Consider the following 110327-nt stretch of genomic DNA (forward strand, 5'->3'; position numbering starts at 1 on the left):
GCTCACGGGGGTGGTGATCGCGGGACGCGCGATGGAGTACTCGGGGGAGGCTCTGAGCGCGGAGATCATGACGGCGGCCTCCCTGGCCGAGAAAGCAGCGGCCAGGGAGGTCCACTCGATCGCCACTGAGTTCTATCCGGACCTGGAGATCTGGGCCGAATACACGGGGGAGGCGGAGCGATGACGGACGACTGCGTGGTCGATCCCGTGACGGTCGAAGCACAGTCCAAGGCGCTCGCCGATATCGCGAGCGCGGTGAATGCAGTGGGCTCCGCAGCATCGCTCCGCGTGGGCGACGGCGACTACGGTGCCGCATTCGGGTGGTTCGCGTCCATCGTCAACAAGCAACTAGCCAGCACCGAGGACGTCATCAAGCGCCACGGCGGCGAGATCGAAACGCACCTGGAGGAGTTCCGCAAGAACATCAGTGCGACAAGGCGAACCGATCAGAGCGGTGCGACGGCACTGACCGAGACGGCGGAACGATGAGCGACGATGACGGCGCGCTCAAGACCGTCGAGCGCGGCGTCGCGGGGATCCCGATCGCGGAATCAGCGGTCGATGTCGTCAGCGCAGCCGCTGATGCCTTGGATGGGGAGGCGAGCGGAGCCAGCGGCCTCGCAGGCGTTGTGGGCCTTGCTGTCGAGGGCAAGGCGGTGGTAGAAGATCCGATCGGATATTTCGCTGCAGCTGGCGTGGGATGGGTCATCGAGCACGTTCCGCCACTCAAATCGTCGTTGGACGCTGTCTCCGGCAATCCGGAGACCATCAAGCAGACCAGCGAGGCGTGGACGGAGACCGTCGGAAAGCCGATGGCTGCCGTCGCGGAAAAGGTGAGCGCCGCTGCGTCGGCGACGACGTCGGGCTGGACCGGCACCGATGCCGATGCGTATCGCAAGGCCACCACGTCGCTGTCCACCATCAGTGACGTGCTCGGCAAGGCGGCCACTCGAAGCGCCAGTGGGTTGGCGACAGCCGGGGCGCTCGTCGTTGAGGTGCGCAACACGATCCGTGATGAACTGGCGAAGCTGGGAGCGTGGGCCGCGGCCACCATGGTCGTGGCATCGGCGGCATCGGTGCCCACCGGGGGAGGATCCGTGGTCACCGCGATGAACACGATCCTGATGCGGGCCGGGATGCTGGCACAGAGGTTCGCCGCGCTGCTGCAGCGGCTGACGACGAAGCTCGAATCCCTCGCGGACAAGTTCTCCGCGTTGGGTACCGCCGCACAGGCGCTGCGCCGCGCGAGCACGAGCATCGACGGTGTCGGGACGACGGTCACGTCCGCCGTATCCGACGGCGCCACGGTCCGGACGGCGCTGTCCATCCTCGATTCGGGCCCGGTGACAACGTCGGCGACCGAGTGGGGCTCGACAGCAGTCGTCAGCGCGCTGAAGGTGGCCGGCGACAACTGGAAGGCGACAGCGGCCACGACGCCGAAACAGTCGTGATGGTGCAGGATAGCGGGGTGACTTCCGCAGCTGCACGTGATCTGGTCATCCTCGACGTCCCGGCCGAGGCGCAAGCCGCCCACGCGCGGCTCCTGGGCGCCGAGCCGGCCGAGATCCTCACCGCGGGTGCCATCGACGTCGCGGTCGGCGCACCGTCGTGGGCGAGCGCGTCGGGTCTCCTCGTCGCGGCGGACGACGCTGCCGTCGCCGCGAAGCTCGCCGAACGCCGAGGATTGACCCTGACGGACGTCGGCACCGGATTCGCCGGTCCCGCAGACGGACTCGCCCTCGGTTACGCCGGCCCGACGGTGCCCGGCGCCGCGCCCGACGCCGAGATCACGGGCGTCGACCACGTCGTGCTCACCTCGCCGAATCGCGACCGGATCATCGCGACGCTGTGCGGCCGGCTCGACTTCGACCTGCGCCTCGACCGGGTGCAGTCGTGGGGCGTGCACCAGCTGTTCTTCCGCCGCGGCGACCTGCTCGTGGAGGTGGTCCTGCAGGAGGGCGAGGGCGTCGACCCCGCCGGCCCGGACGCGCTGTGGGGACTCGCCTGGCGCACCGTCGACGCGGACGCGACGCACGCCCGTCTGACCGACCACGGCATCACCGTGAGCGATGTGCGCCGCGGCGCCAAGCCGGGCACGCGGGTCGCGACGATCAAGGACCCCGCACTGGGCGTCCCGACGATCGTGCTGGAGCAGTCCTAGCCGAGCCGGGACGCGGCGGCACCGTCGAGGTACCAGACGGTCTCCTCGGAGCCGTGCGCACCGGCGCAGGGCCAGTCCTCGGGCGACGCCCCGCCGACCCCCTCGGCCACCGCCTCGGCCTTCTCGGCGCCGGAGACGAGCAGCCACACGCGGCGCGCGGCGGCGACCGCCGGCAGGGTCAGCGTGAGGCGCCGCGGCGGCGGCTTGGGGGAGTCGCGCACCGAGACCACCACGGCCTCCGTCTCGCGGACCGCGTCGGTGTCGGGGAAGAGCGAGTTGATGTGGCCCTCTCCGCCCATGCCGAGCAGGTGCACGTCGAAGCGGGGGACCGTACCCTCGCCCGCCGCCACGGCGTTGCCGCGGGCGGCGGCGTTGTCCGCCAAGCGCTTCGCGTACACGCGGGCGGCCAGCTCGCCGTCGCCGCTGAACTCGTCCGAGGCGGGGAAGCGGTAGACGTTCGCGTCGGGGATCGGCACGTGCCCGAGGAGCGCGTCCTCGGCCTGCAGCACGTTGCGGTCGGGGTCGTCGCCCGCGACGAAGCGCTCGTCGCCGAAGAAGACGTCGATCCGCGACCAATCGATCACCCGCTCCCGCAGCGCCGCCGAGAGGGCGTTGCCGTTGGTGCCGCCGGTCAGCACGATCGAGGCGAAGCCCCGCTCGGCCTGCGCCTGCTCGATCACCGCGACCAGGTCGTCGGCGGCCGCCGCGACGAGGGCGTCGGCATCGTCGAACGTGCGAACGGTGGGCTCGGTCATCAGGGCATCTCCGATCGGTCCACGTCGGACACGCCGCCCAACGCCGTGTAGTAGATGTCGTCGTCGTCGAGGCGGCGCAGCTCCTCCGCGAGGCAGTCCGCCACGTCGCGCCGGCGGATCGCGACGCGCCCGTCGGGCTGACCCGGCCGCACGAGGACGGCGGTGGAGTTCTGGTCGAACTCCAGGCGCAGCGGACCGCTCGCGCGGTCGAGCTGCACTTCGAAACTGCCGGCGCGGCGCCGCACGGGCACGCCGAGCTGTGCTCGTAGCCAGCCCGCGAGCAGGTCGATGCCGGGGCTGTTCGACGGTCCCGTCACCACCGCGGACGTGATCGGCTCGAACGGCGGCTGGTCCAGCGCCGACGCCAGGAGCGCGCGCCACGGGGTGATCCGCGACCACGCGAGGTCCGAATCGCCCGGCGCGAAGCCGTCGCGGCGCCGCGCGAGCACGGCGACGGAATCGTCGGACGCGGTGGCATCGGTGATGCGGCGGGTCGCGAGCGCGCCCACCTTGTCGGCGGAGGGCACCGCGGGTGCGGCGCCGGGCCACCAGGCGACGACGGGCGTGTCCGGGAGCAGGAAGGGCACGATGACCGAGGCGCCGTGGTCGGCCAGCTCGCCGAACAGGCGCAGCACCACGACCTCCGACGCGCCGGCGTCGCCGCCGACGCGGATCTGCGCGTCGAGCCGGGTCCGCTCCGCGCGGGGGCCGCGGGCCACGACGATGACGCGGCACGGATGCTCGCGCGACGCGGCGTTGGTGGCCTCGATGGCGCTCTCGGTGGGCTCGCCCTCCTCGGCGGAGATGATGAGCGTGAGCACGCGGCCCAGGGTGACCGCGCCGCCCGATTCGCGCAGGCGCACGAGCTTCTTCGAGACGTCCTGGGTGGAGGTGTCCGGCAGATCGAGAATCATGGGCGCCGCCACGTCCTTCCGGTCCGGGCCAGCATCTTCTCGGCCGAGTCCGGGCCCCACGTCCCGGACTCGTACTCCTCGGGCCGGCCGCCCTCGGCCCACAGCGCGAGCACCGGGTCGAGGATCTTCCAGGACAGCTCGACCTCGGCGTTCACGGGGAACAGCGAGGGCTCGCCGAGCAGGACGTCGAGGATCAGCCGCTCGTAGGCCTCGGGGGAGCTCACCGTGAAGGCCTCGCCGTAGCTGAAGTCCATGTTGACGTCGCGGACCTCCATGGAGCTGCCCGGCACCTTGGAACCGAACCGGAGGGTCACGCCCTCGTCGGGCTGCACCCGGATGACGAGCGCGTTCTGGCCCAGTTCCTCGGTCATGGTGTCGTCGAAGGGCAGGTGCGGCGCGCGCTTGAACATCAGCGCGATCTCCGTGACGCGGCGCCCGAGCCGCTTGCCGGTGCGCAGGTAGAAGGGCACGCCCGCCCACCGCCGGGAGGCGATCTCGACGGTGATCGCGGCGTACGTCTCGGTGGTGGAGGTCTCGCTGAAACCCTCCTCCTGGAGCAGGCCCACGACCTTCTCACTGCCCTGCCAGCCGGGCCCGTACTGGCCGCGCGCGGAGGTCTCCGCGAGCGGCTCGACGGGCGAGGTGGCCGAGAGCACCTTGATCTTCTCGGCCTGCAGCTCCGCCGGGTGGAAGCTGGTGGGCTCCTCCATCGCGATGAGCGCCATCAGCTGCAGCAGATGGTTCTGGATCACGTCGCGGGCGGCGCCGATGCCGTCGTAGTAGCCGGCGCGGCCGCCGAGGCCGATGTCCTCGGCCATGGTGATCTGGACACTGTCCACGTAGTGGCTGTTCCACGTCGGCTCGAACAGCTGGTTCGCGAAGCGCAGCGCCAGGATGTTCTGCACCGTCTCCTTGCCCAGGTAATGGTCGATCCGGAAGACCGACTGCTCGGCGAAGACGTCGTTGACCACCGCGTTGAGCTTCTGCGCGGACTCGAGATCGTGCCCGAAGGGCTTCTCGATCACCACGCGCCGCCAGCCCTCGGACTGGTCGGCCAGGCCGGAGCGCTTGAGCTGCTCGCACACGGTGGGGAAGGCGTCCGGGGGGATGGAGAGGTAGAACGCGGTGTTGCCGCCCGTGCCCCGCTCGGCATCCAGGTCCGCCAGCGCCGCCGAGAGCCGGTCGAAGGAGTCGTCGTCATCGAAGGCGCCCTGGACGAACCGGATGCCCTCGGCCAGCCGCTCCCACACGTCGTCGCGGAACTCGGTGCGCGAGTGGGCCTTCGCGGCCTCCCGCACCGTCGCCGCGAAGTCCTCGTCGGTCCACGGGCGGCGGCCGAAGCCCACCAGCGAGAAGCCGGGCGGCAGCAGGCCGCGGTTGGCGAGGTCGTACACGGCGGGCATCAGCTTGCGCCGGGACAGATCGCCCGTGACGCCGAAGATCACCAGGGACGAGGGCCCCGCGATCCTCGGCAGTCGACGATCGCGGGGGTCCCGGAGCGGGTTGGTCCAGGTCACCGGGGCTTAGGCCCCGGTCTTGAGCTGCTCGGCGGTCGCGTCGAGCAGCTGCTGCCAGGCCTGCTCGAACTTCTCCACGCCCTCGGTCTCGAGGAGTTCGAAGACGGAGGGCAGATCGACGCCCGCGCCCTGCAGGTCGGCGAAGACCTGGGCCGATTCCTCCGCGCGGCCGATGATCGTGCCGTCGGTGACCGTGCCGTGGTCGGCGAACGCCGCCATCGTGGCGCCGGGCATGGTGTTGACGGTGTTCGGGGCGATCAACTCGGCGACGTACAGGGTGTCCTTGTACGCCGGGTTCTTCACGCCCGTCGACGCCCAGAGCGGGCGCTGCACGTTCGCGCCCTCGATGGCGGCGAACCGGGCGGCGCCGAAGATCTCCTCGTAGGCGGCGTAGGCGAGGCGCGCGTTGGCGAGGCCGGCCTTGCCGCGCAGCGCGAGCGCCGCGTCGGTGCCGATCGCGTCGAGCCGCTTGTCGATCTCGGTGTCCACGCGGGAGACGAAGAACGAGGCGACCGAGTAGATGTCGGCCACGTTCCGGCCGGCGGCGGCCGCCGCCTCGATGCCGTCGAGGTAGGCGTCCATGACCTGGCGGTGGCGCTCCACTGAGAAGATCAGCGTCACGTTCACCGAGATGCCCTCGGCGATGACGCGGGTGATCGCGGGCAGCCCGGCGAGCGTGGCGGGGATCTTGATGAGCACGTTCGGCCGGTCGACGATCTTGTGTAGCTCGATCGCCTGGGCGACGGTGCCCTCGGTGTCGTGCGCGAGGCGCGGGTCGACCTCGATCGAGACGCGGCCGTCGACGCCGCCGGTCTTCTCGAAGACGGGGGCCAGCACGTCGCACGCCGCGCGGACGTCGTCGGTGGTGACGGTGCGGATCGTCTGGTCGACGTCGGCGCCGCGGGCCGCGAGCTCGCGCACCTGCTCGTCGTACTCGGTGCCCTTGGACAGCGCCGCCTGGAAGATCGCCGGGTTCGTGGTGACGCCGGTGACGGAGTCCGTCTCCGGGAGTTCCGCGAGCTTGCCGGACTGGATCAGGCCGCGCGAGAGGTCGTCGAGCCAGACGGAGACGCCGGCCTCGTAGAGAGCGGCGAGATTCGGGTTCTGAGCCATGGTGTGGTTATCCCTTCAGGTTGGCGAGGGACTGCTCGGCCTTCTGGGCCACGTTCTCGCCGGTGAATCCGTACTTAGCGAACAGGACCTTGTCGGAGGCGGACTCGCCGAAGTGCTCGAGCGAGACGACCTCGCCGAAGCCGCCGACGATGCGCCACCAGGACTGGGCGATGCCGGCCTCGACGGCGACGCGCGCCTTCACCGACGGCGGCAGGACGCTGTCCTGGTACGCCTGGTCTTGGGCGTGGAACCACTCGACCGAGGGCATGGAGACGACGCGCGCCTTGATGTCCTTCGCGGCGAGCAGGTCGGCGGCCTGCAGTGCCAGCTGCACCTCGGAGCCGGTGCCGATGATGATCACGTCGGGGGCGGCACCGTCGGCCTCCTTGAGGACGTAACCGCCGCGGGCGACGCCCTCGGCGGACGTGCCGGGCAGGATCGGCACGCCCTGGCGGGTGAGGATCAGGCCGGTGGGGCCGTTGCCGCCCGTGCGCTCGAGGGTGGCCTTCCACGCCGCGACGGTCTCGTTCGCGTCGGCGGGGCGGACCACGTTCAGGCCCGGGATGGCGCGCAGCGCGGCGAGGTGCTCGACCGGCTGGTGCGTGGGTCCGTCCTCGCCGAGGCCGACCGAGTCGTGCGTCCACACGTAGATCGGGTCGATGTCCATGAGCGCAGCGAGGCGGACAGCGGGGCGCATGTAGTCCGCGAACTGCAGGAAGGTGCCGGCGTACGGGCGAGTCTTCCCGTGCAGCACGATGCCGTTGAGGATCGAGCCCATCGCGTGCTCACGGATGCCGAAGTGCAGCGTGCGGCCGTAGGGCTGCGCGTTCCAGTCCTCGGTCGAGATCGACGTGGGGCCGAAGGAGTCGGCGCCCTTGATCGTGGTGTTGTTCGAGCCCGCGAGGTCGGCGGAGCCGCCCCACAGCTCGGGCAGGGTCTGCCCGGCGGCCGCGAGGAAGGCGCCGGAGGCGGCGCGGGTCGCGATGGCCTTGTCGTCGACCGACCAGGTCGGCAGCTCGGCGTCCCAGCCCGCGGGCAGGGTCCCGGCCTCGAGCCGGTCGAGCAGCGCCTTGCGCTCCGGGTTGGCGGCGGCCCACGCGTCGAAGCGCACGTTCCACGCCTCGTGCGCGGCCTGGCCTCGCTTCACCAGCTCGCGCGAGTGCGCGATGACCTCGGGGGCGACGTCGAAGCTCTTCGCCGGGTCGAAGCCCAGGATCTCCTTGACCGCGGCCACCTCGTCGGCGCCGAGCGCCGAGCCGTGCACGCCGCCCGTGTTCATCTTGTTCGGAGCGGGGAAGCCGATGACCGTGCGCACGATGATGATCGACGGCTTGTCGGTGACGGCCTTGGCGGCCGCGGTGGCCTCCTCGATCGCCGTGACGTTCTCGCCGCCCTCGACGTACTGCACGTGCCAGCCGTACGCCTCGTACCGCTTCGCCACGTCCTCGGAGAGGGCGATGTCGGTGTTGTGCTCGATGGAGATCTTGTTGTCGTCGTAGAAGAGAACGAGGTTGCCCAGCTGCTGGGTGCCCGCCAGTGACGAGGCCTCGGAGGTGACGCCCTCCTCGATGTCGCCGTCGGAGGCGATGACGTAGATGAAGTGGTCGAACGGGCTCTGCCCGGGCGCGGCGTCCGGGTCGAACAGGCCGCGCTCGTAGCGCGAGGCCATCGCCATGCCCACCGCGGACGCGAGGCCCTGGCCCAGCGGGCCGGTGGTGATCTCGACGCCCTTGGTGTGGCCGTACTCGGGGTGGCCGGGGGTCAGCGAGCCCTCGGTGCGCAGCGCCTCGAGGTCGCCCAGCTCCAGGCCGAAGCCGCCCAGGTACAGCTGCGTGTAGAGCGTGAGGCTCGAGTGGCCGCAGGACAAGACGAACCGGTCGCGGCCGATCCAGTGGGTGTCGGACGGGTCGTGCACCATGAGCTTCTGGAACAGCGTGTAGGCCAGGGGAGCGAGGCTCATGGCGGTGCCGGGGTGGCCGTTGCCGACCTTCTGCACCGCGTCGGCCGCCAGCACCCGGGCGGTATCCACCGCGCGCGTGTCGAGATCGGTCCAGTCGGCGGGGTGATGCGGAGTGGTGAGGGTGTGGATCTCGGCGGTGCTGGTCACGGCTGGCGGACTCTCCTGGTCGTGGGTGCGTGCGTGCTCAAGTGTGAACCCTACTCGGCGGCGACGCACGGTCTGCGGAAACTACCGGGTAGGTCGACGGGCGGGCGTCGCCCCGCTCGGTGGCGGCGAACCCGATTCGGTGACGCGGGGCCGGAGGACTACCATGGCTCGTAGTAGATGGGGTCGGCGCCGGTCGCGGACCCGCGGCGGGGCAGGTGCCCCACCGCCCGCGGTCGGTCAGCCCCGATCGGGGAGGAATGTCAGTCCGGCTGCGCCCGGACCCGTCAGGAGAGAGTGCGGCACAGATGGTTTTCAAGGGCGGGCACGGGACGAACACCCCAGACGCTCGCTCGGCGGCCGCGCCGGTCCCCGCGTCGTTCGCCGGCCGCGCCGGCCAGACGGTCCTCGCCTACATCGCGCTGACCAAGCCGAAGGTGATCGAGCTCCTGCTCGTCGCCACCATTCCCGTGATGCTGCTGGCCGACCGCGGCCACGTGAACCTGCCGCTCATCCTGTCGACGCTGTTCGGCGGCTGGCTCGGCGCCGCGTCGGCGAACACGCTCAACATGGTCGCGGACGCCGACATCGATCAGAAGATGAAGCGCACGGAGCGCCGCCCGCTCGCGCGGCACGCGGTGCCCGTCCGGCACGCCCTGATCTTCGGCATCGTGCTGGCGGTGGCCTCCTTCGCCTGGCTGTGGTGGCGCGCCAACCTGCTGGCCGCCGTGCTGGTGCTGGTCACGATCGCGTTCTACCTGTTCGTGTACACGATGCTGCTCAAGCGGCGCACCTCCCAGAACGTGGTCTGGGGCGGGGCCGCGGGCTGCATGCCCACGCTCGTCGGCTGGGCTGCCGCCACCGGCACCATCGAGTGGCCGGCGATCGTGCTGTTCCTGGTGATCTTCTTCTGGACGCCGCCGCACACCTGGGCGCTCGCGATGCGCTACAAGGAGGACTACAAGGCCGCCGGCGTCCCGATGCTGCCCGTCGTCGCGCCGGAGACCACCGTCGCGCGACAGATGGTCTGGTACACCTGGGCCACCGTCATCACGACGCTCGTGCTCATCCCCGCCGCCGGCCTGGTCTACGCGGTCGCGGCGGCGCTCTGCGGCGCCTGGTTCCTCTACGCGGTGCACAAGCTGTACTCGCAGACCAAGGCGGGCCAGGAGATCAAGCCGCTCAAGGTCTTCCTCCAGTCGAACAACTACCTCGCGGTGCTGTTCTGCGCGCTCTCGGTGGATTCGATCCTCAACTACAGCACCGTCTGGCAGCTGCTCGGTCACTGATGGCCGCCTCCTCGCGCGACCTCTGGCCGCTGATCTTCGCCGAGCGCGCCGCGCTGGCGGAGGACCTCGGCGCCCTCACCGACGAGCAGTGGTCCACCCCGTCGCTCTGCGCGGGGCTGACGGTGCGGGAGGTCCTGGCCCACCTCACCGCCGGGGCGTCCGACAATCCCGTCGTCTGGTTCGCGGGCGTCCTGCGCAACCGCTTCGACTTCGACGCCAACGTCGCGCAGCGGCTCGCCAAGCGACTGGGCGACGCCCCGGCGGACACGCTGCGGCAGTTCCGCGGTGTGCGCACCAGCCGGACGAAGGCGCCCATTCCCGTCGCCGCGATGCTCGGGGAGATCGTGGTGCACGGCGAGGACATCCGTCGCCCGCTCGGCATCGTGCGCGCGTACCCGGCGGGCGTGCTCGAGCGCGTCGCGGCGTTCTACGCCGGATCGGACCTCATGCTGCCGTCGGCGACCCGGGCCCGCGGCCTGCGGCTGCGCGCGACCGACGGCGCCTTCGCCGCCGGCGAGGGCCCGGAGGTCGCCGGGCCCACCGTCGCGCTGGTCATGGCGCTGACCGGGCGCGACGACTACCTCGCCGAGCTGACCGGCCCGGGCCTGGCGGAATTCGCCTCCCGCTGAGCCGCCCGGCGATCAGGCCTGCGCGATCCCCAGCGCCGCGGTCACCGTCGCGCGGACGCGCCGGTGCACCTCCTCCGGCGACGAGGCGTCGAACTTGCCGTCGAGGTGCAGGAACGCCAGCCCGTGCACCAGTGCCCACACTGCCGTCGCGGTGTCCTCGGAATCCGACGCGGCGCCCTGCAGGGTCCGCCCGATCAGCCCCGTCAGGTAGGCCTTGATCATGTCCACCGCCTCGACGCGGTCCGGGTCCGTGCCGCAGGGCTCGGCGAACATCGCGCGGAAGAGCCCGGTGCGCTGCAGCGCGAAGTCGACGTAGGCGATCGCGATGTCGGCCAGGTCGTCCGGGCCCGACGGTGCCGGCGACGCGGCGGTCAGGGCGGCCGCGAGCTCGCGGTAACCGACGGCCGCGACGGCCGAGATCAGGGCGCCGCGGTCGGGGAAGTGGCGGTAGGGCGCGGCGGTCGAGACCCCCGCCCGCCGGGCGACGGCGCGCAGCGACAGGTCGGTGGCACCGCCCTCCTCGTCGAGGATCTCGACGGCGGCGCCGACGAGCGCGCCGGGCAGGTCGCCGTGGTGGTAGGTGGTGCTCATGCTGATCAATCTACCCCAGTGTTGACACCGCTTACATGTGGATCTAGTGTTAGCACCGCTCACACGATGTGAGCGATGCTTACACTGTCGCGAAAGGCGCCCGATGTCCGACCTGTTCTCCCCGCTCACGCTCCGCTCCGGCGCCGTCCTGCCCAACCGCATCGCGAAGGCCGCGATGGAGGAGGGCCTCGCGGGCGCGGAGCAGGCGCCCGACGGGCGCACCGTCGAGCTGTACCGCCGCTGGGGCGCCGGCGGCACCGGCCTGCTCATCACCGGCAACGTCATGGTCCACGCCGAGGCGCTGACCGGGCCGGGCGCGATCGTCCTCGACGCCCGCTCGCCGCTGCAGCCCTTCCGCGCCTGGGCGGCGGCCGCCACGGAGAACGGGGCGAGCGTCTGGATGCAGATCAGCCACCCGGGCCGGCAGATCCAGAAGGACATGCCCGGCGTCGTCTGGGGGCCGTCCGCGAAGTCCGTCGATCTGGGCAGCGCCCTCTCGAGTCGGTTCGCCACGCCGACGGCGATGAGCGAGGACCAGATCCGCGCCACCGTCGCCCGCTTCGCCACGACCGCCCGTCGGGCGGAGGAGGCCGGATTCGACGGGGTCGAGGTTCATGCCGCGCACGGCTACCTGCTCTCCCAGTTCCTCTCGCCGCTGGTCAACACCCGCACCGACCAGTGGGGCGGTTCGCTCGAGAACCGCGCCCGTCTCCTGCTCGACGTCGTTCGCGCGATCCGGGCCGAGGTCTCGCCCGGCTTCGCCGTCGCCGTGAAGCTCAACTCCGCCGACTTCCAGCGCGGAGGCTTCGACGCCACCGACGCTCAGGCCGTGATCGCGATGCTCGCGCCGCTCGGCGTCGACCTCGTCGAGGTGTCGGGCGGCAGCTACGAGAGCCCCGCCATGACCGGCCGCGCGACCGGCCCCGCGGCCGACGGCCGCCCCGGCGACGCCCGCAGTGTCGCGCGCGAGGCCTACTTCCTCGAGCTCGCCGCCGACCTCGCGGTCACCAGCGAGATCCCGCTCATGCTCACCGGCGGCATCACCCGCCGCGAGACCGCCGAGGCCGTCCTCGCGGAGAACGTCGCCGTCGTGGGCATCGGGACCGCGCTGTCCGTGACCCCGGACCTGCCCGCCCGGTGGCGCGCGGGCGACGGCACCGTCGGTGCCCTGCGTCCCGTGACGTGGAAGAACAAGCCCCTCGCGTCCATGGCCTCGATGGCGCAGGTCCGCTACCAGCTGCGGCGCATGGCCGCCGGGAGGGACCCGCGCCCCGCCGTCCTGCCGGCGCTCGCGCTGGTCCGCGACCTCGCCGTCGTGCGGCGGGCCCTCGGGCGGTACCGCCGCTGGGTCGCCGCGCGTCCGGCCGACGGTGCCGCGCTCACCGCGGCCGCGATGTCAGGGGAGTAGCGCCACCGAGCCGGTAGTCCGGCGCGCCTGCAGGTCCGTGTGGGCGCGTCCGGCCTCGGCCAGCGGGTACGTCGCGCCGACGGTGAACCGCAGCGAGCCGTCGCGCAGGCCGTCGAGCACCGCGCCGCTGCGCCGGGCGAAGTCCTCGGCCGTCGCGACGTGATGGGCCAGGGTGGGGCGCTGGACGAACAGCGAGCCCAGCGGGTTGAGGCGCTGCAGGTCGAAGGGCGGCACGGGGCCCGACGCCGCGCCGAACAGCACGACGATGCCCTTGTGCCGGGTGGCGAGCAGCGAGGCCTCGAAGGTGTCCTTGCCCACGCCGTCGTACACCGCGGCGACGCCCACGCCGTCCGTCAGCTCGCGCACCCGGGCGGCGACGTCCTCGTCGTAGCGCAGCACCTGCCAGGCGCCCGCCTCGCGCGAGAGGCGCTCCTTCTCGTCGGTCGAGACCGTCGTGATCACGCGGGCGCCCAGCGCGGTCGCCATCTGGGTCACGAGCAGGCCGGTGCCGCCCGCGCCGGCGTGCACCAGCACGGTGTCGCCCGCCTGCACGGGGTGCGAGTCGTGGGTCAGGTAGTGGGCCGTCATGCCCTGCAACAGGACCGACGCCGCGACCTCGGGCGCGACCCCGTCGGGCACCGCGACGGTGCGCTCCGCCGGCACGGTCACGAGCTCCGCGTAGGAGCCGGGCCCGTCGCACCACGCGACGACGTCGCCCACCGCGCGGTTCGTGACGCCCTCGCCGAGCGCGACGACGGTGCCGGAGCCCTCACTGCCCGGGACGTACGGCAGCGCGGTGGGGTACATGCCCTCGCGGAAGTAGGTGTCGATGAAGTTCACGCCGATGGCGCTGGTGCGGACCAGCACCTGGCCCGGTCCGGGCACCGGGTCCGGAACCTCGCCGTAGGTCAGGACTTCCGGGCCGCCGTGTTCGCTCACAGTGATCGCACGCATGTGACGTTCCAACCCCCGGGGCGCTGGGCTATTCCCGCGGTGTCCGTAGGGTGAGACGCATGCGCTCACTCGTCTACTACGTCGCCGTCTCCCTCGACGGCCGGATCGCCGGTCCCGCAGGCCAGTACGACTTCTACCCCGTCGACGAGGAGTACTCGCGGCAGATGAACGAGGAGTGGGGCGACGGGCTGCCGACGGGCCTGCACGAGGCACTGGGCATCACGCCGCCGCTCACCAAGTGGGACACCGTGGTGATGGGGCGCGCGACGTACGCGCTGGGCACCGACATGGGCGTGAACGACCCGTATTCGCACCTGCGCACGATCGTCTACTCGCGGTCGCTGGACGCCGCGGACTTCCCGGAGGTCGAGGTCGTCGCCGACGACCCCGTCGCGCACATGCGGGCGCTCAAGCAGGAGGACGGCGGCGACATCTGGCTGTGCGGCGGCGGAAAGCTGGCCGCGACGCTCGCACCCGAGGTCGACCGGCTGGCGCTGAAGATCTACCCGGTGACCGCGGGCGACGGCATCCCGCTGTTCGCGGGCGGCTTCGCCCCGCAGCAGTGGAAGCTCGTCTCGCACCGCGCGTTCGACATCGGCGTGATCCTGGCGCAGTACGAGCGCGTCTAGCCGGCGTTCGGCCCGGAGGGTTCTAGCGGGACGACGCCCGGTACCCGGCCATCCGCTCATGGTGGCCGGGCTCCGTGGTGGCCTTGCTGACCAGCTCGCGGTCCCACTCGGAGGTGTCGAGGCCGGCCTTCTCGGCCGCGTCCTTCGCCTGCGCCGGGTTCGCGACGATCTGGTCGCCCATGATCCCGTCGCCGCCGACGAGCGTGATGCGCACGCCCTCCTCGCCCATGTTCTGCAGCACGGCGGTCGCCCCGTCGTGCTGGGCGGCGAAGCGCTTCAGGCGGGAGACGACGTTGCCGGGTGCCTGGTCAGTCATGCCGCCACCTTATCGGGCGTGCCGTCGGAGGCGCGCAGCACCCGCGCCCGCATCAGCCGGTAGAGGATGGCGGTCTCGGTGATCACCGACATCGCGCCCGCCACGTGCAGCACCACGAGCAGCGCGGGGACGCCGGTGAAGTACTGGACCACGCCGATGAGCGACTGCGCCGCGACCACCGCGAAGACGATCTTCAGGCGTCGCCGGACGGCCTCGCTCGACGGCCCGCGCGCGACGAGCACGGCGACCCACACCAGGATCGCGACGTACAGCGCCACCAGCAGGCCGTGCGTCAGCGACAGCGCGGGGATCGACACGTCGAGCCGGTCGATGGCCTTCGGATTGGTGCGGTCGCCCGCGTGCGGGCCCGCGGCCGTGACCACGACGCCCGCCGCGAGGACGAACGACATGACCACCGCGGAGGCGGCGACCAGCCGGCGGGCGCCGGCGGGCGCCGCCTCGATCTCGACGCCGTCGTCGGGTTCGCCGACCTTGGCGTACAGCGTGGCGGCGATCCACACCATGGCGCAGGAGACCAGCATGTGGGCGCCCACGACCCACCAGCGCAGCCCGGTGAGCACGGTGACGCCGCCGAGGATGCCCTGGGCGAAGGTCGAGAACGGCAGGATCCAGGCGTAGACCAGGATCTCCCGGCGCCGCCGCGCGCGGGTTACGGCCAGCACGATCGCGATCGACGTGGTGACCACGATCCACACCGCGATCTGCCGGTTGCCGAACTCGATGGCCTGGTGCCACCACGGGACCTCGTCCTGAGGAATCGGCAGCAGGGAATCGTCGAAGCACTTGGGCCACGTGGGGCAGCCCAGCCCGGAGCCGGTCACGCGCACCACCGATCCGGTGACGGCGATCAGCGCCTGGGCGAGCAGCGCGGCGAGCGCGATCCGCTGCTGTGCCTTCACGCTGGGGAGCGGCAGGCGGTCGACGAGGCGCAGGAAGAGCTGGTACACGCCGATCATCGTACGTGGGCGCCGCGCGGCTACTACGACCTGTAGTGGTTAACCGGTGAAGCGGAACAGGCGGACGGCCAGAGCGGAACCGACGACGCCCCACGCGGCGAGCACCGCCAGGCCGAGCCAGTCGACGGCGCCGAGCGTCGCCGCCCGGGTCAGCGCCTCGGTCAGCGCGCCGGACGGGGACAGTCGCGCGAGGAGCACCACGGCGTCCGGGACGTGCTCGCGCACGACGACGAGCGAGGCGATCGCGCCCATCACGAACCACAGCAGGTTCGCCAGCGCGAGCACGACCTCGGCCTTGAGCGTGCCGCCCAGCAGCAGGCCCAGCGAGGCGAAGGCGAAGACGCCCAGCGCGAGGATCGGCACCCACAGCGCCAGCCCGACGGGCTCCGGCCGCCACCCCAGCGCGAGGCCGATCCCACCCAGGACCACGGCCTGCAGGATCACCACGATCACCACGGCGAGGGTCTTGCCGCCGATGACGCCCCACCGCGGCAGCGGCGTCGCGCCGAGCCGTTTGAGTGCGCCGTAGCGCCGGTCGAAGCCCACGGCGATGGCCTGGCCGGTGAACGCCGTCGACATCACCGCCACGGCCATCACGGCCGGGACCAGGGAGTCGATGCGGGTGGCGTCCCCGCCGATCGGCAGCACGGCGAAGCCGACGAGCAGCGCGATCGGGATGAACATGGTGAGCAACAGCTGCTCGCCGTTGCGCAGCAGCAGCGTGAGCTCCATGCGCGTCTGCGCCGCGAGCATCGCGGTTGGGCGCGCGGCCTCGGGGTTCGGCAGGAAGGTGCCGGGGGCGAATCGGGGCTCGGTTCGGGTCACGTCATCCCCTCAGGTCGCGGCCGGTCAGGTCCAGGAAGACGTCCTGCAGGGTCCGCGTGCCCACCCGCAGGTCCGTCAGCAGGGCGCCCTGCGCCGCGAAGTGCGCCGCCGCGTCGGCGATCACCGAGGGGGTCACCTCGGCGCCGCGCACCACGTAGACGGAGCCGTGCGCGTCGGTGCTGTCCACCGTCGCGGTGAAGTCCGTGCCCAGCCGGGCGGCCAGGGCCGCGGGGTCCAGGCCCGACGGTGCCGTCACCCGCAGCTCGTGCTCCGCGCCGTGGCGCGTGAGCTCCTCGGGCGTACCGTCGGCCACCGCGCGGCCGCGGTCCATGATGACGACCCGGTCGGCGAGGGCCTCCGCCTCGTCGAGCAGGTGCGTCGTGAGCAGGACGGTGACGCCGTCGCGGCGCAGCGCGGAGACGAGGTCCCACACGAGCAGCCGCGCCTGCGCGTCGAGGCCGGCGGTGGGCTCGTCGAGGAAGACCAGCTCGGGGCGTCCGACGAGCGCGCACGCGAGGGACAGCCGCTGCTGCTGGCCGCCGGAGAGCCGGCGGTAGCTGACGTTCACCACGTCGGTGAGCCCCAGCGTGGAGAGCAGCCAGTCGGGATCGAGGGGATTGGCGGCGTACGCGGCCACGAGCCGCAGCATCTCGCCGGTCTTCGCGCCGGGGTAGGCGCCTCCGCCCTGCAGCATGACGCCGATCCGGGGCTTGAGGCGTGCGGCGTCGGCCACCGGGTCGAGGCCGAGGACCTCGATGCTGCCGGAGTCGGGCGAGCCGAAGCCCTCGCACATCTCGACGGTGGTGGTCTTCCCGGCGCCGTTGGGCCCGAGCAGGGCGAGGACGCTGCCGCGCTCCACGGCGAGGTCGAGTCCGTCGACGGCGACGACGTCGCCGAATCGCTTGGTGACGGAGGTCGCGGACAGTGCGGGCACGGGAAGTCAGACTACCGGGCCGGTGCGGCGGCGCCGTTCGCGGTGGCGGGGCAGCTCGAACGCCAGGTAGACGGCCAGCGCGACGATGACGACCGTCGACATGCCCGCCTTGGCGATGACGTAGGGCTCGATCTCGCCGCCGTTGGGCATGAGCATCACCGAGATCACGCTGGAGACGATCACAGCGGCCAGGCGGAAGCCGGGCGCGGTGGCCCACGCGGCGAGCGGCACGATCGCCCACAGCAGGTACCAGGGCTGCACGACGGGGAACAGCAGCACCAGCGCCGCCATCGAGATGCCGAGCGAGCCGACGGGGTGGATCCGGCCGGACAGGGTGGCGATGAGCATTCGCAGCACGATCACGGCGGCGAGCGCGGCGGCGATCGGCCGGGTGATGGCGAGGATGGCCGTGGTGTGGTCGCCGAGGCCCAACAGCACCCCGACCTGCCCGGTCCCGAGGCCCAGCACCGTCGGGATGGAGAGCCAGGAGCGGACCTTGTTGGCGGTGCCGAGGGTGCCGGCGTCGAGCCAGCCGTAGCCCAGGCCCGTCGTCTGGCAGACCGCGACGACCACGATCACCAGTACGACCACCAAGAAGACCGCGGACGTCGCGAGCGCGACGAGGGTGCGGCCGGCGTTCGGTCTCCACTCCGCCAGGGCGGTGCGCCAGTCGCGCAGCCGGCCGCCGATGTTCGGGAAGCTGCCGCCGAGCCGCCGCGCGAGGGCCATGCCGATGAAGCCGAGTGCGAGCACGGAGGTGATCTTGATCAGCCCGGACAGGGCGATCATCGCGGCGCCCGCCGTGAGCAGGCCGCCCGCTCGGGTGGGGCTGAAGCCGTTCAGGAACTGAAGTCCGGAGTCGATCGCGCGCAGCGCCCACTCCATGCCGACGAGCATCATGCCGAGCATGAGCGCCTCGTTGTGGATGCCCGCGATGAGATGGAAGATGACCAGCGGATTCGCGGCGCCGAGCCACAGCGCGGCCACCTCGTTCACGCCGCAGCGGCGCGCGAGCCGGGGGAGCGCCCACACGATCATCGCCACGCCGGCCAGGGCCAGCACGCGGTGCAGCACCACCCCGGCGACCACGTTCTCGCCGGTCAGCCACGTGATGCCGCGGCCGAGGTAGAGGAACAGCGGCCCGTACGGGGCGGGGGTGTCGCGCCAGATGTTCGGCACCGAGCGGGTGAAGACGTGGTCGATGCCCAGCGCCGCGGCGGGGCCGATCTTGTACGGGTCCAGCCCGCGCGCGGTGATCTCCGACTGCGCCAGATAGGAGTAGACGTCCTTGCTGAACATCGGGGGCGCGAACAGGAAGGGCAGCACCCACAGCGCGAGGATCCGGTCGAAGCCGCGGCGGGTCAGCCGGCGGGGCGGCGCGGGCTCGGCGTGCGCGTTCGGGTTGAGATAACCGATGGTGTACCTGCGCAGCAGCACCCACGCGATCATCAGCATGGCCGTGCCGACCATCGTCACCGTCAGCGCCGTCGACTGCATCCGGAACATGAGGCCGATGAGTCGGCGTCCGGCGATCGGGTTCTGCACCACGGGGAAGGACCCGACGCCCAGCGCGCCGAAGGCGATGAGCACGGCGCCCACGCCGCCGAAGGTCGCGATCGTGCGGACCGTCCGCTTCTCCTGGGCGTTGAGGTCCGGGTACTGCTGCTCGTCGGAGTGCAGGCGGTTCACCGTGCCGCCGGGACCGCTCGCCGCGATGCCCGACGGTGCCCCTCCGGGCTTGGTCAGGCCGAGGTAGTCCGCGAACGTGCGCACGGGAGCCGGGAGAGAGGGGGTAGCGCGCACGTCCGCAAGAGTAGACGGTGCCCCTCCTCCGGCGCGGCCGGTAGGGGCTGAGCTTAGCCTGACCTTGCTGGAAGTGCTGGACGAATTAAGAAACAATCGTGTTGTGAAATACGACCAGCACGAGACGCAGCGCGACGGGGACACCCGTGACGCCGTGGTCGGGCTGCTCATGAACCGGGGCCAGGCCACCGCGGCCGATATCGGCGAGGCCCTGGGTATCACGACCACCGCCGTGCGCCGCCATCTCGACAATCTGCTCGAGGCGGGCGACGTGACGGTCGCGCCACCGTCGGGCCTGGGCGGCCGGGGGCGGGGACGTCCCGCGAAGGAGTTCCTGCTCACGCCCTCCGGGCGGCGGCGCCTCGGTCAGGGCTACGACGCCCTGGCGGTCGACGCCCTCCGCGCTCTGCGCGAGGTCGGCGGCGAGGAGGCGGTGCGCACCTTCGCGCGGCGCCGGGCCGAGCAGGCCATCGGCACCATCAGCCCCACCGAGTCCGCGGACCCGGTGGACGGTGCCCGTAGGATCGCGGCGTCGCTCTCGGACGCCGGATTCTCCGCCGATGCCCGAGAAGTGGGCAACGGCGTCCAGATCTGCCAACACCACTGCCCGGTGTCGGAGGTCGCATCCGAATTCCCCGAACTGTGCGAGGCCGAAATTTCGGCGATCGAACAGGCGTTGGGAACTCATGTACAGCGTTTGGCCACCATCGCCAATGGTGACCGCGCATGCACCACCCACGTGCCCCTCGAGCGCGTGGTCCGCGAGCAACCCGCTAAGGAGCTTCGATGACAACGGTCGAGAACGGCCCGCTGTCCCAGGAGGAGACCATTGCGTCCCTGGGCACCTACGGCTACGGCTGGCACGATTCCGACGCCGCCGGCGCCTCGGCGCAGCGCGGCCTCTCCGAGGCCGTGGTCGCCGACATCTCTGCGAAGAAAAACGAGTCCGAGTGGATGCTGCAGCAGCGCCTCAAGGCCCTGAGCATCTTCGAGAAGAAGCCGATGCCCTCCTGGGGCAGCGACCTCGACGGCATCGACTTCGACAACATCAAGTACTTCGTGCGCTCCTCGGAGAAGCAGGCCGAGTCCTGGGAGGACCTGCCCGAGGACATCAAGAACACCTACGACAAGCTCGGCATCCCCGAGGCGGAGAAGCAGCGCCTCGTCGCCGGCGTCGCCGCCCAGTACGAGTCCGAGGTCGTCTACCACTCGATCCGCGCCGACCTGGAGGAGAAGGGTGTCATCTTCATGGACACCGACACCGGTCTGCGTGAGCACCCGGAGCTCTTCGAGGAGTACTTCGGCTCGGTGATCCCCGCGGGCGACAACAAGTTCTCCGCGCTGAACACCGCCGTGTGGTCGGGCGGCTCGTTCATCTACGTGCCCAAGGGCGTCCACGTGGACATCCCGCTGCAGGCCTACTTCCGGATCAACACCGAGAACATGGGCCAGTTCGAGCGCACCCTGATCATCGTCGACGAGGACGCCTACGTGCACTACGTCGAGGGCTGCACCGCGCCGATCTACAAGTCGGATTCGCTGCACTCCGCGGTCGTCGAGATAATCGTCAAGAAGGGGGGCCGCTGCCGCTACACGACCATCCAGAACTGGTCGAACAACGTCTACAACCTGGTCACCAAGCGGGCCAAGGCCGAGGCCGGCGCCACCATGGAGTGGATCGACGGCAACATCGGCTCCAAGGTCACCATGAAGTACCCGGCCGTGTGGATGATGGGCGAGCACGCCAAGGGCGAGGTGCTCTCCGTGGCCTTCGCCGGCGAGGGCCAGCACCAGGACACCGGCTCCAAGATGGTGCACTTCGCGCCGAACACGTCGAGCAACATCGTCAGCAAGTCGGTCGCCCGCGGCGGCGGCCGGGCGAGCTACCGCGGCCTGATCCAGATCAACAAGGGCGCGCACGGCAGCAAGTCCACGGTGAAGTGCGACGCGCTGCTGGTCGACACGATCTCCCGCTCGGACACCTACCCGTACGTCGACATCCGCGAGGACGACGTGACGATGGGCCACGAGGCCACCGTCTCGAAGGTCTCCGACGACCAGCTCTTCTACCTGATGAGCCGCGGCCTCACCGAGGACGAGGCCATGGCCATGGTGGTGCGCGGCTTCGTCGAGCCCATCGCCAAGGAGCTGCCGATGGAGTACGCGCTCGAGCTGAACCGCCTGATCGAACTGCAGATGGAAGGGTCCGTGGGCTAGTGAGCAACACTCTCAACGAGGCCGTCGAGGCCCACCCCGTCGCCAACAAGGGCGAGCTGTTCACGTCCTTCGACGCGGCCGCCTTCGAGATCCCCAGCCACCGCGACGAGGCCTGGCGGTTCACGCCGCTGCGCCGCCTCAGGGGGCTGCACGACGGTTCCGCGCAGGCCGACGGTGCCGTGACCGCCACCGTCGACGCGACGCCCGAGGGCGTGACCTTCGAGACCGTCGCCAAGGGCGACGAGCGCCTCGGCCAGGGCGGCACGCCGTTCGACCGCGTCGCGGCGCAGGCCTTCACCTCCATGACGGAGGCGTTCGTGCTGACCGTCGCCAAGGAGGCCGAGGTCGCGGAGCCCGTCTTCGTGCGGATCGCCGGACCGGGCGAGGGCAAGACGGCCTTCACCCACGTCCAGGTGCGGCTCGAGCGGCACGCCCGCGCCGTGGTCGTGCTCGATCACACCGGCTCGGGCACGGTCGCCGAGAACATCGAGATCATCCTCGGCGACGGTGCCGCGCTGCAGATCATCGACGCGCAGGACTTCGCCGACGACGCCGTGTGGGTCACCCAGCACCACGTGCGCGTGGACCGCGACGCCCACGTCCGGCACTTCGCGGTGCAGCTCGGCGGCGAGCTCGTTCGCATGACCCCGCGCGTGCAGTTCGACGCCCCCGGCGGCAACGCCGAGCTGTTCGGCCTCTACTTCGCCGACGACGGGCAGCACCTCGAGCAGCGCCTGCTGGTCGATCACTCGGTGCCGAACTGCAAGTCGAACGTGGTCTACAAGGGCGCGCTGCAGGGCGATCCGTCCTCGAAGCTGCCCGACGCGCACACGGTGTGGGTCGGCGACGTGCTGATCCGCGCCGAGGCCGAGGGCACCGACACCTTCGAGCTCAACCGCAACCTGGTCCTCACCGACGGTGCCCGCGCCGACTCGGTGCCGAACCTGGAGATCGAGACCGGCGAGATCGAGGGCGCGGGCCACGCCAGCGCCACCGGCCGGTTCGACGACGAGCAGCTGTTCTACCTGCGCTCGCGCGGCATCCCCGAGGACGAGGCCCGCCGCCTGGTCGTGCGCGGCTTCTTCCAGGAGCTGATCGACCGGATCTCCGTCCCCGAGCTGCGTGAGCGGCTCTCCGCAGCCATCGAGAACGAACTCGCCACCGCCGGCGTCTAAGACTGATAGGGAATCATTGTGTCCACTCTGGAAATCCGTGATCTGCACGTCAACGTCGTGCAGGCGGACGAGAACGCCGAGCCGATCCAGATCCTCAAGGGCGTCGACCTGACGATCAACTCGGGCGAGACCCACGCGATCATGGGCCCCAACGGCTCCGGCAAGTCCACGCTGAGCTACGCCATCGCCGGCCACCCGAAGTACGAGGTGACCAAGGGCTCCATCACCCTCGACGGCGAGGACGTCCTCGCGATGACCGTCGACGAGCGCGCCCGCGCCGGCCTGTTCCTGGCTATGCAGTACCCCGTCGAGGTGCCCGGCGTCTCCATGTCGAACTTCCTCCGCTCGGCCGCCACCGCGGTCCGCGGCGAGGCCCCCAAGCTGCGGCACTGGGTCAAGGAGGTCAAGGAGGCGATGGGCGAGCTGTCCATCGACGCGCAGTTCGGCGAGCGCTCGGTCAACGAGGGCTTCTCGGGCGGCGAGAAGAAGCGCCACGAGATCCTGCAGCTGGGCCTGCTCAAGCCGAAGTTCGCCATCCTCGACGAGACCGACTCCGGTCTCGACGTCGACGCCCTGCGCGTCGTCTCCGAGGGCGTGAACCGCTACGCCGAGCGCGAGCACGGCGGCGTCCTGCTCATCACGCACTACACCCGCATCCTGCGGTACATCCACCCCGAGTTCGTCCACGTCTTCGTGAACGGCCGGATCGTGGAGTCGGGCGGCTCCGAGCTGGCCGACGAGCTGGAGGAGAACGGCTACGTGAAGTTCACCGAGGCCGTCGGAGCATGACCGCCTCGGTGAAGTCCGCCCTGGACATCGACGCGATCCGCGCCGACTTCCCGATCCTTGCCCGCACGGTCCGCGACGAGAAACCGCTGGTCTACCTGGATTCCGGCGCCACCTCGCAGCGCCCGCGCCCGGTGCTCGACGCCGAGTGGGAGTTCCTCACCACGCACAACGCCGCCGTGCACCGCGGCGCGCACCAGCTGGCGGAGGAGGCCACCGACGCCTACGAGGACGCGCGCGCCGCGATCGCGGAGTTCGTGCGGGTCTCGCCGGACGAGCTGGTGTTCACCAAGAACGCGACCGAGTCGCTGAACCTGGTGGCGTACACGCTGGGTGACGACCGCTCGGCCGCCGTCCTCGGTGGGCACCGCCTGCGCGAGGGCGACACCGTCGTCGTCACCGAGCTGGAGCACCACGCGAACCTCGTGCCCTGGCAGGAGCTGTGCCGCCGCACCGGCGCCACGCTCAAGTGGTACGGCGTCACCGACGAGGGTCGCATCGACCTGGACTCGCTGGAACTCGACGAGTCGGTGAAGATCGTCGCGTTCACGCACGCCTCCAACGTGACCGGCGCGATCGCGCCGGTGCCGGAGCTCGTGGCGCGCGCCCGCGCCGTCGGCGCCCTCGTGGTGCTCGACGCGTGCCAGTCGGTGCCGCACAGCCCCGTCGACTTCGCGGACCTCGACGTGGACTTCGCGGCCTTCTCGGGCCACAAGATGTACGGCCCGTCCGGCGTCGGCGTGCTCTACGGCAAGCGCGAGCTGCTCGCGCAGCTGCCGCCCTTCATCACCGGCGGCTCGATGATCGAGACCGTCACCATGGAGGGCTCGACCTACGCCGCGCCGCCGCAGCGCTTCGAGGCGGGCGTGCCGATGACCTCGCAGGTCGTGGGCCTCGGTGCCGCCGTGAAGTACCTCGGCGGCCTCGGCATGGCCGACGTCGCCGCGCACGAGCACGCGCTCGTGGGCGCCGCGCTCGATCGCCTCGACGCCATCGAGGGGCTGCGGATCGTCGGCCCGACCGAGAACCGGGACCGGGGGAGCGCCGTCTCCTTCGTGGTCGACGGCATCCACGCGCACGATCTCGGGCAGGTGCTCGACGACGAGGGCGTCGCCATCCGCGTCGGCCACCACTGCGCGTGGCCGCTGCACCGCCGGTTCGGCGTGGCCGCCACGGCCCGCGCGTCCTTCGGCGTCTACAACACGCCCGCCGAGGTGGACGTGTTGGCCGACGCGATCGTCAAGGCCCAGAAGTTCTTCGGGGTGATCTGATGCGCATGGAGCAGATGTACCAGGACGTGATCCTGGACCACTACAAGCACCCGCACGGCCGCGGGCTGCGTGAGCCCTTCGAGGCCGAGGTCCACCACGTCAACCCCACCTGCGGCGACGAGGTGACCCTGCGGGTGCACCTGTCCGACGATCACGAGGCTGTCGTCGACGTCTCCTACGACGGCCAGGGCTGCTCGATCTCGCAGGCCTCCACCTCGGTCCTCACCGACCAGGTGATCGGCGAGCCCGTCGGCGAGGCGCTGAAGATGCTGCAGTCCTACACGGAGATGCTGCAGTCCCGGGGCCAGATCGAGGGCGACGAGGACCTCATCGGCGACGGCATCGCCTTCGCCGGCGTCTCGAAGTACCCCGCGCGCGTCAAGTGCGCACTGCTCGGCTGGATGGCGTTCAAGGACGCGCTGTCCCAGATCATCGACTCGGAGGAGAAGACGGCATGAGCGAGAACACTGCTGAGGCCGCCGGCACCGCGGCCGACCCGGCGCAGGCCGGCGACAACCCGCTGAACCTGCCCACCCTGTTCGACGTCGAGGAGGCCATGCGTGACGTGGTCGACCCCGAGCTGGGCATCAACGTGGTCGACCTGGGCCTCGTCTACGACCTGCGGGTCGACGACGACGCCGCGGTCACCATCGACATGACCCTGACCTCGGCGGCCTGCCCGCTGACCGACGTCATCGAGGACCAGACCCGCGCCGCGCTGGTCTCGTCCGGCCTAGCCACCGACGCCAAGATCAACTGGGTCTGGATGCCCCCGTGGGGCCCGGACAAGATCACCGACGACGGCCGCGAGCAGCTGCGCGCCCTGGGCTTCACCGTCTAGAAACCGCCGGCGATGCCGCTGCGCAACAGGATCGACCCGTGGGGCCGGATCGTCGCCGATCCGGCCCGCGGTGCTTTCCTGGGCAACCGCGGGATCCTGCACGACGAGACCGGCACCATCGTCCGCGAGCACGCGAACGCCATGTGGATCGCGTGCCGGCTCGACTTCAACGGCCGCTACCGCTCGCCGCGAGCCCCCGAGCCCCGCAAGTACACCCAGCTCTTCCTCTTCGACGAGGCCACCGCCTATGCCGCCGGGCACCGCCCGTGCGGCGAGTGCCGCAACGCCGACTACCGCGCGTTCAAGCGGCTCTGGGCCCTCGCGAACCCCGACGTCGAGAACACGCCGAAGGCGATGGACCGGGCGCTGCGCGCCGAGCGCCGGACCGGGAACGAGCCCGTCACCGCGCCGCCGCCCGACGGTGCCGTGGTCGCCGACGGCACGCACGCCTTCCTCCGCCGGCACGGCGCCTGGCTGCGCTGGAGCTTCCAGGGCTACACCCCGGCCGCACCGGCGGGTGAACTTCGCCTGCTCACCCCGCCGTCGATCGTCCGCATGCTGGAGATCGGCCTGCCGGTGACCGCGCACCCCTCTGCGGGCTGAGCGCGCGTCACACTGCCGCGAGCGCCAGCCGCGCGTGCGCGCGGACGTCGGCGTCGGAGTCCTCCAGCGCGGCGGTGAGCGCGGCGGCGACCGCCGGCACCTCCGGCCACGTCCGCAGCGTCAGCACGGCCGCCTTCCGCACATCGAGGTGCGGGTCGCCGAGGGCGGACTCGAGCGCCGCGACGGCACCGTCGGGTCCCAGCGCGACGGCGCCCCGCGCCGCCCCCTGCCGCACCTGCCACGCCCGATCGGCGAGGCCGGCACCGAGCAGGTCGAGGTCAGTGGCATCGCCGAGCACGCCCAGGGCCTCGAAAGCCGCGGCCCGGACCAGCGGGTCGTGGTCACCGGCGAGGCCGCGCACCGCATCGACACCGCCGCGACCCACGGTCGCCAGGCCCGCGGCCACGGCGATCCGCACCTCCCGGTTGGCGTCGTCGGTCGCGGGCGCCAGCGCGGCCCAATCGTCGTGGGAGACCAGCCCGCTCACGCCCACCACGCGCACGCGATGGTCGCCGTCGCCGAGCAGGGCGGCGAACTGCTCCGCCGTCCCGGCCTTGAGCGAGCGCAGGAGGTTGCCGACGGCCGCCCGCACCACGGCGTCCGCCGAGCCGAGGAACTCGACGAGCCCATCCGCCGACGGCAGCACCTCCACCAGCTCGATCAGACCCGCGGCGGCCGTACGCCGGACCGCGGCGTCCGCGTCGCCGAGCGCGGCGACGAGGGGAGCGAGGAAGCCGTCGGGCGCGCCCTCGACGAGGAAGGACACCGCGCTGCGCCGCACCGTCGTGTCCGGATCGGACAGGAACGGAGAGAGTTCCGCGACGGAGGGGCCGTCCAACACGAGCAGTTCGCGCAGCCGTGGCGACACCGCGGGCACCGAGGCCGGCCGTTCGGCCGCGGCGGGGATCGCACCGATCGGCGCCACCGCCAGCGGCCCCAGCACCTCGACGGAGGCCGATGACCCCGGGATGTGGTCGAACTCGTCCACCGCCACCACGTACGGCGCCACCGGGCGGGTCAGGAACTCCATCTCGCCGTCGGCGCCCAACCGCAGGTTCAGGTGCCGGCCCCACCGCTCGTCGTCGCGCTCCGGCAGGTCCGGGCGGTCGTGGTAGAGCCCCCACCGGGATTCGGTGCGCGCCAGCGACGCCTTCGCCGCCATCTCCGCGCAGTCCCGGATGAACGAGACCTCCACACAGCGCATCAGCTCGTGCGGCGTCCGCGCGCCGAGGCCGTCCACCTCGCCGCGCATCCGCTCGAAGGTCTCGATCGCGATGGTCAGCTTCGGCGCCGTCTTGGGCGGTGCGATGTAGTCGTTGACGAAGCGGCGCAGCTTGTACTCGACCTGGGGCTGTGGCGGACCGTCGGGCCTGCGCGCCGGGCCGTAGATCAGCTCGTGCGCGGCGGCGACCTGCGACTCCAGGCCGTCCGCCACGGGTGTCGTCGTGCGCGCATGCCGCACCGCGTCCGCCCCGGCGAGCTCGCCGAAGACGAAGGCGCCGATCATGTAGTTGTGCGGGACGCACGCCAGGTCGCCCGCCGCGTACAGCCCCGGCACGGTGGTACGGGCGTTCTCGTCGACCCACACGCCGGACGCGGAATGCCCACCGCACAGCCCGATCTCGGAGACGTGCATCTCGATGTCGTGCGTGCGGTAGTCGTGGCCGCGGTTGGCGTGGAAGGTGCCGCGCGTCGGTCGCTCGGTGGTGTGCAGGATCGACTCCAGCTCGCCGAGCGTCTCCTCCGGCAGGTGCGAGACCTTGAGGTAGATCGGCCCCCGGGCGGAGTCGATCTCGGACTTCACCTCGGCGATCATCTGCCCGGACCAGTAGTCCGAATCCACGAAGCGCTCGCCCCGGGCGTTCACCTGGTAGCCGCCGAACGGGTTCGCCACGTACGCGCACGCGGGCCCGTTGTAGTCCTTGATCAGCGGGTTGATCTGGAAGCACTCGATGCCGCTGAGCTCGGCGCCCGCGTGGAGCGCCATCGCGTAGCCGTCGCCGGCGTTCGCCGGGTTCTCGTAGGTGCCGTAGAGGTAGCCCGACGCGGGCAGGCCCAGCCGGCCGCACGGCCCCGTCGCCAGCACCACGGCGCCGGCACGGATCTCGACGAATTCACCCGTCCGCGTGTTGAAGGCGACCGCGCCCACGGCCCGCCGCTCGGTCCCGCTGCCGGTGGTCAGCACCCGCACCGGCATCACGCGGTTCTCGATCCGGATGCGCTCGCGCATCTTCTTCTGCCGCAGCACCCGGTACAGCGCCTTCTTCACGTCCTTGCCCTCGGGCATCGGCAGCACGTACGAGCCGGAGCGGTGCACGCGGCGGACGGCGTACTCGCCGTACTCGTCCTTCTCGAACTTCACGCCGTACCGCTCGAGGCGCTGGATCATCGCGAAGCCGCGGGTCGCCGTCTGGTAGACGGTGCTCTGGTTGACGATGCCGTCGTTGGCGCGGGTGATCTCGGCGACGTAGTCCTCGGGCTCGGCCTTGCCGGGAATGACGGCGTTGTTCACGCCGTCCATGCCCATCGCCAGCGCGCCGGAGTGCCGCACGTGCGACTTGTCGAGCAGCAGCACGTCGGCGCCGGCCTCGGCCGCGGTGAGTGCCGCCATCGTGCCGGCGGTCCCGCCGCCGATCACGAGCACGTCGCAGTCCAGGCGGGTGCGGTCGGCGATCTCGGGGATGTCCATGGAACTCCTGATACTGGTCAGCGGTCGGTGAGGGCGTCGACGACGCCCGCGCGCAGGGCGGAGGCCGACGGTGCGCGGCGCACGTCGAAGGACGCGCGGACGGTTTCGCCGCGGCGGCCGAGGACGACGATGCGGTCGCCGAGCAGGATCGCCTCGTCCACGTCGTGGGTGACGAAGACGACGGTGGCGGGGTGCGCGTCGAGGGTGCGCAGCAGCAGCCGCTGCATGTCGCCGCGGGTCTGCGCGTCGAGGGCGCCGAAGGGCTCGTCCATGAGCACGGCGCGGGGCGCGCCGGCCAGGCCGCGGGCGAGCTGGACCCGTTGCCGCATGCCGCCGGACAGCTCGCGGGGCAGGTGCTTCGCGTAGGCGGTCAGCCCGACCTCGGCGAGCCACCGCCGGGCCTCGTCGGCGCGACGGTGCCGCGCCACGCCCCGCAGCGCGAGCGCGAGCCGCACGTTGTTCTCGACGGTGCGCCACGGCAGCAGGGCATCCTCCTGGAAGACCATGGCGCGGTCGCGATCCGGGCCGGTCACGGGGGCACCGTCGGCGAGGACGACGCCGGCGTCGGCGCGGAGCAAACCGGCGAGCGCGCGCAGCACCGTCGACTTGCCGCAGCCCGACGGGCCCGTCAGGACCAGGCGTTCGCCGGGCTCGACGGTGAGGTCGAGCGCGCGCACGGCGGTCGCGCCGCGGTAGCCGAGGTCGACGGCGTCGAGCCTCAGGCGCAGCCCGTCGCGCTGTGCGGGCGGGCTGACCGCCGGGGCGCTCATCGGTCGCCCCGCGGCAGCCAGCGGGTGACCCGGCGGCCGGCCAGCTCGATGACGGCGGAGGTGAGGAAGCCGAGCACGCCGATCGTCAGCATGCCGACGAAGACCGCGGGGTAGTCGACGAGCGTGTACGACTGCCACGTGCGGTAGCCGACGCCGAGGCGCCCGGAGATCATCTCGGCGGAGACGAGGCAGATCCACGCGACGCCCACGCCGACCGAGAGCCCGGAGAAGACGCCGGGCAGCGAGCCGGGGAGCACGACCCGCCACAGCACCGCGAGGTCGCCGCCGCCCTGGGTGCGAACGGAGTCCTCCCACACGGTCGGCAGGGCGCGGACGGCGTGCCGCACGCTCACCGCGATGGGGAAGAACGCGGCCGTCGCGGTGATCGCGACCATGCCCGCCTCGGACGACGGGAGCAGCAGGATCATCACCGGGACCAGGGCGATCGCGGGGATGGGCCGGACGAGCTCGATGAGGGTGCCGAAGGTCAGCTCGGCGGCGCGGGAGCGGCCCAGCGCGACGCCCGCGGCGATCCCGAGCGCCGCGGCGACCGCGAAGCCGGTGCCGATCCGGATCAGGGACTGGGCGAGGTCCAGCCAGTACTCGCCGGTGCGGACCGACTGCGCGAACCGCTCGGCGACGGCGATCGCCGACGGGAGCGTGTCGAACCGGATCCAGCCGAGCGCCACGTGCTGCGTGGTGAGCAGTTGCCAGACGCCGATCGCCGCGGCGACGACGGCCACCCGCACCGGCCAGGCCGGGAGCACGGCGCGGCGGGCGGGAGCGGCGGCGGGCCGCCGGAGCGCCGCGGCGGGGAGCGAGTCGAAGGCGGTCACCGTCGGGCCTCCTCGAGGAGGGCGCGATACTCGACGGGGACCGCGCCGGGGTGCTCCGCGCGGTAGCGGTCACGGGCGTCGGGGCCGGCGAAGGGCACGAGCGTCGCGCCGTCGCGCAGCCACAGCGAGTGGTCGGCGTACCAGCGGGTTCCGGTCAGCGCGTCGGAGACGTACGCGGCGCGGACCTTCCGGTCGGTCGTGGCGAGCGTGCGGATCAGCGCCGTCGCGTCGGGGACCGCCTCGGTGGCGTCGGCGCCGTCGAACCAGATCTCCGCGGTGGGCCTCGGCGCGGGAGTGCCCGCGTCGTACTGGAACCCGCCGCGCGCCGCCTGCGCCGCGGCCAGGGGCTTCGGGTCGACGAACCGGTCGACGTCGAGCGGTGTGCCGAATTGGCCGATCGACTGCAGGTACCCGATGTCGCCCTTGAGCGCTCCGAGGAGCGGGGCGGCGAGCGTCGGGTTGGGGTCTGTGCCGCCCGGGCCGTTGTACTGGTAGACGACCTCGGCCGGGAGGCCGCTGGCCTGCGCGACGTCCTGCGCGGCCTGCAGGGGGTGCTCGCGCTGGAAGTCGGTGGCGTCGAGCTGCGCCTCGAGGAAGGCGCGCACCACGTCCGGGTGCGACGCCGCGTACTTCCGGTTGGCGACGACCCCGTGCAGCGTGGGCGTGTTCAGCTCGCCGCCGTCGTAGAGGAGGCGGGCCTTGCCCTGGCGAACGAGGAGTCCGGGCCAGGCGACGAACTGCGCCAGCGCCTGGACCTGGCCGGATTCGAGCGCGCTCGCCCCGACCTGCGGCTGCTGGTTCACGACGGTGACGTCGCCGACGGCGATGCCCGCGCGGCTCAGCGCGGCGACGAGGGTGCCGTGCCCGGCGGAGCCGACCGACGCGGAGACCTGCTTGCCCCGCAGGTCCGCCAGCGAGCGCAGCGGCGAGCCGGGGGAGACCACCACCGAGTTGAGGGCGCCCCGCGCGCTCGACCCGGTCACCGAGAGCATCGCGGTCTCGGTGTCGGGGCTCGACTGCGCTCGGGATCCGTTGATGAGCAACGGGTAGTCGCCCATCGAGCCGATCTGGATCTTGCCCGCCAGCATCCCGCTCGTGATCGGGGCGCCGGTGTCGAAGTCCTGCCAGTCCACGCGGAACTTCCCGACCCCGGCGAGGCGCTTCTCGAGGAAGCCCTTGGCGCGCAGCAGGGTTCCGGCGGTCACGGTGTTGATGGTCTTGGACTGGTAGCCCACCACGAGGGTCTGGGTGGACTCGTCGGCCGCGGGCTCGAGGGAGCAGGACGCGAGGGCGGCGGCGGTGGCGGCGACGACGGCGATCGCGCGCAAGGTGGGTGTCATGACGGGGTTCTCCGGGCTGGGGACGGGGCTATCGCAGGAGGTAGGGCATGTTGACGGTGACGGCGCCGGTCGGGCAGCGCGCGGCGCAGGGCCCGCAGTACCAGCACTCGTCGACGTACATGTGGGCGCGGTTGGTGCTCGGGTCGAGCGCGAGCGAGTCGAGGGGGCAGGCCTCGATGCAGATGTTGCAGCCCTCGATGCAGAGGGAGGCGTCGATGGTGACGGGAACGTCGACGCGCTGTTCGACCTGTGCCATGGGTGTTCTCCTCCGTGTCGGGGGCGGTCAGTCGCGGTGCAGGGTGCCGCGCAGGGTGATCCGGTCGGATCGCATGCGGATGTACTCGAGGTCCACCGGGCGCCCGGTGTCGAGTCCGGTGAGGCGCTCGTAGAGCAGGAGCGGGGAGCCGGTGGCGATCTCCAGGTTCGCCGCGGTGTGCGGGTCGGCCGCGGCCGCGCTGAGGCTGAAGTCGCTGCTACCCAGGCGGTGCCCCGTGACGGCCTCGATGAGCGGAAAGACGTCCTCGTTCTCGAGGTCCTGCTCCAGGAGCAGATCACCGACGTCGGAGACCAGGTAGGTGAGGTCGAGGCTGATGGGTTCGTCGTCCAGGTAGCGCAGCCGCTCCAGGTACACGGCCTCCTCGCCCGCCGGGATGTCGAGCTTCTCCGCCACGATCGGCGGCGGTACGAGCCGGGTGGCGGTCCGCACCCGGTTGCGCACCTCGCCGTGGAGGGCGAGGGTCTCGCGCAGGCCGCGGAGGCTGTCGAGCCCGTGGTCGACGGTCCGGGCGATCACCTCGGTGCCCACGCGCGGGCCGCGGCGGATCCACCCCTCGGCGCGCAGGACCGACAGGGCCTCGCGCACCGTGCCGCGGGAGACGGAGAACTGGGCGCCGAGGTCGTCCTCGCCGGGCAGGGTCCCGCGGTACGTGCCGTCGTGGATCGCCTGGCGCAGGACGTCGGCGACGATGCGCGCGGAGTCGGCGCGGATCGGGCGTTCGGTCGCTGGCATGCGGCAACGATAGGAACAGGTCGGCCGAGTCCGGGCCGGCCGGGAAAAGTGCCTCGGCGAAGGATCGGCGCCGGTGCCGCAATCCGCCGGTCCGATACCTCGAGCGGCAGCTCTCACCTGGCCTTTCGGCTCACCGAGCGGGTATTGCGCCACCCGCCGGGGGACGCCGCGGATTTGAATCTCGGTGATCGACTGGTTTCCGGACGGCCATCGCGGTCGCCCCGTGCGTCGTCACAGGTCCTTGGCGAACCAGTGGTGCGCGTACGGGTTGTCGTTGTACCGTTCGACCTCGCGGTATCCGAGTTTCCGGTACAGCCCGATCGCCTCGGTGAGGTTGCTGTTGGTGTCCAGCCGCAGGGTCCGCACGCCCGCGACGCGCGCCCGGTCCTCCAGGTCGGCCATGATCCGCCGGCCGAGCCCGAGGCCGCGCACCGACGGCGCCGCCCACACCCGCTTGACCTCGGCGAAGCCGCCGTCCTGGAAGGCGAGGGCCCCGCAGCCGACGGTCTCCTCGCGCAGCGTGGCGACGAGCAGCAGCCCCGCGGGCGGCGTGATCGCCGCGTCCCGGACCGCGCCGCCGACGCCCGGATCGAAGCCGTCCTGCAGCCGCTCGCCGAGCTCGGCGTAGTACGCCCGGGCCGCGAACCGCGCCGCCGCCGACATCGCGTCCGCCTCGTCGACCCGCACCAGCGAGGCGACGAGCAGCCGCTCCACCTCGGCCATCGCCGCGACGAGCCGCCCCCGCTGGCCGGCCGAGAGCGGATCGAGCAGCGCGTGCGCGGCGTCCTCGGAGCGGGATTCGAGCTCGGCGTACTCCGCCGCGCCCGCGGGGGTGACCCGCGCGGTCCGGACCCGGCCGTCACCGTCGTCCTGCGCGACGGTGACCAGCCCGTCCGCCTCGAGTGCGCGCAGGAGGCGGCTGAGGTACCCCGAGTCGAGATCGAGGCGGGTGCGCAGGTCCCGGATGTCGACGCCGCCGTCGGAACGGCCGATCTCCCAGAGCAGCCGTGCCTGCCCCAGCGGCCGGTCCCGCGCGAGGTACTGGTCCTGCAGCACGCCGAGCCGCTGCGTGACCGCCCGGTTGAACCGTCGTACCTGCGCCACGTCCTCCGTCATATCTCTGACTCTAGTCAGAGATATGACGGGGCGGCAACGGCCGTGCGAGGACTGCGTACCGTGGACGGCGTGCGCTATCGACCCCTCGGAACCAGCGGCCTCATCGTCTCGACGCTCGGCGTGGGCTGCAACGCCTTCGGCCGCCGGATCGACCAGCGTGCCACCGACGAGGTGGTGAACGCGGCCATCGACGCCGGCATCACCCTGTTCGACACCGCCGACAGCTACGGCTCCGGCGCGAGCGAGGAACTGCTCGGGCGGGCCCTCGGATCGCGCCGCGACCAGGTGGTCGTCGCGACGAAGTTCGGGATGGACACCCAGGGCCTCTACGGCGAGGACCACGGCGTCCGCGCGAGCCGCAACTACATCCACAAGGCGGTTGAGGGCAGCCTCCGGCGCCTCGGCACCGACTACATCGACCTCTACCAGCTGCACACGCCCGACCGGGTCACGCCGCTCGAGGAGACCCTCGAGACGCTCTCCGGCCTCGTGGCGTCCGGCAAGGTCCGCTACATCGGCTGCTCGAACTTCACCGCCTGGGAGGTCGTGGGCGCCGACTGGCTGGCCGAGACGCTGGGCACGCCCCACTTCATCACCGCCCAGAACGAGTACTCGCTCTACAACCGCAGCGCCGAGACGGAGCTCGTGCCCGCGCTCGACAGCCTGGGCATGAGCCTGTTGCCCTACTTCCCCCTCGCCTACGGCCTGCTCACGGGCAAGTACAAGCGCGACCAGGCCGCCCCCGAAGGGACGCGCCTCGCGCAGGAGCAGCACCGGCTCGAGGGCGCCGACTTCGACATCATCGAGGGCCTGCAGGCGTTCGCGGACGACCGCGGCGTCTCGCTGCTCGACGTCGCGATCGGCGGCCTCGCGGCGCAGCCCGCCGTCGGATCAGTGATCTCCGGAGTCAGCCGCGCCGAGCAGATCGCCGCCAACGTCGCGGCCTCCGAGTGGGAACCGACGATCGAGGATCTCGCCGCGATCGACGAGATCGTCGCCGCCCGCCCCACCGGGTACACCACCTTCGCGTTCTGACCCCTCGTCGTCGGGCCCGCACGTAGCCTGACGGCATGTTCGTCAATCTGGGTGTACGCGACTTCCTGAACCGGGCCGAGATCGTCTATCCCGACCGCATCGGCATGGTCGACGAGCCGGACCAGCCGGCACCGTCGTGGGGCGAGAAGTCCTACGCCGAGATGGCTGCCCTGGCCCGCGGGCAGGCCGCGCGGCTCGACGAGCTGGGCGTCCCCGTGGGCGGCCGCGTCGCGATCGTCTCCCAGAACGCCGCGCGGCTGCTGACCTCGTTCTTCGGCGTCTCCGGGTGGGGCCGGATCCTCGTCCCGGTCAACTTCCGGCTCGCGCCCGCGGAGGTCGAGTACATCGTGGAGGACTCCGGCGCCGAGGTGCTGCTGCTCGACCCCGAGGTCGAGCACCTCGCGGAGACCGTCACGGCGAAGCACGTCTTCGTCCTCGGCCGCGACGACGAGCAGATCTTCGGGCCGGCGGGCGCACCGTCGGAGCCGAGGCCGTGGGCCGGCGACGAGACCGCCACCGCCACCATCAACTACACCTCCGGCACCACCGCCCGGCCCAAGGGCGTGCAGCTCACGCACCGCAACCTGTGGCTCAACGCCACGGTCTTCGGCCTGCACGTCGCCCTCACGGACAACGACGTGCTGCTGCACACCCTGCCGATGTTCCACGCCAACGGCTGGGGCATGCCCTTCGCCGCCACGGGGGTCGGGATCAGGCACGTGGTCCTCCGCAAGGTCGACGGTGCCGAGATCCTCCGCCGCGTCCGAGACCAGGGCGTGACGATCATGTGCGCCGCGCCCGCCGTGGTGACAGCGGCGTTGGACGCCGCCGCCGAGTGGGACGGCCCCATTCCGGGGGCGGGCACCGTCCGCGTGATCTGCGCGGGCGCGCCGCCGCCCACGCGGGTGATCCACCGGGTGCGCTTCGAACTGGGCTGGGAGTTCATCCAGATCTACGGCCTCACCGAGACGTCGCCGCTGATCACCGTGAACCGCGAGCGCGCCGAGTGGGCGGGCGACGACCCGATGGAGGTCGCTCGCAGGCTCGGTCGCGCCGGCGCACCCGCGCTCGGCGTGGAGCTGCGGATCGACGAGGACGGCGAGATCCTCACCCGGACCAATCACGCGCTCACGGCGTACTGGAACAAGCCGGTCGAGACCGCCGCGGCGCTCGAGGGCGACTGGTTCCACACCGGGGACCGCGGGACGTTCGAGGACGGCTACCTCACCATCGCCGACCGGAAGAAGGACGTGATCATCTCGGGTGGCGAGAACGTCACGTCGATCGAGGTCGAGGACGCGCTTGCGCTGCACCCCGCGGTGCGCGAGGTCGCGGTGATCGGCATCCCCGACGAGAAGTGGGGCGAGCTGGTCACGGCGATCGTCGTGGCCGACGGGGTGTCCGCGGAGGAACTCATCGCGCACACCCGCGAGCACCTCGCCGGCTACAAGTGCCCCAAGCGGATCGACTTCGTCGAGTCCCTCCCGCGGACCGCCACCGGCAAGATCCAGAAGTTCGTGCTCCGCGCCCCGTTCTGGGACGCCTTGGAGCGCAAGGTGAACTGACTCAGGCGTGCCAGGCGCGGTCGCCGATGTTGTCGATCATCCGCTGCAGGGTGCGGATCGTGGTGATGAAGTCCTCGTCGGAGACGCCCGCGCGGATCTGCGCGAGGGCGGCACGGATGTCGGGCCAGGTCTCCTCGCGCCGCCGCCGGCCGGCCGGGCTGACGGTGAGCGCGCCGCCGGCGTCGTCGAGCAGGCCCGTCGCCACCAGACAGGCGACGTCGGGGCGCAGCGCGTCGTCGGTGTCGACGAAGCCGCGGTGGTACTCGACCACCTCGTCCATGCCGACGCCGTCGGGGCGGTCGGCGATGTAGTTCAGCGCCCACCACTGCGGCTGGGTGAGCCCGTGGCGTTCGAGCGTGGCGCGGATGAACGTGACGGCGGACCGTCCGGTCATGCTGGCCCAGTAGCCGATCGGTTGTCCCAGGATGCGGTCGTCCGTGTAGCTCTCCATACCTCGACGGTATTTCCTCGACGATGGTTGAGGTCAAGGCCTTCCCGGGGGTTCGCGCACCGTCGGGCGGCGCGAGGTGCGAGGATGGACCCCAATATGTAGAACACGTTCTATTGATGGAGGTTGCGGTGTTCGAGTGGTCCGACGAAGACCTGATGGTGCGGGACGCCCTGCGGGCGTTCATCGACAAGGAGGTGCGCCCGCACGTCGACGAGCTGGAGACCGGCGCGCTGCCGCCGTACGACATCACCCGCACGATGCTCCGGACCTTCGGGATCGACCAGGTCAACCGCGAGAACCTCGAGGCCGAGTTGGCCGCCGAGGAGGCGGGGGAGAAGCCCAAGGCCGGCGGCTCCAGCACGCTGGGCTCGTCGATGTTCCTCATCCTCAACGTCGAGATGGCGGGCGTGAGCCTGGGCCTCATCGGCTCGATGGGCGTCTCCATGGGCCTGACGGTGTCCACGATCAAGTCGCGCGGCACGCTCGCGCAGAAGAAGCGCTGGCTGCCCGAGCTGGTCACGATGGAGAAGGTCGGCGCGTGGGCGATCACCGAGCCCGACAGCGGCTCCGACGCCCTCGGCGGCATGAAGACGACGGTGCGCCGCGACGGCGCGGGCGGCTACATCCTCAAGGGGCAGAAGACCTTCATCACCAACGGCCCGCACGCCGACACCATCGTCGTCTTCGCCAAGCTCGACGAGGGCGACGGCACGCCGATCCGCGACCGCAAGGTGCTCACCTTCGTGCTGGACACGGGCATGGAGGGGCTCACGCAGGGCAAGGCCTTCAAGAAGATGGGCATGATGAGCTCGCCCACCGGCGAGCTGTTCTTCGACGACGTGCGCCTCGGCCCCGACCGGCTGCTCGGCGAGACGGAGGAGACGCCGGGCGGCGGCGGGGCCTCCGCGAAGGCGGGCTTCACCGCCGAGCGGATCGGCATCGCGGCGCTGAGCCTGGGCATCATCAACGAGGCGCAGCGCCTGTCGATCGACTACGCGCGCTCGCGCACCCTGTGGGGTCAGGAGATCGGGAAGTTCCAGCTCATCCAGCTCAAGCTGGCGGAGATGGAGATCGCGCGGATCAACGTGCAGAACATGCTGTTCACCGCCATCGAGGCCTCGCGCGCGGGCAAGCCGCCGACGCTGGCGCAGGCCTCGGCGATGAAGCTGTACAGCTCGCGCGCCGCGACCGAGGTGGCGATGGAGGCCGTGCAGCTCTTCGGCGGCAACGGCTACATGGCGGAGTACCGGGTGGAACAGCTCGCGCGCGACGCGAAGTCGCTCATGATCTACGCCGGCAGCAACGAGATCCAGGTGACGCACGTGGCGAAGGGGCTGTTGCGCGGCGAATGACGGTTAGCGCGACCGATACGTGGTCTTAACGCGATAAGCGTTGCGCGGCTGAATCGTTCGGTTCGATACTCGATGGATCACGCTTCACCGATCCGCCGAGAAGGAACCGCACCATGTACGCATTCGCCAGTCGTCTGCACGCCCGCTGGACGATGACGCCGCAGGAGCGCCACAACCTCCGGCTGGCGAGCACGCCGCTCGCCGTCGTCTCGGCGTCCCTCGGCTGCCATCCCCGGCACCGCTGACCTCGCCGTCGCCGACCCCCGTACGACGAAACCGGCCTGCCCTCGCTGAGCGAGTGCAGGCCGGTTTCGTGATTCAGAGCGTGATCTTCGGCGATCAGGGGATGGTGATGACCTGGCCCACGTTGATCAGGTCCGGGTTCGCGATGCCGTTGAGCTGCGCGATCTCGGTGTAGCGGTTGCCGTCGCCCAGGTACTGCTCGGCGATGGCCCACAGGGTGTCACCGGAGGCGACGGTGTGGGTGCGCGGCGCGGGAGCGGCCGGCGCCTCGGCGGCGACGGGCTCGGGCTCGGGAGCGGCGGCGGCCTCGCGGGCCGGGGCCGGCTGGTCGGTGGCGGTGTTGGAGGCCCACTTGTCGGCGTCGCCGGCGTAGACGACGAGGTTGCGGTCGTCCTGCAGGACGATGCGGTCGGCGCCGGAGCCCTCGGTCTGGGTGGACCAGACGCCCTCGCCGGCACCGTTGTAGAGAACGAAGTTGCCGTCGGTCTGGAAGTTGGCGCGCTCGACGCCCTTGCCGTCGGTGCCGCTGGCCCACACCACGGTGCCGGCGCCCTCGGTGAGCACGAGGTTGCCATCGCTCTGCAGGGTCAGCGTGTAGCCGCCGTTGAGGGAGTCCAGGGTCTCCCCGAGGCCGAGCTGGTTACCTGCGCGAAGCACGTCGGTCATGTGTATCCCCTTAGTAGATGTACTCGGTGTACATGCGGCGCGCGGGTGCGCGCCCGAGTAGACAATAGCGATCCCATCCGACATTTTGGCGAATGGGAATCATGGAGTCGGCAAAATCGTTGGAGGGGGTATGGCGACAGTTGAATTGACCGCAGACAAGTTCGATCAGACCGTGACCGGCAACGATATCGTGCTGGTCGACTTCTGGGCGTCGTGGTGCGGCCCCTGCCGCGCGTTCGCGCCCACCTTTGAGAAGGCATCCGAGACCCACCCCGATGTGGTTTTCGCCAAGGTGGACACCGAGGCCGAGCAGAGCCTCGCCGCCGCCGCGAACATCCGCTCGATCCCCACGCTGATGGTGTTCAAGAAGGGCAACCTCGTCTACAACGAGGCCGGCGCGCTCCCGCCCGCCGCGCTCGAGGACCTCATCGGGCAGGCGCGCGCGCTCGACATCGAGCAGGCCGACATCAACGGCGCCGGCGAGAAGCCGGCGGAGTAACCACCCGCGCCAGGCGCCGGCGCAGCCCCCACGGTGCCGCCGCGAACGCCGCAGCCATTGCTGCGGCGTTCGCCGTCGTTCCGGATCCCGGCGCGAGGAACGTGCGCACGTGCCGGTCCGGGAGCCCGAAGAAGACCTCGAAGAAGCCCCGCTGTTCCGCCGGCGACATCCCCAGGAGGGCGCGCAGCGCCGCCGTGCGCAAGCGATGCGCGGCGATCGCGTCGGCGGTCACCGGATTCCGGCCCGTACCCAGCGCCGTGACGGCGTCCTCCGCGAACGCCAGCGACCCCGCCACCGAATACCCCGTCGCCGGGTGCAGCGTGGTTCCGCGCACCCCGGTCCCGCACCACCCCCGCCCGCGCCGCGGCCCGGCGTGCAGCAGCGGGAAGTCCACCCGCTCGTGCAACGCGCCCGCCGCGACGCCGCGCGCCGCCAGCCGCGCCCGCAGCCGTTCCTCCAGTTCGCCGACGGTGACCGCCGGCGCGCCCGCGAGGCAGGTCTCCTCGACCAGCACCGCATCGGGCGAGACCCGGACCGCGTAGAGGAACGACGCCGGCGCGTCGTCGGGCACGCCGGGCGCCGGCCGCCAGTCCATCCACAGCTCCTCGTGCGCGCCTGTCGGGACGAGCACTCCGGCCGCGGTCTGCCGGGGCACGTCCGCGGAGGTCGACGGTGCCGGCCCCCGCGCGTCGATCACGAACGCCGCGCCGTGCCCGTCGCGGCCCGCGCGCTCGGCGCGGACGTCCACCCCGTCCAGCGGCAGCGCGCCCTGCAGTGCGTCCACGTCGAGCATCGCGTACTCGCGCCCCAGGGCGTGCCGGGTCCGCGCGATCACCTGCGGCGACGACACCGCCGCGACCACGTCGGCGGGCAGCCACGCCGGCAGCTCGTCGGCCCACAGCCCGAAGGTGCGCCGCCAGCGCGCGTCCGGCGCGGGATCGAAGGCCCGCACCCGCAGGCCCGCCGCCGCGGCGCGGTGCGCGACCGCGCGCCCCGCCGGCCCGAGGCCCAGCACCACCAGGTCGGGCGCGCTCACAGCGCCGCCCCGAGCAGCGCGAGCTGCGTGCGGTTCGCGCAGTCCAGGCGCGTCATCAGCGCGGAGACGTAGCCCTTCACCGTGGACTCGGCGAGGAACAGGCGCGCCGCGATCTCCGCGTTCGACGCGCCCGTCGCCAGCTCGCGCAGCACGTCGCGGTCCCGCTCGCCGAGCGCGTCGATGCGCGGGTCGCGGCGCGGCCGGTCGCCGGCGAGGCGCACGAGGCGCGCCAGGGCGTCGGGGGAGAGCAGCGAGCCGCCCGCCGCGGCGGTCCGCACCGCCGACGCCAGCAGCGCCGGCTCGGCGGTCTTCACCACGAAGCCCGCCGCGCCCGCGGCCAGACCGTCGACCAGCACCGCGTCGGTGTCGAGGGTGGTGATGAGCACGACCGCGATCGGCGGATCGAGGTCCCGCAGCGCCCGGGTCGCGACGATCCCGTCGACGCCGGGCATCCGCACGTCGAGCAGCGCGACCTGCGGCGCGTGCGCGATGCCCGCCTCCACCGCGGCGGCGCCGTCGGCCGCGGTCGCGACCACGTCGAGGTCCGGTTCCGCCGACAGCGTCGAGCGCAGGTACTCCCGCACGAGCGGGTCGTCGTCGGCCACCAGGACGCGCACCGTCGTCATCGGGCGGCCGCCGGGAAGTCGGCCTGCAGGGTCCAGCCACCGTCGGGCGAGGGGCCGTGCCGGAGCGTGCCGCCGACGAGCGCGGTGCGGGCCGCCAGGCCCCGCAGTCCCGTGCCGCTCCCGGTCGCGGCGAGCGCGGCATCGGGGGCGGCCGACGGATTGTGCACGCGGACACCGCGGTCCGTGACCTCGACGTCGACCGGGGCGCCGGCCGCGTGCTTGCGCGCGTTCGCCAGGCCCTCTTCGAGGACGCGGGCCAGGCAGTCGGCGCTCGCGCGGGGGAGCGGCGCCGTGACGCCCCCGCTCAGGTCGACGCGCTGACCGGTGTCCCGGGCCCGGGCCACCGCCTCCGTGATGGTGCCGTCGAGATCGGCCGGGTCGACGAGTCCGCCCACCGCCAGCGGGGCGGCCGGGGCGTCCGCGGTCTGCAGCCCGACCACCACACGGCGCAGGTCGGCGAGCGCGGCCTGCGCGTCCTCCTCGATCCCGGGCTGACCCGTGGCGCGCGCCGCGAGCACGATCCGGGTGAGCCGCGCCGTCGCGAGGTCGTGCAGCTGGGCTGCCAGCGCGAGCCGCTCGTCGGCGCGGGCCTGCCGCGCGGCGAGTGCCCGACGCTCCCGCTGGGCGTCGCGCAGCCGCAGCCCCAGCCCGAAGGTCGTGCCGCCGAACACCGGGGCCAGCGAGCCGAGCGCGCCCCACACCGACTGCGAGGACGCCGCCACCGCGGCCGCGAAAACCACGAACGGGGCGAAGGCGATCAGCGCCTCGCGCCGGTTCCGCGCCGTCTGCGCCGCGGCCGAGGAGACGAGCGAGGCCGCCACCGCGACCCAGATCGCCGCGCCGGACGCCGTCGCCTCGGCCCAGGGCCCGAGCACGAGGTAGCAGCAGGCGACCGCGACGACGGGCGCCGCGAGCACGGGGCGCAGCAGCCCGACCGCCGCGGACGCCGCGAGCATCGCGGCCGCGCCCAGCCACAATCCGGCGCCCCGGAGCGCGGGGAACAGCGCCATCACCAGCGCGACGGTGCCCACCGCCGACACCACGAGCAGCGCCGCGTGGGCGGCGCGCGAACGGGTGTCGGGTGCGACGGGCATGCAGCCATCGTAGGGAGGGGCCGGACGGTGCCGGTACCTCCTTTCGTCGGTCGACGGGCCGCCGAACGGCGCTACCGGCGTGGCGTCCGATCGGCGACGGTCGAAGGCATGACATCGCAGGTCATCACCCCCGACACCGCTCCGACCGCCGGATCGCGCGGCGCGCTCCCGTCGATCGCGCGGCTGCCGCTCGCCCTCGTGGGCGCCGTCGTGCTCGCCGTCATGCTGCTCGGCAGCCGCAACTACGGCTACTTCTTCGACGAGGCCTACTTCGTCGTCGCCGGGCGGGACCATCCCGCCGCCGGGTACTTCGACCAGCCGCCGCTGGTGCCGCTTCTCGCCGCTGGGCTCGACCATCTGGCGCACGGCAACCTCGTCGTGCTGCGGCTGCCCGCGACGCTTGCGGTCGTCGCGATCACCCTGCTCGCGGGGCTCCTCGCCCGCGAGCTCGGCGGCCGCGCCGGCGCGCAGGCCTTCGCTGCGGCGGCGGTCGCGATGTCGCTGGTCAGCTCCGTCGGGCACTGGCTCGCGACCTACTCGCTCGACCCGCTGTGGTGGACGATCCTCCTGTACCTGCTGGTCCGGTGGGTGCGCACCCGCGACGACCGCCTGCTGCTCCTCGCGGGAGCCGTCACGGCGCTCTCACTGCTCACGAAGTTCCTCGTGCCCGCGCTGTGGATCGCGGTGGCGCTCGGCGCCCTCGCCTGCGGGCCCCGTCGGCTGCTCACCCGGCCCGCGCTCTGGGCCGGCGGCGCCCTCGCCGTCGTCGCGATCGCCCCGACGCTGTGGTGGCAGGCCGGCCACGACTGGGCGTACACCCGGATGGGGGCCGTCGTGCGGGCGGAGTGGCCCGGTGGTGCCGGGTTCGCGCTCGTCGGGCTGTTCGGCGCGGGCCTGCTCATCGGGCTGCCGCTGCTGCTCGCCGGCGTCGTCGCGCTGCTGCGCTCGCGCGACCTGCGCCCCTACCGCTTCCTCGGCGTCGCCCTGGTGTTGGTCGTGGCCGCGATCGTGCTGACGCACGGCCGTTCGTACTACCTGGCCTCGGTGTACGCGCTGCCGGTGGCCGTGGGAGCCGTCGTCGCCGAACGATGGCTCGCGCGGCGCGGGCGGCGGGCCGGCGCGGTGCTCCGCGCGGTCGCGGTCCTCGCGCTCCTCGGCTCCACCGCCAGTTGGATCGCGGCCTCGCCGGTGTGGTCGCCGGCCGTCGCGGAGCGGATCGGCACGCCCCCGCTGCGTGCGCCCGCGACGATGCTCGTCGAGGGGGACACGATGCTCCGCGGCCTGTCCGACACCGTCGTCGCCGCGTACCGGACGCTGCCGCCCGCGGAGCGCGACGGCACCGTCATCGTGGCCGAGAGCTACCCGTTCGCCGCGGCCGTCGACTTCTTCGGCCGCGACGAGGGCCTTCCCCGCGCGTACAGCGGGCACCGGGCGTACTACTACTTCGGCAGCCCGCCCGAGGACGCCCGCGCGGTGCTCTGGATCGGCGACCCGTCGCCCGTGCTCGACGGGGCCTTCGCGCACCGTCGGGCCGTGCCGGCCCCCGGCGAGACGGGCGATCCCGTGGTGCAGCTCTACACCGGACGGACCGTCGCCTGGCCCGAGTTGTGGGAGCGGCTGCGTTCGCAGTGACGGCCCGCGCGGGCGGTCAGTAGGGTGACGGGCGTGATCCTCGCGAGCATCCCGAGTCCCGCGCAGGGCGTCTGGCACCTCGGGCCCGTCCCGATCCGCGCCTACGCACTGTGCATCATCATCGGCATCGTCGTCGCCTGCTGGTGGGGCGACCGCCGCTGGGTGGCCCGCGGCGGCAAGCCCGGCCAGGTCCTCGACGTGGCGGTCTGGGCCGTCCCGTTCGGCCTCATCGGCGGCCGGCTCTACCACGTGCTGACCGACTTCAGCACCTACTTCGGCCCGAACGGCCGCGGCCTCGGCGCCGTCTTCCGCATCTGGGACGGCGGCCTCGGCATCTGGGGCGCCGTCGCCCTCGGCGGCGTCGGCGCCGCGATCGGCTGCCGGAAGATGGGCATCAAGCTCGGTCCCTTCGCCGACGCGATCGCACCCGCGATCATCGTGGCCCAGGCCATCGGCCGCCTCGGCAACTGGTTCAACCAGGAGCTCTACGGGGCCCCCACGACGCTGCCGTGGGGCCTGGAGATCTACGAGCGCGCCAACGACGTCGGCCAGCGCGGCCCCGACGTGCTCGACGGGCACAGCACCGGCGTCGTCCTCGCCGTCGTGCAGCCCACGTTCCTCTACGAGCTGATCTGGAACCTGCTGGTCGCGGCCTTCCTCGTGATCGTCGACCGCCGCTTCCGCATCGGCCACGGCCGCCTCTTCGCGCTCTACGTCGCGGGCTACTGCCTGGGCCGGTTCTTCATCGAGATCATGCGCGATGATCACGCGACCCTGATCTTCGGCGTCCGCATCAACGTCTTCACCGCGGCGCTCGTCTTCGCCGGAGCGGTCGCCTACTTCCTCCTCGCCCCGAAGGGGCGCGAGGACTCCGTCTTCCTCGACGAGGCGGCCTCGACACCGTCGGAAAGCGACCCCGAGCAGGACGGATCGACGGCCGTCGAGGCACCCGTGGCACTCGACGAGGCGGACGACGGTGCCGAACCGGAGGCTGATGTTCGCCAGATGGATACCGGCGGGTTGCCGGGAGACTCCACATCGCGGAATAAGGAGGACTAACGTGGACGCCGTGACTCGTCGAACCAAGATCGTCTGCACCCTGGGCCCCGCTGTCGGAACCGAGGAGAAGGTTCTCGCTCTCGTGGAGGAGGGCATGGACGTTGCGCGCCTGAATTTCAGCCATGGTGAGCACGCCGATCACGGCGTGAACTACGAGCGGGTCCGTTCCGCCTCGGATAAGACCGGACGCGCGGTCGGGATCCTCGCGGATCTGCAGGGCCCGAAGATCCGGCTGGGCCGGTTCGCCGGCGACGGCCGCACCGTGTGGGAGACGGGCGAGACGGTCCGGATCACCGTCGACGACGTGGTCGGCACCCACGATCGGGTCTCCACCACGTACAAGGAGCTGGCGCAGGACGCCCGCCCCGGCGACCGGCTGCTGGTCGATGACGGCAAGGTCGGCCTGAAGGTGGTCTCGGTCGACGGCAACGACGTGGTGTGTGAGGTCACCGAGGGTGGCCCGGTGTCGAACAACAAGGGCGTGTCGCTGCCGGGGATGAACGTCTCGGTTCCGGCGTTGTCGGAGAAGGACATCGAGGATCTGGAGTTCGCGCTCGAGCTGGGTGTGGATTTCATCGCGTTGTCGTTCGTGCGGTCGCCGGCGGACATCGAGCGGGTGCACGCGGTGATGGACCGGGTGGGCCGGCGGATTCCGGTGATCGCGAAGCTGGAGAAGCCGGAGGCGATCGAGAACCTGGAGGCGGTGATCCTGGCGTTCGATGCGGTGATGGTCGCCCGGGGTGATCTGGGGGTGGAGTTGCCGCTGGAGGAGGTGCCGCTGGTGCAGAAGCGGGCGATTCAGATCGCGCGGGAGAACGCGAAGCCGGTGATCGTGGCGACGCAGATGCTGGAGTCGATGATCGAGAACAGCCGCCCGACCCGGGCGGAGGCCTCCGATGTGGCGAACGCGGTGCTCGACGGCGCGGATGCGGTGATGCTCTCCGGTGAGGTGTCGGTGGGCAAGTACCCGATCGAGACCGTCCGGACCATGGCCAAGATCGTGCAGGCCGTCGAGGACGGCGGACCGTCGGTGCCGCCGCTGAACCACGTGCCCCGCACCAAGCGCGGCATCATCTCCTACGCGGCCCGCGACATCGGGGAGCGGCTCAACGCCAAGGCCCTCGTCGCGTTCACCCAGTCCGGTGACACCGTGCGTCGCCTGGCCCGGCTGCACACCCGCCTGCCGCTGCTGGCGTTCACCCCGCTGCCGGAGGTCCGCAGCCAGCTCGCCCTGTCCTGGGGCACCGAGACCTTCCTCGTCGACGGCGCGGACAGCACCGACGCGATGATCAAGCAGGTCGACCACTCACTCGAGGGCATCGGCCGCTACTCCAAGGGCGATCAGGTCGTCATCGTCGCCGGCGCGCCCCCCGGGACCATCGGCTCGACCAACCTGATCCAGGTGCACCGGATCGGCGAGGACGACCACTGACGGCGAGCCGTCGATCCAGCGCTGCCATACTCGTCGCATGACGGAGACACTCACCGATTTCGACGAGTTCCTCGGCACCCTGGATCTCGCGGAGGCGGGGGAGGACCGGTATCTCGGTCGTCACCCCGCCAAGACCGCGTCCCGCACGTTCGGCGGGCAGATCCTCTCGCAGGCGATCGTGGCCTCGGGCAACACCGTTCCGGGGGCTCGGGATTCGCTGTTCCTGCACGCCGCGCACACGCACTTCATCAACGGCGGCGAGACGAATGCCGACCTGGAGTTCGTGGTGCGGCGCCTGCGGGACACCCGCAACGTCGCGAACCGGCTGGTCTCGGTGGAGCAGGGCGGCACCGTCCTCGCGCTGATGCAGCTCGCGTACCAGACCGACGGCCGGAACCCGCTCGTGCACGGCGATCCCGCGCCCGCGGTGCCGGGCCCCGACGGCCTGCCGAACATTCAGGACACGCTCCGGGGCTACGAGGACGTCGTCACGATGTTCGTCGACGCGCCGCAGCCGATGGACATGCGCTTCACCAACGATCCGGCGTGGATCGCCAAGGGCAAGGGCCTGATCCAGGAGGACAACAACGTCTGGATCCGGACGGCCGGGCCGCTGCCCGACGATCAGGTCATCCACGACGCGGCGCTCGCCTACGCTTCGGACACCACGATCCTCGATTCGATCATCACGCGGCACGGACTGTCGTGGGGATTCGACCGGATCATGGCCGTCACGCTCAACCAGTCGCTGTGGTTCCACCGTCGGGTCCGGTTCGATCAGTACAACCTGTACTCGTCGCATTCGACGGTGGCCGACGGCGGCCGCGGTATGTCCAACGGGCAATTCTTCGATTCGAAGGGCATTCTGGTAGCAAGCACCACCCAGGAGGGTGTGCTCAAGTACTTCCCGTCGAAGGGGGCGAAGTGACCAGCCAGGACACGCAGCAGCGTCCGATCCCGAACGTGCCGCAGGGCACGCCCGGCCGCGATTGGCGCGCGGAGCTGCCGGCGGCGCTCCCGCAGGGTCCGCAGCAGCCGTGGCGCCGCCACGGCCCCGGGTCCCGCACCTGGGTCGGCGTCCTCACCGCGGTCGTGCTCGTCATCATGGCGGTCGTCGGCATCTTCGCGGTCTCATTCGGCTTCGCGAACACCGCCTTCGAGCGGGAGGGCGTCGTCGTGCTGACGCCGTCGGAGTACGTCGCGACGACCACCACCTGCTCCGGCGCCCGCGACGCGGCGGAGGTCAAGGAGGGGGCGCGCATCGTCTTCCGGAGCGGGTCCGACAGCTTCGGCACCGATCTCGGCGAGGGCGTGCTGCGCTCGGGCCGGTGCGTTTTCCCGTTCCGGCTCTCGTCGGTGCACGCGGACCCGGACGTGAACTACGCGGTGACCGTCGGCGGCTCCCAGGCCACCCCGGTGGCGGGCAGCGAGCTCGCCTCCACGTCGGGCACCCTCATGGTCTCCCTCGCGGGCTAGCCGCCGGTGACCGCACTCGGAACGACGGTCCGCCGCGACTGGCAGCCCGTCGTGACCTATTCGCTGATCGCGGTCAACGTGATCGTCTTCGCGTTCAGCGCGAAGCAGACCGGCAGCATCGAGAACAACATGGCCTCGTACGAGGTCGCGCGGTTCGCCCTGTCCGAGCCCGCCACGCTCAACGGCTGGTGGTGGACGGCGGTGACGTCGGGGTTCCTGCACTTCGGGCCGATCCACCTGCTGGTCAACATGTTCACGCTGTACGTCTTCGGGCGCAATGTCGAGCAGGCGCTGGGGCGGGCGCGGTTCGGCGCGATCTACGGGATCTCGCTGCTCGGCGGTAGCGCGGCGGTGCTGTGGTTCGGGCTGGAGAACACGATCACCGTGGGCGCGTCGGGCGCGATCTTCGGCCTCATCGGGGCGGAGCTGGTGCTCTTCCTCAAGCTGAAGCTGAACCCGACGTCGCTCCTGGTGATCATCGGCGTCAACGTCGTCGCGTCGTTCACCCTGTCCGGCATCTCGTGGCTGGGCCACCTCGGCGGCTTCGTCACCGGGGCGCTCGTGACCGCGGGCTTCGTCTACGCGCCCGAGCTGCTCCCCAAGGGAACGCGCACGCGCCAGCAGGTCGAGGGCCTCGGCTGGGCGTGCGCGGGCGTCATCGCCGCGGTCGTCGTCGCGGCGATCGCCGTCCGTTTCGGCACCTTCCCGGGCGCGGACGTGTACACGCTGCGCTGACGCGGAGCCGACGGGGCCGTGGGCGGGCGATCGCCCTGGCGGACAGACCGTCAGTGGCCCCGGTTCATCTCCCGGAGGCGTGCGTTGTAGGCGGCCAGGGCGGCCTCGTCGTCGTCGACGTCCACGTCCTCGCCGCCCTCGCCCATGAGCTGGCCGCGGCGCGCGGAATCGAGCCAGGAGCCCATGCCGCCGCCGCGCTTGCCGGTGGCCTCCGCGGTGATCCACTGGAAGGCCACCACGAGCAGCAGGATCATCATCAGGCCGTCGCCGCCGAACCACATGATGGCGCCGGCCGCCGACTGGTCCTCGAGGCCCGTGGGGCCCCAGCCCAGGCGCGACGCGGAGTATCCGGGCGCCAGCTCGGTGGTGGTCATCATGAGGGTGACGCCCACCAGGGTGTCGGGGCCCATGGCCAGCAGGAACGACGCGAAGCGCAGCGGGTGCGAGAGCTTGGTGGGCCCGCACAGCTCGTTGCCGATGAGCGGCAGCATGAAGATCCAGCCGATCACGAAGTAGCCGGCGTACTCGAGCTGCTTGAGCCACGGATTGTCGAGGGCCAGGTCCTGGAAACCCGTGAGGTGCGTGCTGATCAGCGCGAAGGCGTACAGCGGCAGGCCGACGATCGGGCTGGTGACGAGGCGGACCACCCGGTTGCCGAGGAACGCCCGCACGCGGCGGTCGCCGGTCTCGCCCGTCGCCGTCGCGAGCAGCCGGATCGGCTCCGCGAGCACGAGGAACATCGGCACCACCGTGATGAGCACGAGGTGCACCACCATGTGCGCCCAGAACAGGTGCTTGGCCAGCTCGGCCATGACGCTGTTGACGGAGAACACCAACAGCGCCATCGCGACGAACCACGACAGAACGCGGACGATCGGCCACGCGACTCCGGCGCGCCGCGCCCGGACGGTGCCGTACACGTAGAGAATGGAAGCGACGACCATGAGGCCCGTCACCACGGGGGTGAAGACCCACGTGTGGAGCACGTCCGGCGACTGCGTCGCCACTGCTGAGGGATACATCGATGCCCGTTGTACCACCCCTGGCAAACTAATCCAACCGGCGTGTAACAAAGCGCGGCGGAGGATCGATGAAGGGACGAACGTCCCTGTCAGATTGCCTGGGTACCCGCCCCGGGCTCGAACGCACGGAGTAGAGATGCCGAAGGTCCCCGAGCCCACGCCTCAAGAGGTCCGCGACTTCCTCAGCCCCATCTCGCACTGGTCCCACCTCAAGGCCAATGCGGAGGAGCAGTACCGCAAGACGATCCTCGCCGCCTACGCCGCGCGGATCCCGATCGTGCACATCGCCCGCTACACGGGCACGTCGCCGCAGGCCGTCAAGAAGGTCATCGACCGCCAGAACGACAAGGCCTCGGGCGAGCAGCCCGCGTTCCAGAACATGCCGCGCACCGGGTACTACCGGGGCCAGCAGCTGCCGCCGTCGCGGTCCGTCCGCGCGGTCTAGCCGACCGTCAGGGCGCTCCCGCCGCGTCGGTGGGGGTGGTGGGGGTGCCCAGCGTGTCGATCACCAGGTGCGCGACGGTGCGCATGTCGGTGCGGCGGTCCATGGCGGTCCGCTGAATCCACCGGAATGCCTCCGGTTCCGAGACGCCGTGCGCCTGCATCAGGATGCTCTTCGCCCGGTCCACCAGCTTGCGGGTCTCGAGCTGGCCGGAGAGCGTCGTCACTTCCTTCTCGAGCGCCTTGAGCTCGGCGAACCGGCTGATGGCGATCTCGATCGCGGGCACCAGGTCGGCCTTCGTGAAGGGCTTGACCAGGTACGCCATCGCGCCCGCCTCGCGGGCCTTCTCGACGAACTCGCGCTGGCCGAAGGCGGTCAGCATCACGACGGGGGCGATCCGCTCGCGGGCGATGTCCTGCGCGGCCTCCAGGCCGTTGAGCACCGGCATCTTGACGTCCATGATCACCAGGTCGGGCTGGAGTTCGCGGGCCATCTCCAGGGCGACCTGGCCGTTCTCGGCCTCGCCGACCACGTCGTAGCCCTCTTCCCGAAGCATCTCGGAGAGGTCCATGCGAATGATCGCCTCGTCCTCGGCGACGAGCACGCGGTGCGGGGTGGGCTCGGTGTCCTTCATCAGGGGGTACGTTACCGGGCGGCGGAAATCGGGCCCGCCGCGCGCGGTACCGTAGGCCCATGAACGTATTGAGCCTGACTCAATTGCGCGAGCGCGCCGGCAACCTCTGGGCGTTGACTCTGGGGGAGGGCATCCGCCCCGTCGAGCGCACCCCGCACGTCGTCGTCGCCGACGGTGACCACCGCACCCTCCGCCGGTTCGCCTCGGATTCCGACCGTGCCGCGGCCGCCGTGCCCGGCGCCGCACCGGTGCTGCTGGTGCCGCCGATCGCCGCGCCCGCCACCTGCTACGACCTCTCGCCCGAGACGTCCGTCGTCGCGCACCTCGCGTCGACGGGGCGCGTCCCCTACGTCATCGACTTCGGCGAGATGGGCTACGGCGACCGCGGTCTCGGCTTCGAGGACTTCGCCCTCGACATCATCCCGCAGGCCATCGCGCGCGCCCTGGAGGACTTCTGGGGCGGGGACGTGCCCGACGGTGCCGGCATCGACCTGTACGGCTGGAGCCTGGGTGGCACGCTGTCCTTCCTCGCCGCCGGCGCGTCGACGGAGTCCATCCGCTCGATCGTCTCCATCGCGACGCCGCTGAAGTACGCCGCGCAGCCGCCCTACCCGCTCGTGACCTCGCTGATGAAGCCGGTCGACGGTTTCGGCCCCGGCGCGCTGATCGCGCTCATGGGCGGCATCCCCGCGCCGATCGTGCAGGTGGCCTACCGCGCCACCTCGTGGGATCGGGAACTGAAGAAGCCGAAGTTCGTGCTGGAGAACCTCGGCGAGCCCGAGAAGCTCGCGCGCATGGAGGTCATCGACCGTTTCCAGCGCACCTTCCCCGGCTACCCCGGCAAGCTGGCGACGCAGCTGTGGGAGCGGCTGATCTTCCGCGGCGAGCTGGCCGCCGGTGAGGTGCAGTTGGGGGAGCGGACGATCGATCTGCACTCCATCGACGTGCCCATTCAGCTCTTCGGCTCGCACCGGGACGCCCTGTGCGCGTGGGAGACCGCGCGACATGGTGTGGATCTGTTCACCGGCTCGCCGCGCGTCGAGTTCGCGACCGTCGAGTCCAGCCACCTCGGCCTCGTCGCCGGCCCCGACGCCGTCCGCGAGACCTGGCCCGTGATCGACGCCTTCCTCGCGTCCGTGGACGCCGAGTCCGAGGCCGCCGACCCCGCCCGGTAAGCTAGCTCGGCTGGCCGTCTCCGACGGTCCGCCGGACGCCCCCGTAGCCCAATTGGCAGAGGCAACGGATTCAAAACCCGTCCAGTGTGAGTTCGAGTCTCACCGGGGGCACCACATCGCCGCAGGTAGGTGGCTTGCCTACCAACTTCCGTACGCTCTCAGCCTCGCCCGTACTACCTCCGTGCTACCCAGCTGGGGTGGGTGTGGGTGGCGCGGCACCTGGAAGCATGGAGGCCGAACACTCCAACCCGTCAGGGGTATGTGCAAAGATCTGGGGAAACTCAGACAGACTCAGAGTCCCAGGGGGAGAACGCGCGTGCAGATCTTCATTAGCTGGTCCGGCGAACCAGCACGAGAGATGGCTGAATTTCTTCACGGGTGGCTGCCGAAAGTGATCCAAGCGCTCGACCCTTTCATGTCCAAGAAAGATATCGACAAGGGGTCTCGATGGAGCGCGGAATTGGCAGGACGCCTTGACTCGTCCACGCAAGCGATTGTGTGTGTAACGCGCGAGAACCAATCGGCCGAGTGGTTGAACTTCGAAGCAGGGGCGATTATCACCAACGGCTCAGAGTCGCGGGCGAGAACCTTGCTGTTGGGTGTTTCTCCTTCAGATATCACCGGCCCGCTGTCCGAGTTTCAGCACACAAATCCTGCTAGTTATGAAGATATGTGGCAGCTTATTCAGGGTGTGAACAACAAGTGTGAAAGGCCGCTCTCTGAGTCGCTTCTTCAAGAGACATTCGGACGTGAGTGGCCGCACTTGGAAAACAAGATTGAGGAAGTTGTCGAGCACGCACGCTTGTTAAGCGACGGAGTGTTCGCAGACGATGCGACTCGCGTTCGGTCCGACGAGGACGTTCTGGCCGAAATCGTCGAGCGCGTGCGTGAAATTGACCGAACCAGGGCTGAAGACCACAACCTGCTGAGAATGCTCGCTGTGCAAATTGCCGGGCGAGGAGGGGGAGGCTACCATCCCAGTCTTTTCGAAGAGAGGCCCACCGATCCGCTCGACCTAGAAGGCCTCGCCGAACGAGAGCGAGAAATGATCCGAGCTCTCAGGGGGCTTGGGGAGGGAGCTACGCTGGAGTTTACCGGCAGCGATGGCCGGACAGATGACGGCTACTTCGTCGACTTTGTAATCCGGGGAGAGGCCGCGTATGTCAGATTCAGAAGAAAGGGTTCCGGTAAGGTTATTGCAGCCCCTATCAAGGATTTCGTGGGCTATAGGGCAAGCGGTAACTTGTTTGATGCGGACGAGCCCGGCCATCTACCTCCCGAATAGCTGAATCACCGGAGCGAGGTCTTGGACGTCCTCGGTCGCCGGGGTCGCTGTGACGGGAGCCGGGGCAACGTGTTGAGCGCGCCGCCGTCCTGGCTGGGAATCCAGTTTTAGCTCTTGGCGTCGTCGTCGTGACGGAAGACAGGAATTGGTTCGGGTTCGCTATTCATTCGCGCGAATAACGGCGTATGGAGATTCGGCTCTGCGGCTTGACTGACGAAACGTTTCGCTTTGACTTGGCAGCTGATCCTACGGGTGTCGTCGGCCGTGGTGCCCGAGTAAACGTGGTCCCATTCACGGTAATTCGGCTGGCGGCGCGGCCTCGATTCGCTGACTTCGTCAGAATGGCGCCGACTAGCAACTGCGGCTCCCAGATGCGGCCGGCGTTGCTGTGTTCGATTCTGTGGGGACATCCTCGTGGAAGCCGCTGAGGTCCGCTGGCTAGAAGAACGCTTCAGTGGGGACTTCTGCCAGCATTTCTGAGACGCGCTCATCAATCCATTTTGCCAAGGAAATTAAATTTGCGCCCGGGTGCTCGGCAATGTCGAACGCCCTCGCCATTGCTTGCTTGTGCGAGTTGAGCGAAGATTTTTCCGGTTCGATCACGCCGTTTGAGCGGCGCAGCAGGTCTTCCTCCGGGACCATTGATTCAACGAAGTCTAGCGGGAGGTAGCGCTCAATTCCCGACCAACCGGTGCCGAGCTCTGAAGTGCAAAGGTCTGACGGCATTGTTACTACCGTCGAGTACCGGTGACCCTTGAGGTATGTCCGATAGGAATTCGCGTCATTAGTTTCCCAGTCGCGCACAACCAGGATCGGCGCCGAGTCTGGTCGGGACTTGATCGCTGCGCTGTTATATCGCAGGTACTGTTTAAACGCATCCCCTCCAGTGGCGTCGCCTGTTAGGTCATCGGGATCGGCGAGGCGCCAGCGAGGCTTGATTCCTGCGGCATCTAGTCCCTGTCGTATGTATTGTGCGTCAAACTTGCCCTCCACTAAAACGAGTGGCTGATCGGAATACTGAAGGAGAGGGTGTCGATATGCTGTGACCGCTTCCTTATTTGATTGTTCAATTGCCAACTTCGGAGTAAGCCGATTGAAGATGGTACCGCTGGCAGAAGTCCTTGCGACGATCGCACTATCTCCAACTCGCACAAACTCATCTTGGTGAGTTGTGAGGAATATTTGTCGCCGCGGGTCGTCGCTGTACGCAAACAAATCTGTAGCGTATCTTTGACGCAGGCCAGCATGAAGAAACGATTCCGGTTCCTCGATGGCCCAAATGTGCCCCTGTAGCCATCCAAACCCTGCACCTCGTGCGGTTCGATCTGCGAGATTGAGGAGGTGGAGAAACATGAACTGCTGCGTCCCCGAGCCTTCCAGCTCGGGAGATCGGGCGTGTCCGTCTGGATCTATCGAGCGGATTGCAAGGTCGAATGCAAGGTCGGCAAAATCGGTCGGCAACGCAGACTTTAGGGTACGTCCTGAGATTCCCTTGGAAACCGCTGTTGCGACATCCTCAAATAGGGTGTCTGCGAGCCTGGACATCGCCAGGAGAAGTTCACCGACGTCGCTCGAACGATACTCTTTCGTGTTTCGGAGCCTGGTTACCAGCGCACTACGGAGTGGCTGAACGTATTGTCGTATTAGCTCGGATGGCTGTGCGTGGTTGGGAACGTATCTGAACTCGATCGAACGGATAAACGATTCGAGGCTTGAGATATCTGCCGGGTCGGTGGCTGGTGCTAGGTTGTCAAGATCTTGTCCGTACGAGAATTCCCTCGTGATTCCGCGAGTCTGGCTGTCCCGATACCAGGTCTGGCATATTGCCAAATTGTCAACGAGGCCTTGGCGTTCGAGGAAGTCTGCTTGACGGGGGAACTTTATTCCGCTGTTGATCGGGAAGGAAACTCCGACTTTGATCCGTCGAGGCTTCTGAGGTCCGTAGTCGCTATAGTCCCGGTCGACATCGAGGCCAGAACCGGTTTCGTCGACGGATCCTGTGAAGAACAACTTGAGAGCGCGCAGGAGGTTGGATTTCCCGGCGCTGTTTAGGCCTACGATGGATTCGTATCCGCTTAGGGGTGATATCTGAGCGTCTTTTATTGAGCGAAAATTTGTTACCCGAATTTGGTTAATTATGGACATGATCCCCCGTGTCTCGCTTGTTCCGCTCCGTTGCTATGTGGATATAGTAGAGCATTTGTTGGATAGCGTTGCGAAACGACAGAACCGGCGGCCGGGAAGAATCCCGACCGCCGGTCCTGGTGACGAAGATCAGTACTTGCCGAAGGCGAGCGCCACGTCGTGGCCGCCGAAGCCGAACGAGTTGTTCAGCGCGTACTTGTAGTCGCCCTTGCGCGCCTCGCCGTGCACCACGTCGAGCTCGATCTCGGGGTCCTGGTTGTCCAGGTTGAGGGTCGGCGGGATGACGCCGTCGCGCAGCGACAGCACCGTCAGGGCGGCCTCGAGGGCGCCGACGGCGCCGATCGAGTGGCCGAGCGCGCCCTTCGGGGCGTAGATCGCCGCGTCGGTGCCGACGACCGCGTTGATGGCCTTGGCCTCGGCGGTGTCGCCGATCGGGGTCGCGGTGGCGTGCGCGTTGATGTAGTCGATGTCCTCGCGCTTGAGGCCGGCGGTCTCCATGGCGCGCTTCATGGCGCGAGCGGCGCCGCCGCCCTCCACGTCGGGGGAGACCATGTGGTAGCCGTCCGAGGTGATGCCGGCGCCGAGCAGGCGCGCGATGGGCTTCGCGCCGCGGGCGAGGGCGTGCTCCTCGGTCTCGATGATCATCAGCGTCTGCGCCTCGCCGAAGACGAAGCCGTCGCGGTCCTTGTCGAACGGACGCGACGCGGCCAGCGGATCGTCGTTGCGGGTCGAGAGTGCGCGCATCATGGCGAACGGGGCGATGACGGGGCTGTCGATCTTGCCCTCGATGCCGCCGCAGACCGCGATGTCGGCGTCGCCCATGACGATCTGGCGCCAGGCGTGAGCGATGGCCTCGTTGCCGGTCGAGCAGGCCGAGACGGGGGCGATGGCGCCGGCGCGGGCGCCGATCTCCAGGGCCGAGACGGCGCAGGCGCCGTTCGGCATGGCCATCTGCACGGTGAACGGCGAGACCTTGCGGACGCCGTGATCGCGCAGCGCGTCGACGGCCTCGACCATCGACTCGCCGCCGCCGAGACCGGTGCCGACGACCGCCGCGAGGCGGTTGTGGTCGACGTCGGGGCGGCCCGCGTTGTCCCAGAGGCGCTTGGTGATGACGTGCGCGGCCTGCTCCACGTAGGACATGCGGCGCTTGCTGACGTGCTGCTTGCTGATGTCGCCCGCGTACTTGCGGTCGGGACGCTCGGGGACCTCGGAGGTGGGGTCCTCGAGGAGCTGGCCGCCGAAGCGGACCGGGAGGTCGGCGATGTCGACGCCGATGAAATCGCCCTTGAGCTCGCGAATGCCGCTCTTGCCGGCCAGGAGGCCCGCCCACGTGGACTCGGTGTCGGTGCCGATCGAGGTGGTCATCTCGATCGCGGTGACCACGACGTTGGGGAACTGTCCGCCGAGCGTGCTGAAACTCCGGATGTCTGCCATGACCTCCATGAAACAGGATCGAAACGCACATTCGGCTGTTCTCAGGTGAGAACTTCGCCCCCGTGTCTTGTGGGATCGTCACGAACCGTTCGGTTCACCCCTGTTCCAGGGCGTGTGACGGCGGTCACGGCCCCGATCGCGATCACGAAACAGAGCAGCGTGAAGGGCAGGTTCCCGACGGGGTCGCCGGCCTCCGTCACGCCGTTCTCCGCGCCGAAGAAGGCGGGCAGGGCCGTGGCCCAGAGCAGGGCGAAGACCACCAGATACGCCGCGGCGTACGCCTGGACGAGCCGGTTGCGGTGCGCCGGTATCGACGGTGCGCCGGGCCCGGGGGCCAGGCACCGTCGGATCGCGTACAGGGCCGCCCCGGCCATGAGCGCCAGTTCCAGGGCGTAGACGGTGCCGCGCACCGTGTCGCCGGCCAGGCCCAGGATCGTCGCGGGCAGGGGCAGGACGAACGTGCCCACCGACGCCGCGAGGCCGATGACGACGGTGCGCCACGCCAACTGCGGGCCGGTGAACCGCGCGCCGGCGTCCACGTGCCGCCCGACCATGAACTGCGCGCACAGCGCCAGCGACATCGGCCACAGCGCCGCGAAGACCACCACCGAGCCCATCGGCACGGAGGCGAAGAAGGGCAGGTTGATCGGATTCTCCGGTGCCCACTCCCACCAGCGCAGCTGCGGACCGAGGTGGTCGAAGATCTCGTAGAAGGCGCCGTGCACCAGCCCGACGGTGCACGCGCCGAGGACGATCCCGCATCGCCGGAAGACGCCGAGCATGCGGACGATCTCGAAGGACATCGTCGCCATCATCGGGTAGATCGCCACGATGTAGAGGGGGAGCCGGCCCCAGAGGAACTCGACCGTGAACAGATTGTGCGCGAACATCGTGTCCACGTAGCCGTCGATGCCGAAGGCGCCGGGGAAGTAGAGCGGCGGCTCGATGACGAACAGGTAGGCGGTTGCGCCGAACCACACCGCCAGGTTGGTCGCGTCGCCGTCGCGCCGCCACCGTCGGATCGCGTACGCCAGCATGAGCACCGAACCGGTGATGATGAGCAACTCGAGGACCGGCATCGTCCAGTTCTCCAGCTGGAACGGGCTGCGGACGGAGACGAGCCCGCCGGTGTCGTCGCAGGTGAAGCCCATCCGGCGCGCGAGCGCGTCGAAGGTCGTCGTGCACAGGTCCATCGGTCAGGCCCCGATCGCCGCGTCCGAGGCGTACCAGCGCGTGCAGTCGACGCCGCTGTCGTAGCGACGCAGCCACTCGCCGGCGAGCGCCGGCAGGTTCTCGTGCGCCGGATCGTGCAGCGGCATCTGGCTGCGGATGATGCCCTTCATCGCGACGGCCTGCTCGGCCTTAGGGAGCACGTCGAAGGCGCGCGGCATGGCGCCCTTCGTCAGGTGCGGAGCCACCGCGACCAGCATCTTCTGCTTGAGCCGGTATCGGCCGAACATCGAGAGGGCGTCGACCTTCCGGTCCTTCAGCGGCACATGCTGGTTGAAGCCGGCGCACGCGATGCGGATCACCTTGAGCACGTGCGCGAAGATCGACGGCGCCATCCGCATCCGGTACACCTCGCTGCCCACGATGGCGTTGTAGATGATGAGCGCGGAGCTGCGGTGCTCCACCTCCTCCACGAAGTGCCACAGGAACATCGACGCCACGCGGTCGTCCCCGGGGCGGAAGAGCGCCTTCTCGTTGTCGAGCATGAGCTTGAAGACGGGGGTGAACGTCGCCTCCAGGTCGGCCGTGTACGCCAGCCGGTAGTCGGTCGAGGTGGCCTCGGTGAGCAGGTCGAACTCGCCGATCACCGCGTCGAGCGTGTTCTCCAGGCCGGGGTACTGGGCGATGAGGGCCTGGACGTGCCGACGGTGCGCGGTCGAGTGGTGCCCCTCCTGCTGCATGAACGCCGTCGCCTCTGCGGCGACCTCGGGATCGGCGAACTCCTTGCGCAACTGCAGGATCAGCTTGACGATCATCTTCTCGAAGCCGACGGCGAGGAAGCTCACCGCGTTCATCATCGACGAGAAGGCGGGGTTGTCCGGGTTCCACAGGAAGGGCACGGGCGCCTCGTCGAAGTGGAAGTCCATCTTGCGGGGGTGCAGGTCCGTCATGAGGTGAACATACACATAGAACACGTTCTGTATGTTGAGAACGCGCGAAGCTGTAGCCTGGGGCGATGGCACGCAGGGGATGGGGCGGATCGCCGCCGGCGGGCGACGACGAGGCCGCGGCGCGGATCGTGGCCGCCGCGGTCGAGCTCATCGGCGAGAGCGGCACCACGTCGATCGCGGAGGTCGCCGACGCGCTGGGGGTGATCCGGCAGACCGTCTACCGGTACTTCCCGACGGTCGACGCCCTGCTCCAGGCCGCGGCAGTGCAGGCCGTCGGCGCCTTCCTCGACCGGCTCGCCGCGCACCTGCGCGGCATCGGCGACCCGGCCGACGCCGTCGTCGAGGGCATCGTCTTCACGCTCGACGAGGTGCCGCGCGCCCCGCACCTGAAGCTCATGCTCGCGGGGGAGCACGCCCACACGGAGGCCATCGCCTCCGGACAGGCCATGGCCTTCGGGATGACCATGATCCAGCGCTTCGACGTCGACTGGCCGGCCCACGGCTACGACGAGGCGCGGCTGCGCGACCTCGTCGAGTTCCAGCTGCGCATCATGCAGTCCTTCTTCATCTCTCCGGGGGACCCACGCCGGACACCCGATCAGCTCCGCGCATTCCTGCACGATTGGGTCGCGCCGGCGGTGCGGAAACCGGCCTTGAATTTAGGTGGAGTCACGAATTGATCGGCGCCGCTGTTAATTCTGCGGAACATCGGCGATCGATATCCGCCATTGGGGCCGCGCATCGGCGATAGCGGGTCTAGGTTCCTCCTATATCCGTGCCATCGATGGAGGCTCCAGATGAATCGTCGTCTAGTCATGAGCGGCGTGGCGGTATGCACCGCAACGGTTCTCGTCCTTTCCGGATGTGGGGACAAATCCACGTCCGGTGGCGGGGCGAATTCCTCCGGAGGTGGAGCCGGAGCGTTGAGCATCGTCCCGGTGGCTCAGATCGACACCAATGGCAATGAGGTCAAGCCCGACGAATCGAGCAAACCCGTTCTGCCGTCCGAATTGGGCACCGCGGCGTGCCCGGACACCACGATCGCCACCGCCGGCGCCCTGCAGGGCGACAATGCGGCGCTGGGCATCAACATCCGCAACGGCGCGCAGCTCGCCGTCGATCAGCACAACAAGGCCAATCCCAACTGCAAGATCATCCTCAAGGCCTTCGACACCGAGGGCGACCCGCAGAAGGCCACCCAGGTGATCCCGTCGGTGATCAACGACGCCGCGATCATCGGCCTGATCGGCCCCGCGTTCTCCGGCGAGACGAAGGCCACCGGCCCGGTCCTCGCCCAGGCGGGCCTGGTCTCCACCACGGCCTCGGCGACCAACCCGGACCTCTCGACCCAGGGGTGGCGCACCTTCTTCCGCGGCCTCGCGAACGACGCCGTGCAGGGGCCCGCGGTGGCCAAGTACCTCGCGGGCAAGCTCGGCTACAAGAAGGTCTGCGTCATCAAGGACGATTCGACCTACGGCGTCGGCCTCGCGAAGACGATCACCGAGGGGCTCGGCGCGGCGCACGACCCCTCCTGCGACGCCGACGTCAAGGCCAAGGAGCGGGACTTCGCCGCCGTGGTGAACAAGGTCGCGCAGGCCAAGCCGGACGCGGTCTTCTACTCCGGCTACTACGCGGAGGCCGCGCCGCTGATCCAACAGCTGAAGAACCAGGGCGTGAGTTCCGTGTTCGTCTCCGCGGACGGCGTGAACGATCCGAAATTCGTCGAGCAGGCCGGATCCGCGGCCAACGGCGCCTTCCTCTCCTGCCCGTGCGGCCCGTCGAAGGACCCGTTCAAGTCCGACTACCGGACCGCGTTCAACCAGGACCCCGGCGTCTACTCCGTCGAGGCCTACGACCTGGCGACCATCCTCATGAAGGGCGTCTCCGAGGGCAAGCGGACCCGCGCCGAGCTGCTCGACTACGTCAAGACCTACAACGGCACCGGCCTGGCCCGCCAGTACCAGTGGACCCCCCAGGGTGAGCTGACGTCCGCCCTGATCTGGATGTACAAGGTCCAGTAGCGACGTGGGAATCGGCGACACCGCGGTCCTCGCATCGTCGATCGACTTCAACCCCGGCGGGCTGATCGACGGGTTCTGGACCCTCACGGTGGAGGGCCTGACCTACGGGGCCATCTACGCGCTCGTCGCGGTGGGCTACACCCTGGTCTACGGCGTGCTGAAACTGATCAACTTCGCGCACTCGGAAGTGTTCATGTTCGGCATGTTCGGCCAGTACGTCGTGCTGGTCATGCTGGGGTTCACGCCCAGCGGCAATACGTACGACCAGGGCGTGGCACTCACCCTCGTCTACCTGCTGGTGGCGGGGGTGGGGGCCATGGCGGTCTCCGGCGGAGTCGCGCTCGGCCTCGAGCGGGTGGCCTACCGGCCCCTGCGCCGGCGCGGCGCCCGGCCGCTGGTCTTCCTCATCACCGCGATCGGGATGTCCTTCGTGCTGCAGCAGATCGTGCAGTACGTGCTGCCGCAGATGCCGGTCGAGCCCCGGCTGGGCGGATCGAGCGCGCAGCCGATCATCTCGCTGGTGCGGCCGTCGACGCAGTTCACGATCTTCGGCGCACAGATCACCAACGTCACGCTGGTGATCATCGGCGCGGCGCTGGCGCTTGCGGTGCTGGTCGACCTGATGATCAACCGCACCGGCTTCGGCCGCGCGATCCGGGCCGTCGCGCAGGACTCGGACGCGGCCACCCTGATGGGCGTCTCGAAGGAGCGGGTCATCATGCTCACGTTCCTGATCGGTGGGCTCCTCGCGGGCGCCGCCGCACTGCTCTACACCCTGCGGTTGCCGAGCGGCATCGTCTACAACGGCGGATTCCTGTTGGGCATCAAGGCCTTCTGCGCCGCGGTCCTCGGCGGTATCGGCAACATCCGGGGCGCGCTCCTCGGCGGCCTGATCCTGGGCGTCGCGGAGAACTACGGGTCGATCCTGTTCGGCAACCAGTGGAAGGACGTCGTGGCCTTCGTCCTGCTGATCGTGGTGCTGATGTTCCGTCCGAGCGGGATCCTCGGCGAGAAGTTGGGACGGGCCCGCGCATGAGTACGGAAACGACTGCGGCACGGTCGAAACCGCACAAGGGGGTCGTCGACCCGCTGCGTGACTGGTGGGACGGGCTGGCGCGACCGATGCAATGGCTCGTCGGGGTGCCCGTGCTCGTGCTGATCGCCCTCCTGCCGGTCCTGCCGATCCCGCTGATTCCGACGACCGCCGTCGACTTCGGCGCGGTCATGGCCCAGGTCGCGATGCTCGCCCTCATCGCGATCGGCCTCAACGTGGTGGTCGGACAGACCGGCCTCCTCGACCTCGGCTACGTGGGCTTCTATGCCGTGGGCGCCTACACCGTCGCCATCCTCACGAGCCCGTCCAGCCCGCTGTTCGCGGGCCGCAGCCACGGGATCTTCGAGCACACCGGGACGTGGGCCTGGCTGGCCTGCGTCCCGCTCGCGATCGTCATCACGGGCGTCTCCGGCCTCATTCTGGGGACACCGACGCTGCGTCTGCGGGGCGACTACCTCGCGATCGTGACCCTCGGTTTCGGCGAGATCGTCCGCCTGTCCGCGCAGAACTTCACGGACATCACGAACGGCGCGTCGGGCCTGTCCGAGATCGCCTTCCCACCGGTGGGGAAGGCACCGTCGAACAACAACGAGGGCGTGTTCTCGTCCGGCAACGGCGCGGACCCGCTCAATTCGGGCGTGTGGTGGTACTGGCTCGGGATCGTGCTCGTTCTGATCGTGCTCGTGATCGTGGGCAATCTGGAACGGTCGCGGGTGGGCCGGGCCTGGGTGGCGATCCGCGACGACGAGGACGCCGCCGAGATCATGGGCGTGCCCACGTTCCGGTTCAAGCTGTGGGCCTTCGTCATCGGCGCGGGCATCGGCGGGATGTCCGGAGCCCTGTACGCCGGCCAGGTCCAGTACGTGGATCCGCAGAACTTCAACGTGATCAACTCGATGCTGTTCCTGTGCGCGGTGGTCCTGGGCGGGCAGGGCAACAAGCTCGGGGTCATCGTGGGCGCGTTCCTCATCGTCTATCTGCCCGCGCGGGTGCAGGGGATCCAGGTGGGCGGACAGAGCCTCGGCGACTTCAAGTATCTGTTCTTCGGCATCGCCCTGGTGGTGCTGATGATCTTCCGCCCGCAGGGCCTGTTCCCGGCCCGGCAGAAGCTGATCGCGTTCGGGCGCAGGATCTACCGCCGGGAAGGGGGTGTCGCATGAGCGATCCGGATCCGCTGCGCGCCGAGATCGTCGCCGAGGTGGTGGCGCCGAAACGCGACGTCGAGGCCGACGTCGGCGACACCCTCATGGAGGTCGACGGGCTGTCCGTCGCCTTCGGCGGGCTCAAGGCCCTCGACGACGTCACCTTCTCCATCCGACGGGGCGAGATCCTCGGCCTGATCGGGCCGAACGGCGCCGGGAAGACCACGTGCTTCAACGCGATCACGGGCGTCTACAAGCCGAGCGCGGGCACCGTCACGTTCGACGGTGCGCCGCTGGCCCGCGTGAAACGCAACCGGATCACCCGCGCGGGAATCGCCCGCACCTTCCAGAACATCCGGCTGTTCAACGAGATGACCGCGCTCGAGAACGTCGTGGTCGGCACCGACGCGCGGCACCGCACCTCGGTCTTCGGGGCCGTACTGCGCCTGCCCCGGCACTGGGCCGAGGAGGCCGATGCGGTCGCGCGCGGCATGGCCCTCCTCGAATTCGTCGGCATCGGGAACCGGGCCGCCGTCAAGGCCAAGAACCTGCCCTACGGCGACCAGCGGCGCCTCGAGATCGCCCGCGCCCTGGCCACCGAGCCGAAGCTGCTGTGCCTGGACGAGCCCGCCGCGGGCTTCAACCCCAGCGAGAAGTCCTCGCTCATGGACCTCATCCGCAAGATCCGCGACGACGGCTACACAGTTCTGCTGATCGAACACGACATGCGCCTGGTGATGGGCGTCTGCGACCGGATCGTGGTGCTCGAGTTCGGCCGCATGATCGCCGATGGCCGGCCCACGGAGATCCGCGACGACCCCAAGGTGATCGCCGCCTACCTGGGAGTGCCCGATGACGAACTCTGACGAGCCGGGCGGTGCCGCGCCCGTCCTCCGGATCACCGATCTGGCCGTCCGGTACGGCCGGATCCAGGCCCTGCACGGGGTGAACCTCGAAGTGCGACAGGGGGAGCTGGTGACGCTGCTCGGCGCCAACGGCGCCGGCAAATCCACCACCATGCGCGCCCTGTCGGGGCTGGTCCCCGTCGCGCGCGGGACGCTGGAGTTCGAGGGGCAGGACATCACGACGATGCCGGCGCACCTCCGGGTCAAGGCGGGCATCGTCCAGGTCCCGGAGGGCCGGCGCGTGTTCCCGGGGATGACGGTGCAGGAGAACCTCGACATGGGGTGTCACGGCCGGAAGTTCCCGTCGAGGGCCGACTACGCGCAGACCCTGGACCGCGTCTTCGAGCTGTTCCCCCGGCTCGCCGAGCGGCGGAAGCAGGCCGGCGGCACCATGTCCGGCGGCGAGCAGCAGATGCTCGCGATCGGGCGCGCGCTGATGTCGCGCCCGCGGCTCCTGCTCCTCGATGAGCCCTCCATGGGCCTCGCGCCGCGCGTGATCGCCCAGATCTTCGGGATCATCGCCGAGATCAACCGCGCCGGCACCACGATCCTGCTCGTCGAGCAGAACGCCCAGCAGGCCTTGACCAGGTCGGACCGCGCGTACGTGCTGGAGACGGGGGAGGTCACCGTCGAGGGCGGGGGACGCGAGCTGCTCGCCGATCCGCGGATCCGCGCGGCCTACCTCGGCGTCGCCTGACACCGGCCACCTGCGCTGCAACCCCGCTGCAACTCTTGACTCGTAGTGTTCTGGATCACACCGACAAGACCCGTCGGTGAAACACGCCGATCCGATTCCGGAAACACGCCGGGAACAGGATCGACCGTGATCAGGAAGGCCCACATGAGTACAGAGCGCCAGGCGCCGCAGCAGCTCCACCACGACGGGGTGGACGCCACCATCGAGTCCGACGACTATCTCGCCAAACGCACCCTCCGGTCGGGTTCCGCCGGCTGGGTGCTGCTGGCGGGCCTGGGCGTGAGCTACGTGATCTCCGGCGACTACGCCGGCTGGAACAACGGGCTCGCGCAGGGCGGCTGGGGCGGCCTCGCCATCGCCGCCGTGATCATCGCCGGCATGTACCTCGCGATGGTCCTCGGCATGGCCGAGATGTCCTCGGCGCTGCCCGCGGCCGGCGGCGGCTACACCTTCGCCCGCCGCGCGATGGGGCCCTGGGGCGGCTACGCCACCGGCATCGCGATCCTCATCGAGTACTCCATCGCGCCCGCCGCGATCGCCACGTTCATCGGCGCCTATGTGCAATCCCTGAACCTGTTCGGGATCACCGACGGCTGGTGGGTGTACCTGTTCGTCTACGCGCTCTTCATCGGCATCCACCTCACCGGTGCGGGTGAGGCGCTCAAGGCGATGTTCGTCATCACCGCGATCGCCCTGGTCGGCCTGGTGATCTTCGCGGTCTTCGCCGTCGGGAAGTTCGACGCCCACAACCTCACCGACATCGCGGTCACCGATGCCGCGGGGGCCTCGAGCTGGTTGCCGCACGGCTACCTCGGCATCTGGGCCGCGGTGCCCTTCGCGATCTGGTTCTTCCTCGCCATCGAGGGCGTCCCGCTCGCGGCGGAGGAGGCGCGCGAGCCCGAGAAGAACGTGCCGCGCGGCATCATCGTCGCGATGCTGATCCTCGTCGTCACCGGCGCGACGGTCTTCCTGCTCGCACCCGGCGCCGTCGGCGCCAACGCCATGGCCGCGTCGGGAAACCCGCTCGTGGAAGCACTGGGTGACGGAACCGCCGCGAAGGTGGTCAACTACATCGGCCTCGCCGGCCTGGTCGCGAGCTTCTTCTCCATCATGTACGCCTACTCCCGCCAGACCTTCGCGCTCTCGCGCGCCGGCTACCTGCCGAAGAGCCTCTCGGTGACCAACGCCCGCAAGGCGCCGGTGCTCGCGCTGATCGTCCCCGGCGTCATCGGTTTCGCCCTGTCGCTCACGGGCGAGGGCGCGATGCTCCTCAACATGGCCGTCTTCGGCGCCGCCGTCAGCTACGTGCTCATGATGATCAGCCACATCGTGCTGCGCCGCCGCGAGCCCGACATGCCGCGCCCGTACCGCACGCCCGGCGGCATCGTGACAACCTCGTTCGCGCTCGTCGTCGCGTGCATCGCCGTCGTCGCGACGTTCCTCGTCGACCCGACGGCGGCCGGCCTGACCCTCGCGGCGTTCGCGGCCTTCCTCGTCTACTTCGGCGTGTACAGCCGCCATCACCTGGTGGCCAACTCGCCCGACGAGGAGTTCGCCGCCCTCGCCGACGCCGAACGGGACCTGAAGTGAGGCGGATCCGCGCGGCCGTCACCGCCGCCGCCCTCCTGGCGCTCGCCCCGATCGCGGCCTGCACCACGAACGACGCACAGGACACGGCCGCCGAGTGCCGCACCCTGGCCCCGGACGCGGGCTGGTACGGCGACAACCACGACCGCCTCCAGAAGCTGATCGCCGAGCGCGGCCACTGCGGCACCGGCCACGGCGGCGCCGCCCCGGTCGCCCTGTTCGACTGGGACAACACGGTGGTGCGCAACGACATCGGCTCCGCGACCGCCTACTGGATGATCCGCACCGGCAAGATCCGGCAGCCCGCGAACGGCGACTGGCGCACGACCAGCCGCTACCTGGTCCCCGAGGCGGCTCAGGCCCTCGCGGAGGCGTGCCCGACCGCGCTCGCGGCCCCGGGCGCACCGCTGCCCACCGACCGCGACACCCGCTGTGCCGACGCACTCGTCGCCGTGGTCGACGATGCCGAGATCGGCGGGAAGCCCGCCTTCGCCGGCTTCGACCACCGGCGCATGGAGCCCGCGTACGCGTGGGTGGTCCAGCTCATGGCCGGCTACACCGAGGCCGAGATCGAGGACTTCGCGAAGGCCGCCCGCACCGAGGCGCTGGCCGCGCCCGAGGGCGCGAAGCAGCGCGTCGGCACCACCGAGGTCGGCGCTTGGGTCCGCTACTACAGCCAGATCAAGGACCTCATCGGGACGCTCGCCGCCAACGGCTTCGACGTCCGGATCATCTCCGCGTCGGCGCAGCCGGTGGTCCGGGCCTGGGCGCCCGAGGTGGGCCTCGCCCCGGACAAGCTGATCGGCATCCGCCCCGTCGTCGCGGACGGGAAGATCGCCCCGCACCTGCGCGGCTGCGGCGACGTCCCCGACGGCGACGACTCGATGATCAACTACATCGACGGCAAGCGGTGCCTGGTCAACCAGGAGGTCCTGGGCATCACGGGAGCGGCGGCCTGGCAGCAGGCGCCCGCGGACCGTCGGCAGGTGCTCTCCGCCGGAGACTCGGTCACCGACATCACCTTCCTCGGCGACGCCACCGGCCTGCGCCTGGTGATCAACCGCAACGTCCCCGAGCTGATGTGCACGGCGTACGCCGACGCGGACGGCAAGTGGCTCGTGAACCCCATGTTCATTGAGCCCAAGCCGCAAGCGAAGCCCTACGCGTGCGCGACCGCGGGCACCGACGCCGCCGGGGCGAAGGTGCCGGTCCGCGGCACCGACGGCGCCCCGCTGGGCTCCGTCGCGGATACCGTCTACTAGAAGCCACCTCTCGAACGGAGCAATCATGATCCGCAGCCAATCCGTGCGCGGGGAGACCTTCACCTTCGCCTCGATGGCGGACCTGCTGGCCAAGGCCACGCCGCTGCGCTCCGGCGACCAGCTCGCCGGCTGCGCGGCGGCCTCCGACGCCGAGCGGGCCGCCGCGAAGTGGGCCCTCGCCGACGTGCCGCTCTCGGCGCTGCTCGAGGAGCTCGTCGTGCCGTACGAGTCCGACGAGGTCACCCGCCTCATCATCGACACCCACGACCGGGCGGCCTTCGCGCCGATCGCGCACCTCACCGTGGGAGACCTCCGGGACCTCCTGCTGCGGATCGCCGTCGCCGACGATGCCGGTGCCCGGCTCGCCGCGCTCGGCCCGGCCCTCACCCCGGAGATGGTGGCGGCGGTGAGCAAGCTGATGCGCAACCAGGACCTCATCGCCGTCGCGCGGGCGGTCCGCGTCACCGCGGGATTCCGCACCACCGTCGGGCTGCCGGGCACCCTCGCGACCCGCCTGCAGCCCAACCACCCGACCGACGACCCGCGCGGCATCGCCGCCGCCACCCTCGACGGCCTGCTGCTGGGCTGCGGCGACGCGGTGATCGGGATCAACCCCGCCACCGACTCGCCGCACGCCACGTCGGACCTGTTGCACCTGCTCGACGAGGTGCGCACCCGCTTCGACATCCCGACCCAGTCGTGCGTGCTCAGTCACGTCACCACCACGCTCGGGCTCATCGAACAGGGCGCACCGGTCGACCTGGTCTTCCAGTCGATCGCCGGCACCGAGGGCGCCAACTCCGCCTTCGGCGTCACCGTCGGCCTGCTCGACGAGGCCAACGCCGCGGCCCGGGAACTGGGGCGCGGCACCGTCGGCAACAACGTCATGTACCTGGAGACCGGCCAGGGATCCGCGCTCTCGTCCGGCACCCACCTCGGCACCGACGGCGCGCCCGTCGACCAGCAGACCCTCGAGACCCGCGCCTACGCCGTGGCCCGGCACCTCGACCCGCTGCTGGTCAACACCGTGGTCGGCTTCATCGGTCCCGAGTACCTCTACGACGGCAAGCAGATCACGCGCGCCGGCCTCGAGGACCACTTCTGCGGCAAGCTCCTGGGCCTGCCGATGGGCGTCGACGTCTGCTACACCAACCACGCCGAGGCCGACCAGGACGACATGGACGACCTGCTCACGCTGCTCGCCGTCGCGGGGGTGTCGTTCGTCATCACGGTGCCCGGCGCCGACGATGTGATGCTCGGCTACCAGTCGCTCGCCTTCCACGACGCGCTGTACGTGCGCCGCGCGCTCGGGCTGCGGCCCGCGCCGGAGTTCGACGCCTGGCTCGCGCGGCAGGGCATGACCGACGAGGCGGGCGGCCTCCGCGACGTGGCCGTCGAGGCGTCGCCGCTGCGTGAGCTCGCGGCAGGGGTCCCTCGGTGAGCGCGCCCGAGCGGTCCGACGAGCCGTTCTGGGACGCCCTGCGCACGACGACCCAGTCGCGGATCGGGCTGGGGCGCACCGGGGATGCGCTGCCGACGCGCAGGGTCCTCGAGTTCGCCGCCGCGCACGCCGCGGCGCGCGACGCCGTCCACCAGCCCCTCGACGCCGACGACCTCGTCGCCCGCGCCCGCGACCTCGGGCTCGGCGAGCCCGTCGTCGTGACGAGCCGTGCCGCCGACCGCGGCGAGTACCTGCGCCGCCCCGACCTGGGCCGGGAGCCCGCAGAACTGGCGGGCCTCGGCCCGCTTCCCGACGGTGCCGCCGCCGACGTCGCGCTCGTCCTCGCGGACGGGCTCTCGCCCCGCGCGCTCACCGATCACGGCGTCGCGCTGGCCGCGGCGATCCTCTCGGCTCTCCCGCCCGACGTGACGGTCGCGCCGCCGGTCGTCGCGATGCAATCGCGGGTCGCGCTGGGGGATCACGTGGCGCGGGCGCTCGGGGTGCGCACGCTGCTCGTGCTCATCGGCGAGCGACCGGGCCTGTCCGTGGCCGACAGCCTCGGTATCTACCTGACGCACCGCGCCGACCCCGAGGACTTCGGGGCCGGCGTCACCGACGCGCACCGCAACTGCATCTCCAACATCCACCCGCCCGAGGGGCTCGGCTATTCGGACGCCGCCCGCATCGCGGCCGGGCTGGTCGTGGGGGCTCGGCGGCTGGGCCGCTCCGGCGTCGACCTCAAGGACACCTCACGCGCCGAATTGTCGAGCGGCGGCGGTCAGTCCGAGCTCATCGGATAGCAGTGCTCGGCGTCGACCTCGTAGCGGATCGCGAAGGGCTTGTTGGTCACGAACAGGCAGGTCACGTCGACGTCCTCGGTCGCGCCGTGCTCCATCCACCCGCCCTCCGAGAACCAGACGAAGCTGCCCGGGCCGTACTCGCCCTCGTGGGTCTTGAGCACCCCGTCGAGGACGTACATGCCGTGCGCGCAGGGGTGCGTGTGCCAGACGTTCGTGAAGCCGGCCGGATAGCGCAGCATCATCACCTGCATGCCCGTGTCGGGGTCGTCGAACACCGGCTTGATGCTGATCTCCGCGTCGATCTGCGGGATCGGGAACGCGGACCACGGCAGCCGGGCGGCGTCGACGCCCGTCACCGACACGAGATTGGTGGGGATCGTCATGCCGGTCACCGGTAGATCGACTTGAGGTTCTGGTACGCCGCGAGGCCCTCGGGCCCGAGCTCGCGGCCCATGCCGCTCTGCTTGACCCCGCCGAAGGGCGCGATGGGATCGGGGATGTACCGGCTCAGCCCGATCGTGCCCGTCTGCACCCGCGAGGCGACCGAGCGGGCCCGCTCGGGGTCCGCGCTCCACACCGTGCCGCCGAGCCCGTACTCGCTGTCGTTGGCGATCGCGACCGCGTCGGCGTCGGTGTCGTAGCCGATCACCGAGAGCACCGGGCCGAAGATCTCCTCGCGGGAGATGGTCGCGGTGTTGTCGACGTCGGCGAACACCGTGGGCTGCACGTACCAGCCGGCGTCCAGCCCGGCCGGCCGGCCGCCGCCGGCGGTGATGCGCCCGCCCTCGGCCCGCCCCTGCGCGATGTAGCCCTCGACCCGGTCGCGGTGGTGGGCGGTGGCCATCGGGCCGATCTGCGTGGCCGGGTCGAGCGAGTCGCCGATGGTCATCGACGCCGCGAACGCGGTCAGCACGTCCACCACCTCGTCGTACCGGCTGCGCGGCGCGAGCACGCGGGTACCCAGGAAGCAGGTCTGGCCGTTGTTCGCCAGGGTGGCCACGAACAGCTCGTTGCCGATCGACGCGAGGTCGAGCTCCGCGTCGTCGAGCACGATCGTCGCGGACTTGCCGCCGAGCTCCAGGGTCACGGGTCGCAGCAATCGGCCGCAGGTCTCGGCGATCCGCCGGCCCGCGGCCGTGGAACCCGTGAACGCGACCTTGTCGATGCCCGGGTGCTCTACGAGGTGGGCGCCGGCCTCGCGACCGCCGGGGACGATGTTGATCACGCCCGCGGGAAGGCCCGCCGCCTCGGCGGCCTCCGCGAGCACGTAGGAGTCGAGGACGGTCTCGGGCGAGGGCTTGAGGACCAGGGTGCAGCCAGCGGCCAGTGCGGGCGCGTACTTGAAGGACGCCAGGGTCTGCGGGAAGTTCCACGGCGCGATCGCGCCGACGACGCCCAGCGGGGACCGCTGCACCTCGACGGTGCCGCCGAACATCCCGTCGCGCACGTCGGGCCCCTGCGCCTCGGCGAGCTCCGCGTAGTAGCGCAGCAGGGTCGGCGGGTACACGGCCTCGAGCTGCCCGGCGACGGAGATCGGCATCCCGTTCTGCGCCGAGACGAGCGCCGCGATCCGGTCCTTGCGGGCATCGAACTCGTCGGCCAAGCGGCGCAGGGCGGCGGCACGCTCGGATGCCGGAAGGCCGGACCACCCGGACGGGTCGTCGAACGCGGCGCGGGCGGCGGCGACGGCGGCGTCGATGTCCGCGGGCGTGCCGTCGGGTACGTCACCGATCGGGAGGCCCGTGTTGGGGGAGACCACCTCGATGGTGCCGGTTCCGCGCGGGGCCACCCACTCGGCGCCGATGTAGAGGGTTCGGTGGGCGAGGTACTCGTCCGCGGGTGCGCTGGTGATGGTCATGGCTGGAATCCTCCGGTTCGATGGTGACCGACGTCACCGTGCATCGATCCTCACCCGGCGGGAAGTCCCGTAACTGTCCGTGTCCCGGACACTCACCCGTCGATGCCGAGCGCACGCAGGCGTACGTACAGCGTGCTGCGGCTGATCCCGAGTTCCTTCGCGGCGCGCGCCTTGTTCCCGCGGCAGCGCGCCAGCGAGTCGATGATCTGTTGCCGCTCTGTGCGTTCGAGCAGGGTGAGCCCCGCCGCGCGGGCGGTGCCCCGGTACCGCTGGGGCAGGTCGTCGACGGTGACGTGCCGGGAACCCCGCGTCGCGGCCGTCGCGACCGCCGTCGCCAGCACCCGGTCGAGCTCGGCGAGGTTGGCGGGCCAGTCGTGCCCGGACAATGCGTCGATCACGCCGGCCCCCAGCATGCCGTCGGCACCCTGTCCGTGGAGCAGCGCCGTGGCGAGCGCAGCGAGATCCGCCGGTCGCCGCCGGAGGGAGGGGAGCATCACCTGTTCGTCGCACATGGCGACTGCGGCGCTCGGGCCCGGACGCAGGTCCGACGGTGCCGGCCCGACCAGCACGGCAGGCGGGTCGCGTCGGACGACGATCTCGCGGAGCACCGTCACCTCGTGGTCCGGGAGGAGGTCGACGCCGTCGACGACGAGGATCGCACCGGAGCGGCGCGCGCCCGCCGCCGCCTCCGCGAGGTCCGTCCCGCCGCCCTGCACGAGCCGTTCGACGACGTCCACCGATACGACCGGAGCGGACCCCGCCGCCCGGTGGGCCGCCGTGGACCTGCCCGTGCCGGGCTCGCCGAGGATCGCGACGGACCGTGTCGATCCGGTGAGCCGGGGCACCCCCGTCGCGAACGGATCGCCGGCGCCAGCGACTGCGCCGCGGGGGATCGGCACAGCCCGGCGCTCCGGTTCGAGCAACTCGTAGACGGTGGCCGCCCCGGGCCCGGCGATCCGGGTCGCCAGCACCTCGACCGGGACACCGGACGACAGCACCAGCGACGTGGGCAGGGCGCCCCTACGGTCGGCGGCGAGGGCCCGGAGCGCGCCGATGTCCGCCGCGTCGAGCAGGTCGGAGGCGAGGTTGTCGAGGAGCAGCAGGTCGTCGCCCACCGCTACGACCGCCACTCCCCGCCGGCCGGACCGCGTGTGGAACGCGTCCAGGGCCAGACGATGCCCGGCCTGGCGGCCGTGCAGCAGCCGCGACTCGATGTCGGCTGCGAACCGGTCCACCATCGGCCGGAACAGCGGGTGGACGTGGTCGCCGACTGATGTCATGCACAGGATCCCGTCCAGCCTGCGCGTCGTCGGATGGACGATCGGGCGGCCGAAGCAACTCAGGTGCTTGTAGGCGTCGAGGTAGTGCTCGGCGCCGTTCACCGCCAGCGGGGTGCGGGTCTCCAACGGGGTGCCGAGAGCGGTCGTGCCCACGACGTCCTCTCCCATCTGCGCTCCCCGGACTGCGCCGATGCGGTCGAGGTCGCGCGCCACCCGGGCGCCGCCGAAGGTGGTCGCCACGATCCTGGAATCGCCGTCCACGAGGAACAGTGCGGTGCCCGTGTCCGCGAGCTGGACCGCGGCGGCGTCGAGGATCGGCCGGGCGGCCCGTAGCAGTGCCGCGCGGTCGCCGAAGTCCTCGTCGATCCGGACCTGCGGTGCCCGCTCGGGAGCGATCCCCGACAGGGCCGATCGTCGCCAGGAGAGTCCGATCTCGGGGCGCACGACGGGGTCGGGTGTGGTATCGATCACGCCAGGTTACTCTCGAAGGACGACCGGAGGAGCGGCGATGATCGGCAAGCGGATCCAGGACAACATCGAGGCGGTCACCAAGATCGCGGCGGACTCGGTCCGCAAGTCCGGCGAGATCGTCGAGGGCGCGGGCGAGGTGCTCAAGGGCGACCTGAAGGGCGGCATCAGCCGGATGGCCACCAGCGCGGCGGACATCGCGACGGAGGCGACGGCCGAGGGGGTCAAGCTGGCGAGCGAGAACCTCGACACGGCGCGAGAGGCGTCGGACGGAGTCGCCGACAGGGTGACCCGCAAGGACTGATCACTGCGCGGTCCGGCGGTAACCGCCTGGCGTGAATCCGAGGACCTTGCGGAAGTCCCGCACCAGGTGCGACTGGTCGGCGTAGCCCAGCTCGGCGGCGATGTCGGCCACCGCGGTGCCCGGCTCCGTGCTCAGCAGGTGCGCCGCGTGCTGCAGCCGGCGGCGGTGGATCAGCGCGAGGGGAGTGAGCCCGACGAATCGCCGGGTGAGGCGCTGCGCCGTCCGCGGCGAGACCCCGATCGTGGCCGCCGCGTCCTCCACGGTGAGGATCTCGTTGTCTTCCTCGATGGCCACGACCAGGCGATTGGCGAGCTCGGCGTCGTCGGACACCGTCGGAACCCGTGCGGTGAGCCAGGATTCGACCGCGACGCACGCGCCTGCGAGGTCCCCGCGGCACATCGCCGCGGCGACGGTCTCGTGCAACGCCGGAGCGTCGACGGGGGGATAGGCGTCCAGGATCGCGCGCGCGTCGTCGGTGACCGCCGGCGTCGCCGCGGGCCGCAGCAGCGCGCCGACGGCCCAGCCGGTGCCGACGAGGTCGCGGTGTGAACGTTCCGTGGTCGCGCCCGCGAGCCCGATGAGATCTGTTTCGACCACCAGGTTCAGGGCGGGGAAGGCCAGTACGTCCTGCCGGGACGTGCGGCCGGGTGCGATCTCCCACTGGGAGATCCAGAACCACCGCACCAGCGGGTCCGCGGCTGGGGAGGCCGCCCGGCGCTCGAAGGTGGGCAGCTGTGCCGGGTAGAGGATGCCGCGGGGGTTCACGGATCGATCGTAGGCCCGAGGTCTGTCGCGAATGTTCAATCGACGGGTCGGCCTGCGCTCGTAGCGTTATCGGCATGACAGAGAACATCACCGCCGCCAACGGCGCACACACCACCGACGGCGTCCCGCACTCCTTCTCCGCGCTGACGCCCTTCCTCGCGATCCCGAACGCCAAGGCGGCCATCGACTTCTACACCTCGGTGTTCGGGGCGCGCTCGCTCGGAGTCACCGAGATGGGCGGCGTCGTCGTCCACGCCGAACTCGACTTCGGCAACGGGCGGCTCCAGCTCGGCGAGCCCAACCCGCAGTTCGGCCTCGTCCCCATGCCCGACGGTGACGCCGACTGCTACTCGCTGGGGCTCTACTGCAGCAGCGTCGACGACGTGGTCGCGCGTGCCGAGGCGGCGGGCGCGACGGTCCGGGAGCCGGTGGCGAACTTCGTCTCCGGCGACCGGTTCGCCAGCATCCGCGACCCGTTCGGCGTGCGCTGGTCGATCATGACCCGCGTCGAGGACCTCAGCGACGAGGAGAGCGCCGCCCGCGTCGAGGAGTGGGCGGCGGCGCAGGCCTGATGTCAGTCCGCGACCTGCGGCGGGATCGGATCCAGCGGCTGCGGGGTGTCCTGCGGCATCGTCTGGAACCGGACGTCGGCCGATCCCGACGGTGCGGCGTTGGGATCGTTCGGGGCCAGCCACTTGAACCGGATGGTGATCTGACCGGGCCCGTTGCTGCCGACGACCGAGGTGAAGGCGTCGCCCTTCGGCGTCGGGGTGCCGGCGAACTTCTTGTGGTCGAAGAGCAGGATCTGCACGGGCGAGCTCCCCGTGCCGCGGTCGGTGTCGAGGCGCACCCAGTTCAGGGTGCAGTCCACGGAGCCGCCCATCGCCGTGACCTTCCACGGGACCCCGGGCATCGGCGGCGCGATCGTGCGGATCGCGCTGTCGATCCGGTCCTGGGGGAGCTCGGGGCAGGAGACCGGAGCGGCTCCGGCGGTCCCGGCCCCGGCGGCGACCGACGCGACGCCGGTCGCGGCCGCCGCAGCGGAGAGGGCGAGTGCGATCAGAGGCTTGCGCATGGCTTCGTTCCTTCCAGTACGGGAGGTCGACGCGGGCTCCATCGACGGGCAATGCTTGTATCGGGTAACGATCACTCGACGTTACCCCGCGGGCGTCACTAACCTTGATGCCATGAGCGAGGAACAGGGCAGCTACGTCACCGAGAACCAGCCGTACGAGCGCGACACCCGGTACATCGAGACCCGCATCACCCGCGACGGGCGCGACGGCTATCCCGTGGAGCCGGGCCGGTACCGGCTGGTCGCCTCCTACGCCTGCCCGTGGGCCACCCGCACCATCATCGTGCGGCGGCTGCTGGGCCTCGAGGACGCCATCTCCCTCGGCATCGCCGGCCCCACCCACGACAAGCGGTCGTGGACCTTCGACCTCGACCCCGGCGGCCTCGATCCCGTCCTGCAGATCCCGCGCCTGCAGGACGCCTACTTCGCGCGCGTCCCCGACTACCCGAAGGGCATCACGGTGCCCGCGATCGTCGACGTGCCGACGGGTGCCGTCGTCACGAACGACTTCCCGCAGATCACGATCGACTTCTCGCTCGAGTGGACGGATTTCCACCGTCCCGGCGCGCCGCAGCTCTACCCGGAGGACCTGCGCGGTGAGATCGACGAGGTGAACAAGCTGGTCTACCGCGACGTCAACAACGGTGTGTACCGCTGCGGCTTCGCGGGCTCGCAGGAGTCCTACGACGCCGCGTACGACCAGCTCTTCTCCCGGCTCGACTGGCTCTCCGAGCGCCTCGCCACGCAGCGGTACCTGGTGGGCGACACCATTACCGAGGCCGACGTGCGGCTGTTCACCACGCTGGCCCGGTTCGATCCGGTGTACCACGGCCACTTCAAGTGCAACCGGGAGAAGCTCAGCGAGATGCCGGTGCTGTGGGCCTACGCGCGGGACCTGTTCCAGACCCCGGGGTTCGGCGACTCCACGCACTTCGACCACATCAAGCGGCACTACTACGAGGTGCACCGCGACATCAACCCGTCGGGCATCGTTCCGAAGGGTCCGGACCTGCGGAACTGGTTCAGTCCGCACGGCCGGGAGAAGCTGGGCGGCAGCCCCTTCGGCGCCGGGACCGCGCCCGCGCCGCTACCGATCCCCGCCGGCTGAGACCATGACGGAGTGGATCGAGGTCCTCAAGGAACTGGTGGACGGCCCGAGCGTCCCTGTGCACGGGATCGTGCGTACCCGGAACGCGGAGGCGCTCGGGCGGACCGAGACCGTCGGGTTCATCGGCGCCCCGCCGATGTGGGTCGGCACCGGCGGCGACGACGTCCGGGTGTGGCGCGACGGCAGTCGGGTGCGGGTGGAAGGGCCCGACGGTTCGCCGCTGCACCTCTGCGACGGAACCACCGCCTGGCAGTTCGGTGAGGAGCGGGAGCCGCCGGAGTACGCCGCCGCCGGTCGCGTCTACTACGGCGGCCCGGGAGCGGAGCTGTTGGTATCGCGGAGTGCTCAGGACTGGTTGAACGGCGACGACTTCACGCAGCCGACGGGGCCTGTCAGTGACATCGAATTCCTCGGGAGGGACTGCTGGGCCGTCGAACTGGCGCCGCCCCCGCACAAGCCGGCTCCGATCCAGATCGTCGTTGACCGCGAGTCGGGCGCGGTGTTGCATCAGGGGAACGCGGAGTTCGACGTTTCGGTCGAGTTCATCTCGATCGAGGTCGGCGGGCATATCGACGATGCACTATTCACCTGGAGCGGCGTCGCGGTCTCCATGGATGAGCGCCGCGCGGCCGAATCCCTTGCGGCGCGTGCGGAGTACCAGCAATCGCAGGCCGACCGCCTGTCCAGGCTCGAGTCCGACCTGGGCGTGCGGTCGTTCACGGTGCAGGTTCCGGTCGACCTCGTGATCACAGACGTCGACGAGCTCGGTGAGGACGGCAGCTTCGCAGTGAGGGTTCGATCCGATGCGGCTCCTCACGCGGACGGCTACCTGCGTCGGCGCGCGCACCAACCTGGGCGATGGAACATCGACAGCACTGACCGACCCATCCATCACTGGACGGCGGCCGGTTTCGACTGGGCGCTGTGGTTCTACGGCTTCGCCATCGCCCCTGAGGTCCTCGACCAGGTTCAGCAGCATCTCCATCCGGGACAGTCCGCGACGGACTCCTTCATCGAGACCCGGTGACTTCCAGCGTGCCCCCTCAGGCCGCCTGTTTCGGGACGGTGGATCGGTGGACATGTCCTGTCGGGGTTCGGGTTTCGACGGTGTGCCGACCGGATTCGTCGTCAATGGTTGCGCTGCGCCAGCCGGGGGCTTCCTTGGCGTAGTTGCACGCCGCGCACAGGCCCTGCCCGTTCTCGAAACTCGTGGCTCCGCCTTTCGCGTGGGGGGTGACGTGGTCGGTGTGCGCTATGGGTGCGTCGCAGTAGGGGGTGCGGCAGTACCGATCCCGCAAGCGAATGATCTCTGCCAGCCCGTCGGGGAACAGGCGCTGCCGGGAGTCCATCGCCACCACCGCACCCGTCTCCGGTGCGACGAACAACCTGCGCACCCAGGCCACCTCCTTGCTAGCGGCCTTCCCGATCAGGTTGCGGGCGATCTCCGCCGGCATGCTCCCGCCACCGTCGAGGTGCGCGGCGCCCGGCTCATCGCCGATGAGAATCTGGGCGGAAATGGTGAGGTTCACGGTGACGGGTTGGCCGTCGGCCGCGTCGCGGCCGGTCACGCGGGCGAACGCGGTGTCGGCCATGATCTGCAGTCGGCTCCGCAGTTCCTGATCGCGCCCCACCAGCCCGTCGGCGTGTTTGCGCAGCGCCGCGTACGCGCCGACTCCTTGCGCCATCGGCAGCAGCAACGACAGGCGGGCCATGCCCTCCGGCAGGGGCCGCAGGGTGACGGTGCGGTCCTTCTCCGCCGCCGCAATCCGGTCCACTGTGGCCTGTGCATCGAGCCGGTACGCGACCTGCTGCACCTTCCCCGCCAACTGTTTGAGTCCCAACCCCGCCAGCACTGCCCGATCCGCGCAGAGCTCCTCGTCGGCGCGTCGCCGGTCGGCGATGTCCAGATGCGACAGGCCTGCCAGGAGGGTGGGGATGGCTTCCGGGGAGAGGTCACCGTCGTACAGCCGGGCGCGGGTGTGCGGCATGTACCTCTCCAACTCCACCGCCCGAGCCAGGAATCGGCCTGCGGTGTGCGGGGATATGTGCAATGCCAATGCGACCTCGCCGGCGACGCCCTGCTGCCACCGGTCCTGCGGCACCCCCGCCGCGACGCGTTCGCAGACGCGTTGCCGCAGCAGGTCCGCCGCCAGCGCATACTGTTCGACCGCCAACCGGCAGCGCTGGATTTCACTCGAACGCAACCGATCCACCACGTCCGCTCCAACCGTGCTATCGGGAGGCTGATCCTGCTCTACGGCAGTGTTTTCGTCCATACCAGAACGCTACTCGGGCCCACCGACAAGTTTTCGAGGGAGAAAACTATATCGAATGTACGTTCTGAACGTCACCGACTGCCGCGGAGGACGCGCGCGGCGCACGGTAGTCGCTGTAGCCCTCCGCCGTGCGACCGTAGAGCACGTCCTCGCGGATCGCCGACAACGGCAGGGAGCGCCGGATCCGCTCCACGAGGTCGGGGTTCGCGATGAACGCGCGGCCGAAGGAGACCAGGTCGGCACCGTCGGCCAGGGCCCGCTCGGCGGCGGGCGCCGACGTGGGCGCACGGTTCTCGCCCACGTTCGCGATGACGGTGCCGTCGAAGCGCGGTCGCAGGTCCGCCAGGGCGGGGTAGTCGTCGTTGTCGGTCAGGTGCAGGTACATCAGGCCGCGGCGGCTCAGCTCGTCGACGAGGCCGCGGTACAGCTCGGCGGGATCCCGCTCCACCATGGAGAACTGCGGGTTTCCGGGCGAGAGCCGGATCGCCGTGCGCGCGGCGCCGACGGCGTCGGATACGGCGTCCACCACTTGGAGGGCGAAGCGCATCCGGTTCGTGACCGGTCCGCCGTAGCGGTCGTCGCGCAGGTTCGTGTTGCCCGCGAGGAACTGGTGGATCAGGTAACTGTTGGCGCCGTGCAGCTCCACCCCGTCGAAGCCTGCCGACACGGCCCGACGAGCGGAGGCCGCGTACTGCGCGACCGTGGCCTCGATCTCGGCGTTCGACATCGCTGCGGGGCGGGGCCAGGCAGCCTTGGAACCGTCGAGCAGGTGCAGCACGTCGCCGTCGGGCACCGCCGACGGGCCCGCGGGCACCGAACCGTCGATCCGGGCGGCGGGGTGACCCTTGCGCCCGCCGTGCATGAGTTGCGCGACGATGCGGCCGCCCTCGGCGTGCACGGCGTCGACGACCCGGGCCCACGCGCGCTCGTGACGGTCCGTCGCGAGCCCGGGCACCCGGGCTTCGCTCTGCCCGGAGGAGTGGGGCCACATGCCCTCGGTGATGATCAGGCCCGCGCCGGCCCGCTGGCGGTAGTAGTCGGCGACGTCCGCGGTCGGGGAGCCGTCGGGCTCGGACCGCAGGCGCGTCATCGGCGCCATGACGATGCGATTCGGGAGGTCGAGGGTTCGGCTGTGGTACGGCGTGAGGAGTGACATGTCCGTACGCTAGAACCTGACACTGATGTGAGGGGCAAGCGATGCGGATCGGCGAACTCGCGGAGCGCACCGGGGTGAGCGTGCGCTCGCTGCGGTACTACGAGGAGAAGGGGCTGCTCGCGTCGACGCGGACGGTGGCCGGGCAACGCGTCTATCCCGAGCGGGCCGTCGACCGGGTTGTGCGCATCCAGGAGCTGTTCGCGGCCGGCCTCGCGAGCGGCGTGATCGCTCAGCTGCTGCCGTGCATCCACGACGAGGACGGGTCGCCGAACGCGACCGCGACGCCCTGGCTCGCCGCCACGCTGCGCGCGGAGCGCGACCGGATCGACGAGGGCATTCGCGACCTGCAGCGGGCGCGGGAGGTGCTCGACGAGGTGATCGACACCGCCGGCGCCGTCACCGATCCCCGTGTCGCCGCAGGAAATCGATGACCACCTCGGCGGTCCGCTCGGGCTCCTGCTCCGCCGGGTAGTGGCCGGACTCCTCCAGCACCACGCTGCGGACGTCGGACGCCACCGGCCGCAGGCCCTCCGCGACGGCGGCGCCCATCGCGAACCGTCCACCGATCGCCAGGACCGGCGTTCGGATGGGGTCCGTGCGGAACTCGTCGACGTCGGCGAGATCGTCCGCCCGCGTGCGGTAGTGCGCGAGCCCCGCGACGTGGACGTCGGTGGGGCGGTACGCATCGACGTACGCGTCCAGGACCGCAGGATCGAGTCCGGCAGGTCCTGCGCTCTCGCGAAGGAAGGCGCCGTAGAAGGCGTCCTCCCGCCCGGGGACGAGGCTCTCGGCGAGTCCCGGTGCCCGGTTGAACGCGCCGTGCCAATCCGGATAGTGCTCGCTCCCCGGCGACGGGACCGCCACGTCGATCCCGGGCAGGACCTCCTCCTCGACGATGAGCGCGGCGACGGTCTCGGGTGCCGCGGCCGCGAGGTGCACGGCGACGGTGCCGCCCCAGTCGTGGCCGATCACCGCGCACCGTGCGATCCCGTCCGCGGCGAGCCGATCGCGCACCCGCGCCGCCAGCGCACTCTTCCGGAAGTCGCAGGTGCCGTCGTTGCGGGTTCCGAGGCCGGGCAGCGTGATCGCGAGGGGTTCGAACTCGGCGTCCCTAAGCCGCGGGGCCAGGTGTTGCCAATGCAGGTCGGTGACGGGCCAGCCGTGCAACAGGACGACCGGGAGACCGGTCACGACGTCGCCCCCGCGAGGTGCGCGGCGGCGAGATCCGCGACCGCGAAGTCCCGCTCCCGCTCCTCGGTCTCGCCGTCCTCGGCGAACCACGCGGCCGACAGCCCCGCGAAGGCGAGCACCCACCGCAGCAGGCGCTCGCGCGGCAGGCCGGACTCGGCGACGATCACGTCGAGTTGCCGGGCGAAGCGGACCGGATCCGCCGCGGTCGGCAGGTCCGGGTTGGTCAACAGGTTGGCGTAGTCGTAGCCGCGCTCGCCGACGACGCACTTCGGGTCGATCGCGAGCCAGCCGCGATCGCCGAAGTCGAGCACGTTGTCGTGGTGCACGTCGCCGTGCAGGACCACCTCGTCGCGCGGGTCCGCGAGGAGTGCCTGCGCCGCGACCCAGGACCGGGCGTACCGCGGGTCTTCGCCGCGGACCTCCGCGAGCGAGGCGAACCAGTCCCGCAGGGGGACCAGCTCGGTCGCCGGAGCCCCGGGGCGCGGCCGGTGCAAGTGTTCGACGGTGCCGCACAGGATCCGGGTCGCCTCGTCGTCCCGGCCGTCGAGTGCCATCGCCATGAGGTCGCCGGTGCCCGTCGCGCGTTCCATGAGCACGGTGTCGCCCTCGTGCGCGAAGACCTCGGCGGCCCCGTCGCCGCCCCACCAGCGGAGCACTGCGGCGCCGGCGCGCTCCTCGGTGGTGTTGGCGCGCTTGAGCATCGCGGCACGGCCCCGCCACCGCACGGGCAGCAGGTCGCTGCCGGGCGTGGCGAAGGACGCACCGTCGGGGGAGAGGTCCCAGAGTTCGAGGGTCTCGCGCCACGCATCGAGTGGTTGCACAGCATCCGACCGTACTGGGGCGCATGATGGTCCGATGAGCGACGGCACGGATCGGCCCTCGGTGGCGATGGCGCGGGTACGGGCGCATGATGAAGCCGTGAGCGATTTCAATCAGGGCATCATCGACGAGTTCCGCGCCAACAACGGCACCGTGACCGCCATGGGCTTCGGCCGGGCCCTCGCGCTCGTGCACAGCACGGGCGCCAAATCCGGCGAGCCGCGGGTGAACCCGCTGGCCGCGATTCACGACGACGAGGGCTGGCTACTGCCGGCTTCCGCGGGCGGCTCGCCGAAGAACCCTGCCTGGTACCACAACCTCAAGGCCCATCCGGATATCGAGATCGAGTACCCGAACGACGAGGGCGGGATCTCCACGGCGCAGGTCACCGCCACGGAGCTGATCGGAGCCGCGCGCGACGAGGCGTGGGCCCGGTTCGTCGCGCGGTCGAGCGGTTTCGCCGAGTACGAGCAGGCGGCGCAGGGGCGCGTGATCCCGGTCTTCAGGCTGACTCCGCGCTGATCCCGCGTCGGCTCAGGCGTGCACCGGCTCGGGCGCGGGCGTCCGGTCGCGCATCACGATGAAGGCGGCGATCGCCGTCGCGACGAGGATCGCGCTGGAGACGCCGACGGTCGTGGTGACCGCGTCGACCCAGGCCGATCGGGCGGCGTCGGCGAGCGCGGCACCGTCGGGCCCCGCGATCCCGTCCGCGCGCGAGAGGGTGTCGCCGAGTGTGCGTGCCATCCCGTCGTGTCGGGTGAAGACCGCCGTCGCGACGGACCCGAGCACCGCGAGTCCCAGGGCCGTGCCGAGTTCGAAGCTCATCTCCGACATCGCGGAGGCCTGGCCCGCCCGCTCCCGCGGGGCGGCGTCGAGGGCGACCGCCGAGACGAACGTGAACAGCGTGCCGTAGCCGACGCCGGCGACGACGGTCCCGAGCACGTACATCCACGCAGGACCGTCGGTGCCGAGCCCCACCAGCACGAGCTGGCCCGCGGCCGAGAACAGGAGCGCGGCGACGAACGTGCTGCGCCGGCCGAGGTACTGCTCGATCCAGGGCGCGCGCATGGAGAAGTACGCCACGACGGCGGCCGCGGGCAGGCCGAGAAGGGCCGCCGCGAGCACGTCGAAGCCGACGACCGACTGGAGGTAGATGCCGGTGAGGTAGGACATCGAGCTCAGTGTCGAGACCGCGAGGATGGTGCCGGCGATGGCCATCGCGAAGTACCGGTTGCGGAACAGGTCGAACGGGATCAGGGGGTGGTCCGTGCGGCGCTGCTGCACGATGAACGCGACGAGCACGACCGCGCCCGCGGCACCGACGGCGAGGGTGGTGCCGTCCAGGCCGTGCCCGGCCGCCGCCTTCACCGCGTAGACCAGGGGGAAGATCGCGGCCATCGAGAGCGCGACACCCACGAGGTCGAACCGCGCGGCCGTGTCGCTGCGGAACTCGGGGATCAGCAGGGGGCCGGCCACGAGGAACGCCAGGAACACCGGTGCGTTGATGAGGAAGACCGAGCCCCACCAGAAGTGGTGCAGCAGCACGCCGCCGATGACCGGGCCGACCGCCATGCCGAAGGAGAACGCCGCCGTCCACACGCCGATCGCGACGCCCCGGGCCTTCGGATCGCGGAAGATGTTGGCGATGAGGGCGAGGCTGGCGGGCAGAAGGGTCGCGCCGCCGACGCCCATGAGGGCGCGGGCGGCGATGAGCAGCGCCGGGGACGGCGCGAAGGCGGCGATCACGGAGGCGACGCCGAACAGGCCGGCGCCCCAGGTCATGAGGCGGCGGCGCCCCCAGCGGTCGCCGAGGTTGCCCATCGTGATGAGCAGGCCGGCAAGCATGAACGGGTAGATGTCCAGGATCCACAGCTGCTCGGCCGACGTCGGATGCAGGGCGGCGGTGAGGTGGGGCATCGCCAGGTACAGCACCGACGCGTCCATCGAGACCAGGAACACCGGCAGGAGCAGCGCGGCGAGACCGGCCCAGGCGCGGCGCGGGGTGGTGGACACGAAGAACTCCTCGAAACGTTTCTCGACGGCGCGTACGGCGTACGCAGCATGGCTGGGTACACTGTACGCAGCATCGTCGATCCCGGTCAACGGAGAAAGGGCGCTGGTGTCCGAGACCACTCTGACCCGCGAGGCCATCGTGGCCGAGGCCGTCCGCCTCGCCGATGAGGGCGGCCTCGAGAAGGTCTCCATGCGTCGCATCGCGGACGCGCTCGGCGCGGGCGCCATGTCGCTGTACCGCCACGTGCCCGACAAGGACACCCTGGTCCGCGACATGGCCGCGGCCGTGGGCGCGGAGTACCTGTACCCGCCGGAGCTGATCGGCGACCCGGACTGGCGCATGCGCACGCACGTCGCCGCCGAGGCCGACATGCGGCTCTACCTGCACCACCCGTGGGTGCTGCTGGCGCACTCGATGCCGCGCGCAGCCATGGCGCCGTCGGCAGTCTCGTGTTTCCACTGGCTCGTCGAAGCCTTCACGCACCTGACCGGGGCGGTCGCCGACTCCGCCGAGCTCACCCTGCACGTCTGGAACCACGTGCAGGGCGCGGGTATCGGCGCCGTCGGCCGCCTGCTGCTGGCCCCGGGCTCCTCGCTCGAGGGCGCGGGCTTCGTCGCCGACCTGGCGGACAACCCGCTCATCGAGGGCCTGCCGCTGCTCAAGGAGCTGGTGGAGGTGGACCGCCCCGACCTGTGCGCGGCGATGCCGCTGCTGCACGCCGGCGTCGACGCGCTGTGCACGGGCTTCGCGGAGCGCTACCGGCGCTGAACCGTCGACGCCCGTTCAGGGCGGCGCCACCGTCGATTCAACCGGATCGGTCAGCGTGAAGTCGTGAGCACTGCGAATCGACGGACCTTCCTCAGGGGAGCCCTCACCGGCGGTATCGTCGCGGGCATGGGCCTGCTCCCGTCGTCGCTGACCGAGGCGCTGGCGCAGCCCGCCCCGTCGGGCGGGCTCGACGGCCTCGAGCACGTGATCTTCCTGATGCAGGAGAACCGCTCCTTCGACCACTACTACGGCGCGCTCCGCGGCGTGCGCGGCTTCGCCGACCCCGCCGCGATCCGCCTGCGCTCCGGGCACGACGTCTTCCTCCAGCCCACCCGTTCGGGGTTGACGGTGCCTCCCTTCCCGGTCCGGGGCGCGGCGGACCGCCAGCGCATGGATGCCGAGAACATCGACGCCCTCGACCACACGTGGAAGGGCGGGCACGCGGCGCTCGCCGACGGCTGGCACGACGGGTGGATCGCCGCGAAGACCGATTCGACGATGGCCTACTACGACCGCGCGGACATCCCGTTCCACTACGCCCTCGCCGACACCTTCACGATCTGCGACCACTACTACTGCAGCTCGCCGACCTCCACCTCGCCCAACCGCAACTTCTTCTTCTCCGGCACCACCGGCTACGAACCCGGAACCGGGGAGCGCGCGGTCGAGAACACCGCCTACGACCGCGGCCACCCGGGCTACGACTGGCCGTGCATCGGCGAGATCCTGCAGCGGGCGGCGATCTCCTGGCAGGTGTATCAGGAGTGGGACAACTTCACGGACAACAACATCGAGTTCTTCCGCCGCTTCAAGACGGTCTCGAAGGCCGTCTTCTCCGACTTCGGCACCGAGATCGACGACTTCTACCAGGGCCTTCGGCGCCTGCCCGCCGACGAGGCGCATCGTCGGTCCGGGGAGGTGGACGCGCGGGCCAGGACGTTGGGAGCCGAGGACCGCGACCTGTTCTTCCGCGGACTGCGCCGCACGGCCACCGGCACGCTCACCGACCGGATCGGCGCCGACATCGCCGCGGGCACCCTGCCGACGGTCAGCTACGTCGTGGCCTCCGAGCGGGAATCGGAGCACCCCAGCGGCTCCTCGCCGCGGGCGTCGGCGAATCTGGTGCACCGCATCCTCGACGCGCTCGGGCGCAACCCCGAAGTGTGGCGGAAGACGGCGCTGTTCCTGCTCTACGACGAGAACGACGGCTACTTCGACCACGTCCCGCCGCCGCGACCGCCCCGCGACCGACGCGACGAATGGGTCGGCGACCTACCGCTCGGACTGGGCGACCGCGTGCCCATGACGATCGTCTCGCCCTGGACCGTCGGCGGGTACGTGGCCTCGGAGACCTTCGACCACACCTCCACGCTGCGCTTCCTCGAGCGCTGGCTCGGCATCTCCGTCCCGGCGATCTCCACCTGGCGGCGCACCGTCTGCGGTGATCTCAGCAGCGCCTTCGACTTCCGTACGCCGCAGGCGCTCCCGGCGCGGTCGCGTCCGCAGTCGGTGGGGTCGCTCAGCCCGCGCTGGAAGCCGCACGCACCGGCGGTCGGTCGGCGCCCCGGCCAGGAGCCGGGCGAGCGCCCCGCACGGCCCGTGCCCTACGTGCCCGGGGCCACCGCGAGTCCCGGGCCCGACGGTGTCCGCGTCCGCCTGACCAACACGGGGATGCGGTCCGCGCACTTCACCGTCTTCCCGTACCACGCACCGGATTCCGTGCCGCTGCACGCCGACGTGCTCGGCGAACAGGACCTGATGGTGCCCGCGCCGGATGGGCGTTACGACCTGCTGGTGCTCGGGCCCGCGGGCGAACACTGGGAATTCGTCAGCGAGCCGTCCGTCGCAGGATGAACGCGGCGGTGCCCGCGATCCGCGCGTCGTCGTCGCCGGCGAGGGCGCGTAGGGACTCCTCCGCGCCGGCCGTGGGGATCTCCGCGAGCGCCTGCACGGCCCGCTGACGCACCGGGTATTCGCCCGAATCCCGCGCGAGCGCCGCGAGTTCGGCGCTGATCGTCTCCCCGTCGGGGTCGGCGGCCGCGATCGCCCCGAGCGCCTCCGCCGCGTCGACGTCCTTCTCGCCGTCCCGCACCATCCGCAGCAACTGCGGTACGGCCGCGGCGTCGCCGCGGCCGCCCAGGGCGACGGCGGCGACCACGCGTACCGCACCGTCGACGTGGTCGAGTGCGGCCCGCAACGCCTCGTCCTGGCCCGGAACCTCCGAGAGGGCCAGGACGGCGCGGTGCCGCACGGCCGGATCGAGGGATCCGAGCGCATCGACGAGGGGAGCGAGATCCTCCCGATCGGCCTCCGCGAGCGCCCAGCGCAGGGCGCCCGCCACGTTGGTGCTCTCCTCCTTGAGCAGCGCCTCGGCCAGCGCGGCGGCGGGGACCCGACCCGTGAGCGCGGCGCTCTGTCGCGCGGCGGGCGCGGCGCTGGCGAGCCGGGAGAGCAGGCCCACGATCCCGAGGACCTGCTCCCAGTCGACCGGTCCGGCGGCGGCGACCTGCTGGAGCCGCTCCAGCAGCTCCGTCTCCAGCCGGATGCGCTCCCGGCTCCGCGCGATCATGTCCGCCACCAGCCGGTCCGGCGCGAAGGAGGGGTCGTCGAGTGCCTGCCCGATCTCCTTGAGCGACAACCCGAGCGAGCGCAGGCTCTCCACGTGGAAGATCCGCCGGATGTCGTCGTCGGAGTACTCCCGGTACCCCGACGACGAGCGATGCGACGGCCGGACGAGGCCCAGCGCGTCGTAGTGCCGCAGCATCCGCGCGCTGACGCCCGAGCGCCGCGCCACCTCGCCGATCTGCATTGCCCGTCCGTCCCGTCGGTCATTCCGGGCGGCCGAGGGCCGCCACACGTTGCGCCTCGTGCACCGAGCCCACGAATCCGGAATCCGGGTCCTCGAGCAGCTGCAGGGTCTGCGCCACGTGATCCCGCGCCGCGTCCGTCGTCGCGGGGGCGTCATCGAGGGCGGCGACGCCCTCGTCGCCGAGCGCGAGGATCGCCCTGCTCAGGCTGCGGCGGGTCTCCGCGCCGCCGCGCCCCAGCTGCCCGACCAGGGCGCTGGCGGCGGACCGTCGGGCCTCTGCGTCCGGGGCCAGCGCCCCGGCCGTGCGCCATGCCGCCTTCGCGACCTCGTCGTCCGTGTCGCCCGCGAGGGCCAGGACCTCACCGAACGCGGCCGCGGACTCGGCGCCGACGATCTTCGACAGCGAGTGCAGCGCCTGGCTCCGGGCCTGCGCGACCGGGGAGGCGAGCTCCGCGCGGAGCAGCGGGACCGTCGACCCGGCGGGCAGTCGGGTCAGCGCCCAGGTGAGCATGTCGCGGACGAAGAAGTCGGGCTCGACCGCGCAGCGCGCGACGAGCGCCGCGGCGTCGACGCTCCCGGGGGAGGTCCCGGCGTCGAGGGCCGCGCGCAGGCGGATCGAGGCGTTCTGATGGTCGAGCAGGGTCCGGGCCATGGCGGCCACCTCCTTGAATCGTCGGTGGCTCGATTCCAGACCCTGTCACGATGTCAAGGTCAAGCGCCGCACGTCAGCGGCTCACTCCTTGTCGACGTCGACCACCTTCGCGCCCTCGGCGGCACGCGCGACCGCGGCCGCACCGTCGTGGGCGCCCTTGCGCGAGGCGTAGGCCTGGCCCGAGGCCACGACCTCTCCGTTGCCTGCCTTGAGCCGGAAGCGGAACTTGCCGGCGTTGTCCTCGTACACCTCGAACTTGCCTGCCATCTGGAGCGCCTTTCTCGTGGTGATCCCCGTCGTCGGGGCCGGGTGCAGCGTATGACGTCGCCCACGGGAATGTGAGGCGAAGCGTTCGACACGCCGGATGAGGATCGCCCCGATCCGAACCGGCATCAGCGAGCGCTCAGCCGAAGCCAAGGCGCGTCGCTATCGTGGAATTCGAACGGCAACGACGACAGGGGTGGCAGCGCAGATGGGGATCATGGACCGGGTCCGAGGCGAACTCGTCGACATCATCGAGTGGTTGGAGGACAACCGCTCGACGATGGCGTGGCGGTTCCCGCGCTACAACAACGAGATCAAGAACGGCGCGCAGCTCATCGTGCGCGAGGGCCAGGAGGCGCTGTTCGTCTACCGCGGGCAGCTCGCCGACCGGTACGGCCCCGGCAACTACCAGCTGGTCTCCGAGAACATGCCGGTCATGTCCACGCTGCAGGGCTGGCCGCACGGCTTCAAGAGCCCGTTCCGCAGCGAGGTCTACTTCGTCAACACCCGGCCCATCACCGACCTGCGGTGGGGCACCGCGAACCCGATCACCATCCGGGACCAGGACTTCGGCATGGTCCAGGTGCGCGCCAACGGTCTCTGCGTCGTGCGCGTGGTCGACTCGCCGACCTTCCTGCGCCAGGTGATCGGCACCGACTCCAACGTCGACTCGGACGAGATCGCCGAGCTGCTGCGCCGCACCATCACCACGGCGTTCTCCGAGATGCTCATCGAGACCGGGGTGGGCGCGATCGACCTGCAGGCCCGACAGCGGGAGCTCGCCGCGAAGCTGCAGGAGTACGTGCAGTCGAAGATCAACCAGCAGTACGGGCTCGCGTGCGAGGCCATCGAGCTGAACATCTCCCTGCCCGACGAGATCACGCAGGCCATGACCCGCGGCGTCGCCCGCGGCGTGGAGGAGAAGGGCTACTACGGCAATGTCGGCGACATGAACCGCTTCCAGCAGGGCCGCGCCGCCGACGCGATGCTCGGCGCCGCCACCAACGAGGGCGGGGGCGGGGCGGGCGACTTCCTCGGCGCCGGCATGGGGATGGCGATGGGGCAGCAGTTCGCCCAGAACTTCCAGAATCAGCAGGCACCCGCGCAGGGCGCGCAGCAGGGTGCGGCGCAGCAGGCGCCGGGCGCTGCACAGCTCGGCCCGCCGCCGTTGCCGAACGCGCAGGTCTTCCACGTGGAGCAGAACGGTCAGCCGGTCGGCCCGTTCCCGGTGGAGCAGCTCCGCGCCATGAACCTCACCCCGCAGACGCTCGTCTGGTCGCCCGCGCTCACCGGCTGGACCCCGGCCGGGCAGGTTCCCGCCCTGGCGTCGCTGTTCGGGCAGACGCCGCCGCCCCTGCCGCCCCGGGCGTAGCCATGACGACGCCGCCCCCGCTGCCCGGCCACCCCGGGCGGCCACCGGAGCAGCCGCGCCCGCCGCAGCCGCCGGGCGGGCCCCGGCCGTCACAGCCCCCGCGACCCGCCGCGCCGGCGGCCCCGCGGCCCCAACAACTCGTGCCCGGCGTCCCGTCGGCCAACGACCGCGAGATGCTGCAGGTGACCGAGCAGACCCGGACGTACCCGTGCGGGAACTGCGGTGACGCCCTGGTCTACGACCCCGCGATCGGGAAGCTGCGGTCCCCGAGCTGCGGCAGTACCTATCCCGTCCTGCTCGACACCTCCAAGGCGCTCGTGCCACATCCGCTGGGGCCCACCATGAACGCGCTCTACGCGCGCGCGGCGTCGGCGGAGCAGGTGCGGGTCGTCGACCACGAGGTCGTGTGCCAGAACTGCGGCGGCCACACGCTGTTCAGCGGCACCCTCACGGCCGTGCGGTGTCCCTACTGCAACACCCCGATCCAGCGCACCGACGTCCAGGTGGCCCCGGCTCGGCTGCCCGTCGACGGGATCCTGCCGCTGCGGGTCGGCGAGGACCAGGCGCGGCAGAACATCGAATCCTGGGTCAACAGTCGCTGGTTCGCGCCGCGCGAGTTCAAGAAGTACCGGGTACTCGGTTCGTTCACCAGCGTCTACCTCTCGTACTACAGCTACGACGCCGAGGTGACCACCGACTACTCGGGAGCGCGGGGCGTGCACCGCACCCGCCGCGACCGCGACGGCAACATCGAGACCTACACCGACTGGTGGCCGGTGAGCGGGCGGGTCCACGACAGCATCCGGCAGCTCGCCGAGTCCGCCAACACGGGACTCGACTCCGACCGGGTCCGCGATCTCGAGCCCTGGCCCACCGAGCAGTCCGTCGTCTACACGCCGGAGTTCGTGGCGGGTCACCTGGCGCGCACCTACGACGGTGACGCGGCGCAGGTCTTCGAGGCGCAGGCCCGGCCGCGGATCGAGGGCATCGTCGAGCACACCGTGCGGCGCGACATCGGCGGCGACGAGCAGCGGATCAGCCGGATGAACCCGGTGTACCAGTCGATCGACTTCCTCTACCTGCTGATGCCGGTGTGGCTGCTGACCGTCACCTTCGGAGGCAAGCCCTTCCAGGTCTTCGTCAACGGCGTGACCGGCGAAGTGCAAGGTCAGCGGCCGTGGAGCGCGATCAAGATCGCCTTCGCCATCACCCTCGGCTTGCTGCTCGTCGGGCTGGCGGTGTACCTGTACATGCAGGCCCGCGGCGGGTAGCCGCCGCGGCGGCGAGGAGGAACGTCATGTCGTGGATCATCGTTGCGGTGCTCGCGGTCGTCGTGCTGGCCGTGCTCGCGGCCACCGGTTTCGCGATCGCGCTGGTGCGCAACAGTCGCCGGCAGCAGCGGGCCGAGGCCGCCATGCCGTTCCCCTCGCGCGCCCCGCTGTCCTGGTCCGGCTCGCACGTCCCCGAGGCGCGCCTTCACCGCCGCATCCGGAAGGCGCTGCGCGCCTTCGAGCAGCCCGCGGGCGTGCTGTCCGCGGCGCAGTTGGACGCGCAGGTGACGCTCACCGTCGCCGCCCAGGAGCTCGACGACCGGCTCGTGGCGATCGCCGCGTTGCCCGAATCCGAGAAGGCCCCGGCGGTCGAGGCGGCCACCGCGGACGTCACCGAGCTGGAGCGACGCATCGCCGAGACGGTCGTCGTGCGGCCGCAGCTGCCGCCGACGACGACCTGACGAAAGCTGTCGGGGGCGATCACTAGACTGCCGGTGTGACTTCAGCGAACTCCTCGACCAAGCCCACGATGCTGCTGATCGACGGGCACTCGATGGCGTTCCGCGCCTTCTTCGCGCTCCCGCTCGACGGTGGCCGTTTCCGCACCAAGTCCGGGCAGCCCACCAACGCCGTGTACGGCTTCACGTCGATGCTGATCAAGCTCCTCAAGGAGGAGGCGCCCGGCTATGTCGCCGCGGCGTTCGACGTTTCCCGGCAGACCTTCCGCGCCGAGATGTTCCCCGAGTACAAGGCGCAGCGCAGCTCCGCCCCGGACGACTTCCGCGGCCAGGTTGACGTGGTGAAGGACGTCCTCGGCGCGATGGGCATCCCCACCATGGCGCAGGAGGGCTACGAGGCGGACGACATCATCGCCACGATGACCACCCAGGCCCAGGAGCAGGGCTTCAAGGTGCTCATCGTGACGGGCGACCGCGACGCGCTCCAGCTGGTGAACGAGGACGTCACCGTCCTCTACCCGCGCAAGGGCGTCTCGGACCTCACCCGGTTCACTCCCGAGGAGGTGGAGGCGAAGTACGGCCTGACTCCGGCTCAGTACCCGGACTACGCGGCGCTGCGCGGCGATCCGTCGGACAACCTCCCCGGCATCCCGGGCGTCGGCGAGAAGACGGCCGCCAAGTGGATCCGCGAGTACGGGAACCTCGAGGGCCTGGTCACCAACGTCGACAAAGTCAAGGGCAAGGTCGGGGACTCGCTGCGCGAGAACCTCGCGACCGTGCAGCTCAACCGGCAAATCACCGAGATGGTGCGGGACATGACGCTGCCCTACGCGCCGGAGGACCTGGCGCTGCAGCCGTGGAACCGCGAGGCCATCCACCAGCTCTTCGACGACCTCGAGTTCCGGGTGCTGCGTGAGCGCATCTTCACCGAGCTCGCCAGTACGGAGCCGGAGGCCGACGAGGGCTTCGAGATCTCCGGCGGCATCGTCGCGGCCGGCACCGTCGCCGAGTGGCTGGCGGAGCACGGCGCCTCGGGCGCGCGGTCCGGGCTCGGTGTCATCGGCCCGGAGGTCGTGGTCGACGGTGACGCGGAGGCCGTCGTCATCGCCGCCCCCGACGGCGAGGGCGGCTACATCGAGCTCTCCTCGCTGACGCCGGACGACGAGGCGGCGCTCGGCGCCTGGCTCGCGGACGAGGCTCAGCCCAAGGCCGCGCACGAGGCCAAGTGGGCGATGCACGCCCTCGGCAGCCGCGGCTGGACGCTCGGCGGCCTCACCTCGGACACCGCGATCGCGGCGTACCTGGTGCGCCCCGGCCAGCGCACCTTCAACCTGGACGACCTCTCCGTGCGGTACCTGCACCGCGAGCTGCGCGTCGAGGCGGCGGGCGATGATTCGCAGCTCTCGCTCCTCGACGATCCGGACGATTCGGCGGGCGAGAAGGCGCAGCAGGCGATCCTGCGGGCCCGCGCCGTCGCCGACCTGGCGGACGCGCTCGACGGCGAGCTCGACAACATCGAGTCGCGCCCGTTGCTCGCCGAGATGGAGCTGCCGCTTCTCCGCGTGCTCGACGTGATGGAATCCACCGGCATCGCGGTGGACACCGAGCACCTCGAGTCGTTGCACAGCGAGTTCAGCGAGCGGATCCGCGCCGCCGAGGCATCGGCGTTCGAGGAGATCGGGGAGCAGATCAACCTCGGCTCGCCGAAGCAGTTGCAGGTGATCCTCTTCGAGAAGCTCGGCCTGCCGAAGACGAAGAAGACCAAGACCGGTTACACCACCGATGCTGCGGCGCTCGAGGCGCTGTACGAGAAGGAGCCGCACCCGTTCCTGCAGCACCTGCTGGAGCACCGCGACGCGACGCGGCTCAAGGTCACCGTCGAGGGCCTGCTCAAGACGGTCGCCTCGGACGGCAGGATCCACTCGACGTTCAACCAGACGGTGGCGGCCACCGGCCGGCTCTCGTCGACCGATCCGAACCTGCAGAACATCCCCGTGCGCACCGAGGCAGGCCGGCAGATCCGGCACGCCTTCGTCGCGGGCGAGGGCTACGAGACGCTGATGACGGCCGACTACAGCCAGATCGAGATGCGCATCATGGCGCACCTCTCCGGCGACGAGGGCCTCATCGAGGCCTTCAACACCGGCGAGGACCTGCACAACTTCGTCGGCTCCAAGGCTTTCGGCGTCCCGATCGACGAGGTAACTCCAGACATGCGCCGTCGCGTCAAGGCGATGTCCTACGGCCTCGCCTACGGGCTCTCGGCCTTCGGCCTCGCCGCGCAGCTGAAGATCTCGCGCGACGAGGCGAAGGACCAGATGGAGGCGTACTTCGCCCGCTTCGGCGGCGTGCGCGACTACCTCCAGGACGTCGTCACGGAGGCCACCCGCAACGAGTACACGGAGACCATCTACGGCCGCCGCCGGTACCTGCCGGACCTCACGTCGACCAACCGGATGCGCCGCGAGGCCGCCGAGCGGATGGCGCTCAACGCTCCCATCCAGGGCAGCGCCGCCGACATCATCAAGGTGGCGATGATCCGCCTGCAGGAGAAGATCACCGCCGCCGGCCTGCGCTCGCGGATGCTGCTGCAGGTGCACGACGAGCTCGTCCTCGAGGTGGCAGCGGGCGAGCGGGAGCAGCTCGAAGCGCTGGTCCGCGACACGATGGGCGGTGCCGCGGAGCTGTCCGTGCCGCTGGAGGTCTCCGTCGGCTACGGCCGCAGCTGGGACGATGCTGCACACTAGTCATTCGAGTGTGTGACAGTATGGATTGATGTACGCCGATCCCTGGTGGAAGAACCGGCGCGTCAGCCGTGGCACTGTCGTCACGGGCCTCGCGCTCTGGGGCGTCTCGATGCTGCACTCGTTCCTGCGGCTGAACCTGTGGATCCTCGACCTGGTGATCGTGCCGATCGCGTGGATCTGTTTCGTGCTCGGGTTCGTCCTGGTGCTGACCGGATTCATCAGGGGAGGCGCTGCAGGCCTTGTCGGTGTCGTCATCGTTCCGGTCATGGTCGCCGTGACCGCTGTGATCGGGGCGTGGTGGTGGATCGCGCCGCAGACGTGGTTCTCGGTGCACAGGGGGCTGTACGAGCAGGCACGCACCGTCGACATCGGTGACGATTACTACGGGTACCTCCCGGTCCACCTTCGGTTCCTCACCGAGCGCGGGCTCGTCTCGAAGAGCGGAAACGACGGCACGATCTTCTTCCCGCAGTGGACGGGGATCCCGGACGACGCGGGCGGCTACTTCTACAGCCCGTCGGGGAGTCCGAAGGGGCGGGACATGTACGGGATGGGCTGCACTGCTCCGGTGTCTCTGGGCGACGACTGGTGGATGTGCGGGATGCGCTCCTGGTGACGCGCGGGGCGGCTGGGCCACCGCCCCGCGGCGCCGGCGGTCAGTGGTCGGCGCGTCCCTGCACGGCGGAGGAGCCGAGGTCGCTCTTCTCCAGTGGGCGTCCCGCCGCGAGGGCGTCGATCCACGCGTCGGTGTCGGCGACCGCCGCCCAGTTCGAGTGGAGCAGCACCATGAGCGTCTCGTGGACCTGCTGCGCTGAGGCGCTGCCGGCGGCGTTCGCGAGGTTGATCGCGCCGGTGGCGTCCGAGAGCACCTCGACGGCGAGGCCCGCGGGTTCCGCCCCGGCCGCGGTCGCCAGGACGCAGTTGTTGGTCATGTAGCCGACGAGGGTCAGCGTGTCGATGGCGTTGTCCCGGAACCATTCCGGCAGACCGTCGGCAGTGAAGACGCTCGATCCCTGCTTGACGACGTGCGCGGCCACCGCATCGCTGCGGGCGGCGACGTCCGGGTGCAAGCGGGTCTCCTCGGCGCCCTCCGCGAAGACGGGCGAACCCGCCGGCCAGACGTGCGCGACGGTCACGACCGGAACGCCTGCATCGCGCGCGGCGTCCATCGCGGCGAGCACCCGCTTGAGGGACTCGTCACGGGGCGGGTACGCCACGGCCAGCGGGCGGTCGTCGTCGAAATACTCGTTCTGCACGTCGATGACGATGAGGGCGCGACGGGGTGCGGTCATGGGATCTGCTCCTGTGCATGGGAATCGGATGCGAGAGCGGGTGATGCTGTTCCGCTCGAGTTCCATACTCGCTCCGCGCCGCGGGGTACCGTGAGTGGCAGAATTACTCATCTTCGATGGATTCAGGACAATCGCTGTTGCAGATCGCAGTCCACGCCTTCGACGGCATCTCGATGTTCCACCTGTCCACGCCCCTGATCGCGTTCGGTGAGGTGGGCCGTCTGGGGCTCGCCTCCGACTGGGACACCGACATCTGGAGCACGGGCGGAGGGCCCGTCCACGGGCTCGACGGCGTCACCATCGCCACCGCGGACCGGGCGGCAGCGCGTGCCGCCGACCTCCTCGTCTTCCCCTCCTGGCCGACCGATCTGCCGGAGCCCTCCGCAGACCTGCTCGACGAGATCCGCATCGCGCACGCCCGTGGCGCGATGATCGCGGGCCTCTGCCTCGGCGCCTTTCCGGTCGTCGCCTCGGGCGTCCTCGACGGCCGCACCGCGACCACCCACTGGGCCTCGGAGACCGCTCTCGCGCAGCGGTACCCGGCGGTCACCGTGCGGGCGGAGGGCCTGTACGTGGATCACGGCGACGTCCTCACCTCGGCGGGAACCGCCTCGGCCCTGGACGCGTGCCTGCACGTGGTGCGGACGAGGCTCGGGTCGACGGCGGCGACGGCCCTGGCCCGGTACCTGGTGATCGCACCGCACCGCGACGGCGACCAGGCCCAGTACATCGAACGCCCGGTGCCCGCCGCGGGCGAAGGGCCCATCGGGATCGCGACGTCCTGGGCGCTGGCGAACCTCGATGCCCCGCTCACGGTCGACGACCTCGCGGCGCGGGTGAACATGAGCCCCCGGAACTTCGCGCGCAGGTTCCAGGAGAGCGTGGGTGTGAGCCCCGCCAAGTGGGTCCTCAGCCGCCGCCTGGACGAATCCCGGCGCCTGCTCGAGAACACCGCCTGGAGCATCGATCGGATCGCCCGCGCGAGCGGCTTCGCCAGTACGGTGACGTTCCGGCAGAACTTCGTCCGGCGCTACTCGACCACGCCGACCTCGTACCGGCACCGGTTCACCGAGCAGCTCTGAGCGAGTCCGGACCTGCGCATCGCCACGACCGGGTGTGGCAGTCTGGATCCATGCGACGTCGCTCGGGTGAGGTGGGATCCGCGAGATCCGTCCCAGCGGTAACCGCTGGGCGCACTGCACAGTTACACCCTGCGTCCCACGCCGGCGCGTGCGCTGCGCGCACCACACGGCGCTCCGGGACCTTGTTCCAGGTCACCCGAGCGGCGTTCGCATCCCGCGCATGACGCCGGTCGAGATCGCCCGGCGCCTGCCGCGCGCATGGCGACACGCCATCGCCGATCGCGTCGTCCTCCTCACGGAGGAGATGTGGACCGCGGAGACCCTCGCTGCGCTCGTCAGCGGCGTCGTCCCGGACGAGCTGGTGGCGCCGGTCGTCGAGGCGCTCCTCTCCGGGCACCCGCAACCGCCGCTGCAGGTCGTCGACGGGCAGGTACGTCGACCGACGACGGCACCTCTCGTGGCGGCGCTCGACAGAGTGCGCACCGTCGAGGCCCTGGATTCCGGCGGTCCCATCGACGTGCCCGGGCTCGCGCTGCCCGACGTCGCGTCGGTGGCCCGCATGCTGGACCTGACGATCCCGGAGCTCGAGTGGTTCGCGGACCACGGGCAGTGGCTCCGGCACGCGCGTGCACCGCTACGGCACTACCGGGTTCGCCGGATCGTCAAGCCCGCCGGGGGAGTCCGCGTGATCGAGGCGCCGAAGCCGCGGCTGGCCGAGGCACAGCGACGGATCCTGCGCCGGGTGCTCGACCCCGCGGGGGCGCATCCCGCCGCGCGCGGCTTCCGGCCCGGCGGGTCGGTCCTCGCCTACGCCTCGCCCCACGTCGGCAGTTCTTCGGTGGTCCGGCTCGACCTCCGCGACTGCTTCTCGACGGTTGAGGTTCCCCGCGTTCGGAGCGCCTTCCGGCGGTTGGGCTACCCTGCGCCGGTGGCGACGGTTCTGGCCGACCTGTGCACCGTTGCGACGCCCGCCGACGAACTCCGGGGCCTCGACCCGTGGCGGGCGGCGACGCTGCGTTCGCGGCATCTGCCGCAGGGCGCACCGTCCTCACCGGCTCTCGTGAATCTCATCCTGCGCCGCCTCGACGCCCGACTGACCGGCCTGGCCCACGCGCAGGGAGCGCGCTACACCCGGTACGGCGACGACCTCGCCTTCTCCGGCGCACGGGATCCCGCGCTGATCGCGGGCGTGGTGCCGAAGATTGTCGCGGCGGAGGGGCTCTCGGCGAACCCCCGCAAGACCCGGATCATGCGGGCCGGCGCACGGCAGGAACTCGCGGGCATCGTCGTCAACGCCCGCGCCCAGGTCCCTCGGGCGGAGTACGACGACCTGCGCGCGCTGCTGCACAACGCGGCCCGCTACGGCGGCGAGAGCCAGAACCGCGACGGTCATGATGACTTCCGGGCGTTCGTCTACGGCCGGATCGCCTGGGTCGCGCAGGGGAACGAGCAGAGAAGAGACCGCCTCCGCGCGATGGCCGCGCGCGTGCGGTGGTGAGGACGCCGGGGCGTAGCGTTGATCGCTGTGTTCACTATCGGCTTCGACCTCGACCTCACGCTGATCGACTCGCGGCAACGCATCCTCACGGCGGCCCAGCGCGCATTCGCGGATCTCGGGCACACGGTGGCCGACGCGGCGCTCCTGCCGCACATGGGCGTCCCCATCGACGACGTCGCGCGCGAGGTGGTGCCGGGGATCGACGCGGAGCGGTTTCTTCTGCGCTATCGGCGGCACTACGACACCGACGAGGCCACGCCCGTTCCCGTTCTGCCGGGCGCGGAGGAGCTCCTCGCGGCCATCAGGTCGGCGGGCGGCACCGCGGTAGTCGTTTCCGCGAAGCAGCAGGCGGCGGCGGAGCGGGCCGTCGCCGACGCGGGCCTCGATGTGACGGCGGTCGTCGGCGAGCACTTCGGGGAGCGGAAGGGCGAGGCGCTGCGACGGTTCGAGAACGTTCGCGCCTACGTGGGCGACCACGTGGAGGACGCGGCCGCTGCCCGCGCGGCCGGATGCCCCTTCGTCGGAGTCACCACGGGCGAGTTCGACGAGGCGGCCCTCCTGCGTGCCGGCGCGACGCGCACCGTCGGAAACCTCGCGCTGGTCGTCGACCTGCTTCCCGAGCTCGCACCGGCCTGAGCGGCGTGTGACCTGGACATTTCCCCCGAAATTTGATACTGCATAACCTATGGGGCAGACAATCGGGGGAGCATCGGACACCGTATATCCGATGAAGGCGCGGAAGATCGAGTGGAATACCTACGGGGACTCGTTGGCCCGCCGCCTCGTGACGTTGAGGAAGTCGCGGGGGATGTCGCAGGAGAAGCTCGCCGAACTGGCGGGACTGCACCGCAATCAGATCTCCAACATCGAGCGCAACGTGAGCTCGAACGACGGGGTCTCGGACCCCCACATGTCCACGATGTACCGGCTCGCGGCCGCTCTGGACGTGCCGCCGGCGTACCTGATGCCGGACCTCGACCGGCGGGTCGCGGCGCGGTCGCCGGAACAGGCGTCGGCGAAGGCGATCGCGGCGGTCGAGGCGACGCTGCGCTCAGCCCTCGACGAGGGCTGAGCGCCGAGGGGCTACTTGGCCTTCGCGGAACCGCAGGTGCGGTAGGCATCGGCGACTGCGCGCTGGACGTTCGCCTGCTCGCCGGCCAGGCTCATGGCCGAGCCGGTGCCGCGGAAGGCCAGAGCGGCGACGCGGAGCTGGCGGGTCAGCCCGTCCGACGCGGCGATGTCCGCGAACTCCTGCGGTCCGCCGGCGGCCTCCTCGAGGCGCTTGGCCAGGCCGGGGGACGAGCGGTCGATCGCGGCCCGCAGCTGGCCGACCGTGCACGAGGTGCCGGGCACCGCGCGCGCCGCGGCGGCGTTCGGCTTGGGCGCGGGCTTCGGCGTCGGAGCGGCGGCAGCGAGGGGCGCGCCGGCCAGAGCGATCGCGCCCAGGACGGCGGCGGTGGCGGCGGTGCGGCGGAACGTCATGCGAGGGTGCCTTTCGGTGGCGGCGTTCGAGGGGGCGGGATCAGTACTTGTCGCAGGTCGCGATGACCTTGGCGATCTTCGCGTCGATGTCGGCGCGGTTGGCCTTGTAGTAGGAGGCTGCGGCCGGGTTGTCCTTGGTCAGCCGGGCGATGATCGCCTGGCGATCCTCGGGCTTCGCGGTGAGGAGCTCGGTCGCCTGGTCGCGGCCGCCCGGGGTGGCGTCCATGACCGCGATCGCCTCGGGGGCGATGACCTGGGTGGCGCGCTCGACCTGCGCGACGGTGCACTTGGTGCCGGGCACCTTGTCGGTCGGCGCCGCCGACGCGACGGCGGGGACGACGGCGAGGGCTCCGGCGAGGGCTGCGACCGCGGCGGCGATGCGGATGCGGTTCATGACTGTCTCCTGTTCGGGGCGGTGACGACTGCCCCGCGAGACTACCGGTTCGGAATGAACGACGAAAGGACGGCGCCGGGCAAGAACAACCCGGTGCCGTCCGATCGAAACCCCTGTACTAGCTGGTGGTGCAGGTCGCCTTGATCGTCGCGATCTTCTGCTCGACCTGCGTCTTCGTGGGCTTCGTCTTGCCGTCGCGCATCGTCGGGTGCGTCGGCTTCGTCTGGCCGGGGTGCGTCTTCTGCCATTCCGCCCGACGGGCGTCGTGGGCCTTCTTCGCCGCGTCCCGCGCCGCCTTGCGCTGCTCGGGGGTCTTCACGAGCATCTGCTCGAACCGGTCCTTCGCCTTGGCGTTGGAGCTGATGTGCTGCCAGAACTCCGGCGCGACCTTCGCGGTGGCGCGCTCGACCTGGCCGACATTGCACTGGGTGCCGGGGACGGGCGTCGTCGGCGCTACGGGCGCCGCGTTCGCGGCGGCCGGAGCGAGGAGTGCAGCGCCGGACAGCGCGGCGACCGCCGCGGTCGTCGCTGCCAGCCGAGTGCGGGTGAATCGGTTCATGAAACAGGTCTCCTTGTGCTGTGCGGTCGCCAGTCGGACCGCCCGCACACGAGTGGACCCGCTCCCCATGAACGTGAGGCCACGATCGCCTGTGAATCCGCTGGAGACCGGACACAGCGGCACGGACCCGGCTAATGCGGCTTTTCGCAGACGAAGATCGCCGTTCCGGGGAAGATCGCGCCGCGCAGTGGACTCCACTGGCCCCACTCCTGGGTGAACCCCTCGGGCCACTCGGGTTCGATCACGTCCACCAGCCGCAGGCCCGCACCGGTGATCTCGCGGATCCGGTCGCCCATGGTCCGGTGGTGTTCGACGTAGGTCGGGACGCCTGCGTCGTCGGTCTCCACGTACGGCGACCGGTCGAAGTAGGACAGGGTCGCGACGAGGCCGTCCGGCCCCGGGTCGTCGAGGAACATCCAGCGCATCGGGTGGTTGACCGAGAAGGCGAACCGGCCGCCGGGGCGCAGGACGCGGTGCGCTTCCGCCATCACCCGCGCCGAGTCCGCGACGAACGGGATCGCCCCGAAGGCCGAACAGACCACGTCGGCGGCACCGTCGGCGATGGGGAGGTTCTCGGCCCCGGCCTGTGCCAGGAGGGGATTGCCGTCGCGCACGTGGGGGAGCCCGCGGCGGAGCATGCCGGCCGAGATGTCGATCCCGACCACGGTCGCGCCGCGTGCGGCGAGCCAGCGGGCGCAGGGGGCGCTGCCGCAGCCGATCTCCACCGCGACCGTTCCCGGCCCGACGGCGCCGAGGAGTACAGCATCCGATTCGCGCAGGCCCTCCGGGCACCACACGAACTCGCCGTCCGCGGTGTCCACGCCGAGGAAGGCGGCGTGCTCCGCGTGGTAGGCCTCGGCGTCCGAGTCCCACCAGGACCGGTTCGCGGCCTCGGAGCCCGCGCTGTCGCGGCGCATGTCCGGTTTGGGGCGGTGGGACACGGGAGTGAACCTCTCGACGGCGGGTGCGGAGAGGGCGGTTTGCCCAGGTTGCACGCGGTGGAGTAGCCTGGACCACGCGTGTGCCCATGCGTGCGCGATCTCGACCCAAACTACTAGCACCCTGTCCGGAGCAACTTACCCAATGCCCACCACCACCGTTACATCCCCGCAGGTCGCCGTCAACGACATCGGCACCGCGGAGGATTTCCTCGCCGCGATCGACGCCACGATCAAGTACTTCAACGATGGCGACATCGTCGAGGGCACCATCGTCAAGGTCGACCGTGACGAGGTCCTGCTCGACATCGGTTACAAGACCGAGGGTGTCATCCCCTCCCGCGAGCTGAGCATCAAGCACGACGTCGACCCGTCCGAGGTCGTCAACGTCGGCGATGCCGTCGAGGCTCTCGTCCTCACCAAGGAGGACAAGGAAGGCCGCCTGATCCTGTCCAAGAAGCGTGCGCAGTACGAGCGCGCCTGGGGCACGATCGAGGAGCTCAAGGAGAAGGACGAGGCCGTCAAGGGCACCGTCATCGAGGTGGTCAAGGGTGGTCTCATCCTGGACATCGGCCTCCGCGGCTTCCTCCCGGCCTCGCTGGTCGAGATGCGTCGCGTGCGCGACCTCCAGCCGTACATCGGCAAGGAGATCGAGGCGAAGATCATCGAGCTCGACAAGAACCGCAACAACGTGGTCCTGTCGCGCCGTGCGTGGCTCGAGCAGACCCAGTCCGAGGTCCGCAGCGAGTTCCTGCACCAGCTGCAGAAGGGCCAGGTCCGCAAGGGCGTCGTGTCCTCCATCGTCAACTTCGGTGCCTTCGTGGACCTGGGCGGCGTCGACGGCCTCGTGCACGTCTCGGAGCTGTCCTGGAAGCACATCGATCACCCGTCCGAGGTGGTCACCGTGGGCGACGAGGTCACCGTCGAGGTCCTCGACGTCGACCTGGACCGCGAGCGCGTCTCGCTGTCGCTCAAGGCGACCCAGGAGGATCCGTGGCGTCAGTTCGCCCGGACCCACGCCATCGGCCAGATCGTGCCCGGCAAGGTCACCAAGCTCGTCCCGTTCGGCGCGTTCGTCCGCGTCGAGGAGGGCATCGAGGGCCTCGTCCACATCTCGGAGCTGGCCGAGCGCCACGTCGAGGTCCCGGACCAGGTCGTCTCGGTCGGCGACGACGCCATGGTGCGCGTCATCGACATCGACCTCGAGCGTCGTCGCATCTCGCTGAGCCTCAAGCAGGCCAACGAGGACTACACCGAGGAGTTCGACCCGTCGAAGTACGGCATGGCCGACAGCTACGACGAGAACGGCGAGTACATCTTCCCCGAGGGCTTCGATCCCGAGACCAACGAGTGGCTCGAGGGCTTCGAGAAGCAGCGCGAGGAGTGGGAGGGTCGCTACGCCGAGGCGGAGCGCCGCCACAAGATGCACACCGCGCAGATGGAGAAGTTCGCGGCCGACGAGGCCGCCGAGGCCGCTGCCGGTGGTCCGGCCGCGGGTGGCGCGAACTACTCGAGCGAGTCGTCCTCGAACGACCGTGGTGGCAACGAGGCCCCGCAGAGCACCGGCGGTTCGCTGGCCAGCGATGCGCAGCTCGCTGCTCTCCGCGAGAAGCTGTCGGGCAACGCCTGATCCGCTTCACCGCATCGACGAGAACGCCCCGCATCCTGCACAGGATGCGGGGCGTTCCCCGTTTCCGGGCTCCTAGTTGAGGCGGTCGCCGGTGTCCGGATGGAACAGGTGCACCGCGGGCTCCACCTGGGCGAGCCGCACGCCGTCGCCGATCCGGGCCGCGGTGCGCCGCGGGCACCGCGCCACCAGCGTGACGGGCGCGCCGTCGACACCGGCCACACCGGGATCCTCGACACTCGCGTAGACGAACGTGTCGCTCCCGAGGTCCTCCATGATCGCGACGGTTCCGGCCACCCCCGCGTCCGGTCCCGCGAGACCGAGACTCTCGGGGCGGATGCCGACGGTCACGCGGTCCAAGCCGGAGGCGCGCAGCGCGGCCCGCGCCTCGGCATCCAGGTCGACGGTGCCGCCCGCCACGGCGATCGCCCCGTCCCGGACGGGCGCGGTGAAGAGATTCATCGCCGGCGAGCCGATGAAGCCGGCGACGAAGGCGTTCTTGGGGCGGTCGTACAGCTCTGCGGGGGTCGCGAACTGCTGGAGCACCCCGAACTTGAGCACGGCGACGCGGTCGCCCATCGTCATCGCCTCGACCTGGTCGTGCGTGACGTAGACGGTGGTCGTGCCCAGCCGTCGCTGGAGCGCGGCGATCTGCGTGCGGGTCTGCACCCGGAGCTTGGCGTCGAGGTTCGACAGCGGCTCGTCCATGCAGAAGACCTGCGGCTCACGCACGATCGCCCGGCCCATCGCGACACGCTGGCGCTGACCACCGGACAGGCGCGCCGGCTTGCGGTCGAGATAGTCGGTGAGGTCAAGCAGCTTCGCGGCTTCGGCGACCTTCTGCTTGCGCTCGTCGAGCGGGACGCCGCGCATCTTCAGCGCGAAGCCCATGTTCTCGCCGACCGTCTTGTTCGGGTACAGGGCGTAATTCTGGAAGACCATCGCGATGTCGCGGTCCTTGGGCGCGACGCCCACCATGCTGCGGCCGCCGATGGAGATCGCGCCGGAGTCGATCTCCTCCAGGCCGGCGAGCATGCGCAGCGCGGTCGACTTGCCGGAGCCGGACGGCCCGACCAGGACCACGAACTCGCCGTCGGCGATGTCGAGGTCGAGGGAGTCGACGGCGAGGGTCTCGGCGCCGGGGTAGACGCAGCAGGCCTTGTCGTACGTGATGGAAGCCATGGTTCCTCCTGGGGATCCGAGGGGCGAGAAGTGGTGGGCGGCTACTTGATGGCGCCGAAGGACAGGCCGCGGACCAGCTTGTTCTGGGCGATCCACCCGCAGATGACCACGGGGAGGGCGGCCAGCACGGAGGCGGCGGAGAGCTTGGCCCAGAACAGGCCCTGCCCGGACATGAATCCGGTGAGGGCCACCGGCATGGTCTGGGCGTTGACCGCGGTGAGGTTCACCGCGAAGAAGAACTCGTTCCACGAGAAGATCACGCAGATCAGGGCGGTGGCCGCGATGCCGGGCGAGATGATCGGGAGGATCACCTCGCGCACCGAGGTCCACAGTCCGGCACCGTCCATCCCGGCGGCCTCGAGCAGCTCGCTCGGCACCTCGAGGAAGAAGGACCGCATCATCCACACGGCGATCGGCAGGTTCATCGCCGTGTAGAGGATGACCAGCGTCCAGATGTTGTCGAGCATCCCGATCCGCCCGACGATGACGTACAGCGGGATGATCGCCGCCACGATCGGCAGCATCTTGGTGCTGATGAAGAAGAACAGCGCGTCCTGCGTCTTGCGGACCGGTCGCAGCGAGAGGGCGAAGGCCGCGGGCACGCCGAGCACCAGCACGAGGGTCGTCGAGATGACCGTCGCGAAGACCGAGTTGAGCAGCGGGACCCCGATGCCGGAGTCGAAGACGGCCTTGAACTGATCCAGGGTCGGCACGAAGAACACCGTGGGCGGCCGGGTCGCCGCGTCGCTCTCCTGCTTGAACGCGGTGAGCACCATCCACAGCACGGGGAAGAAGAAGCCGATGGCGATGATCCAGGTGATCGCGGTCAGCGCGCCGCCCTTGGGGTCCCGCCGGCGACGGGGAACGATGGTGGTGGACATCAGGCTGCTTCCTCTCCGGCGCCGAAGCTCTTGAAGATCAGGCGGATCGCGAGCGTCGAGACGACGATCGTGCCGATCACGGTGACGACGCCCATGGCCGCGGCCTGGCCGATGTCGAAGCCGAGGAAGGCACGCTGGTAGATGTAGAAGGGCAGGTTGGAGCTGGCGACGCCAGGGCCGCCCGAGGTCATCATGTAGACCGCGTCGAAGGTGTTGACCAGGTAGATCGCGCCCAGCACCGCGCCCAGCTCGATGAAGCGGCGCAGGTGCGGCAGCGTCAGCTCGCGGAACAGGCGCACGCTGGTGGCGCCGTCGACCCGCGCCGCCTCCTGCACGTCGCGCGGCATGGACTGCAGGCCCGCCAGGATGAGCAGCATCATGAACGGGGTCCACTGCCACACGAGCTCGGCGACGACGGAGGCGAGCGGGTACTCGCTGAGCCAGTCGACGTGGATGCCGAGCGGGCCGAGTACCCACGCGAGCAGTCCGTTGGTGGGGGAGAGCAGGCTCGTCTTCCACAGCAGCGCGGCGGCGACGGGGGTGACGAGGAACGGCGTGATGAGCAGGGTGCGGACCACGCCGCGCCCCAGGAACTTCCGGTCCAGCAGCAGGGCCAGGATCAGGCCGAGGATCACCGACAGCACGACGGTGCCGACGATGAGCAGCACGGTGTTGAGCGTGACCGTCCAGAACTGGGTGTCGCGGAACACCTCGACGTAGTTCCCCAGCCAGTTGAACTTCCGCGATCCCGGGCGCACCAGGTTCCACGACTGGGTGGAGTAGTACAGCGTCACCAGGAATGGGATCTGGGTGACGATCACCATGAAGATCAGCGCGGGCAGCAGCGGCCCGCGGCGGCGCCACGCCTCGGCGCGGGTGATGCGGTCGCGCTTGGAGCGCAACGGCGCTGCGGGACGTACCTCGGTCGTGGTCATCGTGCTGCTCCCGTCCGGTCCTGGCTGTCGCGGTAGCTCTTCCCGACGACCTCCGCGTACTTCTGCGACTGGGCGAGCGCGTCGTCGACGGAGATCTGGCCGGCGATCGCGGCGCTGATCTGCTGGCTCACGCGGGTGCCCAGGTCCTGGAACTCGGGAATCGCGAGGAACTGGATCCCGGTGTAGGGCACGGGCTCCAGCGTCGGGCGGGACTGGTCGGCGGCGAGCATGGAGTCGAGCGTCTGCTTCGCGAAGGTCGACGAGAGCTCCTTGTAGGCGGGCAGCTCGTAGGTCGACAGCCGGCTGCCCGGCGGGACGCGGCTCGGCCCGAGCTTGTCGGCGACCCCGGCGATGTACTGCTTGCTCGTCATCCAGGAGACGAACTTCCATGCGTCGCCGGCGCGCGTGCTCTTCGCCGGGATGCCGAGCGACCAGGTGTAGAGCCAGCCGTTGCCGGACTTGGCCATCTTCGGCGCGGGGAGGTAGCCGACCTGGCCGGCGATCTTCGAGGTCTCGGGGCTCTCCAGTGAGGAGACGGCGGCCGTGGAGTCGTACCACATCGCGGCCTGCCCCTGCGCCAACAGGTTTCCGCACTCCTGGAAGCCGGTGGACGCGGCGCCGGCCTCGCCGTAGTTCCGCACGGTGTCGACGTAGAACCGCACCGCGTCGCGCATCTGCGGCGAGTCGAACTGCGGGTTCCACTGCTCGTCGAACCAGCGGCCGCCGAAGGCGTTGATCACGGTGTTCAGGGGCGCGAGCACCTCGCCCCAGCCGGGCTTGCCGCGCAGGCAGATCCCCGCCACGTCGCGCGAGTGCAGCTTGCGGGCTGCGTCGGCGACCTCGGGCCACGTCGGCTCGGCGGGCAGCGTGATGCCCGCCTTCGCGAACATCTCCTTGTTGTACATGAGGAACGAGGACTCGCCGTAGAACGGCACTGAGTACATCCGGCCCTGGTACGAGAGCGCGTCGCGCAGCGTCGGGATGAAATCGCCCGGGTCGTACGACGGGTCGCGGTCCATCAGCGAGGAGAGGTCCGTGAGCCAGCCGTTCTGGGCCCACATCCGGGTCTCGTAGTTACTGATCATCACCACGTCGAACTCGCCCCCGCCGGTGGAGACGGAGGCGGTGATCTTGGCCCGCGCCTCGTTCTCCGAGAGCGTGACGAACTTGAGCTTCACGCCGGGGTTGGCGCGTTCGAACTCGGGGGCCAGGCCCACCGCGTCCGTCATCTGCGAGTTCGACACCATGGCAACGGTGACGGCGGAGCCGCCCCCGTCGGTGAAGACACCCGCGCCGGAGCAGCCGGCGAGCAGTGCCGTCGCGGCGGCGAGGCCACCGGCGGCCGCGGCGCGGCGTCGTGCGGATCTGCGGATCACGGTCATCCCTTCTGTTCTGCGAGCAGCCACTGCGCGGTGGGACGGTCCGTGACCAGGGTGGTCGCGAAGCCGCCGCGCAGGGCGCCCAGGATCGATTCCCGGCGGTGCTCGCCGCCGGAGGTGAGAATCGCTGTGGGGCAGCGCCGGATGTCCTCCAGCGGTACCGAGACGGTGCGGTCGACGAGCGAGGACGCGACGGGCGCACCGTCGAGCCCGTAGAAGCGCCCTCCGATCTCGCCGACGGCCCCGAGCGTGTGCAGCTCGCCCAGGACCTCGGTGTCGATGTACGCGCCCTCGAAGAGGGTGGTGGAGGTGGAGACGGAACCGACGCCGAAGAGCATCACCTCGGCGGAACGGGCGGCCGCGAGCGCCTGGGAGACGATGGAATCGCGTTCGAGCGCCCGCACCGTGTCGGGGTCGGCGAACAGCGGTGCCACGAGCCGGACCGGCCGCGCGCCGAGGCGTTCGGAGAAACGGGCGAGGGCGTGGTCGACGCCCGTGTGGTACTCGACGGAGGTCATCGAGCCGTCCATCTGCACCACGCGGGCGCAGGCCGCGGCGCCGCCGAGCGCGTCCGCCACCGCCACCTGCTCGGGGCCCCAGGTGAAGCCGAAGGTGTCCGTCGGCTGCAGCCGGCGGGCGAGCAGGGAGGCGCCGGCCCGGCCCAGGGCGGCGTCGCCCGAGGGGGTCCCGTCGGCGTCCTCCGCGATGATCAGCGCCTCGGTGAGCCCGAAAGCGGCCTCCAGGTCGCGCTCGAGATCGGGGTGGATGGAATCCGCGAGGTGCGCGGGGGCGGCGACGGTGACGGTGACCAGTCCCTGCGCCCGGGCCCGGGCGACGAGGCGGCCGGCCGTGGGGCGGGAGACCCCCAGCCGCTCCGCGATCTGCGCTTGGGTGAGGCCCTCGAGGTGGTACATGGTGGCCGCGCGCACCAGCAGGCGCAGATCGTGGCCGGGTTCCCCGGGGGTGCGCTGCGGTGATGTCACGCGATGCTCCGTCGATAGCGTGAGCAAATGCTCACTAGCGGTGATTCTGCTCACTACGCTAACATCGGTGATGTGACCCAGGCAACAGTTTCGAAGGAAATGCGCGCCAGCGTGCTGCATCCCGGGGGCCGGATGACCCTCGAGTCGAGGCCCGTCCCGACGCCCGACCCCGGCGACGTGCTGGTCGAGGTCGCGGCCGTCGGCGTGTGCGGCTCCGACACCCACTACCTGCGCCACGGCCGCATCGGCGAGTTCGTGGTGACCGCCCCGATCGTGCTCGGGCACGAGGCGTCAGGGCGGATCGTGGCGGTCGGCGCGGGCGTGCCCGTGGAGCGGATCGGCGAGCGCGTCTCCATCGAGCCGCAGCGTCCCGATCCGCTCAGTCCGGAGTCCCTCCGCGGCGAGTACAACCTCTGCCCGGCCATGAAGTTCTACGCCACTCCGCCGGTCGACGGCGCCCTCGCCGAGTACGTGACCATCGGGTCGGCGTTCGCGCACGCCGTCCCGGACGCGGTGTCTGACGAGGCGGCGGCGCTGTTCGAGCCGCTTTCCGTGGGGATCGCCGCGCTGCGCAAGGCGGCGGTCGGCCTCGGAGGATCGGTCCTCATCGCCGGCGCGGGTCCGATCGGCCTCCTCTGCGCGCAGGTCGCGCGCGCGTCGGGCCTCACCCGGATCGTGGTGACGGACCCCGATCCGGTGCGCCGCGCGGCAGCGGAGCGCTTCGGCGCGACGCGGTCCGTCGACCCCGGCGTGGACGGATCCGCGGCGGGCGACGGCTTCGACGCGTTCGTCGACGCGTCCGGCGCGCCCGCTGCGATCCGCGCGGGTATCCCCGTCGTCCGCCCCGGCGGCCGGATCGTGCTGGTGGGCATGGGAGCCGACGATCTCGAGCTGCCCGTCTCGCTGATCCAGGCCCGGGAGCTGGTTCTCACCGGCGTCTTCCGCTACGCGAACACCTGGCCGACGGCCATCGCGCTGGTGGCCGAAGGGCGCGTCGACCTCGACGGCATGGTCACCGGGCGCTTCTCACTCGACCGCGCCGAGGACGCCCTCAACGCCGACCGGGAGCCCGGCAGCATCAAGGCCGTCGTCCATCCCGGCCGCGCCGGCACCGAACCGCACACCGAGGAGCTGTGATGACCGCACCGATCGACCTGAATCCGTCCGCCCTGCCAGCGATCGCGGGCGCGACCGTGCCGGCCTACGACCGCGCCGCGGTGCGGACCGGCATCGTGCATTTCGGCGTCGGTGGCTTCCACCGGGCCCATCAGGCGGTCTACGTCGACCGGCTGCTCGCGGCCGCCCCCGGCGCGGCGGGCTGGGGCATCTGCGGCGTCGGGCTCCGGCCCGCCGACGCCGCGATGCGCGACGCCCTCGTTCCCCAGGGCGGGCTCTACACGCTCACCCTCAAGCATCCCGACGGTGCGGTCGAGACCTCGGTCGTCGGGTCGATCGTCGACTACCTGTACGCCCCCGACGGTCCCGAGGCGGTACTCGAGCGGCTCGCAGCGCCGGAGACGCGCATCGTCTCCCTCACCATCACCGAGGGCGGCTACAACTTCTCCGCGACCACCGGCGAATTCGACGCCGAGAACCCGGATGTCAGGCACGACCTGGAGCCGGGCGTGTCGCCCCGCACCGTCTTCGGGTACGTCGTGGAGGCCCTGCGGCGGCGACGCGACCGCGGCGTCCCGGCCTTCACGGTCATGTCCTGCGACAACATCGAGGGCAACGGGCACGTCGCGCAGCGCACCTTCACCGCCTTCGCCCGCCTGGCCGATCCGGACCTCGCGGACTG

113 protein-coding genes, 1 tRNA gene and 1 pseudogene (1 of these 115 running past the window's edge) are annotated in these 110327 nt (G+C 70.6%); 61 read left to right on the top strand and 54 right to left on the bottom strand.

Translation table 11 applies throughout. The annotated features are described in order from the left end of the window. From ACM9LD_RS11150 to ACM9LD_RS11165, 4 genes are all read left to right on the top strand, one after another. On the top strand, positions 1 to 184 hold a 184-nt coding region (locus ACM9LD_RS11150), incomplete at its 5' end, for a hypothetical protein (protein ID WP_415676729.1). After that, complete coding sequence (locus ACM9LD_RS11155; RefSeq protein ID WP_415676730.1) at positions 181 to 489, top strand: hypothetical protein; 309 nt, start codon at positions 181 to 183, stop codon at positions 487 to 489. The genes ACM9LD_RS11150 and ACM9LD_RS11155, both read left to right, overlap by 4 nt. Then, the gene (locus ACM9LD_RS11160) at positions 486 to 1451 is read left to right on the top strand and encodes a hypothetical protein (protein ID WP_415676731.1); all 966 of its coding nucleotides are present in this window, start codon (positions 486 to 488) and stop codon (positions 1449 to 1451) included. Before ACM9LD_RS11155 ends, ACM9LD_RS11160 begins: the two co-directional genes overlap by 4 nt. Positions 1452 to 1468: 17 nt before the next feature. After that, positions 1469 to 2161 carry a VOC family protein gene (locus tag ACM9LD_RS11165; protein WP_415676732.1) on the top strand — a complete coding sequence of 231 codons (693 nt, stop codon included), beginning with the start codon at positions 1469 to 1471 and terminating at the stop codon, positions 2159 to 2161. On the opposite strand, the gene pgl is transcribed toward ACM9LD_RS11165, so the two are convergent. The 5 genes from pgl to tkt are packed head-to-tail and all read right to left on the bottom strand — an operon-like array spanning position 2158 to position 8567. Continuing rightward, positions 2158 to 2916 carry a 6-phosphogluconolactonase gene (pgl, locus tag ACM9LD_RS11170; protein WP_415676733.1) on the bottom strand — a complete coding sequence of 253 codons (759 nt, stop codon included), beginning with the start codon at positions 2914 to 2916 and terminating at the stop codon, positions 2158 to 2160. The genes ACM9LD_RS11165 and pgl overlap by 4 nt on opposite strands. Further along, a complete protein-coding gene (gene opcA, locus ACM9LD_RS11175; protein WP_224648698.1) occupies positions 2916 to 3830 on the bottom strand; it encodes a glucose-6-phosphate dehydrogenase assembly protein OpcA in 915 nt (304 codons plus the stop codon). The genes pgl and opcA overlap by 1 nt, the downstream gene beginning before the upstream one ends. Then, entirely contained in the window at positions 3827 to 5347 is a 1521-nt protein-coding gene (gene zwf, locus ACM9LD_RS11180; RefSeq protein WP_415676734.1) for a glucose-6-phosphate dehydrogenase, read from the bottom strand. Before zwf ends, opcA begins: the two co-directional genes overlap by 4 nt. 6 nt (positions 5348 to 5353) lie before the next feature. After that, positions 5354 to 6460 (bottom strand): transaldolase, encoded by a 1107-nt coding sequence (gene tal, locus ACM9LD_RS11185; protein ID WP_415676735.1) that lies wholly within the window; start codon positions 6458 to 6460, stop codon positions 5354 to 5356. A gap of 7 nt (positions 6461 to 6467) precedes the next feature. Continuing rightward, entirely contained in the window at positions 6468 to 8567 is a 2100-nt protein-coding gene (gene tkt, locus ACM9LD_RS11190; protein ID WP_415676736.1) for a transketolase, read from the bottom strand. 305 nt (positions 8568 to 8872) lie between these two features. On the opposite strand from tkt, the gene ACM9LD_RS11195 reads away from it, so the two are divergent. Both ACM9LD_RS11195 and ACM9LD_RS11200 read left to right on the top strand, forming a co-directional pair. Then, positions 8873 to 9853 carry a heme o synthase gene (locus ACM9LD_RS11195; protein WP_415676737.1) on the top strand — a complete coding sequence of 327 codons (981 nt, stop codon included), beginning with the start codon at positions 8873 to 8875 and terminating at the stop codon, positions 9851 to 9853. Then, positions 9853 to 10482 carry a maleylpyruvate isomerase family mycothiol-dependent enzyme gene (locus ACM9LD_RS11200; RefSeq protein ID WP_415676738.1) on the top strand — a complete coding sequence of 210 codons (630 nt, stop codon included), beginning with the start codon at positions 9853 to 9855 and terminating at the stop codon, positions 10480 to 10482. The genes ACM9LD_RS11195 and ACM9LD_RS11200 overlap by 1 nt, the downstream gene beginning before the upstream one ends. Positions 10483 to 10494: 12 nt before the next feature. Here the strand turns inward: ACM9LD_RS11200 and ACM9LD_RS11205 are convergent, their stop codons facing one another. Next, complete coding sequence (locus tag ACM9LD_RS11205; protein WP_415676739.1) at positions 10495 to 11073, bottom strand: TetR/AcrR family transcriptional regulator; 579 nt, start codon at positions 11071 to 11073, stop codon at positions 10495 to 10497. A 103-nt stretch (positions 11074 to 11176) separates the two neighbouring features. Between ACM9LD_RS11205 and ACM9LD_RS11210 the strand changes: the two genes are divergently transcribed. Beyond that, complete coding sequence (locus ACM9LD_RS11210; protein WP_415676740.1) at positions 11177 to 12481, top strand: NADH:flavin oxidoreductase/NADH oxidase family protein; 1305 nt, start codon at positions 11177 to 11179, stop codon at positions 12479 to 12481. Here the strand turns inward: ACM9LD_RS11210 and ACM9LD_RS11215 are convergent. Continuing rightward, positions 12470 to 13435, bottom strand: coding sequence for a quinone oxidoreductase family protein (locus ACM9LD_RS11215; RefSeq protein ID WP_415676741.1), 966 nt, complete (start codon positions 13433 to 13435; stop codon positions 12470 to 12472). The two genes, ACM9LD_RS11210 and ACM9LD_RS11215, sit on opposite strands and share 12 nt — an antisense overlap. A 59-nt stretch (positions 13436 to 13494) precedes the next feature. Between ACM9LD_RS11215 and ACM9LD_RS11220 the strand changes: the two genes are divergently transcribed. Next, on the top strand, positions 13495 to 14064 hold the full coding sequence (locus ACM9LD_RS11220) for a dihydrofolate reductase family protein (RefSeq protein ID WP_415676742.1): 570 nt from the start codon (positions 13495 to 13497) through the stop codon (positions 14062 to 14064). A 22-nt stretch (positions 14065 to 14086) separates the two neighbouring features. Here ACM9LD_RS11220 and ACM9LD_RS11225 read toward each other — a convergent pair whose 3' ends face one another. From ACM9LD_RS11225 to mptB, 5 genes are read right to left on the bottom strand one after another with little or no spacing between them, the layout of a single operon-like run. Continuing rightward, positions 14087 to 14380, bottom strand: coding sequence for a hypothetical protein (locus ACM9LD_RS11225; protein WP_415676743.1), 294 nt, complete (start codon positions 14378 to 14380; stop codon positions 14087 to 14089). Further along, a complete protein-coding gene (locus ACM9LD_RS11230; RefSeq protein WP_415676744.1) occupies positions 14377 to 15357 on the bottom strand; it encodes a COX15/CtaA family protein in 981 nt (326 codons plus the stop codon). The genes ACM9LD_RS11225 and ACM9LD_RS11230 overlap by 4 nt, the downstream gene beginning before the upstream one ends. A 39-nt stretch (positions 15358 to 15396) precedes the next feature. Further along, positions 15397 to 16182, bottom strand: coding sequence for an ABC transporter permease (locus ACM9LD_RS11235; protein ID WP_415676745.1), 786 nt, complete (start codon positions 16180 to 16182; stop codon positions 15397 to 15399). 1 nt (position 16183) lies between these two features. After that, complete coding sequence (locus tag ACM9LD_RS11240; RefSeq protein ID WP_415676746.1) at positions 16184 to 17116, bottom strand: ABC transporter ATP-binding protein; 933 nt, start codon at positions 17114 to 17116, stop codon at positions 16184 to 16186. 6 nt (positions 17117 to 17122) lie between these two features. Beyond that, positions 17123 to 18919 carry a polyprenol phosphomannose-dependent alpha 1,6 mannosyltransferase MptB gene (mptB, locus tag ACM9LD_RS11245; protein WP_415676747.1) on the bottom strand — a complete coding sequence of 599 codons (1797 nt, stop codon included), beginning with the start codon at positions 18917 to 18919 and terminating at the stop codon, positions 17123 to 17125. Positions 18920 to 18992: 73 nt separating this feature from the next. On the opposite strand from mptB, the gene ACM9LD_RS11250 reads away from it, so the two are divergent. The 8 genes from ACM9LD_RS11250 to ACM9LD_RS11285 are packed head-to-tail and all read left to right on the top strand — an operon-like array spanning position 18993 to position 25812. Continuing rightward, on the top strand, positions 18993 to 19709 hold the full coding sequence (locus ACM9LD_RS11250; RefSeq protein ID WP_415676896.1) for a helix-turn-helix transcriptional regulator: 717 nt from the start codon (positions 18993 to 18995) through the stop codon (positions 19707 to 19709). Next, the gene (gene sufB, locus ACM9LD_RS11255; protein WP_102102152.1) at positions 19706 to 21136 is read left to right on the top strand and encodes a Fe-S cluster assembly protein SufB; all 1431 of its coding nucleotides are present in this window, start codon (positions 19706 to 19708) and stop codon (positions 21134 to 21136) included. Before ACM9LD_RS11250 ends, sufB begins: the two co-directional genes overlap by 4 nt. Then, positions 21136 to 22311 carry a Fe-S cluster assembly protein SufD gene (gene sufD, locus ACM9LD_RS11260; RefSeq protein WP_415676748.1) on the top strand — a complete coding sequence of 392 codons (1176 nt, stop codon included), beginning with the start codon at positions 21136 to 21138 and terminating at the stop codon, positions 22309 to 22311. Before sufB ends, sufD begins: the two co-directional genes overlap by 1 nt. 18 nt (positions 22312 to 22329) lie before the next feature. After that, positions 22330 to 23100 carry a Fe-S cluster assembly ATPase SufC gene (gene sufC, locus ACM9LD_RS11265; protein ID WP_224648627.1) on the top strand — a complete coding sequence of 257 codons (771 nt, stop codon included), beginning with the start codon at positions 22330 to 22332 and terminating at the stop codon, positions 23098 to 23100. Then, positions 23097 to 24368, top strand: coding sequence for a cysteine desulfurase (locus ACM9LD_RS11270; RefSeq protein WP_415676749.1), 1272 nt, complete (start codon positions 23097 to 23099; stop codon positions 24366 to 24368). Before sufC ends, ACM9LD_RS11270 begins: the two co-directional genes overlap by 4 nt. After that, the gene (sufU, locus tag ACM9LD_RS11275; RefSeq protein ID WP_415676750.1) at positions 24368 to 24826 is read left to right on the top strand and encodes a Fe-S cluster assembly sulfur transfer protein SufU; all 459 of its coding nucleotides are present in this window, start codon (positions 24368 to 24370) and stop codon (positions 24824 to 24826) included. The genes ACM9LD_RS11270 and sufU overlap by 1 nt, the downstream gene beginning before the upstream one ends. After that, entirely contained in the window at positions 24823 to 25209 is a 387-nt protein-coding gene (locus tag ACM9LD_RS11280) for a metal-sulfur cluster assembly factor (RefSeq protein WP_224648620.1), read from the top strand. Before sufU ends, ACM9LD_RS11280 begins: the two co-directional genes overlap by 4 nt. Before the next feature lie 12 nt (positions 25210 to 25221). Then, a complete protein-coding gene (locus tag ACM9LD_RS11285; RefSeq protein WP_415676751.1) occupies positions 25222 to 25812 on the top strand; it encodes a hypothetical protein in 591 nt (196 codons plus the stop codon). A 7-nt stretch (positions 25813 to 25819) separates the two neighbouring features. Here ACM9LD_RS11285 and ACM9LD_RS11290 read toward each other — a convergent pair whose 3' ends face one another. The 7 genes from ACM9LD_RS11290 to ACM9LD_RS11320 form a co-directional block, all read right to left on the bottom strand. Next, the gene (locus ACM9LD_RS11290) at positions 25820 to 28501 is read right to left on the bottom strand and encodes a fumarate reductase/succinate dehydrogenase flavoprotein subunit (protein WP_415676752.1); all 2682 of its coding nucleotides are present in this window, start codon (positions 28499 to 28501) and stop codon (positions 25820 to 25822) included. Between the two features lie 17 nt (positions 28502 to 28518). Continuing rightward, positions 28519 to 29271 (bottom strand): ABC transporter ATP-binding protein, encoded by a 753-nt coding sequence (locus tag ACM9LD_RS11295; RefSeq protein ID WP_415676753.1) that lies wholly within the window; start codon positions 29269 to 29271, stop codon positions 28519 to 28521. Next, entirely contained in the window at positions 29268 to 30107 is an 840-nt protein-coding gene (locus tag ACM9LD_RS11300; RefSeq protein WP_415676754.1) for an ABC transporter permease, read from the bottom strand. Before ACM9LD_RS11300 ends, ACM9LD_RS11295 begins: the two co-directional genes overlap by 4 nt. Then, positions 30104 to 31447, bottom strand: coding sequence for an ABC transporter substrate-binding protein (locus ACM9LD_RS11305; RefSeq protein ID WP_415676755.1), 1344 nt, complete (start codon positions 31445 to 31447; stop codon positions 30104 to 30106). The genes ACM9LD_RS11300 and ACM9LD_RS11305 overlap by 4 nt, the downstream gene beginning before the upstream one ends. Before the next feature lie 28 nt (positions 31448 to 31475). Further along, positions 31476 to 31703 carry a 4Fe-4S dicluster domain-containing protein gene (locus ACM9LD_RS11310; protein ID WP_068520690.1) on the bottom strand — a complete coding sequence of 76 codons (228 nt, stop codon included), beginning with the start codon at positions 31701 to 31703 and terminating at the stop codon, positions 31476 to 31478. A gap of 27 nt (positions 31704 to 31730) precedes the next feature. Next, entirely contained in the window at positions 31731 to 32456 is a 726-nt protein-coding gene (locus ACM9LD_RS11315; RefSeq protein WP_415676756.1) for a GntR family transcriptional regulator, read from the bottom strand. Positions 32457 to 32687: 231 nt separating this feature from the next. Continuing rightward, complete coding sequence (locus ACM9LD_RS11320; RefSeq protein ID WP_415676757.1) at positions 32688 to 33572, bottom strand: bifunctional helix-turn-helix transcriptional regulator/GNAT family N-acetyltransferase; 885 nt, start codon at positions 33570 to 33572, stop codon at positions 32688 to 32690. 69 nt (positions 33573 to 33641) lie between these two features. On the opposite strand from ACM9LD_RS11320, the gene ACM9LD_RS11325 reads away from it, so the two are divergent. Together ACM9LD_RS11325 and ACM9LD_RS11330 are read left to right on the top strand one after the other, a co-directional pair. Continuing rightward, positions 33642 to 34607: an aldo/keto reductase gene (locus tag ACM9LD_RS11325; protein ID WP_415676758.1), complete on the top strand. Its 966-nt coding sequence runs from the start codon at positions 33642 to 33644 to the stop codon at positions 34605 to 34607. 35 nt (positions 34608 to 34642) lie between these two features. Next, the gene (locus tag ACM9LD_RS11330; RefSeq protein WP_415676759.1) at positions 34643 to 36172 is read left to right on the top strand and encodes an AMP-binding protein; all 1530 of its coding nucleotides are present in this window, start codon (positions 34643 to 34645) and stop codon (positions 36170 to 36172) included. Between the two features lies 1 nt (position 36173). On the opposite strand, the gene ACM9LD_RS11335 is transcribed toward ACM9LD_RS11330, so the two are convergent. After that, positions 36174 to 36623, bottom strand: a complete 450-nt coding sequence (locus ACM9LD_RS11335; protein WP_415676760.1) for a hypothetical protein — start codon at positions 36621 to 36623, stop codon at positions 36174 to 36176. Between the two features lie 128 nt (positions 36624 to 36751). On the opposite strand from ACM9LD_RS11335, the gene ACM9LD_RS11340 reads away from it, so the two are divergent. Then, complete coding sequence (locus tag ACM9LD_RS11340; protein ID WP_415676897.1) at positions 36752 to 37975, top strand: acyl-CoA dehydrogenase family protein; 1224 nt, start codon at positions 36752 to 36754, stop codon at positions 37973 to 37975. A gap of 113 nt (positions 37976 to 38088) precedes the next feature. Then, on the top strand, positions 38089 to 38220 hold the full coding sequence (locus tag ACM9LD_RS11345; RefSeq protein WP_415676761.1) for a hypothetical protein: 132 nt from the start codon (positions 38089 to 38091) through the stop codon (positions 38218 to 38220). Positions 38221 to 38314: 94 nt separating this feature from the next. Here ACM9LD_RS11345 and ACM9LD_RS11350 read toward each other — a convergent pair whose 3' ends face one another. After that, positions 38315 to 38884 carry a LysM peptidoglycan-binding domain-containing protein gene (locus ACM9LD_RS11350; protein WP_415676762.1) on the bottom strand — a complete coding sequence of 190 codons (570 nt, stop codon included), beginning with the start codon at positions 38882 to 38884 and terminating at the stop codon, positions 38315 to 38317. Positions 38885 to 39014: 130 nt separating this feature from the next. Here ACM9LD_RS11350 and trxA point away from each other — a divergent pair, with 130 nt between their 5' ends. Further along, positions 39015 to 39383: a thioredoxin gene (gene trxA / locus ACM9LD_RS11355; RefSeq protein ID WP_415676763.1), complete on the top strand. Its 369-nt coding sequence runs from the start codon at positions 39015 to 39017 to the stop codon at positions 39381 to 39383. On the opposite strand, the gene ACM9LD_RS11360 is transcribed toward trxA, so the two are convergent. Genes ACM9LD_RS11360 through ACM9LD_RS11370 form a run of 3 tightly spaced genes read right to left on the bottom strand, consistent with a single transcriptional unit; the run spans position 39352 to position 42139 of the window. Further along, positions 39352 to 40419, bottom strand: coding sequence for a lycopene cyclase family protein (locus tag ACM9LD_RS11360; protein ID WP_415676764.1), 1068 nt, complete (start codon positions 40417 to 40419; stop codon positions 39352 to 39354). The two genes, trxA and ACM9LD_RS11360, sit on opposite strands and share 32 nt — an antisense overlap. Then, the gene (locus ACM9LD_RS11365) at positions 40416 to 41045 is read right to left on the bottom strand and encodes a response regulator (protein WP_224648571.1); all 630 of its coding nucleotides are present in this window, start codon (positions 41043 to 41045) and stop codon (positions 40416 to 40418) included. The genes ACM9LD_RS11360 and ACM9LD_RS11365 overlap by 4 nt, the downstream gene beginning before the upstream one ends. Continuing rightward, positions 41042 to 42139, bottom strand: coding sequence for a sensor histidine kinase (locus ACM9LD_RS11370; protein WP_415676765.1), 1098 nt, complete (start codon positions 42137 to 42139; stop codon positions 41042 to 41044). Before ACM9LD_RS11370 ends, ACM9LD_RS11365 begins: the two co-directional genes overlap by 4 nt. A 108-nt stretch (positions 42140 to 42247) precedes the next feature. On the opposite strand from ACM9LD_RS11370, the gene ACM9LD_RS11375 reads away from it, so the two are divergent. From ACM9LD_RS11375 to ACM9LD_RS11400, 6 genes are read left to right on the top strand one after another with little or no spacing between them, the layout of a single operon-like run. Further along, the gene (locus ACM9LD_RS11375) at positions 42248 to 43771 is read left to right on the top strand and encodes an ArnT family glycosyltransferase (RefSeq protein ID WP_415676766.1); all 1524 of its coding nucleotides are present in this window, start codon (positions 42248 to 42250) and stop codon (positions 43769 to 43771) included. Positions 43772 to 43804: 33 nt separating this feature from the next. Then, positions 43805 to 44830, top strand: a complete 1026-nt coding sequence (gene lgt, locus ACM9LD_RS11380) for a prolipoprotein diacylglyceryl transferase (protein WP_415676767.1) — start codon at positions 43805 to 43807, stop codon at positions 44828 to 44830. A 10-nt stretch (positions 44831 to 44840) separates the two neighbouring features. Next, a complete protein-coding gene (gene pyk, locus ACM9LD_RS11385; RefSeq protein ID WP_415676768.1) occupies positions 44841 to 46262 on the top strand; it encodes a pyruvate kinase in 1422 nt (473 codons plus the stop codon). Positions 46263 to 46299: 37 nt separating this feature from the next. Continuing rightward, the gene (locus tag ACM9LD_RS11390) at positions 46300 to 47190 is read left to right on the top strand and encodes an acyl-CoA thioesterase (RefSeq protein WP_415676769.1); all 891 of its coding nucleotides are present in this window, start codon (positions 46300 to 46302) and stop codon (positions 47188 to 47190) included. Continuing rightward, positions 47187 to 47738 carry a hypothetical protein gene (locus ACM9LD_RS11395; protein WP_415676770.1) on the top strand — a complete coding sequence of 184 codons (552 nt, stop codon included), beginning with the start codon at positions 47187 to 47189 and terminating at the stop codon, positions 47736 to 47738. The genes ACM9LD_RS11390 and ACM9LD_RS11395 overlap by 4 nt, the downstream gene beginning before the upstream one ends. 6 nt (positions 47739 to 47744) lie before the next feature. Beyond that, positions 47745 to 48473 carry a rhomboid family intramembrane serine protease gene (locus ACM9LD_RS11400; protein WP_415676771.1) on the top strand — a complete coding sequence of 243 codons (729 nt, stop codon included), beginning with the start codon at positions 47745 to 47747 and terminating at the stop codon, positions 48471 to 48473. Positions 48474 to 48523: 50 nt separating this feature from the next. On the opposite strand, the gene ACM9LD_RS11405 is transcribed toward ACM9LD_RS11400, so the two are convergent. After that, complete coding sequence (locus ACM9LD_RS11405) at positions 48524 to 49495, bottom strand: cytochrome c oxidase assembly protein (RefSeq protein WP_415676772.1); 972 nt, start codon at positions 49493 to 49495, stop codon at positions 48524 to 48526. A gap of 136 nt (positions 49496 to 49631) precedes the next feature. Here ACM9LD_RS11405 and ACM9LD_RS11410 point away from each other — a divergent pair, with 136 nt between their 5' ends. Beyond that, positions 49632 to 49940 (top strand): hypothetical protein, encoded by a 309-nt coding sequence (locus ACM9LD_RS11410; RefSeq protein WP_415676773.1) that lies wholly within the window; start codon positions 49632 to 49634, stop codon positions 49938 to 49940. Positions 49941 to 49947: 7 nt separating this feature from the next. On the opposite strand, the gene ACM9LD_RS11415 is transcribed toward ACM9LD_RS11410, so the two are convergent. Beyond that, positions 49948 to 50571: an ANTAR domain-containing response regulator gene (locus ACM9LD_RS11415; protein WP_336671795.1), complete on the bottom strand. Its 624-nt coding sequence runs from the start codon at positions 50569 to 50571 to the stop codon at positions 49948 to 49950. Positions 50572 to 50630: 59 nt separating this feature from the next. Between ACM9LD_RS11415 and ACM9LD_RS11420 the strand changes: the two genes are divergently transcribed. From ACM9LD_RS11420 to ACM9LD_RS11430, 3 genes are all read left to right on the top strand, one after another. After that, a complete protein-coding gene (locus tag ACM9LD_RS11420; protein ID WP_415676774.1) occupies positions 50631 to 51746 on the top strand; it encodes an alpha/beta hydrolase in 1116 nt (371 codons plus the stop codon). Positions 51747 to 51783: 37 nt separating this feature from the next. Next, positions 51784 to 51860 (top strand) — tRNA-Leu (locus ACM9LD_RS11425). Positions 51861 to 52062: 202 nt separating this feature from the next. After that, positions 52063 to 53031: a TIR domain-containing protein gene (locus tag ACM9LD_RS11430; RefSeq protein ID WP_415676775.1), complete on the top strand. Its 969-nt coding sequence runs from the start codon at positions 52063 to 52065 to the stop codon at positions 53029 to 53031. A gap of 438 nt (positions 53032 to 53469) precedes the next feature. Here the strand turns inward: ACM9LD_RS11430 and ACM9LD_RS11435 are convergent, their stop codons facing one another. From ACM9LD_RS11435 to ACM9LD_RS11455, 5 genes and pseudogenes are all read right to left on the bottom strand, one after another. Further along, positions 53470 to 54576: an AAA family ATPase gene (locus tag ACM9LD_RS11435; protein ID WP_415676904.1), complete on the bottom strand. Its 1107-nt coding sequence runs from the start codon at positions 54574 to 54576 to the stop codon at positions 53470 to 53472. Between the two features lie 438 nt (positions 54577 to 55014). Next, a pseudogene (locus tag ACM9LD_RS11440) lies at positions 55015 to 55176 on the bottom strand (AAA family ATPase); the annotation flags it as partial. 129 nt (positions 55177 to 55305) lie between these two features. Beyond that, positions 55306 to 56613 carry a KasA/KasB family beta-ketoacyl-ACP synthase gene (locus ACM9LD_RS11445; protein WP_068520640.1) on the bottom strand — a complete coding sequence of 436 codons (1308 nt, stop codon included), beginning with the start codon at positions 56611 to 56613 and terminating at the stop codon, positions 55306 to 55308. 41 nt (positions 56614 to 56654) lie between these two features. Then, complete coding sequence (locus ACM9LD_RS11450; RefSeq protein ID WP_415676776.1) at positions 56655 to 57806, bottom strand: hypothetical protein; 1152 nt, start codon at positions 57804 to 57806, stop codon at positions 56655 to 56657. 3 nt (positions 57807 to 57809) lie between these two features. Then, on the bottom strand, positions 57810 to 58733 hold the full coding sequence (locus tag ACM9LD_RS11455; RefSeq protein WP_415676777.1) for a metal-dependent hydrolase: 924 nt from the start codon (positions 58731 to 58733) through the stop codon (positions 57810 to 57812). A 65-nt stretch (positions 58734 to 58798) separates the two neighbouring features. Here ACM9LD_RS11455 and ACM9LD_RS11460 point away from each other — a divergent pair, with 65 nt between their 5' ends. The 10 genes from ACM9LD_RS11460 to eutC all read left to right on the top strand — a co-directional run bounded on the left by ACM9LD_RS11460 (position 58799) and on the right by eutC (position 69642). Further along, on the top strand, positions 58799 to 59413 hold the full coding sequence (locus tag ACM9LD_RS11460) for a TetR/AcrR family transcriptional regulator (RefSeq protein WP_415676778.1): 615 nt from the start codon (positions 58799 to 58801) through the stop codon (positions 59411 to 59413). A 117-nt stretch (positions 59414 to 59530) separates the two neighbouring features. Beyond that, positions 59531 to 60754, top strand: coding sequence for a branched-chain amino acid ABC transporter substrate-binding protein (locus ACM9LD_RS11465; RefSeq protein ID WP_415676779.1), 1224 nt, complete (start codon positions 59531 to 59533; stop codon positions 60752 to 60754). A gap of 4 nt (positions 60755 to 60758) precedes the next feature. Next, entirely contained in the window at positions 60759 to 61790 is a 1032-nt protein-coding gene (locus ACM9LD_RS11470; RefSeq protein ID WP_415676780.1) for a branched-chain amino acid ABC transporter permease, read from the top strand. Beyond that, on the top strand, positions 61787 to 62968 hold the full coding sequence (locus ACM9LD_RS11475) for a branched-chain amino acid ABC transporter permease (protein WP_415676781.1): 1182 nt from the start codon (positions 61787 to 61789) through the stop codon (positions 62966 to 62968). The genes ACM9LD_RS11470 and ACM9LD_RS11475 overlap by 4 nt, the downstream gene beginning before the upstream one ends. Continuing rightward, on the top strand, positions 62965 to 63816 hold the full coding sequence (locus ACM9LD_RS11480; RefSeq protein WP_415676782.1) for an ABC transporter ATP-binding protein: 852 nt from the start codon (positions 62965 to 62967) through the stop codon (positions 63814 to 63816). Before ACM9LD_RS11475 ends, ACM9LD_RS11480 begins: the two co-directional genes overlap by 4 nt. Continuing rightward, positions 63803 to 64552 carry an ABC transporter ATP-binding protein gene (locus ACM9LD_RS11485; RefSeq protein ID WP_415676783.1) on the top strand — a complete coding sequence of 250 codons (750 nt, stop codon included), beginning with the start codon at positions 63803 to 63805 and terminating at the stop codon, positions 64550 to 64552. The genes ACM9LD_RS11480 and ACM9LD_RS11485 overlap by 14 nt, the downstream gene beginning before the upstream one ends. Before the next feature lie 144 nt (positions 64553 to 64696). Then, positions 64697 to 66142: an ethanolamine permease gene (gene eat, locus ACM9LD_RS11490; protein WP_415676784.1), complete on the top strand. Its 1446-nt coding sequence runs from the start codon at positions 64697 to 64699 to the stop codon at positions 66140 to 66142. Further along, entirely contained in the window at positions 66139 to 67401 is a 1263-nt protein-coding gene (locus tag ACM9LD_RS11495) for an HAD family hydrolase (RefSeq protein ID WP_415676785.1), read from the top strand. Before eat ends, ACM9LD_RS11495 begins: the two co-directional genes overlap by 4 nt. 25 nt (positions 67402 to 67426) lie before the next feature. Then, a complete protein-coding gene (locus tag ACM9LD_RS11500; RefSeq protein WP_415676786.1) occupies positions 67427 to 68842 on the top strand; it encodes an ethanolamine ammonia-lyase subunit EutB in 1416 nt (471 codons plus the stop codon). Beyond that, entirely contained in the window at positions 68839 to 69642 is an 804-nt protein-coding gene (gene eutC, locus ACM9LD_RS11505; RefSeq protein WP_415676787.1) for an ethanolamine ammonia-lyase subunit EutC, read from the top strand. The genes ACM9LD_RS11500 and eutC overlap by 4 nt, the downstream gene beginning before the upstream one ends. On the opposite strand, the gene ACM9LD_RS11510 is transcribed toward eutC, so the two are convergent. From ACM9LD_RS11510 to ACM9LD_RS11520, 3 genes are all read right to left on the bottom strand, one after another. Further along, positions 69621 to 70025: a cupin domain-containing protein gene (locus ACM9LD_RS11510; RefSeq protein ID WP_415676788.1), complete on the bottom strand. Its 405-nt coding sequence runs from the start codon at positions 70023 to 70025 to the stop codon at positions 69621 to 69623. The two genes, eutC and ACM9LD_RS11510, sit on opposite strands and share 22 nt — an antisense overlap. A 5-nt stretch (positions 70026 to 70030) precedes the next feature. Further along, entirely contained in the window at positions 70031 to 71500 is a 1470-nt protein-coding gene (locus ACM9LD_RS11515; protein WP_415676789.1) for an aldehyde dehydrogenase, read from the bottom strand. 92 nt (positions 71501 to 71592) lie between these two features. Beyond that, on the bottom strand, positions 71593 to 73251 hold the full coding sequence (locus tag ACM9LD_RS11520) for a helix-turn-helix domain-containing protein (RefSeq protein ID WP_415676790.1): 1659 nt from the start codon (positions 73249 to 73251) through the stop codon (positions 71593 to 71595). Between the two features lie 37 nt (positions 73252 to 73288). Here ACM9LD_RS11520 and ACM9LD_RS11525 point away from each other — a divergent pair, with 37 nt between their 5' ends. Then, positions 73289 to 73552 carry an Rv1893 family protein gene (locus ACM9LD_RS11525; RefSeq protein WP_415676791.1) on the top strand — a complete coding sequence of 88 codons (264 nt, stop codon included), beginning with the start codon at positions 73289 to 73291 and terminating at the stop codon, positions 73550 to 73552. Here ACM9LD_RS11525 and ACM9LD_RS11530 read toward each other — a convergent pair whose 3' ends face one another. Then, on the bottom strand, positions 73553 to 74317 hold the full coding sequence (locus ACM9LD_RS11530) for an AraC family transcriptional regulator (protein WP_415676792.1): 765 nt from the start codon (positions 74315 to 74317) through the stop codon (positions 73553 to 73555). It abuts the gene before it with no gap. Between the two features lie 74 nt (positions 74318 to 74391). Between ACM9LD_RS11530 and ACM9LD_RS11535 the strand changes: the two genes are divergently transcribed. Next, positions 74392 to 74889: a VOC family protein gene (locus tag ACM9LD_RS11535; protein WP_415676793.1), complete on the top strand. Its 498-nt coding sequence runs from the start codon at positions 74392 to 74394 to the stop codon at positions 74887 to 74889. Positions 74890 to 74891: 2 nt separating this feature from the next. On the opposite strand, the gene ACM9LD_RS11540 is transcribed toward ACM9LD_RS11535, so the two are convergent. Next, a complete protein-coding gene (locus ACM9LD_RS11540; protein WP_415676794.1) occupies positions 74892 to 75392 on the bottom strand; it encodes an LppP/LprE family lipoprotein in 501 nt (166 codons plus the stop codon). Between the two features lie 112 nt (positions 75393 to 75504). Between ACM9LD_RS11540 and ACM9LD_RS11545 the strand changes: the two genes are divergently transcribed. Both ACM9LD_RS11545 and ACM9LD_RS11550 read left to right on the top strand, forming a co-directional pair. Then, positions 75505 to 76500 (top strand): glutathione S-transferase family protein, encoded by a 996-nt coding sequence (locus ACM9LD_RS11545; protein ID WP_415676795.1) that lies wholly within the window; start codon positions 75505 to 75507, stop codon positions 76498 to 76500. A 37-nt stretch (positions 76501 to 76537) separates the two neighbouring features. After that, positions 76538 to 77527, top strand: a complete 990-nt coding sequence (locus tag ACM9LD_RS11550; RefSeq protein ID WP_415676796.1) for a hypothetical protein — start codon at positions 76538 to 76540, stop codon at positions 77525 to 77527. Between the two features lie 16 nt (positions 77528 to 77543). Here ACM9LD_RS11550 and ACM9LD_RS11555 read toward each other — a convergent pair whose 3' ends face one another. Both ACM9LD_RS11555 and ACM9LD_RS11560 read right to left on the bottom strand, forming a co-directional pair. Beyond that, positions 77544 to 78776, bottom strand: a complete 1233-nt coding sequence (locus ACM9LD_RS11555) for an HNH endonuclease (RefSeq protein WP_415676797.1) — start codon at positions 78774 to 78776, stop codon at positions 77544 to 77546. A 46-nt stretch (positions 78777 to 78822) separates the two neighbouring features. Beyond that, positions 78823 to 79932 carry an alkene reductase gene (locus ACM9LD_RS11560; RefSeq protein ID WP_415676798.1) on the bottom strand — a complete coding sequence of 370 codons (1110 nt, stop codon included), beginning with the start codon at positions 79930 to 79932 and terminating at the stop codon, positions 78823 to 78825. A gap of 41 nt (positions 79933 to 79973) precedes the next feature. Between ACM9LD_RS11560 and ACM9LD_RS11565 the strand changes: the two genes are divergently transcribed. After that, positions 79974 to 80363 (top strand): MerR family transcriptional regulator, encoded by a 390-nt coding sequence (locus ACM9LD_RS11565; RefSeq protein ID WP_415676799.1) that lies wholly within the window; start codon positions 79974 to 79976, stop codon positions 80361 to 80363. Here the strand turns inward: ACM9LD_RS11565 and ACM9LD_RS11570 are convergent. Further along, complete coding sequence (locus ACM9LD_RS11570; RefSeq protein WP_415676800.1) at positions 80329 to 81123, bottom strand: alpha/beta fold hydrolase; 795 nt, start codon at positions 81121 to 81123, stop codon at positions 80329 to 80331. The genes ACM9LD_RS11565 and ACM9LD_RS11570 overlap by 35 nt on opposite strands. After that, a complete protein-coding gene (locus tag ACM9LD_RS11575) occupies positions 81120 to 81944 on the bottom strand; it encodes an aminoglycoside phosphotransferase family protein (protein ID WP_415676801.1) in 825 nt (274 codons plus the stop codon). Before ACM9LD_RS11575 ends, ACM9LD_RS11570 begins: the two co-directional genes overlap by 4 nt. Positions 81945 to 82041: 97 nt before the next feature. On the opposite strand from ACM9LD_RS11575, the gene ACM9LD_RS11580 reads away from it, so the two are divergent. Continuing rightward, the gene (locus tag ACM9LD_RS11580; protein WP_415676802.1) at positions 82042 to 82464 is read left to right on the top strand and encodes a nitroreductase/quinone reductase family protein; all 423 of its coding nucleotides are present in this window, start codon (positions 82042 to 82044) and stop codon (positions 82462 to 82464) included. 12 nt (positions 82465 to 82476) lie between these two features. Here the strand turns inward: ACM9LD_RS11580 and ACM9LD_RS11585 are convergent, their stop codons facing one another. After that, a complete protein-coding gene (locus ACM9LD_RS11585) occupies positions 82477 to 83955 on the bottom strand; it encodes an MFS transporter (protein ID WP_415676803.1) in 1479 nt (492 codons plus the stop codon). A gap of 106 nt (positions 83956 to 84061) precedes the next feature. On the opposite strand from ACM9LD_RS11585, the gene ACM9LD_RS11590 reads away from it, so the two are divergent. Both ACM9LD_RS11590 and ACM9LD_RS11595 read left to right on the top strand, forming a co-directional pair. Further along, on the top strand, positions 84062 to 84724 hold the full coding sequence (locus ACM9LD_RS11590; protein WP_415676804.1) for a TetR/AcrR family transcriptional regulator: 663 nt from the start codon (positions 84062 to 84064) through the stop codon (positions 84722 to 84724). Between the two features lie 63 nt (positions 84725 to 84787). Then, positions 84788 to 86578, top strand: a complete 1791-nt coding sequence (locus ACM9LD_RS11595; protein WP_415676805.1) for a phosphocholine-specific phospholipase C — start codon at positions 84788 to 84790, stop codon at positions 86576 to 86578. Here ACM9LD_RS11595 and ACM9LD_RS11600 read toward each other — a convergent pair. The 3 genes from ACM9LD_RS11600 to ACM9LD_RS11610 form a co-directional block, all read right to left on the bottom strand. Beyond that, a complete protein-coding gene (locus ACM9LD_RS11600; protein WP_415676806.1) occupies positions 86553 to 87533 on the bottom strand; it encodes a MerR family transcriptional regulator in 981 nt (326 codons plus the stop codon). The genes ACM9LD_RS11595 and ACM9LD_RS11600 overlap by 26 nt on opposite strands. A gap of 19 nt (positions 87534 to 87552) precedes the next feature. Then, positions 87553 to 88185: a HEAT repeat domain-containing protein gene (locus ACM9LD_RS11605; protein ID WP_415676807.1), complete on the bottom strand. Its 633-nt coding sequence runs from the start codon at positions 88183 to 88185 to the stop codon at positions 87553 to 87555. Between the two features lie 81 nt (positions 88186 to 88266). Next, positions 88267 to 88452: a YegP family protein gene (locus ACM9LD_RS11610; protein ID WP_224650862.1), complete on the bottom strand. Its 186-nt coding sequence runs from the start codon at positions 88450 to 88452 to the stop codon at positions 88267 to 88269. Between the two features lie 193 nt (positions 88453 to 88645). Here ACM9LD_RS11610 and ACM9LD_RS11615 point away from each other — a divergent pair, with 193 nt between their 5' ends. The 5 genes from ACM9LD_RS11615 to ACM9LD_RS11635 all read left to right on the top strand — a co-directional run bounded on the left by ACM9LD_RS11615 (position 88646) and on the right by ACM9LD_RS11635 (position 94913). Continuing rightward, entirely contained in the window at positions 88646 to 89821 is a 1176-nt protein-coding gene (locus tag ACM9LD_RS11615; RefSeq protein ID WP_415676808.1) for an SPFH domain-containing protein, read from the top strand. 2 nt (positions 89822 to 89823) lie between these two features. After that, positions 89824 to 91092, top strand: a complete 1269-nt coding sequence (locus tag ACM9LD_RS11620; RefSeq protein ID WP_415676809.1) for a TFIIB-type zinc ribbon-containing protein — start codon at positions 89824 to 89826, stop codon at positions 91090 to 91092. Between the two features lie 26 nt (positions 91093 to 91118). Further along, a complete protein-coding gene (locus tag ACM9LD_RS11625; protein WP_415676810.1) occupies positions 91119 to 91553 on the top strand; it encodes a hypothetical protein in 435 nt (144 codons plus the stop codon). A 68-nt stretch (positions 91554 to 91621) separates the two neighbouring features. After that, positions 91622 to 94297 carry a DNA polymerase I gene (gene polA / locus ACM9LD_RS11630; RefSeq protein ID WP_415676898.1) on the top strand — a complete coding sequence of 892 codons (2676 nt, stop codon included), beginning with the start codon at positions 91622 to 91624 and terminating at the stop codon, positions 94295 to 94297. Positions 94298 to 94325: 28 nt separating this feature from the next. Next, complete coding sequence (locus ACM9LD_RS11635) at positions 94326 to 94913, top strand: hypothetical protein (RefSeq protein ID WP_415676811.1); 588 nt, start codon at positions 94326 to 94328, stop codon at positions 94911 to 94913. 40 nt (positions 94914 to 94953) lie between these two features. Here ACM9LD_RS11635 and ACM9LD_RS11640 read toward each other — a convergent pair whose 3' ends face one another. Next, on the bottom strand, positions 94954 to 95589 hold the full coding sequence (locus ACM9LD_RS11640; protein WP_415676812.1) for an isochorismatase family protein: 636 nt from the start codon (positions 95587 to 95589) through the stop codon (positions 94954 to 94956). A 116-nt stretch (positions 95590 to 95705) separates the two neighbouring features. On the opposite strand from ACM9LD_RS11640, the gene ACM9LD_RS11645 reads away from it, so the two are divergent. The 4 genes from ACM9LD_RS11645 (at position 95706) to ACM9LD_RS11660 (ending at position 99241) form a co-directional block, all read left to right on the top strand. After that, positions 95706 to 96671: a GlxA family transcriptional regulator gene (locus tag ACM9LD_RS11645; protein ID WP_415676813.1), complete on the top strand. Its 966-nt coding sequence runs from the start codon at positions 95706 to 95708 to the stop codon at positions 96669 to 96671. 220 nt (positions 96672 to 96891) lie between these two features. Further along, positions 96892 to 98169 carry a reverse transcriptase family protein gene (locus ACM9LD_RS11650; protein ID WP_415676814.1) on the top strand — a complete coding sequence of 426 codons (1278 nt, stop codon included), beginning with the start codon at positions 96892 to 96894 and terminating at the stop codon, positions 98167 to 98169. Between the two features lie 27 nt (positions 98170 to 98196). Then, positions 98197 to 98805 carry an HAD family hydrolase gene (locus ACM9LD_RS11655; protein WP_415676815.1) on the top strand — a complete coding sequence of 203 codons (609 nt, stop codon included), beginning with the start codon at positions 98197 to 98199 and terminating at the stop codon, positions 98803 to 98805. A gap of 91 nt (positions 98806 to 98896) precedes the next feature. Further along, positions 98897 to 99241, top strand: coding sequence for a helix-turn-helix domain-containing protein (locus tag ACM9LD_RS11660; protein WP_415676816.1), 345 nt, complete (start codon positions 98897 to 98899; stop codon positions 99239 to 99241). Positions 99242 to 99252: 11 nt separating this feature from the next. Here the strand turns inward: ACM9LD_RS11660 and ACM9LD_RS11665 are convergent, their stop codons facing one another. From ACM9LD_RS11665 to ACM9LD_RS11680, 4 genes are all read right to left on the bottom strand, one after another. Beyond that, positions 99253 to 99651, bottom strand: a complete 399-nt coding sequence (locus tag ACM9LD_RS11665; protein ID WP_415676817.1) for a hemophore-related protein — start codon at positions 99649 to 99651, stop codon at positions 99253 to 99255. A 40-nt stretch (positions 99652 to 99691) separates the two neighbouring features. Continuing rightward, on the bottom strand, positions 99692 to 100045 hold the full coding sequence (locus ACM9LD_RS11670) for a hemophore-related protein (RefSeq protein WP_415676818.1): 354 nt from the start codon (positions 100043 to 100045) through the stop codon (positions 99692 to 99694). Between the two features lie 118 nt (positions 100046 to 100163). Continuing rightward, positions 100164 to 100604, bottom strand: coding sequence for a hypothetical protein (locus tag ACM9LD_RS11675; RefSeq protein WP_415676819.1), 441 nt, complete (start codon positions 100602 to 100604; stop codon positions 100164 to 100166). Between the two features lie 131 nt (positions 100605 to 100735). Beyond that, a complete protein-coding gene (locus ACM9LD_RS11680; protein ID WP_415676899.1) occupies positions 100736 to 101521 on the bottom strand; it encodes a class I SAM-dependent methyltransferase in 786 nt (261 codons plus the stop codon). A 166-nt stretch (positions 101522 to 101687) separates the two neighbouring features. On the opposite strand from ACM9LD_RS11680, the gene rpsA reads away from it, so the two are divergent. Then, positions 101688 to 103172 carry a 30S ribosomal protein S1 gene (gene rpsA, locus ACM9LD_RS11685; RefSeq protein WP_068568982.1) on the top strand — a complete coding sequence of 495 codons (1485 nt, stop codon included), beginning with the start codon at positions 101688 to 101690 and terminating at the stop codon, positions 103170 to 103172. A 72-nt stretch (positions 103173 to 103244) separates the two neighbouring features. Here the strand turns inward: rpsA and ACM9LD_RS11690 are convergent, their stop codons facing one another. From ACM9LD_RS11690 to ACM9LD_RS11710, 5 genes are read right to left on the bottom strand one after another with little or no spacing between them, the layout of a single operon-like run. Continuing rightward, positions 103245 to 104351: an ABC transporter ATP-binding protein gene (locus tag ACM9LD_RS11690; protein WP_415676820.1), complete on the bottom strand. Its 1107-nt coding sequence runs from the start codon at positions 104349 to 104351 to the stop codon at positions 103245 to 103247. A 41-nt stretch (positions 104352 to 104392) separates the two neighbouring features. Continuing rightward, on the bottom strand, positions 104393 to 105232 hold the full coding sequence (locus tag ACM9LD_RS11695) for a carbohydrate ABC transporter permease (RefSeq protein WP_415676821.1): 840 nt from the start codon (positions 105230 to 105232) through the stop codon (positions 104393 to 104395). After that, complete coding sequence (locus tag ACM9LD_RS11700; RefSeq protein ID WP_415676822.1) at positions 105232 to 106167, bottom strand: carbohydrate ABC transporter permease; 936 nt, start codon at positions 106165 to 106167, stop codon at positions 105232 to 105234. The genes ACM9LD_RS11695 and ACM9LD_RS11700 overlap by 1 nt, the downstream gene beginning before the upstream one ends. Further along, the gene (locus ACM9LD_RS11705; RefSeq protein ID WP_415676823.1) at positions 106164 to 107549 is read right to left on the bottom strand and encodes an ABC transporter substrate-binding protein; all 1386 of its coding nucleotides are present in this window, start codon (positions 107547 to 107549) and stop codon (positions 106164 to 106166) included. The genes ACM9LD_RS11700 and ACM9LD_RS11705 overlap by 4 nt, the downstream gene beginning before the upstream one ends. Continuing rightward, positions 107546 to 108529 carry a sugar-binding transcriptional regulator gene (locus ACM9LD_RS11710; protein ID WP_415676824.1) on the bottom strand — a complete coding sequence of 328 codons (984 nt, stop codon included), beginning with the start codon at positions 108527 to 108529 and terminating at the stop codon, positions 107546 to 107548. The genes ACM9LD_RS11705 and ACM9LD_RS11710 overlap by 4 nt, the downstream gene beginning before the upstream one ends. Positions 108530 to 108628: 99 nt before the next feature. On the opposite strand from ACM9LD_RS11710, the gene ACM9LD_RS11715 reads away from it, so the two are divergent. Next, the gene (locus ACM9LD_RS11715) at positions 108629 to 109666 is read left to right on the top strand and encodes an NAD(P)-dependent alcohol dehydrogenase (protein WP_415676825.1); all 1038 of its coding nucleotides are present in this window, start codon (positions 108629 to 108631) and stop codon (positions 109664 to 109666) included. Next, positions 109666 to 110327: the beginning of a mannitol dehydrogenase family protein gene (locus ACM9LD_RS11720; RefSeq protein ID WP_415676826.1), read on the top strand. 823 nt of this gene lie beyond the right edge of the window; the window shows 662 of its 1485 coding nt (coding positions 1–662); the start codon lies at positions 109666 to 109668; the stop codon falls past the right edge of the window. The genes ACM9LD_RS11715 and ACM9LD_RS11720 overlap by 1 nt, the downstream gene beginning before the upstream one ends.

The organism is Tsukamurella hominis, from assembly GCF_965137015.1.
Taxonomy (GTDB): domain Bacteria; phylum Actinomycetota; class Actinomycetes; order Mycobacteriales; family Mycobacteriaceae; genus Tsukamurella; species Tsukamurella hominis.

What these genes read in the sequence shown, in the direction of transcription:
- ACM9LD_RS11285 (WP_415676751.1), top strand. Translation starts at nt 25,222, where the DNA reads ATGCCGCTGCGCAACAGGATCGACCCGTGGGGCCGGATCGTCGCCGAT.
- ACM9LD_RS11345 (WP_415676761.1), top strand. Translation starts at nt 38,089, where the DNA reads ATGTACGCATTCGCCAGTCGTCTGCACGCCCGCTGGACGATGACGCCG.
- ACM9LD_RS11705 (WP_415676823.1), bottom strand. Translation starts at nt 107,549, where the DNA reads ATGACCGTGATCCGCAGATCCGCACGACGCCGCGCCGCGGCCGCCGGT.
- polA (WP_415676898.1), top strand. Translation starts at nt 91,622, where the DNA reads ATGCTGCTGATCGACGGGCACTCGATGGCGTTCCGCGCCTTCTTCGCG.
- ACM9LD_RS11690 (WP_415676820.1), bottom strand. Translation starts at nt 104,351, where the DNA reads ATGGCTTCCATCACGTACGACAAGGCCTGCTGCGTCTACCCCGGCGCC.
- ACM9LD_RS11465 (WP_415676779.1), top strand. Translation starts at nt 59,531, where the DNA reads ATGAATCGTCGTCTAGTCATGAGCGGCGTGGCGGTATGCACCGCAACG.
- ACM9LD_RS11645 (WP_415676813.1), top strand. Translation starts at nt 95,706, where the DNA reads ATGGATTCAGGACAATCGCTGTTGCAGATCGCAGTCCACGCCTTCGAC.
- ACM9LD_RS11225 (WP_415676743.1), bottom strand. Translation starts at nt 14,380, where the DNA reads ATGACTGACCAGGCACCCGGCAACGTCGTCTCCCGCCTGAAGCGCTTC.
- rpsA (WP_068568982.1), top strand. Translation starts at nt 101,688, where the DNA reads ATGCCCACCACCACCGTTACATCCCCGCAGGTCGCCGTCAACGACATC.
- ACM9LD_RS11215 (WP_415676741.1), bottom strand. Translation starts at nt 13,435, where the DNA reads ATGCGTGCGATCACTGTGAGCGAACACGGCGGCCCGGAAGTCCTGACC.
- ACM9LD_RS11230 (WP_415676744.1), bottom strand. Translation starts at nt 15,357, where the DNA reads ATGATCGGCGTGTACCAGCTCTTCCTGCGCCTCGTCGACCGCCTGCCG.
- ACM9LD_RS11155 (WP_415676730.1), top strand. Translation starts at nt 181, where the DNA reads ATGACGGACGACTGCGTGGTCGATCCCGTGACGGTCGAAGCACAGTCC.
- ACM9LD_RS11535 (WP_415676793.1), top strand. Translation starts at nt 74,392, where the DNA reads ATGACAGAGAACATCACCGCCGCCAACGGCGCACACACCACCGACGGC.
- ACM9LD_RS11640 (WP_415676812.1), bottom strand. Translation starts at nt 95,589, where the DNA reads ATGACCGCACCCCGTCGCGCCCTCATCGTCATCGACGTGCAGAACGAG.
- ACM9LD_RS11555 (WP_415676797.1), bottom strand. Translation starts at nt 78,776, where the DNA reads ATGGACGAAAACACTGCCGTAGAGCAGGATCAGCCTCCCGATAGCACG.
- ACM9LD_RS11315 (WP_415676756.1), bottom strand. Translation starts at nt 32,456, where the DNA reads ATGCCAGCGACCGAACGCCCGATCCGCGCCGACTCCGCGCGCATCGTC.
- trxA (WP_415676763.1), top strand. Translation starts at nt 39,015, where the DNA reads ATGGCGACAGTTGAATTGACCGCAGACAAGTTCGATCAGACCGTGACC.
- sufU (WP_415676750.1), top strand. Translation starts at nt 24,368, where the DNA reads ATGCGCATGGAGCAGATGTACCAGGACGTGATCCTGGACCACTACAAG.
- ACM9LD_RS11695 (WP_415676821.1), bottom strand. Translation starts at nt 105,232, where the DNA reads ATGTCCACCACCATCGTTCCCCGTCGCCGGCGGGACCCCAAGGGCGGC.
- ACM9LD_RS11500 (WP_415676786.1), top strand. Translation starts at nt 67,427, where the DNA reads ATGATCCGCAGCCAATCCGTGCGCGGGGAGACCTTCACCTTCGCCTCG.
- ACM9LD_RS11680 (WP_415676899.1), bottom strand. Translation starts at nt 101,521, where the DNA reads ATGCGCCGCGACAGCGCGGGCTCCGAGGCCGCGAACCGGTCCTGGTGG.
- ACM9LD_RS11320 (WP_415676757.1), bottom strand. Translation starts at nt 33,572, where the DNA reads ATGACGGAGGACGTGGCGCAGGTACGACGGTTCAACCGGGCGGTCACG.
- ACM9LD_RS11220 (WP_415676742.1), top strand. Translation starts at nt 13,495, where the DNA reads ATGCGCTCACTCGTCTACTACGTCGCCGTCTCCCTCGACGGCCGGATC.
- ACM9LD_RS11390 (WP_415676769.1), top strand. Translation starts at nt 46,300, where the DNA reads ATGACGGAGACACTCACCGATTTCGACGAGTTCCTCGGCACCCTGGAT.
- ACM9LD_RS11610 (WP_224650862.1), bottom strand. Translation starts at nt 88,452, where the DNA reads ATGGCAGGCAAGTTCGAGGTGTACGAGGACAACGCCGGCAAGTTCCGC.
- ACM9LD_RS11515 (WP_415676789.1), bottom strand. Translation starts at nt 71,500, where the DNA reads ATGACCATCACCAGCGCACCCGCGGACGAGTACCTCGCCCACCGAACC.
- ACM9LD_RS11475 (WP_415676781.1), top strand. Translation starts at nt 61,787, where the DNA reads ATGAGTACGGAAACGACTGCGGCACGGTCGAAACCGCACAAGGGGGTC.
- ACM9LD_RS11295 (WP_415676753.1), bottom strand. Translation starts at nt 29,271, where the DNA reads ATGAGCGCCCCGGCGGTCAGCCCGCCCGCACAGCGCGACGGGCTGCGC.
- ACM9LD_RS11195 (WP_415676737.1), top strand. Translation starts at nt 8,873, where the DNA reads ATGGTTTTCAAGGGCGGGCACGGGACGAACACCCCAGACGCTCGCTCG.
- ACM9LD_RS11205 (WP_415676739.1), bottom strand. Translation starts at nt 11,073, where the DNA reads ATGAGCACCACCTACCACCACGGCGACCTGCCCGGCGCGCTCGTCGGC.
- ACM9LD_RS11415 (WP_336671795.1), bottom strand. Translation starts at nt 50,571, where the DNA reads ATGAAGGACACCGAGCCCACCCCGCACCGCGTGCTCGTCGCCGAGGAC.
- ACM9LD_RS11450 (WP_415676776.1), bottom strand. Translation starts at nt 57,806, where the DNA reads ATGGACCTGTGCACGACGACCTTCGACGCGCTCGCGCGCCGGATGGGC.
- ACM9LD_RS11675 (WP_415676819.1), bottom strand. Translation starts at nt 100,604, where the DNA reads ATGAACCGATTCACCCGCACTCGGCTGGCAGCGACGACCGCGGCGGTC.
- ACM9LD_RS11670 (WP_415676818.1), bottom strand. Translation starts at nt 100,045, where the DNA reads ATGAACCGCATCCGCATCGCCGCCGCGGTCGCAGCCCTCGCCGGAGCC.
- ACM9LD_RS11650 (WP_415676814.1), top strand. Translation starts at nt 96,892, where the DNA reads ATGACGCCGGTCGAGATCGCCCGGCGCCTGCCGCGCGCATGGCGACAC.
- pgl (WP_415676733.1), bottom strand. Translation starts at nt 2,916, where the DNA reads ATGACCGAGCCCACCGTTCGCACGTTCGACGATGCCGACGCCCTCGTC.
- ACM9LD_RS11280 (WP_224648620.1), top strand. Translation starts at nt 24,823, where the DNA reads ATGAGCGAGAACACTGCTGAGGCCGCCGGCACCGCGGCCGACCCGGCG.
- ACM9LD_RS11305 (WP_415676755.1), bottom strand. Translation starts at nt 31,447, where the DNA reads ATGACACCCACCTTGCGCGCGATCGCCGTCGTCGCCGCCACCGCCGCC.
- ACM9LD_RS11510 (WP_415676788.1), bottom strand. Translation starts at nt 70,025, where the DNA reads ATGACGATCCCCACCAATCTCGTGTCGGTGACGGGCGTCGACGCCGCC.
- ACM9LD_RS11460 (WP_415676778.1), top strand. Translation starts at nt 58,799, where the DNA reads ATGGCACGCAGGGGATGGGGCGGATCGCCGCCGGCGGGCGACGACGAG.
- ACM9LD_RS11290 (WP_415676752.1), bottom strand. Translation starts at nt 28,501, where the DNA reads ATGGACATCCCCGAGATCGCCGACCGCACCCGCCTGGACTGCGACGTG.
- ACM9LD_RS11600 (WP_415676806.1), bottom strand. Translation starts at nt 87,533, where the DNA reads ATGCAGATCGGCGAGGTGGCGCGGCGCTCGGGCGTCAGCGCGCGGATG.
- ACM9LD_RS11620 (WP_415676809.1), top strand. Translation starts at nt 89,824, where the DNA reads ATGACGACGCCGCCCCCGCTGCCCGGCCACCCCGGGCGGCCACCGGAG.
- ACM9LD_RS11605 (WP_415676807.1), bottom strand. Translation starts at nt 88,185, where the DNA reads ATGGCCCGGACCCTGCTCGACCATCAGAACGCCTCGATCCGCCTGCGC.
- ACM9LD_RS11455 (WP_415676777.1), bottom strand. Translation starts at nt 58,733, where the DNA reads ATGACGGACCTGCACCCCCGCAAGATGGACTTCCACTTCGACGAGGCG.
- tal (WP_415676735.1), bottom strand. Translation starts at nt 6,460, where the DNA reads ATGGCTCAGAACCCGAATCTCGCCGCTCTCTACGAGGCCGGCGTCTCC.
- ACM9LD_RS11635 (WP_415676811.1), top strand. Translation starts at nt 94,326, where the DNA reads ATGTACGCCGATCCCTGGTGGAAGAACCGGCGCGTCAGCCGTGGCACT.
- ACM9LD_RS11560 (WP_415676798.1), bottom strand. Translation starts at nt 79,932, where the DNA reads ATGTCACTCCTCACGCCGTACCACAGCCGAACCCTCGACCTCCCGAAT.
- sufB (WP_102102152.1), top strand. Translation starts at nt 19,706, where the DNA reads ATGACAACGGTCGAGAACGGCCCGCTGTCCCAGGAGGAGACCATTGCG.
- ACM9LD_RS11270 (WP_415676749.1), top strand. Translation starts at nt 23,097, where the DNA reads ATGACCGCCTCGGTGAAGTCCGCCCTGGACATCGACGCGATCCGCGCC.
- ACM9LD_RS11665 (WP_415676817.1), bottom strand. Translation starts at nt 99,651, where the DNA reads ATGACGTTCCGCCGCACCGCCGCCACCGCCGCCGTCCTGGGCGCGATC.
- ACM9LD_RS11435 (WP_415676904.1), bottom strand. Translation starts at nt 54,576, where the DNA reads ATGTCCAGGCTCGCAGACACCCTATTTGAGGATGTCGCAACAGCGGTT.
- ACM9LD_RS11445 (WP_068520640.1), bottom strand. Translation starts at nt 56,613, where the DNA reads ATGGCAGACATCCGGAGTTTCAGCACGCTCGGCGGACAGTTCCCCAAC.
- ACM9LD_RS11330 (WP_415676759.1), top strand. Translation starts at nt 34,643, where the DNA reads ATGTTCGTCAATCTGGGTGTACGCGACTTCCTGAACCGGGCCGAGATC.
- ACM9LD_RS11310 (WP_068520690.1), bottom strand. Translation starts at nt 31,703, where the DNA reads ATGGCACAGGTCGAACAGCGCGTCGACGTTCCCGTCACCATCGACGCC.
- ACM9LD_RS11370 (WP_415676765.1), bottom strand. Translation starts at nt 42,139, where the DNA reads ATGCCCGTCGCACCCGACACCCGTTCGCGCGCCGCCCACGCGGCGCTG.
- ACM9LD_RS11700 (WP_415676822.1), bottom strand. Translation starts at nt 106,167, where the DNA reads ATGACCACGACCGAGGTACGTCCCGCAGCGCCGTTGCGCTCCAAGCGC.
- ACM9LD_RS11540 (WP_415676794.1), bottom strand. Translation starts at nt 75,392, where the DNA reads ATGCGCAAGCCTCTGATCGCACTCGCCCTCTCCGCTGCGGCGGCCGCG.
- ACM9LD_RS11350 (WP_415676762.1), bottom strand. Translation starts at nt 38,884, where the DNA reads ATGACCGACGTGCTTCGCGCAGGTAACCAGCTCGGCCTCGGGGAGACC.
- ACM9LD_RS11660 (WP_415676816.1), top strand. Translation starts at nt 98,897, where the DNA reads ATGAAGGCGCGGAAGATCGAGTGGAATACCTACGGGGACTCGTTGGCC.
- ACM9LD_RS11375 (WP_415676766.1), top strand. Translation starts at nt 42,248, where the DNA reads ATGACATCGCAGGTCATCACCCCCGACACCGCTCCGACCGCCGGATCG.
- ACM9LD_RS11480 (WP_415676782.1), top strand. Translation starts at nt 62,965, where the DNA reads ATGAGCGATCCGGATCCGCTGCGCGCCGAGATCGTCGCCGAGGTGGTG.
- eat (WP_415676784.1), top strand. Translation starts at nt 64,697, where the DNA reads ATGAGTACAGAGCGCCAGGCGCCGCAGCAGCTCCACCACGACGGGGTG.
- ACM9LD_RS11200 (WP_415676738.1), top strand. Translation starts at nt 9,853, where the DNA reads ATGGCCGCCTCCTCGCGCGACCTCTGGCCGCTGATCTTCGCCGAGCGC.
- ACM9LD_RS11210 (WP_415676740.1), top strand. Translation starts at nt 11,177, where the DNA reads ATGTCCGACCTGTTCTCCCCGCTCACGCTCCGCTCCGGCGCCGTCCTG.
- ACM9LD_RS11525 (WP_415676791.1), top strand. Translation starts at nt 73,289, where the DNA reads ATGATCGGCAAGCGGATCCAGGACAACATCGAGGCGGTCACCAAGATC.
- ACM9LD_RS11160 (WP_415676731.1), top strand. Translation starts at nt 486, where the DNA reads ATGAGCGACGATGACGGCGCGCTCAAGACCGTCGAGCGCGGCGTCGCG.
- ACM9LD_RS11485 (WP_415676783.1), top strand. Translation starts at nt 63,803, where the DNA reads ATGACGAACTCTGACGAGCCGGGCGGTGCCGCGCCCGTCCTCCGGATC.
- ACM9LD_RS11405 (WP_415676772.1), bottom strand. Translation starts at nt 49,495, where the DNA reads ATGTATCCCTCAGCAGTGGCGACGCAGTCGCCGGACGTGCTCCACACG.
- ACM9LD_RS11410 (WP_415676773.1), top strand. Translation starts at nt 49,632, where the DNA reads ATGCCGAAGGTCCCCGAGCCCACGCCTCAAGAGGTCCGCGACTTCCTC.
- ACM9LD_RS11420 (WP_415676774.1), top strand. Translation starts at nt 50,631, where the DNA reads ATGAACGTATTGAGCCTGACTCAATTGCGCGAGCGCGCCGGCAACCTC.
- ACM9LD_RS11625 (WP_415676810.1), top strand. Translation starts at nt 91,119, where the DNA reads ATGTCGTGGATCATCGTTGCGGTGCTCGCGGTCGTCGTGCTGGCCGTG.
- ACM9LD_RS11565 (WP_415676799.1), top strand. Translation starts at nt 79,974, where the DNA reads ATGCGGATCGGCGAACTCGCGGAGCGCACCGGGGTGAGCGTGCGCTCG.
- opcA (WP_224648698.1), bottom strand. Translation starts at nt 3,830, where the DNA reads ATGATTCTCGATCTGCCGGACACCTCCACCCAGGACGTCTCGAAGAAG.
- ACM9LD_RS11715 (WP_415676825.1), top strand. Translation starts at nt 108,629, where the DNA reads ATGCGCGCCAGCGTGCTGCATCCCGGGGGCCGGATGACCCTCGAGTCG.
- ACM9LD_RS11335 (WP_415676760.1), bottom strand. Translation starts at nt 36,623, where the DNA reads ATGGAGAGCTACACGGACGACCGCATCCTGGGACAACCGATCGGCTAC.
- ACM9LD_RS11545 (WP_415676795.1), top strand. Translation starts at nt 75,505, where the DNA reads ATGAGCGAGGAACAGGGCAGCTACGTCACCGAGAACCAGCCGTACGAG.
- ACM9LD_RS11365 (WP_224648571.1), bottom strand. Translation starts at nt 41,045, where the DNA reads ATGACGACGGTGCGCGTCCTGGTGGCCGACGACGACCCGCTCGTGCGG.